The organism is Micromonospora sp. NPDC047740 (genome assembly GCF_043204735.1).
In the GTDB taxonomy this organism is placed as follows: domain Bacteria; phylum Actinomycetota; class Actinomycetes; order Mycobacteriales; family Micromonosporaceae; genus Micromonospora.
Window position 1 is genome coordinate 1 of record NZ_JBIDCT010000008.1, and the last position, 113,301, is coordinate 113,301.

Here is a 113,301-nt window from a genome sequence, read left to right on the forward strand (position 1 = left end):
ACGCCCGGTAACATTCCGAACCCGGAAGCTAAGCCCTCCAGCGCCGATGGTACTGCACTCGGGAGGGTGTGGGAGAGTAGGACACCGCCGGACAAACTTTCCAGTCAGGGTCACCCGAAAATCGGGTGACCCTGACTGCGTTTCCGGCGCTGCTCGCCACGACACAGCTTCGGTGAATCCGCGCGTACCAGCGGTCGGGTCTCGTACCGTCGGGACGGGACCGGAAACTGACCGCCGGACGCTGGCGAAGGGGCAGGAGTGGTCATGCGGATCGGAATCGTCGGCTCGGGCCACATCGGTGGCACCCTCACCCGTCGCCTACGGACACTGGGGCACGACGTGGTCGTGACCAATTCGCGTGGGCCGCAGAGCCTGACCGACCTGGCGACGGAGACCGGTGCCATGGCGGGCACGCTGGAGGAGACCGTGCAGGGGGCGGACCTCGTCGTCATTGCCGTGCCGGTCAAGGTCGTACCGGACCTGCCGGCGGAGCTCTTCGACGGTGCCCTGGTCGCCGACGCGAACAACTACTACCCCCAGCGGGACGGTGACATCGCGGAGCTGCTCGACCGGAGCCTCAGCTCCAGCCGGTGGACCGCCGAGCACCTCAAGGGCGCCCGGGTGGTGAAGGTCTTCAACAACATCCAGGCCGCGCACCTGATGGACAACGGGCGGCCGGCCGGCTCACCGGACCGGATCGGCCTGCCGGTGGCCGGGGACGACCCGGACGCCAAGCGGCTGGTCATGCAACTGGTCGACGAGTTGGGCTTCGAGCCGGTCGATGCCGGCTCGCTCGACGAGAGCTGGCGGCAGCAGCCCGGCTCCCCCGTCTACGGGACCGACCGGGACGCGGACGGCGTACGGCAGGGGTTGGCCGAGGCACGGCCCTGACGCGTACTCAACAGAAATGCCCCGCCGGCGACCGAGCCGGCGGGGCATTCTCGTGCCTGACCTCGACGGACGTCAGTCGGCCGGCTTCGGGGCGCAGATGAAGCGTGGCTCGGGGTCGTAGCGCCAGCTGAACTTCTCCCGCTTGATGACCTTGCCGTCCTTCTTGATGACCCGGTACGCGTCCTGGGCGAAGCCCACGCTGCCCGCGGCGGCGATGCACTTGGGGCCGGGGTCCAGGTAGACCGTCTTAGGCTGGGTGATGTCGCGGCGGGGGCCGTACTCGGTGGTGACGCTGTCGTAGATCTTGGTGCTCCAGATCGACACGGTGATCGTGCTGGCGGTGTAGGACGTGTCGATGAGGACGCCGTACTGGGTGTTGTTGCGGAACTTGAAGTCCAGCTGCGGCCAGTAGATGGTCGACTCGATCACCGCCGGGTACCGGCTGAAGTAGAACGAGTGCGGCTTGTGCTCGACGTCCTCCAGGCCGGCGTAGTAGGTCGCGTTGAACAGGGTCGTGGTGAACTGCGATACGCCGCCGCCGACGCCCGGCACCAGCTTGCCGTTCACGATGGTCGGCGCGTCCTGGTAGCCCTGGTCGTAGCCGCGCTCGCCGGTGTGGCCGTTGAGCGAGAACGTCTCGCCCGGCTTCACGATCGTGCCGTCGACGTCCTTGGCCGCCTGGACGATGTTCTGGCTGCGCGGCGAGGAGAGGCCGCCGGGGAACCGGGTGGTGAAGGTGGAGACCCGCTCCTTGATGCCCAGCTCGGCGAGCTTCGCCTCGGTCAGCTCCGGCTCGGCGGGCTTCAGCTCGGCGGTCACCGTACGGCCGTCGGCCTTCGGTAGGACGGCGAGCAGCTCCCGGCCGAGCGTGGCCGAGTCGACCTGCTGCCCGGACCGGCCGGGTATCACCTTCGGCTTGCCGCCGCTGATGGTCAGGCCGGCGTCCTTCGGCTCGACCTCGATCTTCGCCAGCCGGTCGCCGAGGGCGGCACGCAGCCGCTTGACGTCCACCCGCGGGGTCAGCTTGCCCGCGTCGTCGGCCGAGAAGCGCAGGCCGCTGGCGATGGCGGCGGGCGGGATGGTGACCGAGCCCCGGCCGGTGGTGAGCGTGACGGGGGCGGCAACCGCGGGCTTGGCCAGCTCGGCGACGAGCCGGTCGACCTCCTCGCGGGTGGTCGCCGGCCACTTCTCGACCAGCGGCACGGTCACCGGCTTGCCGGCGAGCCAGCCCGCCTTCACCACGTCGGCCGCGCCGGCCGAGTCCACCGTGAGCGCCGGCTTCGGGTAGACGGGCTTCGGGGTGGTGCCGGTGAAGATGATGGCCGGCATGGTCATCTCCCGGCCCTGGTCCCCCTTCGCCTTCTGCAGCGTGGCGTCCAGTCGGGCGGCGTCGACGGTGACCACCGGGTCGACCGTACGGGAACCGACGAGCCGGCTCACCGGGTGCGCCTCGGCGGCGGCCGCCGCCGCCACGGTGGCGTCCACGTCGATCGCGAGCCCGACGTCGGCCGGCTTCACCTCGACGCTCTTCTCGCCGATCGTGACGGTGATCGGGGCGTTCAGTGCCGCCGACCGGCGGTCCAGCTCGGCCCGCAGCGCCCGGACCGCCTCGGCGCGGCTCCGGCCACCCAACTCGGCGCCGAGGACCGTGGTGCCCCGGGGCACGTCCCCGGCGTACGCGTAGGCGCCGAGACCGGTGCCGGCGGCGAGCACGGCCGCGATGATCCCGCCGGCCAGCAGCAGCCGTCCCCGACGGGACCGCAGGCGGCCCCCAGGCGGCTCGGGTGTCGGCGCGACAGTGGGTTCCGACCCGTCGTCCGGCCAGTTCACCGCGGTGACCCGCACGGTTGGCCGGTCGTCGGCGGGCGGCAGTTTTTCGCCGTACAGCGTCACAGGAACCTCGATCACGAAAACCACGTGGGGGCCGCTTCCCCCACCCGGAAGACACCTACGGTAACCAACGCCCGAGCCGGTCGGGAGTCCGCCGTCGCGGGGCGCGGGGGAAGCGTGTCACGGCGGTCACGCCCACCCGGCGTGCCATGCCGGGGCGGGCCGTGGGACGGTGGGCGGGTGCGGACCGATGAGCAGGCTCTGGCGTACGGCGGCGGGTGGCTGGATCGGGCGGGGGCGCTGCGGGCCGACCCGGAGTGGATCGACGCGCGGCTGGCCGACCGGGAGAGCGTGCTGTTGCCGTTCTGGCGGGACCGCTGCCTGGTCTCGGCGGATCGGGTGCTGGTGCGGCGCGCCGCCGTCGACGCCGCAAGGCTGTGCGCCGCCGCCGACGAGACGGTCTTTCTCGGGCTGGACGAGGGGCGGGCGGTCTTCGCCGTGGACCTCTCCGGCCGGACGGAGCCGGAGGCGCTGGAGCTGGCCGGGGCGGCCGAGACGGTGGACGTACGGGCCCTGGTGGGCGGCCTGACGCTGGCCGAGGCGGCCGTGCAGGCGTACGCCAAGGGGCTGCTGCACTGGCACCGGGGCCAGCGGTACTGCGGGGGTTGCGGGGCGACGGCTGCGGCCCGGGACGGCGGGCACGTCCGCACCTGCACCGGCCCCGACTGTGGTCGGCTGCTCTTTCCGCGGATCGAACCGGCGGTCATCGTGCTGGTGGAGGCGCCCGGCGACCCCGATCGGTGCCTGCTGGCCCGGCACCGCGGCGCCGCGGAGGACTCCTGGTCGACTCTGGCCGGCTTCGTGGAGATCGGCGAGAGCCTGGAGGACGCGGTCCGCCGGGAACTGGCCGAGGAGGCCGGGGTGAGCGTGGTCGACGTGGCCTACCAGGGGTCGCAGGCCTGGCCGTTCCCTGCGGGGCTGATGGTCGGGTTCCGGGCCACGGCGGCCTCGACCGACGTCCGGGTCGACGGCGAGGAGTTGGTGGCGGCCCGCTGGTTCAGCCGGGAGGAACTGCGGGCGCGAGTGGCGCAGGGGCGTCCGCTGGGCCGAATCGACTCAATCGACCACCATCTGTTGGAGTCATGGCTGAACGGGCGGAGCTGACCGTGCGCCGGACGGTCCGTCGGCGCCCGCCGGACGGGTGATGGGCCTGTCATCCTCAGCGGTTTGCCAGCCGTCCGTTACCGAACTGTGACGAAGACCAGTGGTCGCTACCACAGGTGAGACCTCGCTGCCGTCGTGTCGTAATCGCGATGGTTTGCCCGCGGCTTATTGCCATCCGAATGTTAACCGCCGGTAACCACAGGCGATCTTGATACTGCCGCCCTGTTACCGATCAGTAGCTAGGTGCTTGTGAGCTCTGTCGCTTCGCGAGAGCATCCATCCGCGTAACCGCGCGTCCGTCGGCACAACGGCACCCGCGAGCGCCCCACGCTTTCCCTTGTCCCGAGTCGCGTCCCGCGATCGGTGACGTCATCCCCTTCGAGGAGGGCCCCGTGAAGGATTCGGAAGACCGCCAGTTGCGCGGCGGCACCCGCTGGCGTCGCTTCGCCGCGATGGCGGTCCCGGCCGCGGCCGTCGCCGGCGGCATCGTCTTCGGCATGGCCAACGGTGCCATCGCCGCCAACATCACCGTGTCCGGCACCGCGTTCAAGGTTGGCGCGACCCGGCTCGAAGGCGACGGCTTCAAGCAGTACGGCGGCGTCGTGTACGAGAAGGGCAACCCCGTGCCGCAGCCGGTCGCGATCTCCGAGATCGGCCACGCGGATCTGTACAACCTCTGCCAGTCGGTCAACGCGAGCGTGCCTGGTCTGCCCGTCGTGCTCCGGATCGAGGCCGGCGGTGGCAGGCAGCCCGCTACTGCGGACGGCATGCTGATCGCGATGGACTCGCTCGCGGGCGATGCGACGTTCACCAAGATCAAGATCGGTCAGGACGCCACCGACCTGAGCGCGGCCGCCCAGGCGGGTTCGTTCGGCCAGAGTTCGGAGCACGTGACCATCAACGGGCTGCAGCAGGTCGCCCGCTACACCACGGCCGGCACCTTCAAGCTGACCGGCCTGAAGCTGAAGGTGCACGCGTTCGGCGACGCCGCTGGCAAGGAGTGCTTCTCCTGATCGGACCGGGAGGTCCGCGGAGGGCGCCCTCCGCGGACCTCCCGTCATGTTCGGCAACCCCCTCGTATCACCGCACCGTTCGTAGGAGGAGTACGTGACGACCGCGGACGCGCAGCACGCCCGACCCGGCCGGGTCACCCGGGCCTGGCGCAGCTTCCGGCGCTGGCGGCGGAGCCGGCCCTTCTGGGGCGGCCTGTTCACCGTGCTCGCCGGAGCGGAGATCTTCGGCACCACCCAGGCGAACCTGGCCGGCCTCACGCTGAAGATGGGGCCGACCGGCTTCCTCGCCTGGCTGATCCCCACCATCCTGGTGGTCTGCGGTCTGCTCATGTGGTTCACCCCGCAGCAGCGGATCTTCTACTCGGTCGTCGCGGCGGTGACGGCGGTCTATTCGCTGATCGGGGTCAACCTCGGCGGCTTCTTCCTCGGCATGCTGCTCGGCATCTCGGGTGCCGCGCTCGGCTTCGCCTGGGTGCCCGGCCGCCCGGCGGCCGGCACCGAGCAGCCCGGACCGGCCGCAGACGACGAGCCGCAGGACGCCGACGACGTGGAGGACGAGCGGGCCCTCCTTGACGAGCTGCTGCCCCGGCAGCGGGAGGAGGAGACCACCGGGCCGCTCACCGACACGCTTCCGCAGCCGTACAACCCGTTGCGCGAGTCGACCACGGCGGAGCCGGAGGCCGGGGCGGGCGCGGATCGGGTGCTGCCGGTGGTCGACCCGGCGGGGCCGCCGCCCGGCTCCGGCCACCGCGACCCGAAGCTGTACGGAATCCTGCTGGTGCTCGCCACCGTCTCCACGGTCGGCCTGCTCGCGCTCCGCGGCGAGCAGCCGGCGGTGGCCGCGCCGGCCGCCTGCCCGACCGTCAGCTCGCCGGCGCCGAGCCCGACGGCCTCCGCGTCCGCCTCGGCCAGCCCGAGCCCCCTGGCGGCGAAGAAGAGGTCGGACGGCAACCCGCTGACCAACATCATCGACGGCATCACCGGCCTCCTCACCGGCGGGGACCCCGGTGCCGCCGGGACGGAACCCCTGCCCGCGCCGCAGCCGGCCAGCACGGCGGCCGCCGCCGAGCCGCTGCCGACCGAGACCACGACCGGCCCCACCCCCACCGAGAGCACCACCAGCGCGGCGCCGACGCCGAGCAGCAGCCCCTCGGCCAAGCCCGCCGCGCCCACCAGGCCGGACGCCGATCCGTGTGCCAGCCCGGCACCGACCAAGCCGAAGCCGGTCGAGACCGGCAAGCTGATGCCCCGAATCGCCGCCGAGCCGGGGCAGCCCCGCGTCGCCGCCAAACCGTCCAAGCTCACCGGCTCCCAGGTGACCATGACCGGGCTGCGCTTCGAGGGGATCGTCGACCTGCCCACCCACGACGGCACGCTCAAGGCGCTGAAGTTCACCATGGACAAGGGCGTGACGGACGACTTCGTCCTCCAGGCCGACGGGCCGTCCGGCAAGACCTTGCGGTACGTCACCGACCGGCTGACCGTGGAGGGTGACGTCGCCTTCTACGCCACCCGGTTCTCCGGGCGGCTCCTCGGCATCCGGGTCACCCTCACCCCGGACCTGCCGCTCCCGGACGGCCTCCCGATCACCTCGCCGGTGCCGATCACCTTCACCGACCCGGTGATCGACCTGGCGTTCGTGGACAGCAACGTGCTCACCGCCAAGCCGACCCTCAAGCTCGACCTGGCCTGAGCCCGCCGAGTACGCGAAGCGGCCGGGCGCCGGAGGAAACCCATCCGACACCCGGCCGTCGGTCCACTCAGAGCCGGGCCAGCGCCCGGCGCAGCGGGTCGAGCCCCAGCGCGCCCAGGTCGAGCGCCTGCCGGTGGAACTCCTTGAGATCGAAGTCGGCGCCCTTACGGGCCTTCGCCTCCTCCCGGGCCTGGAGCCAGATCCGCTCGCCCACCTTGTACGACGGGGCCTGCCCCGGCCAGCCCAGGTAGCGGTTGAGCTCGAAGCGCAGGTTCTCGTCCGGCACCCGGCAGTGCGCCCGCATGAACTCCCAGCCCAGCTCCGGGGTCCAGCGCTCGCCCGGGTGGAAGCCGAACGGATTGTCCCGCGGGATCTCCAGTTCCAGGTGCATGCCGATGTCGACGATCACCCGGGCCGCGCGGAACGCCTGCCCGTCGAGCATGCCGAGCTTGTCGCCCGGGTCCTCCAGGTAGCCCAGCTCGTCCATCAGCCGCTCCGAGTAGAGCGCCCAGCCCTCACCGTGCCCGGAGACCCAGCAGAGCAGCCGCTGCCAGCGGTTGAGCAGGTCGGCGCGGACGGCGGTCTGGGCGACCTGCAGGTGGTGGCCCGGCACGCCCTCGTGGAAGACGGTGGTCACCTCGCGCCAGGTGGAGAAGTCGGTGATGCCCTGCGGCACCGCCCACCACATGCGGCCAGGGCGGGAGAAGTCCTCGCTCGGGCCGGTGTAGTAGATGGCGCCGTCGCTGGTCGGGGCGAGGCAGCACTCGATCCGGCGGACCTGCTCGGGGATGTCGAAATGGGTGCCGTGCAGCTCGCTGATCGCCTTGTCGGCGAGTGCCTGCATCCAGTCCCGGAAGGCCTCCTTGCCCTTGATGGTCCGCGCCGGGTCTGAGTCCAGCGCCTGCACCGCGTCGTCGATGGTCGCCCCCGGGCCGACGATCCGGGCGGCCACCGCCCGCATCTCGGACTCCAGGCGGGCCAGCTCCGCGAAGCCCCAGGCGTACGTCTCGTCGAGGTCGACCTTGGCGCCGAGGAAGTACTGCGAGGCCAGCTCGTACCGTTCCCGCCCGGCGGCCTGCTTCTGCCGGCCCTGCGGGGCCAGTTCGTTCCGGAGGAACTGCCCGAACTCGGCGGTGGCGGCGGTCGCCGCGGCGGCACCCTTGCGCAGCTCGGCGCCGAGCGTGCCGTCGGCCCCGAGCCGCTCGGCCAGGCCGTGGAAGAAGTTGTCGCCGTTCGGGTCGGTCCAGACGTCGCACTGCTTGGCGACCTCGACCAGCTGCACCTGCGAGCTGACGTGGCCGGCCGCGGCCGCCTCGCGCAGCGTGCGCTTGTAACCCTCGAGCGCGCCGGCGAAGCGGTTGAGCCGGGCGGCGATGTTGGCCTTGGCATCGTCGCCCTCGGTCGGCATGAGATCGAAGACCATGCGGATCTCGTGCAGCCCGCTGGCGATCACGTTGATCTCGCTGCTGCTCTCGCCCGCCTCGTAGCGGGCGAGTTCCAGCCCGAGCCGCTCCTGCATGGCCTCCTTGGCGGTCCGCTCGGCCTCCGAGTCCGGCTCGGTCACGTCGAGATCTGCCAGGGTGCGCCGGACCAGGTCGGCGCGGGCCGCGTACCCCTCCGGGGTGAGGTCGTCGAGCTGGTCGTCGTAGCCGGCGATGCCGACGTAGGTGGCGCCGGTCGGGGTCAGCGGGGCCCAGTCGGCCACGTACCGGTTGGCGAGGTCATCGATTCGTCCCACGCTGCGACCCTACGTGACGGTGGCACCCGGTTGTCGACGGTGTTTGCCGTGTTCACTACGGTTCGGCGGGGCTGTTGCCGGAGGGCTGCCGTGACGGTCGACACGGGGTCCGATTTTCGCGGGACTTCGTCGTACCCCTCCGGCAGAGTGTCAGGGGTGACAGCGCATTTGACTCCTGACCGGGCGGCACTCCGTAGCTGGCTGCCCGGTTTCCTCGCGCTCGGCGTGATCTGGGGTTCCAGCTTCCTCTTCATCAAGGTGGGGGTGAGCGAGCTGCACCCGCTGCACCTCACCCTCTACCGGGTCGCGACCGGCGCGGCGACCCTGCTGGTCGTGCTGGCCGTGCTGCGCGACCGGCTGCCCCGGGAGCCCCGGGTCTGGGCGCATCTGTTCGTGGTCGCCGCCTTCGGCGTCGCCCTGCCGTTCACCCTGTTCGGCTTCGGCGAGCAGCGGGTGGAGTCGATGCTCGCCGGCATCTGGAACGCCACCACGCCGCTGATCGTGCTGCCGCTGGCGGTGCTGGTGTTCCGTACCGAGCGGCTGACCGTGCGGCGGGCCGTCGGGCTGGGGTTGGGCTTCGCCGGCGTGCTGGTGGTGCTCGGCGTCTGGGAGGGCGTGGGCGGGTCGCACTTCACCGGCCAGCTCATGTGCCTCGGGGCGGCGGCCTGCTACGGCGTGGCCATCCCGTACCAGAAGAAGTTCATCGCGGGGAGCGCGTACTCCGGTGTGTCGCTGTCGGCGGCGCAGCTGCTGGTCGCGACGGCGCAGCTCGCGGTGGTCGCGCCCCTGGTGGCCGGGGCGCTGCCGGTGCCGACCGGCCTGTCCGCCCGGGTGGTCGCCAGCGTGCTGGCGCTCGGCGCGCTCGGCACCGGGCTGGCCTTCGTGATCAACCTGCGCAACATCCGGCTCGCCGGGGCGAGCACCGCGTCCACCGTCACGTACCTGATCCCGGTCTTCGCGGTGCTGGTCGGCGCGCTGGTGCTCGGCGAGCGGATGAACTGGCACCAGCCGGTGGGTGCGCTGGTCGTGCTGCTCGGTGTGGCGGTCGCGCAGGGGATGCTGGGCCGGCCCCGGTCGCGCTCGCTGGTCGGCGCCGCGGCCGCGCCGGCCGCCGAGGCCGCCGCTCACCGCTGAGCCGGCGCCCGGGGCCGCCGCTGAGCCGCCCCGGGAGCCGGCAGGTCGGCGAAGTGGTGGTGTGCGGGGACGGAGGATGCCGCTGGGTCGCCGATGCGGGTGGCGTCCGGATGCGGGGATGCGTCAACGGCGGGTGTGGGCCCACTTGACCAGGCGGTCCGCCTTCCAGGTGTTGACCACCCGGTTCGGCGGGACGCCGCAGAGGGCCGCGCGCTCGCAGCCGAACCGCTGCCAGTCGAGCTGGCCGGGGGCGTGCGCGTCGGTGTTGACGGCGAACCAGCAGCCGGCCTCCAGGGCGCGGCGGATCAGCCGCTTGGGCGGGTCCTGCCGCTCCGGCCGGGAGTTGATCTCGACGGCGACACCGTGCTCCGCGCAGGCCGCGAAGACGGCGTCCGCGTCGAAGTCGCTCTCCTTGCGGGTACGCGCCCGGTGCCCCCGGTCGCCCGGCCCGGTCACCCCGGCCGGCCGGGACGACACCATCCGCCCGGTGCAGTGACCGAGGATGTCCAGGTGCGGGTTGGCGATGGCGGTGAGCATCCGCCGGGTCATCTTCGCCCGGTCGTCGTTGAGGCCGCTGTGCACCGAGCCGACCACCACGTCGAGGCGGGCCAGCAGCTCCTCGTCCTGGTCCAGCGACCCGTCCGCGAGGATGTCCACCTCGATGCCGGTGAGGATGCGGAAGCCCTTCGGCAGCGCCTCGTTCACCGCGGCCACGTGGTCGAGCTGCCGGCGCAGCCGCTCGGCGGTGAGTCCCCGGGCCACCGTCAGCCGGGGCGAGTGGTCGGTCAGCACCAGATATTCGTGCCCCAGCTCGACCGCGGCGAGGGCCATCTCCTCGATCGGTGAACCGCCGTCGGACCAGTCGGAGTGGGTGTGGCAGTCGCCGCGCAGCGCGTCCCGCAGCGCGGCGGCGGCCGCGTCCAGGTCGGTCCCCTCGGTGGCGACCAGCCGCCGCAGATAGACCGGTTCCTCGCCGGCCAGCGACTCGACCACGCAGCGGGCGGTGACGTCGCCGACCCCGCTCAGCTCGGTGAGCTTGCCGCTGCGCGCGCGTTCGGCCACCTCCCCGGCGGGCAGGGCGCCGAGCGCCTTGGCCGCCGACCGGAACGCCCGGACCCGGTAGGTGGCCTCGTTCGCCCTCTCCAGCAGGAACGCGATCCGGCGCAGGTCGGCGATGGGATCCCGGGCAGTCATGCCCTGCAACCTACGCGCCCGCGCCGCCGGTCGCCGGGTGGGTCGCGGAGTGTCGGGAGTGGACGTCGGTCACCCGGCACCGTCGGTCGTGGTGGGCGCCTTCGGGCAGCCGTGCTTGCGCTGCCAGGCGACCACCTCGGCGGCCGGCCCGCGGTTGCCCCCCTTCCGCCACGAGTTCAGGTACGGGGCCGGCCAGATCACGCCCCGCCGGATCCACCAGTCGTCGTGGCCCTGGCACTTCGGCGAGAGGCCGAAGTGCAGGTGGCACACGTTGTTGGCGTTGCCGGTGCGCCCGACCTTGCCGAGGGCCTGGCCGGCGCGGACGCGTACACCCGGGTCGACGCCGGCGGCGATGGCGCTCAGGTGTGAGCCGTAGTAGCGGACGCCGTCGTCGCCGAGCAGCGCGACCGAGAGGCCACCGTTGTACGGCCCGCGCGGACCCCGCTTGTCGAACCGGTCCACCCGGCTCACCTCGAGGATCACGCCGTCGGTGACCGCGACGACCGGCTCGCCGCAGTCGGCGAAGATGTCCGTCCCCGGGTACGTCGAGTGGGTCGGGTGGTACGCGACGTTGTCCGCGCGGACCGGGAAGACGTGCCGCGGGTCGGAGCGGGTCGGCGTGGCCGACGGGGCGGAAGGCGTGGGAGCGGCCGACGTGGGGGTGGTCAGCCCGGGGGACGGCTGCGCCGGGGCGGTGGCGCTCGGGCTCTGCCACGCGGTCCCGCCGGCCGGCGTCGGGCGGTCGGCGGGACCGCACCCGGCGACCAGGGCCGGTACGAGCAGCAGCAGGATCGGGTACGCCGGCCCCGGCCGGCGTCCGATCGATCGCGAGCGCATCCGGCCATCCTGACAGAGCACTACGGTAGGAACGAACGGCGAGACCCGGCGCGCGTCCGTGCGGGGGCGAGCGGAGTCGCGCCACCGCACCTCGGTAGGTCTACGGACCGTGAAGGGAGCAGAGGCGATGAACGGGTGGCCCGCCGTATCCGGTCAGCCCGGTCCGGGCCCGGTCCATCCGCCGGCGCGTACCCCGTCGGGGCTCTTCCCCGCCGGGGCGCCGATGCGGCCCACCTGGCGCGAGCCGTACCCGATCACCGGCGGCGGCGTCTCGGCCGGCGCAGTGACCGCCTTCGCCTGGCTGCTCCTGTTCGGCCTGCTCGGCCACGACGTGCCCAGCTACGCGTGGTGGACCCTGGTCGCCGGCGGGCTGGCCTGGCTGGCCGCCGCCGTGCTGGTCCGCTACGGCGACCGCGGGGTGGCGGCCGGGGTGGCGATCGTCACGGCGGGCGGGTGGAGCATCGCGGCGGCCGTCGTCGCGGTCCGCTGGGCGCAGAGCGGGGACTGGCCGCTCTGGTGACCAGCGGTGAACGGTTCGCTGCGCAGCGAAGACCGGCTTGACGTACGCGTGGTGACGGTCCACCCTCGCGGTATGGCCTGGACCACCCCGCCGCGGCTCGACCCCGACCGGAGCCGCCGTCGCCTGCAACTCCTCGCCGAGTTGGCCGGTGCCCGAACGGCACGTCAGCGCGAGCGGCCGCAGCGGGTCCGCACCGAGCACCTGCGTCAGCTCATCGCCACCCGCCGGCGCATCGCCGGCTGACCGACTTTCTCCAGGAACGGCCGGCCCTTCGGGGCGTTGACCGGTCGCCTGCCGACCCGACCGGTTAACGTGCACGCGTGACGAGTCGGCGTGCTGCCGAGGCCAATTTGGGGGGACCGTGTCGTACTTCGCTGCTGCCGTGGCACGAGTCGACGGCGGATGGACCGCCGACGAGGTGAACCTGCGGGGTGTCACCGACATCGACGACGTCGCCGAGCGGCTGCGCGACGTCGAGCCGGACGCCGACCTGTCGCTGCTCTTCGTCGAGGCCGACGACACCTACCTGGTCATCCTGCGCCTCGACGAGGGTGAGGACCTGCGCGTCTTCGGCTCCGACTCGGCGTACGCGGAGGAGTCCCGGCTCGGTGCCCTGCTGGTCGGCGACCTGAAGACCTCGGTCACCGGCCTGGAGGACACCGAGGAACCGCGGGCGGCCACCGGCGGCGACGACGAGAACGAGCAGCCGGCGGTGGACCCGGAGGCGGACCCGGTGGGCGACGCGGACCTCCTGGCCGACCTGGGCATCTCGGCACAGAAGTTGCTCTCGCTCTGCGCCCACGAGGGGATGATGCCGGCCGACATCACCGCCGAGATCTGCCAGGTGCTGGGCTGCGCGGACGAGGTCGAGGAGCTGCGTGAGGTCTGAGCCGCCCGAGCCGGTGGTGCCCGGTGCCGCGGAGCCGGCCGACGCCACCGACCCGGCGCTGGAGACCGTACGCCCCGGGCAGCCGACCCCAGGCCGCCTGGGCCGGGTCGGCCCAGGCGCGGACGAGGGGCTGGCCGATCCCGGCGGCGGGGGCCGCCGGCAGCGGCACGAGCTGTGGATGCGCCGGGCCCTGGAGGTCGCCGTGACCGGCCCCGACAGCGGCCCCGCGGCGGGCGCCGACGCCGTGGTCGAGGACGTCCCGGTCGGTGCGGTCGTCTACGGCCCGGACGGCGCCGAACTGGCCGTCGGGCGTAACGAGCGGGAGCTGAGCGGGGATCCGACCGCGCACGCCGAGGTGCTGGCGCTGCGGCGGGCCGCCGAGCGGCTGGGCCGCTGGCGGCTGGCGGACTGCACCCTGGTGGTGACGCTGGAGCCGTGCACGATGTGCGCGGGTGCGATCTCGCTGGCGCGGATCTCGACGGTGGTCTTCGGCGCCTGGGAGCCGAAGACGGGGGCGGTCGGCTCGCTCTGGGACGTGCTGCGCGACCGCCGGCTCACCCACCGCCCGGAGGTGTACGGCGGGGTGCTCGAGGCGGAGAGCGCCGCGCTGCTGCGCGCCTTCTTCCGCTGACCGCCCCGCGCTGTCCGCTGCCCTGCGCTGTCCCGCTGCCCCGGCGTCAGGCGGACACCGGCGCCGGACGGAGGAGGGTCGCGGCGATCGTCCGCGCGGCCTCGGTCCACGCGGTGGGGCGCATGGTCGCCGGGTCGAGCCGGACGATGGCCCGGGTGCCCTCGGCGTACACGGTGTGGCCGTCGACCGAGCGGAACTGGAAGGCGTACCGCGCGCTGGTGGTGCCGAAGTGTTCGAGCCAGAAGTGCACCGCCACCGACCCGGTCCCGCTGATCGGGGCCCGGTAGGTGATGGTGAACTCGCGTACCGCGTGGAACACGTCGGGGGCGCTGTGCGGCCCGCCCTGGAAGGACACGCCGCGCTCGGCCCAGTACGGGGTGAGGGCGCGTTCCAGCAGCACCGCGTACCGGGCGTTGTGCAGGATGCCGAGGGCGTCGAGGTCGTCGAAGTGGACCGGGACGTGCTCGACGTGGCCGTACGGCGCGGCGGTGGGGTCGCTCATCAGGGGCCTTCCGGTAGCAGGGTGGGTTCGGGGCACAGGGCCCGCAGGCGGGCCAGCAGGCCCTGGCGGGCGTGCCGGTAGGCGGCGTCCGGGTCCAGCAGCCGGGACCGCATCACGGCGCTGATGCCGAGCGCGTCGATCTCGTAGGCCAGCTGCGGGACGTCGACGTCGGCAGGCAGCTCGCCGAGGTCGACCGCCTCCTGGACGAGGCGTTCGAGGAAGGCGGTCCAGCGGCGGAACGCCTCGGCGATCCGGTCCCGTACCGGGCCGGGGCGGGCGTTGTACTCGAACTCCGTGGTGGCGAAGAAGCAACCGCCGGGGAGCACCCGGGCGGCGTAGAAGTCGATCCGGGCGTCGTGCAGCGCCCAGATCCGGCGGACGCCCCGGGGGGCACGCAGCGCCGGGGCGATGATCCGCTCCTGCCACTGCACCACCGCCCGGTCGACAGTGGCGAGCTGGAGGGCCTCCTTGGAGCGCCAGTGCGCGAACAGGCCGGACTTGCTCACCCCGAGCGTCTCGGCGAGCTGGCCGAGGGAGAGGCCGTCGAGGCCGGCCTCGGTGGCCAGGGCCACGGCGGTGTCCAGCACGGCGGTGCGGGTGCGGTCGCCGCGGGCGACCCGGCCGTCGGAGGTCATGCGGGCAGCGTACCGAAAAAAGCACGACCGGTCGTATTTATTTTTGTGACCTGGAACGCCGCCGCCCCGCCGCCGGAGTCGGCGGGCGGGGCGGCGCAGGATGCCGGACCGTCAGGCGATGGCGGTGTCGAGGGCGATCTCGACCATCTGGCTGAAGGTCTGCTCGCGCTCGGCGGAGGTGGTCTTCTCGCCGGTCTTGATGTGGTCGCTCACGGTGAGGATGGTCAGCGCGCGTGCGTTGAACCGGGCCGCGATCGTGTAGAGCGCGGCGGACTCCATCTCCACCGCCAGCACGCCGTAGTCGGCCAGCGTGTCGTAGAGGTCCGGGCGGTCGGTGTAGAACGCGTCCGCCGCCAGGATTGGGCCCACGTGCATGGTGATGCCGCGCCGCTCGGCCACCTCGACCGAGGTACGCAGCAGCCCGAAGTCGGCGACCGGGGCGTAGTCGATCAGCCCGTCGAAGCGCATCCGGTTCATGTTCGAGTCGGTGGACGAGCCGATGGCGGCGACCACGTCCCGCAACTGGAGGTCCTCGCGGAGGGCACCGCAGGAGCCGACCCGGATCAGCGTCTTCACGCCGTACTCGTTGATCAGTTCATGGGCGTAGATGGAGGCCGAGGGCATGCCCATGCCGGAGCCCTGGACGGAGACCTCGACGCCGTTCCAGCGGCCGGTGAAGCCCAGCATGCCGCGGACCGTCGTGTAGCAGCGGGCCTCCTCGAGGTAGGTCTCCGCGATCCACTTGGCCCGCAGCGGGTCGCCCGGCATCAGGACCCGCTCGGCGATCTCTCCCGGCTCAGCGCCGATGTGCGTACTCATGGCAAAGATCCTGCCAGGCCGGGCCCGGGGATACCGGTTCGGCGTCCGGACCGGCGGTCCTGTACCCTACTCGGCGGTGGTGTGTCCGAGTGGCCTAAGGAGCACGCCTCGAAAGCGTGTGAGGGTTTACGCCCTCCGCGGGTTCAAATCCCGCCGCCACCGCCAACGGAAACGCCCGGCGGTCCTCCTGGACCAGCCGGGCGTTTTCGCTTCTTCGACCGGGTACGGCGGGCCGGCCCCGGGGAGGGCCGGCCCGCCGCGCCTCACGCCGCCGGCAGGCTCGCGTCCCGGTGGGTGAGCTGGTACGTCGCGTCGACCGCGTCCGTCTCCAGGATCACCGTCACCGCGCCGGCCGGGAGCGAGCAGGAGATCGTCCGCTCCACGGCGTAGCCGGTCGGCCCGCAGTAGCGGATGCCGGACCCGTCGAAGACGGACATCCGGGCATCACCGGTGCCGCTGGTCCGCTTCCAGGTGAACGACTCCCGCGCGGCCCGCTGGTCGGCCGGGATGGTGAAGCAGACTCCGTAGCGGTCCGCTCCCGTGGTCACCGTGGCCCCCGTCGCGTCCGCCGGCAGCACCGGGCAGGCCGGCGGGCCGTCGGTCCGGGCGAAGGCCAGCGAGTACGCCCCGGTGGGCGCGCCGTCGCGGGAGTTGAGCACCGCGAAGTACGGCGCCTGGCCGGTCAGCTCGCAGGCGTACTGGCGCAGCGAGTACCAGTCGCACTGGGTGGCGCCGGTCGAGTCGACGACGGTGATGTCCGGAGCGGCGGCACCGGTGGCGTCGCCGGGCAGCAGCGCCACGACCCGGGACCCGGCCGGGCTGGTGAGCTGGAGGCAGTCGAACTGGCCGGCGGCGGCGAACATGCCCACGACCGGCGTGCCCTGCCAGCCGGTGTCGGACACCGGCCGGCAGTCCGACGGGGTCCAGGGCAGCAGGGCGAGCGCGTACCGGAGGTTCTCGTCGAGGACCGTGTCGGGGGCCGCCCCGCCGAGGACCAGCGTGTACTTCCCGGCTGCCGGGACCTGGCACCAGATGTCCGTGCAGACCTTGTGACCGGTGGCGTCGTAGACGGACGCCCACTGCCGGTAGTTGTCGGCACTGACAGCCTTCACCCGGTAGGTGCCGGCGGCCGGCAGGTCGAGGACCCGGCAGCGGACGGTGCCGAGCGTCGGCGCGGCGTTGTACGCGCCGGGCGTGACCGTCGGGCAGCCGGTCGGGTCGGTCAGCGACCGCATCTGCATCCGGTACGTCAGGTCGGAGCTGTCCACGTCCCAGTTGGCCAGGTACGAGATCACCCGGTAGGTGCCGTCGGCCGGCAGGGCGCACCCGTCGTCCTCCGACCACTCGGTGCAGAGCACCGTCCCGTCCGCGTCGACCAGCCAGGAGTAGGGGTCGTTGTAGCGGTCCGGGGCGCGGTAGACCACGATCCGGTCGCCGGCCCGGCCCTGGAACGGCTGGCAGTTGGTCTGCACGGCCGAGGTCTGGTGCACCACCAGGGTCGGCTGGTCCCACCCGGTGCCCGTGGCCGCGGCGCAGCCAGCGGTGCGATCGAGCGCTGCCACCGCCACCTGGTAGGTCACCGGCTCCCAGAACGAGTTCTGCGCCAGGAGGGTGTAGGAGCCCGCCGTCGGGAGGGCGCAGGAGCGCCACGACTCGTACTCCGTGCAGACCTGCCGGCCGTCGGCGTCGTACACCCGCCAGTCGAGGTGCTGGTTCGCGAACTGGTTGAAGCGGACCACGACCGGCCCGGCCGCCGCACTGGTCAGGGCCTGGCAGGACACCCCCTGGTAGGACGACACGCTTCCGCTGCCCACAGCCGCGCCGGGGTCGCCGAAGGACGCCAGCGGCAGGGCCGGGCATCCCGTCGCGTGCGAGAGGCGCGGCAGCTTGAGGGTGTACGCGGACTCGTTGCCGTAGGTCTCCTCGAGGAAGAGCCGGTACGGCCCGGGCTCGCTGAGCGTGCACTCGGTGGGGTAGCGCACCGGGCACCCCATCGGCTGGTACCGCCCGTCCAGGATCTGGCCCTGCACGTCACCGGCGCCGCCCGGGTCGGCCAGGTGCAGCACCGTGCCGGTCGGCTGGTTGAACTTGTAGCAGCGGGCGGCCAGGCCGGCCGGCAGCGTGCCGCTGCGCCCGGCCGAGGCGAAGGAGAAGAAGTTCTCCGGCAGGGTGTCGCACTCCGACGGGGTACGCATGGACTCGGCGGAGAGCGTGTAGGCACCCTCCCCGGTCCCGTAGAAGAGCGACACGGCCACCGTGTAGGTGCCGGCGGCGCCGAGGGCGCATTCGTTCAGATAGAACGAGAGGAAGCAGACGAAGTCGCCGTTCTGGTCGGTGACCCGCGCGCCGACACCCTCGCCCGAGACGCTCTTGAGCCGGGCGTAGAGGGTGTCCTGGGCGACGGTCGAGGTGACCGTCCAGCGGTTCTCCTCCTCGCCCTTGATCGACGTGCAGCGCTGGACCTTGCCGAAGTCGAGCTTGCCGCCGCAGCCGGTGCTCCCCGACCCGCCGTCGATCTTCGAGGGCTTGGCGCTGCCCTCGGTGGTGGACGCCTTCGCCGGAGCGGCCGTGGGCGTGGGCGTGGGCCTGGATGTCAGGTTCGTGCCGGGCGTCGCCGTGGCCGTGGGCGCCGTCGACGGGTCGGCGGCGGCCTGCGCCGGGGCCGTACTCGTGGTGGGTGTCGCCGACGGCGCCGGCGACGCTGCTGCGGCCGCGGCGGACGGTCCGATCAGGACGCTCGCCAGGGCGGTGGTCACGGTGGCGGCCATTGCCAGCCGCGACAGGCCCTTCCGCCGATAACCGGGCAGGGTTGTTCGCATGGTCAACTCCCCGTGAAATGCCGCGCGACCTGCGCGGGCGAGGAGATAATTCCATGATGGTCGATCAACTACAACCGACTTGTCAGTCGTTCGTCTCAGCCGGTCAGCAGGGGCCGTAGCCCTCGTCGAAGAGGCGGCGGGCCCAGTCCGCGTACCCGGCGATGATCTTCCGGACGGCGGTCCGGTCGTGGAGGAAGAGGTACGCCCGATCGCCGTCGCGGGCGAGCAGCCCGTCGAACCGGTGCGTCCCCTGTGGAGCGGTGAGGTCGACCGCCGACGGGTAGCGGTCGCGCACCTCGCTGACCGGCGTGCCGGCGGTGATGCCCTCGGGCGTGCTCATCGGGTCGTCGAGCCAGAGCAGCACCAGGCGGTCGTCGACGAAGATCGGGCTGACCGACTCGTGCCCGGCCAGCGTCGGCCCGCACGCTGCCACGTCGGTACGCAGCACCCCGCGGCGGGTCAGCTCCTGCTCGGTGACGCCGAACTCCGCGTTGTGCAGCCCGTCGAGCCCGACCACCTCGGCGGCCCCGACGGGGCGGGCGGGCATATCCAGCCCCTGTGGACGGACGCCGCTGCCGGCGATCGAGGCGGCCGCCATCAACGCGGCGATGAATCCGAACTGTCGCAGTCTCATGCACTCCCCCAGTCCCCAACGGGACCGGGGCGCGGAGGTTGCTGGTGCTGCTCGGATTGCCGCAGTTCCCACTCCTCGGCCAGGTCGTCCCAGTAGTCGGCGGACAGGCCGCGCCGGCCGTGCGCCAGCCAGCCGGCCGTGTCGCGCTCCAGGTGCAGGCCCAGCTCGGCGAACGGATCGATCCAGGGCCCCGGCTCGGCACCCAGCCGGGCGAGCGCCGCGTTGATCGGCCACTGCGCGCGAGGTCCGTCGAGGGTGCCGTCGAAGCACGGGCCCCAGCTGATCGCGCCGCCCAGCCAGACCACCGCCGACTGGTGACCCAGGCCGCCGGCGAACTCCGCCTCCAGGTACGCCACCGGTCCCTGCCGCGACCACCCCGCCAGCAGCTGCGACAACTCCAGCTCGGCGCGTCTGTCGCCGCGCCGCGACCTGGAGCTGTCGTCGGACACGAGCGGCGAGAGGACGAGCTGGAACGGCTGCGCCGCGGACGGCTCGTCGGTGCAGAAGTCGGGCAGCTCGCCGGTCAGCTCCGTCACGAGCTGCGGGGTGACCGGCAGCAGCGCGAAGTCCTGGCGGAGCGCGGCGAGGACCGCGTGGTCCAGGTCGGCGGTCTGCTCGCGGAGCAGCTCGACATCGGCGACGACCGCGCTGAGCTGGTAACTCATCCGATCCTCTCGGCGTCCACAGGCTGTGGATGGAACATGTGTACGACGGGTGGTCAGTCTGCCGTGGGTGGCGGGGCGTCGGTCATCGGGAAGGCCATCATCGTGGCGCCCACCCGGACCGTACCGGGGGCGTGCGGAGGGCGGGCCGCGTCGTGCAGTTCGGTCATGATCGCGTGCAGCCGGCGCCGGGCCGCCTCCCACTCCTCCGGGTCGACCCAGAGTTCGGCGTCGATGGTCACGCCGGCCGCGTCCGGGGCCCGGTGTGCCACCCGGTCCAGCAGGTTGCGGGCCAGCGACTCGGCGAGCAGCGCCTGCCCCTCCCGCTGGTCGGTGAGCCACGGGCCGCGTACCGCGCGGTAGCGGCGCTCCCGGCCGCCGCGCCGGCTGCGGACGTCGGCCAGTTCCACCAGGCCGGCGGCCTCCAGCCGACGCAGGTGCTGGCTGGCCAGGGCGTGCGAGATGGCCAGTTCCCGGGCGAGCGCCGCGGCGGAGAGCGGCGCGCTCCACATCAGCGACAGCATCCGCAGTCGTACCGGGTGGGCCAGCGCGCGCAGGCGCGGATCGGTGCTGCTCACGGCCGCCATTGAACCGCATCAGGTGGCCGCGCCGGCCCCCAAGCATTGACTTGGGGGTGGTGGGCGGCCAGGATCGGGCTGCCCGGGGGAGGTGCCATGAGTGAGCGTCAGCGAGCGAATCGGCGGTGCGGGGCGGTGGTGCCGCAGGCCGGCGCCGAGCGCCGCGAGGTGGTGGCATGAGCTGGGGTACGGCAGGGGTGCTGCGTAACCGTCCGGCCGGCCTGTATCTGGGCGCCGTGCTGGTCTCCGGGTTCGGCACGGCGGCGATGCTGCTGGTGGCCGCGATCTGGGTGAAGGACCTGACCGGATCGAGCAGCCTGGCCGGCCTGGTCACCCTCGGCCTCTGGGGGCCCACCCTGGTCGGCCCGCTGATCGGCGTGCTGGTCGACCGGTTCCGTCGCCGGCCCCTGCTGATCGCCCTGCACGTCGCGATGGCGGCGCTGCTGCCGGTGCTGCTGCTGGTCGACTCCGCCGCCCGGGTCTGGCTGATCTTCGTGGTGATGCTCGCGTACGGGGTCAGCTTCGTGCTGATCGACTCCGCCGAGGCGGCGCTGGTGCCCGCGGTGGTCCCCGACGAGCTGCTGGGCGACTTCAACGGGCTGCGGATGACCGTCAACGAGGGGATGAAGCTGCTCGCCCCGCTGATCGGCGCGGCCCTGTTCGCCGCGTACGGCGGGCACCCGGTGGTGCTGCTCGACGTGGCCACCTTCGCCCTCGCCGCGCTCGCGCTCACCCTGATCCGGGTACGCGAGGCGCCACCGCCCCCGCCCGAGCGCTGGGACCGGCAGCTCGCCGACGGGCTGCGACACCTGCGCCGGCACGCCCCACTGCGGCACCTCGTCGCCTGCGCCGGCGCGACCATGCTGCTGATGGGCATCAACGGCACCGTCGCGTACGCCGTGGTGGACGACGGCCTGCACCGACCGCCGGAGTTCAACGGCGTGCTCGCCATGGTGCAGGGCGTGGGGTCGCTGGTCGGCGGGCTGGCCGGCGGGGCGCTGCTACGCCGCCTCGGTGACCGGCGGCTGACCGCGACGGCGGTCGCGGTGTTCGCCGCCGGTCTGGCGCTGCGCGCCGTGCCCGCCCTCGTCCCGGTGGCCGTCGGCACCCTGGCCGTCGGCATCGGGGTGCCACTGGTGCTGATCACCGTCTGGACCGCCGTGCAGCGGGAGACCCCGGGCGCGCTGGTCGGCCGGGTCGCCGCCACGGTCAACACGCTCACCTTCGGCCCCGGCACGATTGCCGTCCTGGCCGCCGCCGGCCTGCTGGTGCTGGTCGACCACCGGGCGATCCTGCTGGGGGCGGCGGCCGGCGCGATGCTGGTCGCCGGCTGGGCGCTGCGCGGCGGTGGCCGTCCGGCGCCCCCGGCACCCGGCCCGCCGACCGCGGCCCCGGCCGCCGCCGTGGCCGAGCGGACCGCGCCGTCTTCCTCCCGAAGCGACCCGCCCACTAGGCTCGTGCCCAAATCCTCGGCACGAAAGCGCCGATCCTGGTCACGGGGGCGGGAGGTCGGGTGCGCGTCAAAGCGATCGCACGCCTGATGGTCGCGGCGCTGGGCGCCGCTTTCGGCGTGGTGGCGCCGATCGGTTCCGGTGCGGCGTACGCCGACGGCACGGTCGGGCTCGGCATCGACACGTACGCGGAGATGGTGGTCGACTCGGCGCACGGTCGGCTGTTCTTCAGCCAGGGGCGGGAGCGCTCGGGCGTGCGGTTGACGGACCTGTCCGGCGGCTCGCAGCGGACGATCCCGAACCTGCCGGGCGCCAGCGGCATGGCGCTGAGCCCGGACGGCTCGACGCTCTACGTGGCCCTCGCCGACGCGGGCGCGGTCGCCGCGATCGACACCACCACGCTGACCGAGACGCGTCGCTACAGCACCGGCGCGAGCACCTGTCCCACCTGGTTGGCGCCGGCCGGCGGGAAGATCTACGTCGGCTATGGATGCCAGTCCGGGAAGGGCAAGCTGGGGTCGATCGACGTACGCGGGGCGACGCCGATCGTCACCTTGGACCTGCCCCTCAACGGCCAGTACTACTACCCGCCGCTGCTCCGGAGCACCCCGGCCAACCCGAATCTGCTGCTGCTGGTGAACAAGTCCCGCGTCTCGTTCCCCATCTCGGGCGAGCCGAGTCTGTACGACGTCTCGTCCGGGACGCCGTCGCATGTCGCGTCCCTGGCCGGGGAGACCTGCACCGGCCTGCACGACGCCGCGTTGACGGCCGACAAGGTGATCCTCGGCTGCTCCTACCTGTGGGACCCACAGTCGAACTCCCGCTTGGTGGCGACCGAGCACGTGGCGTTCTCGACGGCGGACCTGTCGCCCGTGGGCGCGTACCCGTCCGGGACCTGGCCGACGGCCGTGACGACGTCTCCCAACGGTGCCTTCGTCGTCCTCGGCGCCAGCGAGAGTGATTCGATCCACGTCAAGCGAGCGGACGGGACCGTGGTCCGCCGGTACGACCTCCCGCGCGGCAACCACCTCGAGGTGCGGGGCCTCGCCGTCGGCGCCGACAACCGCACGCTCTACGCCGTCACCACCGATCAGGACCGGAAGAACCCGGCCCTGCGGGTGCTGACCGATTTCGGCACCACCGGATCCTCGCTCCTGCTGTCCGCGCCGACGACGAGCACCCGCGCCGCGCCACTCACCGTCCACGGGAAGTTGGCGTTCGCCGGTGCGAACGGGTCGACGCCGTGGACCCTGCGGGTCGCGAAGCAGGACCTCGCCGGCGGCCACCCGCTGCCGGACGTCACCACTGCCGCAGACGGCTCGTTCTCCTTCTCCGACACGCCGCTGGTCGGCGCGGCCAACACCTACACGGTGACCTTCCCCGGCGACGCCACGCGCCCGGGAACGACCCAGTCGGTCACCGTGCAGGTCTCGCGCGCCGCCACAGCGCTGAGCGTCACGGCGAAGGCGACGGCCGGCCGCCGCGCGGCGGTGACCGCCCAGCTCGGCGCCACCCACACCAACCGCACGGTCTGCCTGTACGCCCAGCCCTACGGGTCCACTCGCCGGACGATCACCTGCGGCACGGTGGATTCGAACGGCAAGCTGACGGCCACGTATCCGACGTACCAACGGGTCACGTTCAGCGCGAGCTTCGCCGGGGACCACCGGTACGCGCCGGCCGAGGCGTCGGTACGCACGTACGGGTTCCTCTGGAAGCCCGGGGTGTTCCGAGGCAACTGACGGCGATCAGGTGGGGAAGTCGTCCGGGGCGTCCCGGGCGTCCTCCTGCGCTCGAGACGACGGAGGGCCGGTCCCTGATGGGGCCGGCCCTGTCGTTTTCCTGCTCAAGAGAGCGGAGGATACGAGATTCGAACTCGTGAGGGTGTGAACCCAACACGCTTTCCAAGCGTGCGCCCTAGGCCTCTAGGCGAATCCTCCGCGAGCCAGGATACAGGTCTCCGCCGGGCGGGCCACCCCACCACCCCCTGAAGATCGACCTGGAGTCGGGTACGCTTGGTGGTACCTCCCGTGCGGCGGTACCTCGTGAACCTCCCCAGGGCCGGAAGGCAGCAAGGATAAGCGGGCTCTGCCGGGTGCACGGGAGGCCTTTCTGTCTCCGGGTGCCGGTAACGTCCCTGCGGGTCAGGTCACGGGGTGGTGGTTGGTCACCCGCGCCCGACCGGCGCAGAATGGCTCGGTCGAGAGGAGGCGGGACGGGTGGCATTGGCCCTTTACCGCAAATACCGGCCCCGTACGTTCGCCGAGATCATCGGCCAGGAGCACGTCACCGAGCCGCTGTCGCAGGCGCTGCGCAGCGGGCGGCTGAACCACGCGTACCTCTTCTCCGGCCCCCGAGGCTGCGGCAAGACCTCCAGCGCCCGGATCCTGGCCCGCTCGCTCAACTGTGAGCAAGGCCCCACGCCCGAGCCCTGCGGCCAGTGTGAGTCCTGCCGCTCGCTGGCCAACGACGGCGCCGGCTCGATCGACGTCATCGAGATCGACGCGGCCAGCCACGGTGGCGTCGACGACGCCCGCGAGCTGCGGGAGAAGGCGTTCTTCGCCCCGGCCCGCAGCCGCTTCAAGATCTATGTCATCGACGAGGCGCACATGGTCTCGTCGGCCGGCTTCAACGCCCTGCTCAAGCTGGTCGAGGAGCCCCCGGAGTACGTCAAGTTCATCTTCGCCACGACCGAGCCGGAGAAGGTCCTCGGCACCATCAAGTCGCGGACCCACCACTACCCGTTCCGGCTGATGCCGCCCAAGGTGCTGCGGCCCTATCTGGAGCAGCTCTGCGAGGCCGAAGGCGTGACGGTCGAGCCGGCGGTCTTCCCGCTGGTGGTGCGCGCCGGTGGCGGCAGCGCCCGGGACAGCCTCTCCGTGCTCGACCAGCTCATCGCGGGCGCCGGCCCCGAGGGGGTCAGCTACGCCCGGGCGGCCGCGCTGCTCGGCGTCACCGACTCCGCGTTGATCGACGAGATGTGCGACGCGCTCGCCGCCGGCGACGGCGCCGCCGCGTACGCCACCGTCGACCGGGTCGCGGAGGCCGGCCACGACCCGCGCCGGTTCGCCTCGGACCTGCTGGAACGGCTGCGCGACCTGATCGTCATGCAGCAGGTGCCGGACGCCGCCGCCAAGGGCCTGATCGACGGCCCGTCGGATCAGATCGAGCGGATGGCCGCCCAGGCTCAGCGGCTCGGCCCGGCGACCCTGTCCCGGTGCGCCGACATCGTGCACAACGGCCTGGTCGAGATGCGCGGCACCACCGCGCCCCGGCTGGTGCTGGAGCTGATCTGTGCCCGGATGCTGCTGCCCGGCGTGGACGACTCCACCGGTGGCCTGCTCCAGCGCCTGGAACGGATGGAGCGGCGGCTCACCCTGGGTGGCACCGAGCTGCCGCCGGCCGCCGCCGGCCCCGCGCCGGTCGCCCCCGCCCCCGAGGTACGCCCCGAGCCTCCCGCCCCGGCCGCGGCTGCCGCCGCGCCCGACCCGGAGGCCGCCGGCCCGCCGGCGGCTGTCGGCGCCCCGTCCGGGGTGGCCGCCGCGCGGGCCGCTGCCGCGGCGGCCGGTACCCGGTCCGCGACCGCCCCGGGCGCGACCGACCCGGCTGCCGGCACCCCGGCGGCCCCCGCTGCCGGCGGCCCGTCATCCGGCGGCTCGGCCTCGGGTGCTCCGGCGTCCGGAGGCCCCGCCCGCCGTCCGGTGCCGACTGCTGCGGTGATGCCCGACCCGGCCACCCCCGAGCCGCCGCGGCCCGGCTCCGCCCCGGCCGGCGCGCTGGACGCCGTCGCCGTGCGCCGGGTCTGGCCCGAGGTGGTCGGCAAGGTCAACCGGACCAACAAGCGGATCGCGGCCCTGATGCGCGATGCGGTGGTCCGCGAGCTGGACGGCGACACGCTGGTGCTGACGGTGAAGTCGACGGTGCTGGCCAGGATGATGGCCGACCATGCCGCGGTGCTCACCGACGCGCTCTACGAGGAGTTGGGCGGCCGCTGGCAGATCCGCTGCGAGGTGGCCGGTGAGCGGGGCGCCGCCTCGCTCGGTGGCCCGGCGCGCCCCGCCGCCACCCGACCGGCGCCCGACGGTGCTCAGGCAACCCGGTCCGGCGGCTCGGCGGGTCCGGGTGGTGGTCCGGCGGCTCGGTCCACCGGTCCGGCGGGTCCGGGTGCCTCGACCGCTGCCGGTCCGTCCGGCGGCGGTCCGAGTGCCGGCGATGCCCCGGCGGGCGGTGCGCGCAACGGAGCCGGTGCCGCCCCGGCCGGAGCGGCCCGCGAGGCGGGCGCCCGGGCGGGCGGCGCGACCGAGGCGGGCGGCGACGACGAGGACTGGCCCGAGCCGGCCCGGCCGGGCGGCGCCGAGGAGGACTGGCCGGAGGCCGCCCGCCCCGGCGGTGCCGCGACCGCCGCCAGTGCGGACGACTGGCCCGAGCCGGCCCGGCCGGGGGGTGCCACGAGCACGGTGCCGGCGGCTCCCGCCGTACCCAGGCCGGCCGGTCCGCCGCCGACGCCGCCGCAGCCCGCGGCGGGTGCGGCCGGCGGCGCGCCGGCGAGCAGCGCGATCGCGGCGGCCCGGGCGGCCGCGGCGGCCGCGGCGGGTGGTGGGCCGGGGAAGGGACCGCGTGCGGCGCAGGCGGCCCCGAAGACCGCGGATGCCGACTGGGCGGGGGAGCCGCCCTACGACCCGGACTACGACGGGCCGGCGGGTGTGCGCGCATCGACCGCCGCCCCCGTCTACGAGGGCTTCGACCCCGGCGACGAGCCGCTGGACGACGTGATCGACGAGCGGACCGCCCGGCAGTCCAGCGAGGAGCAGGCGGTGCAGCTGCTCCGGGAGGCGTTCGGCGCCGAGAAGATCGATGAGGTGGACGCGCGCTGAGCGCGGGTCGACCGCCGAGGAGCAGTGCCGTCGCCCGACTAGGCTGGGCGCGGCCGAACAGACGAGTGCGAGAAGGAGCCATCCGTGCGCCCAGGTGGACAGCCGAACATGCAGCAGATGCTGAAGCAGGCGCAGAAGATGCAGCAGCAGATCGCCAAGGCTCAGGCCGAGCTGGCCGAGGCGGAGCTGACCGGCACCGCGGGCGGTGGCCTGGTCACCGCCACCGTCGCCGGCACCGGTGAGCTGAAGGCGATCAAGATCGATCCCAAGGCGGTCGACCCGGAGGACGTGGAGACGCTGGAGGACCTGGTCGTCGCCGCGGTGCACAACGCCGCCGAGGCGGCCCGGGAGCTGACCGAGCAGAAGATGGGCCCGGTCGCGGGCGGGATGGGCGGCCTCGGCCTGCCCGGGTTCTGAGCCGGCAGATGTACGAGGGTGCCATCCAGGACCTGATCGACGAGCTGGGCCGGCTGCCGGGCGTGGGCCCGAAGAGCGCCCAGCGGATCGCGTTCCACGTCCTGTCGGCGGATCCGGCGGACGTGAACCGGCTGGCCGGTGCGCTGCGCAAGGTCAAGGAGCTGGTGCGGTTCTGCACCACCTGCTTCAACGTGGCCGAGTCGGAGCAGTGCCGGATCTGCCGGGATCCGCGGCGTACCGATGAGGTGCTCTGCGTGGTGGAGGAGCCGAAGGACGTGGTGGCGATCGAGCGGACCGGCGAGTTCCGGGGCCGTTACCACGTGCTGGGCGGGGCGATCAACCCGCTGGAGGGGATCGGCCCGGACAACCTGCGGATCCGCGAGCTGATGACCCGGCTGGGCGGGGGCGCGGTCCGCGAGCTGATCCTCGCCACCGACCCGAACACCGAGGGCGAGGCGACCGCGACGTACCTGGCGCTGATGGTCAAGCCGATGGGCATCGCGGTGACCCGGCTGGCGAGCGGCCTGCCGGTCGGCGGCGACCTGGAGTACGCCGACGAGATCACCCTCGGCCGGGCGTTCGAGGGGCGTCGGGCGATCTGAGCGCCCGCTCCGGGCACGGAGGTGGTGGCGGGCGCCTGCCCGGCCGGTGCCACGCCTCCGGCCCGCCCCGCTCGGGCCGCTGACCCGCTTGACGGCAGCGATGGTGCCGTAACCGGAATGTGGGATGAGTGCCGTTCGGCGCGTCGCTGGCCGGCCGGGGCGATTTGCGGGGATGGCCCGATCCCACCATCTGCTCACGACTGTGACAGTCCTGTTTGTCGCGAGATAGGTCTCTGTCAGACCGGCGGCTTGGTGTCGGCTTGATAGAGATTGCCTAACGGGCGTTCCGCTTCGGTGTGTCGTGTCATAGCCTCCCGCACACGGACTGAGCCACAACTTCGGCGTGGACAGGCGCATGACAGAGGTGAGAGATGCAGGCGAGCAGGCGTAAAGCGGCCGTGGCCCTCGCGGCCGCAGCCGCTCTGGCGGTCGGGGCGTCCGGCTGCGCCAAGAGCGAGCGCGACGGTGAGAGCGGTGGGGCCAAGACCGGCGGCACCTTCGTCTTCGCGGGTGCCGGTGACCCGAAGAACTTCGACCCGATCTTCAACGACGACGGCGAGTCCTTCCGTCCTATCCGGCAGATGTTCGACACCCTGGTCACGCACAAGCCGGGCACGGCGGACCTGGTGGGCGGCCTGGCGGAGAGCTGGGAGCACGACGCCGAGGGCAAGGTCTGGACCTTCAAGCTCCGCAAGGGCGTGAAGTTCCACGACGGCACCGCCTTCAACGCCGCCGCGGTCTGCTTCAACTTCGACCGCTGGTACAACATGAAGGGCGCCGCGGCCCAGGCGAACATGATCTACTACATGGACGTCTTCGGCGGTTTCGCCAACAACGAGGTTGAGGGCGCCGGCAAGGCGCTCTACAACAAGTGCGAGGCCAAGGACGACAACACCGCCGTCCTCACCCTCAACCAGTACAAGGGCGCCTTCCCCGGTGCCTTCGCGCTGACCTCGCTGTCGATCGCCAGCCCGGACGCGCTGAAGAAGTACGACGCCGACACGGTCAAGCAGAACGGCGACTCCTTCGAGTACGGCGCGTTCGCCAACGAGCACCCGGTCGGCACCGGCCCGTTCACCTTCGGCGGCTGGGACAAGGCCAAGGGCGAGATCACCCTGAACCGGAACCCCGACTACTTCGGCGACAAGGCCAAGGTCGACAAGCTGATCATCAAGATCATCAAGGACGAGAACACCCGCAAGCAGGAGCTGCGGGCCGGCACCGTCCAGGGCATCGACTTCCCGGCCCCGGCCGACCGCAAGGCGCTGGAGGGTGAGGGCTTCAACGTCATCAACCGCCCGGCGTTCAACATCCTCTACCTGGGCATCAACCAGAAGAACCCGAAGCTGAAGGACCTGCGGGTGCGTCAGGCGATCGCCTACGCCCTCAACCGTCAGCAGCTCGTCCAGACCAAGGGCCCGGGTGGCACCAAGGTCGCCGACGAGTTCATGCCGGACACCGTGCTCGGCTACGCGCCGGACGTGCAGAAGTACGACTACAACCCGGAGAAGGCCAAGCAGCTCCTCAAGGAGGCGGGCGCCGAGGGTCTGACGCTCAACTTCTTCTACCCGACCGACGTCTCCCGGCCGTACATGCCGAACCCGCAGGAGATCTTCACCGTCCTCGCCAACGACCTGCAGGCTGTCGGCATCAAGGTCAACGGTGTGCCGCGCCCGTGGAACGGTGGCTTCAAGGACGACGTGCAGACCTTCGGCAAACAGGACCTGCACATCCTCGGCTGGACCGGTGACTACAACGACCCGGGCAACTTCGTCGGGACGTTCTTCGGTCGCGGCAAGATCGAGTTCGGCGACCAGGCGATGACCGAGATGTTCGACGCCATCACCAAGGCCGACGGCACGGTCGATGAGGCCGGCAAGAAGGCCGCGTGGGAGCAGGTCAACCGTGACATCGCCGCCAAGTGGCTGCCGGCCGTGCCGGTCTGGCACGCCCCGCCGGCCATCGTGGTCACCAAGGACGTCAAGGGCATGGTGGCCAGCCCGCTGACCGACGAGCGGTTCAACAGCGTCAGCGTCGGCTGACACCGCCACTGACGCCGTACGCGGAATCGGCCCGGGCCGGGCTTCCCCGGCCCGGGCCGACCCGCTGTTATCGAGAATCTGGTGTGAGAGATGTTGCGAGTCATAGTCCGCCGCCTGCTCCAGCTGGTGGTGACCCTGATAGCGCTGTCGGCGCTCATCTTCATCTGGCTGCGGAACCTTCCGGGCGGTCCGGTCGACGCGCTGCTCGGCGAGCGGGCCACCCCCGAGACGCGCGCCCTGCTGACCAAGGCGCTCGGCTATGACCAGCCGATCCTGGTGCAGTACGCCAAGTTCATGCAGCGGGTGCTGACCGGCGACTTCGGCAACTCGATCCGGACCGGCGACGCGGTCACGGAGGTGATGGGGCGGGCCTTCCCGGCCACCATCGAGCTGGCCCTGGCCGCCATGATCATCGCGATCGGGTTGGGCGTACCGCTCGGTTACCTCGCCGCCCGCTTCCGTGGCCGGCTGCTGGACAACCTGAGCATCGCCGGCACTCTGCTCGGCATCTCGATCCCGATCTTCTTCCTGGGCTACCTGCTCAAGGACGTCTTCACCCAGAACATCCACTGGTTCCCGCCCTCCGGGCGGATCAGCACCGGCGTGGACAACACCAACATCACCGGGTTCTTCCTCCTCGACAGCTTGCTCACCCGCGAGTTCGACGTCACCGCCGACGCGCTGTGGCACCTGATCCTGCCCGCGTTCACCCTGGCCACCATCCCGCTGGCGGTGATCGTTCGAATGACCCGGGCCAGCGTGCTGGACGTGCTCAACGAGGACTACGTCCGCACCGCGGAGGCGAAGGGCCTGCGGCACAAGACCATCCGGGGCCGGCACGTCCTGCGCAACGCCCTGCTGCCCGTGGTCACCACCATCGGCCTGCAGACCGGCGCGCTGCTCTCCGGCGCGGTGCTCACCGAGAAGGTCTACAACTGGGGCGGCCTGGGCACGCTGATCACCGACTCGATCAGCGGCGGCCGCGACTACCCCGTGCTGCAGGCGCTGATCCTGCTGGCCGCGCTGGTCTTCGTGGTGGTCAACCTCCTGGTCGACCTCTCCTACGCCGTCATCGACCCGAGGGTGCGTGTGCGATGAGCGACCCGATCACCCGGCCCGGGGTGGCCGCCCCCCGCGACGGCGCCGACCCAACCGGCACCGGCGAACGGCCGGCGAACGCGACCGAGCGCGGCATCGGCCGGCTCGGCGACCGGAAGAAGGCGCGGCTGGACGAGCTGGCTCGCGCCAGCGCCGACAAGGGCGGCGTGAGCCTCGTCCGGGACGCCTTCCGCCGGCTGCGGCGCAACCCGGTCGCCATGTTCGGCGCGGCCATCGTCGCGGTGTTCGTCCTGGTGGCGATCTTCGCGCCGCTGCTCGCGCCGCACGACCCGGCGCAGCGTTTCGACGAGCTCACCAAGAACCTCACCGTCGACAGCATTCCCGGGGCCAGCAGCGATTTCCCCCTCGGGTCGGATCCGCTCGGCCGGGACTTCCTGTCCCGCCTGATCTACGGCAGCCGGCAGACCCTCTTCGTCGGCGTGTTCGCCACGCTGATCGGGCTGGCGCTCGGGGCGCTGATCGGCGCCGTCGCCGGCGCGTTCGGCGGCTGGGTCGACAACATCCTGATGCGGCTCACCGACGTGATGCTGGCCCTGCCGGCTCTGCTGCTGGCGATCAGCCTGGTCGCCATGGCCAGCCGGTCGAGCCAGTGGACCGTGATCCTCGCGGTGGCCATCGTCAACGTGCCGATCTTCGCCCGGCTGCTGCGCGGCTCGATGCTGGCCCAGCGGGAGAGCGACCACGTGCTGGCCGCCCGGGCGCTCGGCGTGAAGCAACGGTCCATCGTGCTGCGGCACATGCTGCCCAACGCGATGACCGCGGTGATCGTGCAGGCCACGCTGACCCTCTCCACCGCGATCCTGGAGGCCGCGTCGCTCTCCTTCCTCGGGCTCGGCGACCCGGACATCAACCGGGCCGAGTGGGGCCTGATGCTCGGTGTGGACGGCGTCCGCTACTTCGAGGTCCGGCCCGAGCTGGCCTACTACCCGGCGTTGGCGATCATCGTGGTCGCGCTCGGCTTCACCCTGCTGGGTGAGGGCATGCGCGATGCGATCGACCCGAAGAACCGGCGGTGACGGCGATGCGTCAGACCAGCACGACCGCCGCCGATCGGCGAGAGGAAGTGACCCGATGAGCCTGCTCGACGTACGCGATCTGAGCGTGGTGTTCCAGCGTCGCGGTGAGCAGTCGTTCACCGCGGTCGACAAGGTCAGCTTCAGTGTGGAGCCGGGGCAGACCGTGGGCCTGGTCGGCGAGTCCGGCTGCGGCAAGAGCGTGACCAGCCTGGCGATCATGGGCCTGCTGCCCCGGCGCGGCAACAAGGTCACCGGCGAGGTGCTCTTCGACGGCACCGACCTGCTCCAGCTCCGCCCGAACGACATGCGGGACCGGCGCGGCCGGGACATCGGCATGATCTTCCAGGACCCGCTCTCCTCGCTGAACCCGGTCGTGCCGATCGGCGTCCAGGTCGCCGAGGTGCTGGAGCGGCACCGCGGCATGGACCGCAAGGTGGCGCTGAAGGAGGCCCGGGAGCTGCTCGACGCGGTCGGCATCCCCGACCCGAACCGGCGGCTCAAGGAATACCCGCACCAGATCTCCGGCGGCATGCGGCAGCGCGCCCTGATCGCCATCGCGCTGGCCTGCAAGCCGCGGCTGCTGATCGCCGACGAGCCGACCACCGCGTTGGACGTGACCATCCAGGCGCAGATCCTGACCCTGCTCAAGCAGCTCGTCGACGAGACCGGCACCGCGCTCATCATGATCACGCACGACCTGGGCGTGGTGGCCGGCCTCTGCGACACGGTCAACGTGCTCTACGGCGGCAAGGTGGTCGAGCGGGCCGCCCGGCACGAGCTGTTCGCCCGGCCGCGGCACCCGTACACGCACGGGCTGCTCAACTCGGTGCCGCGGCTGGACTCGCCCCGGGGTGAGCCCCTGCACGCCATCCGCGGCTCCGTCGCCGACAACATCCCGTGGGTCGAGGGGTGCGCCTTCGCCCCCCGCTGCAACAACGTGGTGGACGCCTGCCTGGAGGGCACGCCTCCGCTCGAACCCACCGCCACCGGCGGCGACCTGCGCTGCAACAACCCCGTTTCCGAGGAGGTGGCGGTGCCGTGACCGAGCGGACCGGACCACTGGTCGAACTGCGCGACGTCAAGGTCCACTTCCCGATCAAGAGCGGCGTGTTCATCGACCGCACCGTCGGCTACGTGTACGCCGTCGACGGCGTCTCGCTGTCGATCAACAAGGGTGAGACGTACGGCCTGGTGGGCGAGTCGGGATGTGGCAAGTCCACCCTCGGGCGGGGCCTGCTGCGGCTGGTCGAGCCCACCGCCGGCGAGATCGTCTTCGACGGCACCGACATCCGCTCGCTGAAGGGCGAGTCGATGCGCCGGGCCCGCCGCCGGATGCAGATGATCTTCCAGGACCCGCTGTCCAGCCTCGACCCCCGCCAGTCGGTGGAGTCGCTGCTGGTCGAGGGGCTCAAGGCGCACGGCCTGGCCGGCGACAAGGCGGCCACCACCAAGAAGCTGCGGGAGGCGCTGGCCGCGGTCGGCCTGCCCGCCTCCGCGCTGAGCAAGTACCCGCACGAGTTCTCCGGCGGCCAGCGGCAGCGGATCGGCATCGCCCGGGCGCTGGTGCTCGACCCCGACCTGATCGTCGCCGACGAGCCGGTGTCCGCGCTGGACGTGTCGATCCAGGCCCAGGTGCTCAACCTGCTGGAGGACCTGCAGAACGAGCGCGGCCTGACGTACCTGATCATCGCCCACGACCTCGCGGTGGTCCGGCACATCGCCGACACGGTGGGCGTGATGTACCTCGGTGGCCTGGTGGAGGAGGCGTCCAGCGACGACCTCTACCGCGAGCCGATGCATCCCTACACCAAGGCGCTGATGTCGGCGGTGCCGGTGCCGGACCCGGTGGTGGAGGACCGCCGGGAGCGGATCCTGCTCGCCGGTGACCTGCCCTCGCCGACGAACCCGCCGGCCGGTTGCCGGTTCCACACCCGCTGCCCGTGGGCCCAGCCGACCCGCTGCGCCGACGAGCGGCCGGCGCTGCGCGAGGTGCTCAGCGGACACCGGGTGGCCTGCCACTACGCCGAGGACATCGCGGCCGGCCGGATCCGGCCGCACGAGGTGGAGCCGGAGCTGGTCCGGCCGGACGAGGGCGCGGCGCCGGGCGACCCCGGCGAGCTGATCCCGACACTCTGACGATTTGGTCGGCCGGCCCGGACGGGGCATCCCCACCGGGTCGGCCACCGGCCACATCGCGAACCGGCGGGTGGGCCCGGACCAAGCGTCCGGCCCACCCGCCGATCGCGTCATTCGGGGGTACGGCCAACTGGATCCGCAGCGGCGACCCGAGATGGCGGATCGGCCGCACCCGCCCCGACCGGACCGCTATCCAGCTGCGACGAGTTCGGGTCAGCCCTCGGGCCGGTTGAGCAGGGCCACCGCGATGGTGTGCACGGCGTCCAGCCCAGCCGGGTCGGCCAGCGGTGCCCGGCCGCCGGTCACCGCGTACCACTCGTCGGCGTCCTTGTACTGCACGGACAGGGTGACCTGACCGCCGGCGAGTTCGGTACGTAGGGTCAGCTCGCCGGTCACCACACCGACCTCGTCCGTCATCACCCCGCCCGGGCCGGCCGTGAAGTCGGTGATCCGCTGCTGCGGCCCGGCCGGCGCGCCACCGGTAGGCGCTCCCGGAACGGCGTCCGCGGACATGCCCGCACCGGACACGTCGGCGGGGGCGGGCGGAGCGCCGTCCACCGACATCCCGGCCGTGGCCGGCCCCGTCGGCGTCCCGTGCTCGCTCATGCCGGCACCCCGCTCGCTCATTTGCAGCCCTCCAACATGTCGGTGAGGGCGGCCTTCTCGGCAGTGGTCACCGTCAGCCGCCAGTAGTGCTTGACCGTCACCCAGTCCGCGGCGTATTGGCACCAGTACGACCGGTTCGCCGGCTTCCACTGGGACGGGTCCTGATCACCCTTTGCCCGGTTGGAGCGCGCGGAAACCGCCACGAGCTGCGGCCGGGTCAGGTCGTTGGCGAAGTCGCCGCGCTTCGAGTCGTCCCACTCGTCCGCGCCCGAGCGCCAGGCGTTGGCCAGCGGCACCACGTGGTCGATGTCCACGTCCGCCGGGTCGGTCAGGACCAGCCCGTCGTACCGGCTCTCCCAGTGGCCGCCGACCACGTTGCACCCGGAGAGCTTGATGCTCCCCCCGTCTCGTTGCAGCACGCTGTCCCGCACGTCGCAGTTCTTGCCCGTACCCCGCCAGTGCGGAAAACGGGTCCGGCTGTAGCCCTTCATCGAGCCGGCTGCGGCGACGGTCAGCTCGTCGAGTTGCTGGATGGCGTTGCCGGCGTCGCTCGGCGCCGCGTCCGGCTCGTCGACCAGCGGCACGCAACCGGCCGAGACGAGGGCGAGCGCCGCGGCGAGCGCGGCTGCCAACCCGGTACGGACCAATGCTCTCGTACGCACAGACGACACCTCTCCAGCTTGCGGGCTCCCGGCGAGTCCGCACAGTACCCCGGCCTCGGTTTCTGTGATTCGTGGCGTCGCGTGGGGGTGCCGGGCAGAGTGGATACCCATGACGGCACCTGCTCCCGCGCTCCGGACCAGCAACGCCGCCGGGCGGGGCACCCTGTTCGCCACGATCCTGGCCTCCGGCATGGTCTTTCTGGACAGCACCGTGGTCAACGTGGCGCTGCCCCACCTCGGCTCCGCGCTGCACGCGACCGTCGCCGATCTGCAGTGGACCGTCAACGGCTATCTGCTGATGCTGGCCTCGTTCGTCCTGCTCGGCGGTGCGCTCGGCGATCGGTTCGGCCGCCGGCGGCTCTTCCTGCTCGGGGTGGCGTGGTTCGCCGCGGCCTCCGTGCTCTGTGGCCTGGCCCAGGGGACCGGCTGGCTGATCGTGGCCCGGGTCCTCCAGGGCGCGGGCGGGGCGCTGCTGACCCCGGGCTCGCTCTCCGTGCTCCAGGCCAGCTTCCACGCGGACGACCGGGGCCGGGCGATCGGCATCTGGTCCGGGCTCTCCGGGGTCTCCACCACGCTCGGCCCGCTCCTCGGCGGCTGGCTGATCGACGCGCTCTCCTGGCGGTGGATCTTCTTCATCAACCTGCCACTGGCGGTCGGTGTCGTGCTCGCCGCGCTGCGCTGGGTGCCGGAGAGCCGGGACGAGACCGCCTCGCGTACCGGCGGCGGGCGGCGGTTCGACATGACCGGCGCGTTGCTCGGCGCACTCGCCCTGGGCGGGGTCACGTACGCCCTGATCGACGCCCCGGCGCGCGGCGCCGGCTCGCCGCCGGTGCTCGCGACGGCGCTGGCCGGGGTGGTCGCGGCGGTGCTCTTTGTGCTGGCCGAACGACGGCGCGGGGACAGTGCGATGCTCCCCACCGGCCTCTTCTCCAGCCGGCTCTTCTCGGTGCTGAACGTCTTCACCGTGGTGGTCTACGCGGCCCTCGGCGGTTTCACGTTCTTCCTCGCCGTGTATCTGCAGAACGTCGTCGGGTGGTCGGCGCTGCTCACCGGCCTGGCCACCGTGCCGATGACGCTGCTGCTGCTGGTGGGCTCACCCCGGGCCGGCGCGCTCTCCGCCCGGATCGGTCCCCGGCTGCCGCTCACCATCGGCCCGTTGGTGGCGGCGGTCGGCCTGCTGCTGTTGCGCCGGGTCGGCCCGGGCGCGTCGTACTGGACCGATGTGCTGCCCGGGGTCGGCCTGTTCGGGGCGGGGCTGACCCTGGTGGTGGCCCCACTCACCGCCTCGGTGCTGGCCTCGGTGGCCGACCGGTTCGCCGGGGTGGCGAGCGGGCTCAGCAACGCCGCCTCCCGGGCGGGAAACCTGCTGGCGGTGGCCGCACTGCCCCTGTTGGTCGGGCTCTCGGGCACCGGCTACGAGCAGAAGCCTGCGCTGACCGGGGCCTTCCGGGCGGCGATGTTCTGGTGCGCCGGCCTGCTGCTGGTCGGCGCCGCGATGGCCGGGCTGCTGATCCACCGACCGCCCAGGAAGGCGCCCGGCGCCCAGCCGTGCCCGTCGCTGCCCGCCTCCACCCCGCCCGACAAGCGGTGAAGGACGGACCGTTTCTCGACGTCTTCGATGGCGGAAGGGGGCGTCAACGGCCGGCCGGGCCCGGCGTACGGGAAGGGCCCCCGCTGGTGCCCGAGGCGCCAACCGGGGACCCTTCCCTGCCACTCAGTTGCGGGCGCGGTTGACCGCGCTGGTGACCGCCTTCACCGAGGCGGTCACGATGTTCGGGTCCACCCCGACGCCCCAGACCGTGCGGCCGTCCACCTCACACTCCACGTACGCGGCGGCCTGCGCGTCCCCACCCGAGGAGAGGGCGTGCTCGTGGTAGTCGAGCACGCGCACCGCCACGCCCAGGGACTGCAGCGCGTTGACGTACGCGTCGATCGGGCCGTTGCCGACCGCGGTGAGCGGGCGGACCTCGCCGCCGAAGCCGACCTGGGCCTCGATCTCGACCTTGCCGTCGGCGGTGCCGATGGCGTAGCTGGTCAGGGCGACCGCCGGGTCGACCTGGTGGTCGACCAGGTAGTTGCGGGCGAAGATCTCCCACATGGTGGCCGGCTCGACCTCGCCGCCGTCGTGGTCGGTGACCTGCTGGACCACGCCGGAGAACTCGATCTGGAGGCGGCGCGGCAGGTCGAGCTGGTGCTCGCTCTTCATGATGTACGCGACGCCGCCCTTGCCGGACTGCGAGTTGACCCGGATGACCGCCTCGTAGGTGCGGCCCAGGTCCTTCGGGTCGATCGGCAGGTAGGGCACCGCCCAGGTGAACTCGTCGACCGGCACGCCGGCCGCGGCGGCGTCGACGTGCAGGGCGTCGAAGCCCTTCTTGATCGCGTCCTGGTGTGAACCGGAGAAGGCGGTGTAGACCAGGTCGCCGGCGTACGGGTGCCGCTCGTGCACGGGCAGCTGGTTGCAGTATTCAACCGCCCGCTTGACCTCGTCGATGTTCGAGAAGTCGATCATCGGGTCGATGCCCTGGGAGAACAGGTTCAACCCGAGCGTCACCAGGTCGACGTTGCCGGTGCGCTCGCCGTTGCCGAACAGGCAGCCCTCGATCCGGTCCGCGCCGGCCAGCAGGCCCAGCTCGGCGGCGGCCACGCCGGTGCCCCGGTCGTTGTGCGGGTGCAGGCTCAGCACCAGGCTGTCCCGGCGGGGCAGGTGCCGGTGCATCCACTCGATCGAGTCGGCGTACACGTTCGGCATGGCCATCTCGACGGTGGCCGGCAGGTTGACGATCAGCTTCCGGTCCGGGGTCGGGTCGACCACCTCGATGACCTTGGCGCAGACCTCCAGCGCGTACTCCAGCTCGGTGCCGGTGTACGACTCCGGCGAGTACTCGTAGTGGATGTCGGTGTCCGGGGTGTGGATCTCCGCGTACTTCTGGCAGAGCCGGGCGCCGCTGGTGGCGATGTCGGTGATGCCGTCCCGGTCCAGGCCGAAGACCACTCGCCGCTGCAGCGTCGAGGTGGAGTTGTAGAAGTGCACGATGGCCCGGCGGGCGCCGCGCAGCGACTCGAAGGTCCGGTCGATCAGGTGCTCCCGGCACTGGGTGAGCACCTGGATGGTGACGTCCTCCGGGATCAGGTCCTGCTCGATCAGCTGCCGGACGAAGTCGTAGTCGGTCTGGCTGGCCGAGGGGAAACCGACCTCGATCTCCTTGTAACCCATCTGCACGAGCAGCTGGAACATCCGGCGCTTGCGCTCCGGCGACATCGGGTCGATCAGTGCTTGGTTGCCGTCGCGGAGGTCCACCGCGCACCAGCGCGGCGCGGCCTCGACCCGGCGGGTCGGCCAGGTGCGGTCCGGTAGGTCGAGGCGGAACTGCTGGTGGTACGGCAGGTAACGGTGGAACGGCATCCGGCTGGGGCGCTGCCGGGCGATCGGATCGGTCTCAGCTTCGGTGGCGGTTTCAGCCATCTCGGAATGCTCCCTGGGGGCATGTGGCGTCAGCAGATCGGAAGGTGTCGGCGAGATGCCGGGCGACGTTGCCGGGCGGTGCCGAGAAGAAGTTCGGATGTGCTGGACGGCGCGGTTCAACTCCGCGACGAGGTGCCGGCCGGTCAGGCCTCGTCGCGGCAGCCAAGGAGAAGGTGCGCCTGCCACATGACAAGGTGACCCTACGTGATCACGAGGCCCGGTGGTAGGTGGGTCCGCCATGTGAGACGTGGATCCCAGTCACCGCCGTGCCACGGGAGAGCGTCCGCGCCCGGGCTCGGGGACGGATCCAGGATCGCTCGACGACCGCAGGCGCGCCGCCCGGCCCCTGATCAACCCGGCACGCGGGTGGGCGTGTCGGCCTCTGGTCCACTCGCCGCACGGGCGCCCGGCCCGACCGGCGCGGTCTCGCCGAGGCGGGGGCGGCGGGCCGCCCAGCCGACAAGTGGCACCGCCGCGACCGCGGCGCCGGCGAAGAGCGCGGCCAGCGGGAACCAGCCCCAGCCGCCGGTGGTGACCCCGAGCGCGGTCAGCCCGGCCGGGCCGGCCAGGTACTGGAGCTGCCCGCCGAGCCGGAACGCGCCGACGTAAGCGCCCCGGTGCGCGGCGGGCGGAAGAGTGCTGGTGATCCCCCAGGCACCGGCCGACTGGACCAGCTCGGCGAGGGTGAGCACCACCGCCGCCACCACCAGCACCACGATCGTCAGCGCCCCGCCGGTCACCGCCGAGATCGGCAGGACCAGGCAGAACAGGGCGATCAACAGGCCGCCGACGCGCAGGGCCCGGCCGGCGCCGGCCACCGTGTCGGCGCCCCGGCTGGCGCGTACCTGGAGCAGCACCGCGAGGATCGTGTTGAGCAGCACCAGCGCCGCGATCAGGATGCGCGGTGCGTCGGTGTGGCTGAGCACCCAGAGCGGCAGCACCACCAGGTAGAGCGTTCCGTGCGCGCTGAGCAGCCCGGCCAGCAGGGACACCGCCATGAACGGCCGGTCGCGCAGCACGGCGAAGCGACTGGGCCCGTCAGCCGGTGCGGCCGCGACCGGCACCCGCGGCAACCGGTGCACGAAGATCGCGGTGACCAGCAGCATCGCCGCGTTGAACCAGACCATCCCCCGGTACGCGGCCAGCGTGTCCACGGCCAGCACCACGCCGCTGATCACCGCGCCCAGCCCGAAGCCGACATTGAGCGCCGAGCGCTGGTAGGCCAGCGCGGTCACCCGGTCCTCCGGGCGGAGCACGTTGATCGAGTAGACCTGCCGGGCCACCCCCGTGGTCGCGTCCACCACGGCCAGCGCGACCACCACGGCCAGGAACCCGGCGAAGCCGCCCACGAACGGGTACGCCCCGAAGAGCGCCGCCTCCGCCAGCATGCCGACCAGCCACACCCGCTGCGCGCCGTACCGGTCGGTGACGGCGCCGAGCGGGACCGTGCCGAGCAGGGACACCCCGGCGGCCAGCGAGAGGCCGAGTCCGACCTGGGTCGGGCTGAGCCCGAGCGCCCGGGTGAAGAAGACCGCGCTGCCGGCCTGGAAGAGGCCGTGGCCGACGGCGTACACCATGGCCTGCACGGCCAGGGCGCGGGTCAGGCCGGCCGGTGGTACGACGTGCCGGACGGCGATGCGGATGGTGTCCCTGGCCCCCATGAGCGTCGAGCAAACCGTGCCCCCCGCGGCCCGGTCGAGCCTTTTAGGCTGAGCCGAATCCTCGACGGGGGTGGTGATGTCACAGCTGCGGTTCGGTGCGGCCGACGTAGCGGGGGTACGCCTCGCCATCTCCCCGGTCGGCGAGACCGTCTCCAGCATGTGGGCGTTGGACGACCCGGTCCGGCACGCGGTGCACCTGCCCTGGATCGACCGGGCCCGGGCGGCGCTGCGCCGCCCGGACGTCGCGGTCCGGGTCCGGCCACTGGTCGAGCTGACCCGGCCGCGTCGCTGGCTGCCCGACTTCCTCACCCCACCGGCGGCCCGCCCCGACATCGAGTTGGCGGAGCAGCTGGAACAGATCGCCGCCACCCCGCCGGACGTGGTGGTCCGGGACCTGTTGGCCACCGCGCCGAGGCGCCCGCTGAGTCCGTTCGGGCAGGCTCTGCTCAACGACCCCCGTGCCCTGCTGCCGCAGCTCGTCACCGCCCTGCGGGTCTGGTACGACGAGGCGATCGCCCCGGACTGGCCGCGGATCCGCGCGCTGCTGGAGGCGGACATAGCCCACCGGGCCGCCCTGCTCGCCGACGCCGGCGCGGGCCAGTTCTTCGGCCAGCTCCACCCGACCCTGCGCTGGCTCGGCGACCGCGTGATCAGCGACGATCCGTGGCGGCTCGACTTCGACCTGGGCGGGCGAGGGCTGGTGCTCAACCCGGGGATCTTCACCGATCGCCGGGTGCTGTGGAACCTGTTGGAGGACTCGCCGCCCGCCGGGACGTACCCGGTCCGGGCGGTGGGGACGCTCTGGGAGGTGTCCCCCGTGCCACCCGGCGACCCGCTGGCCCGGGTGGTCGGGTCGGCCCGCGCCGCGTTGCTCAACCTCCTCGACACGGCGGCCACCACCACCGATCTGGCGCGCCGGGTGGGGATGTCGTGCGGGAATGTCTCCCAGCACCTCTCCGCGCTGCTCGCCGCCGGGCTGATCACCCGGACCCGGCAGGGCCGGCATGTCCTCTATCGGAACACCGAGGCCGGCATGGCCCTGCTCCGCGCCAGCCGCGGCGGCTGACCGCCCCCCGCCCGGCTTTGCAAGATCGTGCTCGACGCTGGATCGAGTGGCATCCCGGTCACTCCGAGGGCACTACTTCCTGGGTCGAGCACGATTTCGGCCCGGCGCGGGTCACCGGAGGAGGAGCGCGGCGAGGGGGTGGCGGCGGCGCAGCGCGGTCTCCCGGGCGCGCAGCTCCGCGGGGAGCGCGTACGGGTCGCCGAGGCGGCCGACGGCCGCCACCACCAGCGGCCGGATCCCGGGCGCCAGATCCAGTTCGGTGGCGAGGCCGGCCCGGTCGAAGCGGGTGAGCTGGTGCACGTGCAGGCCGAGCGCGCTGGCCTGCACGGTCAGGTGGGCGACCGCCTGGCCCAGGTCGTACGCGGCCCGTTCCGGGTCGCCGCCGGTGTGCGCGCCGACCACCAGCGCGGCGGCGTGCCGGGCCCAGGTCTGGTCGTGCTCGGGGAGGTTGACGAGGATCCGCTTCCAGGTCTCGTCCTGCCGGTGTCCCAGGGCGAACCGCCACGGCTGCGCGTTCCCGGCCGACGGCGCCCATCGGGCGGCTTCCAGCAGCGAGGCGGCATCGTCGCCGGCGAGTTCGACCTCCGGGTCGAAGGCGCGGGGACTCCAGCGGAAGGCGAGCAGCGGTGTGAGGTCGGCCATGGGGTAGAGCGTTCCGGATGGGTGTTGGCTGTCCCCGGCCGGGCCGGTCAGATGTGGTTAAGAGCACCCGTAACGGACAATAGGGTCAAGGCGTTTCCGGGCTCGGGCCGACGGTGGGCGAGTCGGTGCCGATCGGCTCGCCCTCGGTGACCGGGCCGGCCAACCGCACGGTGGCCGGGGCCGGGCCGGGCTCGCCGGCCAGCTTCAGGGTGCCGAAGGCGGCGCGGACCGCGGTCGGGGTGCCGTCCGGCCGGTAGCAGTAGATGCCCACGTCCAGCGGAGCGTTCAGCGACGCGGAGGTCGACTCGACCGAGTAGCACTGGCCGCTGACCCCGGCCGGCGGCGTGGCCGGTGACACCGCGAGCGGGGCCCGCCGGTCGGTGAGCACCTCCAGCGAGTCGGTGAACGGGTGCTGCACCCGGACGTCCTGCTTCCGGGGCACGGCGTCGTCCGGCTCGCCGAGACGTACGCAGCTCGCCGGTTCCGGGCGGCCGGCCGAGGGCAGCGCGCACTGGAAAAGCCCGTCGGCGGTGGCGGCGAGCGACACGTCGACTGTGCCGCCAAGCCCCCAACCGGGCACGTCCACCCGCCAGGTGCCGTCGTTCGCGCTGGTCACCGAGACCGTCCGGGCCGAGCCGTCCGTGCCGGTCAACGTGTAGGTGGCGGTGAGGTGCCGGTCCTGGGCGGCGGCCGCCAGGGCGGCCAGCTCGTCACGGGCCGCGTCCACCTCCGCGGGCGGGTCGGTGGCGCCGGGTGGGACCGGCTCCGGCGGGGCGGCGGTGCAGGCGGCCAGCAGCGCCGTCAGGACGATCGCCAGGGCACCGGTCAGCCGCCGGGCCGGACGGAGGTGAGCGTGCACCGGGACATTCTGCGGTGCCGGACGGGTCGGAGGAGCCCGCTGTACGGCTGTTCCGCCGGCGTGTCGCGGGGCCCGCCGGCGGAGTGTCCGGCCCTGGTGAGCCGCCCCACGCCGGGCCGGATGGTGGGATCACCCGGCCCGGTGACGCGCGCCGCCCGATACCCTGAGGAGGTCTGACAAACGCCGCCGGACCGGAATCCGGCGGCGTCGGCACGCTCAGGGTCGTCGCTGGGAGGGAGTGCACCGTCGTGGCACTCGTGGTGCAGAAGTACGGCGGGTCCTCCGTCGCCAACGCCGAGCGGATCAAGCGCGTGGCCGAGCGCATCGTGGCCGCCCGCAAGGCCGGCGACGACGTGGTCGTGGTGGTCTCCGCGATGGGGGACACCACCGACGAGCTGCTCGACCTGGCCAACCAGGTCAGCCCGCTGCCGCCCGGCCGCGAGCTGGACATGCTGCTCACCGCCGGGGAGCGGATCTCCATGGCACTGCTCGCCATGGCCATCCACAACCTCGGGTACGAGGCCCGCTCGTTCACCGGCTCGCAGGCGGGCGTGATCACCACCTCGGTGCACGGCAAGGCGCGGATCATCGACGTCACCCCGGGCCGCCTCAAGGGCGCGCTGGACGAGGGCGCGGTGGTCATCGTGGCCGGCTTCCAGGGCGTCTCGCAGGACACCAAGGACGTCACCACGCTGGGCCGGGGCGGATCGGACACGACCGCCGTGGCGCTCGCCGCCGCGCTCGACGCGGACGTCTGCGAGATCTACACCGACGTGGACGGCGTCTTCAGCGCCGACCCGCGGATCGTGCCGAACGCCCGGCACATCAAGCACATCACCTACGAGGAGATGCTGGAGCTGGCCGCCTGCGGCGCCAAGGTGCTGCACCTGCGCAGCGTCGAGTACGCCCGGCGCGCGGGGTTGCCGATCCACGTCCGTTCGTCATACTCGACCAACACCGGCACGATGGTCACCGGATCGATGGAGGACCTTCCTGTGGAACAGGCACTGATCACCGGGGTAGCCCACGACCGCAGCGAAGCGAAGATCACCATTGTCGGGGTGCCCGACGAGCCGGGTGCCGCCGCGCGGATCTTCGACACCGTGGCCGGCGCCGAGATCAACATCGACATGATCGTGCAGAACGTGTCCACCGAGGGCACCGGCCGCACCGACATCTCGTTCACCCTGCCCAAGACCGACGGCCCGACCGCGATGGCCGCGCTCAGCAAGATCCAGGACGTGGTCAAGTTCAAGGGCCTGCTCTACGACGACCACGTCGGCAAGGTCTCCCTGATCGGCGCCGGCATGCGCTCGCACCCGGGCGTCGCGGCCGGCTTCTTCGCGGCTCTCGGTGCGGCCGGCGTGAACATCGAGATGATCTCCACGTCGGAGATCCGGGTGTCCGTGGTGTGCCGGGACACCGACCTCGACAAGGCGGTCCGGGCCATCCACGACGCCTTCGATCTGGGCGGCGAGTCCGAGGCCGTGGTCTACGCGGGCACCGGGCGGTAGCCGGCCATGCCGTCGCTGCCCACCCTCGCCGTGGTCGGGGCGACCGGTGCCGTCGGCACGGTGATGTGTCAGCTGCTCTCCTCCCGGCGCAACGTCTGGGGCGAGATCCGGCTCCTCGCCTCCGAGCGTTCGGCCGGCCGGCAGGTGCAGTGCCGGGGTGAGCTGCTCACCGTCCAGGCGCTCAGCCCCGAGGCGTTCGACGGTGTGGACGTGGCGATGTTCGACGTCCCGGACGAGGTCTCGGCCGAGTGGGCGCCGATCGCGGTCGGCCGGGGTGCGGTCGCGGTGGACAACTCCGGCGCGTTCCGGATGGACCGGGACGTCCCGCTGGTGGTCCCGGAGATCAACCCCGAGCAGGTCCGCAACCGGCCCAAGGGGATCATCGCCAACGCCAACTGCACCACCCTGGCGATGATCGTGGCGGTCGCCCCGCTGCACCGCGAGTACGGGCTGCGGGAACTGGTGCTCGCGTCGTACCAGGCGGTGTCCGGGGCGGGGCAGGCCGGCGTGGACGCGCTGCACGCCCAGCTCGGCAAGATCGCCGGGGACCGGGTGCTCGGCTCCCGTCCGGGCGACGTGCGGCAGGCGGTCGGCGACGAGCTGGGCCCGTTCCCGGCCCCGCTCGCGCTCAACGTGGTGCCGTGGGCCGGCTCGCTGGCCGACGGCGGCTGGTCGTCCGAGGAGCTGAAGATGCGCAACGAGTCGCGCAAGATCCTCGGGCTGCCCGACCTCAAGGTCTCCGCCACCTGCGTACGGGTGCCGGTGGTGACCGGCCACTCGATCGCCGTGCACGCGGTCTTCGCCACCGAGGTGGATGCCGAGGGGGCCCGGGAGGCGCTGCGCAACGCGCCCGGCGTGATCCTGGTCGACGACCCGGCCGCCGGCGAGTTCCCGATGCCGATCGACGCCGTCGGCACCGACCCGTCCTGGGTCGGCCGGATCCGCCGCGCCGTGGACGATCCGCGGGCTCTGGACCTCTTCGTCACCGGCGACAACCTGCGCAAGGGCGCCGCCCTCAACACCGCCCAGATCGCCGAGCTCCTCGCCGCCGAACTCACCCGCTCCTGACCCGGCCCCGGGGCGCCGCCAGCGTCGGCCCTGGCGGGCGACGACCGGCTGGCAGCGGACGCTGGCCACCTCGCCGAAGTGGGGTGGATCAGGGGCGGGGATGCCGCCACTTCGCCGAGGTGGAGCGGATCGCGCCGGGGCGCGGCGGACATGAGCGGTCAGGCGGCGGCGAGGCGGACGCCGTCGCGGCCGTGCCGCTTGACCGCGTAGAGGGCCTGGTCGGCGCGGCGGAGGGTCAGGTCGGGGGACTCGCCGGGCTGGGGCAGGGCGACGCCGACGCTGATCGTACGGCCGGTCCGCCGGGCCGCCTCGGTGAGCCGCTCGGCGATCCGGACCGCCTCCTCGGGGCGGCTCACCTCGATCACCGCGACGAACTCGTCGCCGCCGGTCCGGTACAGCTCGTCGCCCTGCCGCAACGCCCCCTCCAGCGCCCGGGCCAGCCCGACCAGCAGCCGGTCCCCGGCCTGGTGGCCGTAGGTGTCGTTGACGTCCTTGAAGCCGTCCACGTCGATCGCCAGCAGGGCGGTACGCCCCGGCGTGGCGCTCGCGATCCGCCGGCCGAACGGCCCGGTGTGGCGCAGCCCGGTGAGCGGGTCGGAGTTGGCCTGCTCGCGCAGCCGGGCGAGCGTACGCAGCCGGTCGAGGCAGGTCCACGCCTGCCCGGCCAGCAGCTCCATCAGGTTGACCGTGGTCGGGTCGGGGCGCAGCAGCCGCTCGTCGGCGACCAGCAGCACCCCGCCGGCGTCCGGCGGCCCGACGGGCACCGTCACCAGGGTGCGCGCCCCGGCCCGGGCCAGCGGCAGGTGGTCCTCGGTCGGCGGGTGCCCCGCCTCGCCCAGCGTGTACGCCGAGCCCTGCCGGTGCGCCCCGGCGATCAGCCGGCCGAGCACGGCGGGGCCGGCCTCGGTCAGCTCGGCCCGGAGCCGGGACTCCAGCTCGCCGGGCGTGCCGGTCGGCGCGCTCAGCCGCGGCTCCGGCCGGTCGGCGAGAACCAGCACGGCGGCGGAGAGGCCCGAGACGTCCCGGGCCGCGGCGATCGCGGCGGTCATCAGGTCCCACTCGGTGGGCGCTGCGGTCATCGCGGCGGCGTGCCGGAGCAGCTTCTCGCTGCGGCTCTCGGCCGGCGGGCCGTCCAGCGCCACGATCCGGGCGCCCAGCCGGGCGGCCAGCCGCTCGGCGGTCTCCCGCCACCGGTCCAGCTCGACCGGGCCGCTCCACTGCAGGTCGAGCACACCGATCGGCCGGCCCGTCGGGCCACGCAGCGGCACGCAGACCTCGGCGGTGACATCGGGGCGTACCGGGAGATGGTCGGGGTCGGCGGTGACGTCGGCGACGACGGCGGGCTCGCCGGAGGCGTACACCCGGCCGACGATTCCGGTCTTCGGCGGCACGGTGGAGAAGACCTGCCAGGCGCCGGTCGCGGCGACGCAGCGGAGCCGGTCGTGGACCTGGAGCAGGATCGAGATGGCCGCCGGGGTGTGCCGGGCCAGCGCGGTGACCGTCCACCGGCACGCCTCAAGGGCGGTCGACGCCATCGGGAGGCGGACCGTGACGTCTCGGAGGACTCGCTCGTGATCCACGTCGTTCCTGGTCAAGGGGCCGGGGTGCGATCAAGGGTACTCAGCGGACGGTCCACCGACCTTCGTACGCATGTGCTATCCACAGGGTGTGGACGCCGCCTGTGGGTAAGGCGGGGCCGCGCGGCGGGGCCCGCGACGATAGCGTGAGGGTCCCGGGCCCGAGGAGGCGTCGATGCTCATCGCCCAGCTCAGCGACCCGCACGTGACCACCGGCCCGCTCGCCGCCGAGCAGGCGTCCGGGCTGCACCGCGCCCTCGGCCGGGTCCTGGCCCTGCGACCCCGGCCGGACTGCGTGGTGATCACCGGTGACCTGGTCAGCAACGGCCGCCCCGACGAGTACGTCGCGCTGCGCGACATCATCGGGCGCTTCCCGTTGCCGGTGCACCTCGCCACCGGCAACCACGATGATCGGGAGTCCCTGCTCGACACCTTCGGCGGCACCCCCTGCCTGGGCGGTGGCTTCTCGGCGTACTACCACGTCGACCACCCGGACGCGACGCTGGTGGTGCTCGACTCGCTCGCTCCCGGCGGCAGCGGTGGGCGGCTCGGCGAGGAGCAACTCGGCTGGCTCGACGGGGTGCTCGCCGGCCGGCCGGACGCGCCCGCCGTCGTGTGTCTACACCATCCGCCGGTCGCCGTCGGCGTCCCGGCCGCCGACGCCATCCGGCTCGCCGACGCCGAGGCGCTCGCCGCGGTGATCGGGCGGCATCCCCATGTCGTCCGGGTCACCGCCGGTCACCTGCACCGGGCGGTGACCAGCGCGTTCGCCGGGACGGTGCTGACCACCGCGCCGAGCACCTGGGTGCAGGCCAGCCTGACCATGAGCGAGGACGAGGAGATCGGGCTGGTCGCCGAGCCGACCGCCTTCCTGCTGCACCGGGTGGCCGACGGCGGCTGTGTCACGCACACCGTCCAGGTCAGCCACGCCGCCGGGCAGACCTGCTGGTTCTGAAGCCGTGGACCGGCCCTGGTCCGTCGGGTACGAGCCGGCCGGCTCAGTGCAGCAGGGCGGCACGCAGCGCCGGGGCCAGCGTCTCCGGCGGCACCTCGTGGAAACCACCCGCCAGGCTGAGGTGGGTGGCGCCGGGGATCGCCCCGGCCGTCGCGGCGGCCGCGTCCCGCAGCCAGCCCGGGCTGCCCGTGCTGTCCACCACGACCGTCGGTACGGCGATCGTGGCGAGCCGGGCGGCCGGCAGTTCGCCGCCGCCGGTCACCGTGGTGTCGTACGCCAGGGTGTGCGCCAGCCCTTCCATCCAGGCCCACTCCGGCGTGCCGCGCATGCCGGAGACCGCCTCGGCCGGCACCCCGACCGCCTCGATCAGGAACAGCCCGACCGCGTCGTCGCGTTGGCCCGCCGACACCAGTTCGGCCAGGCGTACGGCCAGCCCCGGCTTGGGGCCGCCGTGCGGCCCGGCCTGGAACGGGGGCTCGAACAGCGCCAGCGCGATGACCGGCAGCCCCTCGGCGGCCGCGTACGCGGCGAGGATCGCCCCCGAGGAGAGGCCGTAGAGGTGGGACCGGCCGCCCGTCCGGTCGATCAGCGCCGCCAGGTCCTCGATCTCCCGCCGCACCGCGTACGGCCCGGTGTCGCCGCTGGCGCCGCGCCCCCGCCGGTCGTAGCCGTACACCGTGAAGTCGGACGCCAGCGCGGCGGCCAGCGGACGGGTGGTGCCGCGGTCGTTGAAGGCCCCGCCGACCAGGATGATCGGCGGTCCCTCCCCGGCGGTCTCGTACGCGATCATGGTGCCATCGGCGGACCGCACCGTATCCACCGTCCAGGTGGTCCCGTTCGAGGTCATGGCTACTTTCTACTGCCGGCCCCGGACTGTGGGGGGCCGTGAAGGAATTCATCTGCCCGTCATGTCGGACTCTTCGGGCAGACCGGTGCACGTCGCCGCCCCCGTCCAGCATCCAGGTGTGCCGCCCCGGTCGACCGATCGCCCGGCGGATGAGAAGCTTGCCCCCGGCGGGGCGGCGTTTCCCCCGATTCACGCCGTCCGCCGACCGACCCCTGTCACGGCACACAGCAGGGTCGCCGGGCGAACCATCGTCCGGACCCGCCACGCGCCGGTATCTCACGAGGAGTCCCATGTCCGTCCCCGGCATGCGCCGGGCCGCTGTCGGCCTGGCCGCACTCGCCGCGACCGCGTTCACCGCGGTCGCCGTCCAACCGAATCAGGCTGAGGCCGATCCGAAGCCGGTTGATGTCAAGCTGCTCGCCATCAACGACTTCCACGGCAACCTCGAGCCGCCGACCGGCTCCAGCGGCACCATCGATGGCAAGACCGCGGGTGGCGCCGAATACCTGGCCACCCAGCTGAACAAGCTGCGCGGCACCACCGAGGAGGAGCGGGAGCGCACCATCACGGTCGGCGCCGGTGACCTGATCGGCGCCTCGCCGCTGCTCTCCGCGGCCTTCCACGACGAGCCGACCATCGAAACGATGAACCTGGCCGGCCTCGACTTCACCAGCGTCGGCAACCACGAGTTCGACGAGGGCGCCACCGAGCTGCTGCGCATGCAGAACGGCGGCTGCCACCCGGTCGACGGCTGCGCCGACGGCACCCCGTTCAACGGCGCCAAGTTCCAGTACCTCTCGGCGAACGCCTTCAAGACCGCCACCGGCCAGCCGCTGCTGCCGCCGTACGGCATCAAGAAGGTCGACGGCATCAAGGTCGGCTTCATCGGGATGACCCTGGAGGGCACCCCGCAGATCGTCAGCCAGCAGGGTGTCGCCGGCCTGAGCTTCGCCGACGAGGCCGACACCGCCAACAAGTACGCCCGCATCCTGCAGGCCCAGGGTGTGCAGGCCATCGTCGTGCTGCTGCACGAGGGCGGCGTGCAGAACGGCGGCGGCATCAACGACTGTACCGGGTTCAGCGGCCCGATCGTCGACCTCGCCAACCGGATGGACCCGGCCATCGACGTGATCGTCAGCGGGCACACCCACGCCGCGTACAACTGCAACGTCAACGGCAAGCTGGTCACCAGCGCCAGCTCGTTCGGTCGCCTGGTCACCGACATCGACCTGAAGATCGACCGGCGTACCAAGGACGTCATCAGCGCCAAGGCGAACAACGTCGTGGTCACCCGGGACGTCTCGAAGGACACCGCCACCACCGACCTGATCACCCACTACAAGACCGCGCTCGGCCCGGTCGCCGACAAGGTGGTCGGTGAGACCACCGCTGCGATCACCCGGAGCCAGGAGAACCTGTACCAGACCGGGGTCGACGCCAACGGCAAGCCGACGTACCAGACCGGTGAGTCGGCGCTCGGCAACGTGATCGCGGACGCCCAGCTCGCCGCCACCGACAACGAGCAGAACGCGGTGGCCGCGTTCATGAACCCGGGCGGGGTCCGCGCCGACCTCGGTGCCGGTCGGGTCACCTACTCCGACGCGTTTACCGTCCAGCCGTTCGCCAACAACCTGGTGACGCTGGACCTGACCGGTGCGCAGCTCTACTGCATGCTGGAGCAGCAGTTCACCGTCGCCCGGGTGCTCTACGCGTCCTCGACGGTGCACTACGTCGTCGACGTCAACGGCACCACGGCGCCCGCCAGCGCGCCGTGCAGCGGCACCCGGGTGGTCCGGGGCAGCCTCACCATCAACGGCACCCCGGTCGTTGACACCGCGACCTACCGGGTCACGGTGAACAACTTCCTCTCCGGTGGCGGCGACGGCTTCAGCGTCCTCCCGGGTGGGAAGAACCAGGTCACCGGCATGATCGACCTGGACGCCTTCACCGCGTACCTGACCGCGAAGTCGCCGGTCTCGCCGCCGGCGCTGGACCGGATCCAGACCACCGCGGAGGTTCCCGCCGCCTGACGGCGACCCGCACCACGACGGGCCCCGGAGCAGCCGCTCCGGGGCCCGTTCGCGTCCGGTCCTCCGCTCGCCTCAAGCGGCCGCCGGCGGGCGGCAACTCGGGGCCAACTCCAGCGGTCTCGAGGCCGCACTTTCCGAGGGTGCGCTCAGGCGACGACGGGCTGCGGCTGGGCCGCCGGGGCCGGGGCGGTGCGACCGTCCTGGGCGGCGGTCAGCAGCGGGCGCAACGACAGGGCCAGCGCCGACGCGGCCAGGCAGCCGCCCACCACGACGGCCACCCAGAGCCGCCCGTGTGCCGCCCCGATCAGCGGGCCGGCAGTGACCGGGCCGACGATCCCGCTGATTCCGAAGATCATCGAACTCATCGCGTTGTACCGGCCGCGCAGCTCGTCGGTGGCGAGCGCGTTGGTCAGCGCCGGCATCACCGGCGAGAGCATGGTCTCGCCGAACCCGAAGATCGCCGAGCAGGCCACCACGCCGAGCGCCGCGACCAGCGCGTTGCCCGTACCGACAACGCCGGCCGCGCCGAGGACCAGCCAGGCCGCCGCGAAGATCGCGCCCACCCCGGCGAGCGCCCGGGTCCGGCTGCGCCCCTCCATCCGGCGGATCACCAGCAGTTGGGAGAGGACGATCATCACGGTGTTGCAGGCGAGGGCCCAGGCCACCACCCGCGGCGTCACCTCCACCACCCGGACCGAGTACGCGGTGAAGCCCACTTCGATCTGCGCATAGCCGCAGGTGGTGAGCACCAGACCGAAGATGACCAGGCGCCGGAACGGCCGGTCCCGCAGCACGGTGAGGTAGCCCCCGGCCGACCGTGCCGCCGCCGTCGGGGCCTGCACCAGCCGGTGCCCGACGTGCGGCAGGGTCAGCAGGATCAGGCCCGGCGTCAGGTAGCTCAGCGCGTCCAGCAGGTAGATGGCCTGGAAGGTGACCGGGCGGGCGATGTCGACGACCGCGCCGGAGATCAGGCCACCCACCCCGATGCCGAGGTTGAGCAGGGCGAACTGGAGCCCGAACACCCGCTGCCGCTCACCGTCGCCGGTCAACGAGGCGAGGATGGTCGTCTGCCCGGCCCAGAGTGCCGAGCCGCCGATGGCGATCAGGGTGCTGACCGCGAAGGCCGTGCCGATCGAGTCGACCAACGCGAGCGAGCCGGTGCCGACGGCTTCGATCGCCAGGCAGGGCAGCACCACCCGGCGGGCGCCGAACCGGTCGATCAGCGTCCCGCCCAGCGGCGACAGGGCGAGCGTCACCGCCCCGAACCAACCGATGACCAGGCCGGCCTGGTTGTCGGTGAGCCCGCGTACGTCGGTGAGGTAGATGAAGAGGAACGGCAGGGTCAGACCGCGCCCGATGGCCGACAACAGGGTGCCGAGCAGGATCCGACGGGCTTCCGGGCGGGCGGGTAGGGCGCGGCGCAGCATGCCTGGATTCTGTTGCCTGGGTGTGACAGGCGGCGAGCGGATTTCGGCCGGTTCCGCGTTCGGCGGAGCCGGTCGGTGAGCAAGAACACGCTGTCTGACATGCTGGCCCGGTGACCGTGACCTGGCACCACCTGCCCGCACCGGCCCGCGAGATCGCCGCGGCCGCCAATGAGGCGGTGGCCACCGCCCGCGAGCGGGACGCCGAGGCGTACCGGCCGGCGGTGGAACGGCTGGCCGCCGCCGACCGGGCTGGCCTGGTGCTCGGCGGGGTGGTCCGGCTGCTGCTGGAGCAGACTCACCCGGACGGGCTGGACGGGGACGATGTGCGCCAGGTGCTGGAGCGCTGCGTCCGGTCCACCGCGCCGTGGTGGCCCGACGTCGACCCGCACGTGCTGCTGGTCCTGCTGGCGAGCGCCCTCGGCGTGTACGAACCCGGCGACGACGATGCGCCACCCGACCCGGCCGCGATCGCCCGGCACGCGCCGTTGCTCGTCGCCGACCTGCTGGCCGCCACCGACCGGCCGCTGGCGGACTACCTGGCCGCCGCGTTCGCCGAGGTCGCGCGCACCGAGCTGCACGACTGACGGCGGCGGGACGGACCGCTCAGGGGCTGGCCGCCAGGAAGACGAACGCGGCGAGCAGCACCAGGTGCACCCCGCCCTGGAGCACGGTCGCCCGGCCCGGCACCACGGTGAGTACGCCGGTCACGGCGGTGAGCGCGAGCAGCGTCAACTGCGTGCCGCCGAGGCCCAGCAGCAGCGGCCCCTCCAACCAGATCGAGGCCAGCGCTATGGCCGGGATGGTCAGTCCGATGCTGGCCATCGCCGAGCCGAGGGCCAGATTGAGGCTGATCTGGACCCGGTCCCGTCGGGCGGCCCGGGCCGCGGCGAGGGTCTCCGGCAGCAGCACCAGCAGGGCGATCACCACCCCGACGAACGCCTGCGGCAGGTTGGCCGCCGAGACACCCGCCTCGATCGCCGGAGAGATTATCTTCGCGTTGCCGACCACTGCTACCAGCGCCACCAGCAGCAGCGCCAGGCTGGCCAGCGCGGTACGGGTCGACGGGGGATCCGCGTGCCCGTCGCCGTCGGCGTCGACGGCCAGGACGCTTCCCTCGTGGGTGACCGGGATGAAGTAATCGCGGTGCCGGCCGGTCTGCACCGTCACGAAGAGGCCGTAGAGGGCGAGCGACGCCACCGCCGCGAAGGTGAGCTGCGCGGGGGAGAACTGCGGGCCCGGCCGGCTGGTGGTGAAGGTGGGCACCACCAGGCTGAGGGTGGCGAGCGTGGCCACGGTGGCGAGCGCCCCACCGGTGCCCTCCGGGTTGAAGACCGCGACCCGGTGACGTAGCGCGCCGATCAGCAGCGACAGGCCGAAGATCCCGTTGCAGGTGATCATTACGGCGGCGAAGACGGTGTCCCGGGCCAGTGCCGCCGTCTTGTCCCCGCCGCTGATCATGAGGGTGACGATCAGTCCGACTTCGATCACCGTGACCGCCACGGCGAGGAGCAGCGAGCCCAACGGCTCCCCGACCTTGTGCGCCACGACCTCCGCGTGGTGCACGGCGGCCAGGACCGCACCGGCCAGCAGCGCGGCCACCACCGCGATCAACGGGCCGGGCAGCTGGCGCCCCCAGGCGGCCGCGAGCACCAGGACCGCGATCAGGGGTACGAGGGTGGTCCAGTCGGTCAGGCGGGAGCGGATGAGGCCGGGCATGCCATCAACCTTGCCAGGAAAATTGATCATCTGCCCGTGGGCAGGATCGCGTCCTCGGCCACCGGGCCGATGACAGATACGCATCAGGGCCCCTCCACGGAGGGGCCCTGATGCATTTACCTCTGGTCGGGGTGGCCGGATTTGAACCGACGACCTCTTCGTCCCGAACGAAGCGCGCTACCAAACTGCGCCACACCCCGAGGCGTGCCGACAAATAGTAGCCCACCCGCTCCGATGGTCAAACTCGGTACCCCCACCCCGGGCGCGGGCCGATCACCGGGAGATCAGCGTGAGCACGCTCGCCTCGGGCGGGCAGGCAAACCGCACCGGCGCGGTGGGGTGCGTACCGAGGCCCGCCGAGACGTGCAGCCAGGAGTCCGAGCCGGGCCAGCGGTGCAGCCCGCGGGCCATCGAGCGGGGCAGGCCGCAGTTGGTCACCAGCGCGCCGTAGCCGGGCACGCAGACCTGGCCGCCGTGGGTGTGGCCGGCCAGCAGCAGCCCGAAGCCGTCGGCGGCCATCCGGTCGAGCACGGCCGGCTCGGGGGAGTGGCTGAGGGCGATGGAGAGCGTCGTCCCGGAGCTGACCGGGCCGGCCACCGCGTCGTAGTCGTCCCGCTCGACGTGCGGGTCGTCCACGCCGGCCAGCTCGATCTCCCGGCCGCCCGCCTTCAGGGTGGTCCGCGCGTTGTTGAGGTCCACCCAGCCGGCGCCGGTGAACACGTCGCGCAGTTCCTCGTACGGCAGCGGCACGCCCTCGGTGTACTCGCGGTCGGGCAGGAAGTAGGTGAACGGGTTCTTCCAGACCGGCCCGGTGTAGTCGTTGGAGCCGAAGACGAAGGCACCGGGCAGGTCGAGCAGCGGTTGCAGGGCCCGCAACACGCCGGGGACGGCGTCGGGATGCGCCATGTTGTCCCCGGTGACCACCACCAGGTCGGGGTCGAGGGCGGCCAGCGAGGCCACCCAGTCCTGCTTGCGCCGCTGGTTGGGCATCATGTGCAGGTCCGACAGGTGCAGCACGCGCAGCGGCTCGGCGTCGGTCGGAAGCACCGGTACGTCGTACCGCCGCAGGGTGAACAGGTTGCGCTCGACGAGGGACGCGTACGCCAGGGTGGCCGCGCCGGCGGCGACGGTCCCGGCGGCGAGCCGGAATAGTGTGCGCTTTCGCATGCCGTTCAGGGTAGTTTGACCGTCCATGAGCACGCTGAAGGATCGCCTCACCGCCGACATGCGCGCCGCCCTGAAGGCGCGCGACGAGCTGACCACCTCCACGCTGCGGATGGCCCTCGCGGCCGTGGGCAACGCCGAGGTCGCCGGCAAGGAAAAGCGCGAGCTCAGCGACGACGAGGTCCTCGCGGTGCTGACCAAGGAGGCGAAGAAGCGGCGCGAGGCGGCCGCGGCCTTCGCCGACGCGGGCCGCACGGAGCAGGCCGGCAAGGAGACCGCCGAGGGTGAGGTGCTGGAGCGCTACCTGCCGAAGCAGCTCTCCGACGCCGAGTTGACCGAGCTGGTCACCGGGGCGCTCGCCGCGGGCGGCTTCACCGGCAAGGCGCAGATGGGCCCGGCCATGAAGGCGGCCCAGGCGGCTGTGGCTGGCCGGGCCGAGGGCGGCCGGGTCGCCGCCGAGGTACGCCGGCAGCTCGGTCTCTGACGGACGACGAAGCGGGCGGGCACCCCACCAGGGTGCCCGCCCGCTTCGTCGTTGGCCGGTCAGCCGCGCGGTCGTCCGCGGCCGTTGCCGTTGCCGGGCGGCGGGACCGCCGGGCCGCCGGGGCCCGTGCCGGGCTTCGGCTGGCCGGAGCTGACCTCGATCATCACCACGCCGCCCTTGATGGTGCGCCCGTCCGGGCTGGTGCCAGCGGCGGTGCCCGCCGGGCACTCCGACGGGCTCGGGTTGCTGGAGACCACCGGGTCGAAGCCGGCGCCGCGCAGCCGCGACTTGGCGGCGTCGATCGACTGGCACTTCACGTTGGGGATGGAGCGCTGGTCGCCCTTGATGATCTTCCCGCTCGGCGGGGTGAACTCCTTCCGCTCCTTGCCCTCCATGGCGTCCCGCAGCGTCTCGGTCACCGCGGGGTTGATGCCGGTGAGTTCCTTGTGGCCCATTTTCTGGTTGGTCTGCGGCCAGTCCGGGTCGGCCATGATGCCGGCCACCGCGTACTGCTTGGTCATCGCGACCAGCGAGGAGGTCTTGTCCGAGTCGGTGGTGCCGGACTTGCCCGCGACCGGCGCTTTGACGATGCGGTGAACCTCGCCTGCGGTGGCGGTCTTGCACTCAGTGGTCGAGGAGCTGTCGCCCACCGGGCAGCGGGCGGCGTCCACGGCGGCCCGGGCCACCTGGGTGTCGATCCGCTGCTCGCAGCGCGGGTTGGCGATGTCCAGCTTGTCGCCGTCCGGGTCGCGGATCTCCTCGACCGGGATCGGCTCGCAGTACTTGCCGTCGGCGGCCAGGGTGGCGTAGGCGTTGGCCAGCTCCAGCGGCGTGGTCTGCGAGACGCCCAGGCTGAACGCACCCCACTGGTGGGCGTCCGCAGCGAGCGCGGCATCGTCGGAGGAGCGGAAGGTGATGCCGAGCTTCTCGGCGGCCTTCACCACGTTCTCCGCGCCGACCTGCTGCTGAAGGGGGATGAAGTAGGTGTTGACCGAGAAGCCGAATGCGCTCCACATGTTGTGCACGCCGGCCATCGACTTCGAGGCGTTCTGCGGGCAGTAGAAGTGGGTGCCCGGGCAGGCGGCCTTCGAGCCCTGCTTGATGATGTAGTCGGACTTGAAGACCGGCTGCGCGTTGATGGTGTAGCTGAGCGGGATGCCCTTCTCCAGGGCCGCCACCAGCGTGAAGATCTTGAAGGTCGAGCCGGCCTGGTAGCCGTTGGCGCCGCCGCCGCCGGTGATCAGCGGGTTGACCGTGTTCGGGTAGGTGCCCCGGATGCCCTTCTTGCGCTTCTTCGGGTCGCTGCTGAGCTGGTTCTGCGGATGGTTCGGATCGTCGAGCTTGAAGTTGCGGTTGACCGCGATGGCACGGACCTTGCCGCTGCCGGGCTCGACCACCGCCACCATCCGGGCGGCCTTGCTGTTCACGCTCAGGTGGTTGCGGACCGCCTTGTCTGCGGCCCGCTGCGCCTGCACGTCCAGGCTGGTCCTGATGGTGTAGCCGCCGCTCTTCAGTCGGCGCTCGCGGTCGTACGTGGTGGCGCCGAAGGTCTCCTGCTGCAACCACCAGCGGTAGAAGTAGTCGCAGAAGAAGCCCCAGCTCTGCGTGTTGGCGGCGACGCAGCCGTTCGGAGCGCGCTTGTCCTTGACCACCAGCTTGATCTTCTTGGCCTCGTCGGCCTGCGCCTGGGTGATGGCGCCGATCTGCACCATGTTCTGGATGACGTAGTCGCGCCGCCCGACCGCCTCCGTGTAGCCGGACTTGGTGGTGGGGTCGAACGCGGTCGGCGCCTTCACCAGGCCGGCCAGCAGCGCCGACTCCTGGATGTCGAGCTTGCTCGGCGGCTTGCCGAAGTAGGTCTGGCTCGCGGCGAAGATGCCGTACGCGCCGTTGCCGAAGGCGGCGATGTTCAGGTAGCGCTCCAGGATCTCGTCCTTGGAGAACTCCTTGTCGACCTGCATGGCAAGCGACATCTCGCGCAGCTTGCGGGCGCTGGTGTCCTCGGTCGCGGCGACCACGTCAGCCGGGTGCGTGGCCGAGTACGAGATGGCCAGCCGGACGTACTGCATGGTCAGGGTGGACGCGCCCTGCCGGGAGTTGGCCCCGGAGCTGTTGTTGACGAAGGCGCGGGCGACGCCGTTGAGGTCGACGCCGTTGTGCTTGTAGAAGTTGTGGTCCTCGGCCGCGATGATGGCCTTCTGCATGTAGGGCGAGACGTCCTTGAGCTTGACCTCCTTGCGGTACTCGTCATACATCGCGGCCAACGCGGTCTTGCCGTCGGCGGCGACCAGAACGGTGGCCTGCGGGGACCGGGCCACGGTCAGTTCCTTGGGCAGCGCGCCAAAGGTCTCGGCCCCCGCCTTGGCGGCCAGTCCGGACATCGCCACTGCGGGGAAGGCCGCCGCCGCGACCACCACGCCGGCCAACAGGCCACAGATGAGTAGCGATGCGGCGTTGGTCAGCACATTGTGGTCACGTTTCCGCATCCAGGTCACCTCGACAGGGTACGCGAGTAGGGAATGAGGGGCGCGCGGGGAACTTTCCCCATTTCCAGCACGCGCCGGCCTCGTTGTGCTAAACGCACGAACCCTGGTGGGTGGTTGCGTGGACCCGCAGAAGTCTCCCCCGAAAGGGGGAGCCGCGCAGCGTTTTCACGTACTCGGGTGGGGTAGACGGCGGGCGAGAGCCCGGGAAGCCGGGAGTGTCCGGAATGATGGATTTCGCCGACAACGTTGCGTAATCAGGTGACTACACAGCATGATGGTTGGCGGCGACAGAGCCGCATGTCGTCCGTGCCGCCCTGGGGAGGCAGGCCGGACGACCGGGGGGAGTTCGACGGCTGGTCGCGTGACGTCGGTAGGTACTGCAAGGGGGGACGTTTACACATGGGCATGATCACTGACTGGCCGTCACTGGCGGCGTGTCAGAACGGTGACCCGGATGCGTTGTTCGTACAGGGCGCTGAACAGAACGTGGCGAAGCGGATCTGCCGGAGCTGCCCCGTGCGGTACGAGTGCCTGGCCGACGCGCTCGACAACCGGATCGAGTTCGGGGTGTGGGGTGGCATGACCGAACGCGAACGCCGGGCGTTGCTGCGCCGTCACCCGCAGGTGACCAGCTGGCGGAAGATGTTCGAGGCGGCCATGAAGAAGAACGCCAAGGAGAAGGCCGGCAAGGACAAGGTCCTGGTGACCACCGCGAACTGACCGCCGCGCCGTCCGGCCCGTCGGTCACCCGCGGCTCACCGTTGGCTGATCGCCTCGCCGATCGTCCGCAGCCCGTCGACGTCGTGCACGTCGGCGGGCTGCGCCGTCACCGACACCGTCGGCACGGCCGGGAACGCCTCGGTGAACCGGGCCGCCACCCGCTGCTCGCGTACCGCCTGCTGGGCCAGCGCCGCGTGGGCCCGCAACACCTCGACGGTGCCCTCGTGCCCGCCGGCGTCCTCCAGCCGGGCCGCGGCGGCCCGGCTGTCGGCCGCGCTCAGCTCCGGCACCGCCGGCCGGTGCACCCGGTTGAGCACCAGGCCCGCGAGCGGCATGTGCTCCTCGCGCAGCCGGCCCGCGAAGTAGGCGGCCTCCCGCACCGCGTCCGGTTCCGGCGCCGCGACCAGCAGGAACGCCGTCTCCCGCGCCTGCAGGATCCGGTACGTCTGCTCGGCCCGCTGCCGGAAACCGCCGAACATCGAGTCCAGCGCGGCGACGAAGCCGGAGAGGTCGGTGAGCAGCTGCGCCCCGAGCACCTTCTGCACGGCCTTGGAGAACATCCCGAAGCCGGCCGTCACGAAGCTGAACATGCTCCGCCCCCCGCTCCGGGCCGGGGCGAGCAGCAGCCGCAGCATCCGGCCGTCGAGGAACCGGGAGAGCCGGGCCGGCGCGTCCAGGAAGTCCAGCGCCGAACGGGACGGCGGGGTGTCCACCACGATCAGGTCCCACTCGCCCCGGGCGTGCAGTTGACCCAGCTTCTCCATCGCCATGTACTCCTGGGTGCCGGCGAACGTGGAGCTCATGGCCTGGTAGAAGGGGTTGGCGAAGATCTCCGCCGCCTTCGCCGGATCGGTGTGCTGGAGCACCACGTCGTCGAAGGTGCGCTTCATGTCGAGCATCATGGCGTGCAGCTCGCCGCCGCTGGCCTCGACGTCGATGCCCTTGACCTGGCGCGGGGTGTTGTCCAGTTCGGTCAGGCCGAGCGACTGGGCCAGCCGGCGGGCCGGGTCGATGGTGAGCACCACCGTCCGCCGGCCGTGCCGCTCGGCGGCCCGCAGCGCCAACGCGGCCGCCGTGGTGGTCTTGCCCACTCCGCCCGCCCCGCAGCACACCACGATCCGTACGCCGGGGTCGGCGAGGATCTGGTCGACGTCCAGCGGTGGCGCCGCGTCTTCGGAAGGCACCAATCGAGCGTATCGGTCTTCCGGGTGTCTCTGCTCCGTGCCGGCCGCAGGTGTGAGTCAATCCGCCCGGACGAGCGCCTCGGCCAGCGTCTCCAGTCCGGCCCGGTCGACCCCGTCGGGGAGCAGCGGCAGCTCGGTCAGGGGCAGCCCCAGCTCCACCAGGTCGCCCCGGAGCGAGTCCTCCAGCTCCCGGCGTACCTGCTGGTCACGCGCCTCGCCGGTGAGGGCCGCGACGGTGCGCGCGTCGGTCGGCAGGCCGGCGGCCGCCAGCCCCCGCTTCAGCTCGGCGGAGGTCACCGCGCGGCCGGTCGGCACCGGCGGCCGGGCGCCGTTGACGATCACCCGGCCGACCGGGAAGCCCAGCTGGGTCAGCTCGGCGATCGCGTCGACCGTTTCCTGGACCGGCATCTCCTCCAGCAGTGTCACCACGTGCACCGCCGCCATGGGCGAGCGGAGCAGCACGGCGACCCCCTCGCTCTGAGTCTTGATCGGGCCGACCTTGGCCAGCCGGGCGGTCTCGGCGGTGACGTTGAGGAAGCGGCCGATCCGCCCGGTCGGCGGCGCGTCCAACACCACCGCGTCGTACGCCCGGCGCTGGCCGTTGGTGCGGGTGGTCGCCTCCTTCACCTTGCCGGTGAGCAGCACGTCCCGCAGGCCCGGGGCGATGGTGGTGGCGAAGTCGATGGCACCGAACTTGCGCAGCGCCCGGCCGGCCGCGCCCAGCTTGTAGAACATGTCCAGGTACTCGAGGAGCGCCTCCTCGGCGTCCACCGCCAGGGCCCGCACCTCGCCGCCGCCCCGGGCGTCGGTCAGGTGCCGCTCCTCGTAGGGCAGCGGATCGGTGCCGAAGAGCTGGGCGATACCCTGCCGCCCCTCCACCTCGACCAGCAGGGTGCGCCGGCCGCCGGCGGCCAGCCCGAGGGCCAGGGCCGCGGCCACGCTGGTCTTGCCCGTACCGCCCTTCCCGGTCACCACGTGCAGGCGGGCCGGCCATGCGGTGCCGGCCGGTTCGGCCGGGTGCTCAGCTGCTGCCACCCGTTGAGCTTAGAGCGCACGCCGGCCGCCCGGCTCAGGCGACCTCGCAGACCCACCAACCCGTCTTCTGCACCACGGTGAAGCGCAACTCCTGGTCGGCCACCTTCTCGTCGGAGGTGGTCATGGTGACCTTGGTGGTCACCGTCGCCCGCTCCCCGGTCTGGTTGTCCACCTTCGGCGTGGTCCAGCGGAACCGGGGGTTCTGGTACTGCGTCGCGTACTTCTGCACCTCGGCGACCTTGGCGGCGATCTTCTTGTCGTCCCGCGCGGCGGAGCAGACGAAGGTGGCGGCCTTCCGGGCGTCCTGGTCCTTGTAGACGGCGGTGAGGAAGCCGTTCACGGCGACCGCCGGCTCCTTCGCGCCCTGCCCCTGCTCGGCTTTGCGCAGCGTCAGGAACGCGGCGGTGCCGCCACCGCCACAGAGCAGGATCGCCGCGGCCAGCACGATCGAGGTGATCAGCAGCCCGCGCCGCTTCTTCGGAGCCGCCGGCGCCGGCGGTGGCGGGTAGCCGGGCGCCGGCTGTGGCGGGTAGCCAGGCGCCGGCGCGGGGAAGGCCCCCGGGCCCGGCGGGGGGTACGGCCCCGGGCCCGGCGGGGGGTACGCCCCGGAAGCGGGCGGGGGGTACGGCGCGGGGAATGCCCCGGGGGCCGGCGGGGGGTACGCCGCCCCGGGAGGCGGTGCGGCGCCGGCGGGCGGCTCCTGGTGGGACGGACCGCCGGGAGAACCGGCGGCGCCACCGATGGGCGGTTGGGTCATGTCATCCCCCGGGGTGCGGCGCGCCGCCGCCCCGGGCAGCGGACACGTGGACCAGCGTGGTGGGCGAGCGCTGGCGCCCGTCCAGATCGGAAGGGTAGCGGTCGATGGGCGCCTTGCCTGCCCCGCGTACCGGCCCGTCGCCCGCACGAGCGGGTCGGAGGCGGTCCTGCCGTCGCATTTCAGTCGAGAGATGTGTCGCATATGTGACTGAACGTGATCGCGCCTGCGCGTCCCGTTGCTGGGACTGCCATCAGGTCCTACGTTCGTCGCGACGCGGGACCGGTGCGGCGGTGGGTCCGAGCCGGATGGTGCTGACGGTGAGCAGGTACGACGCCCGGAGGATCGCATGCGCGACGCGGAGAACACCCCTCGAGCCCAGTTCGTCCCCGCTGACCGGGTGGGGCGGCCCGGTGATGCCGACGGGATCGGTCTGGCGCTGCCGTTCAACGAGCGGTCGTACCGCCACCCGGCCGAGGCGCTCCGCACGCTGGTCCGGTCAGGCGACCGGGTTCGGGACGAGGAGGAGCCCGGGTACGTCATCCACCTGCCGGTCCGGGTCGCCGACCTGGCGGCGGCCACCGCGCTCGCCGGCACCGTGGCCACCTCGCTCGGCTTCCTCAGCGAACTGGACGCCGGTGAGACGACGGTCTCCACGGCGGACGACCAGAACAACCGGCACCGCGTCTTCTGCGACCTGCCGCTGCCCGACCGGTCCCGTTGCCCCCAGCCGTACGAGCACGAGGGTCCCTGTGGCGAGCCGCCCTCGACGCCGGGGCAACGTCCGGCGTCCCGCTGACACCGGCGGCCCGTAGGCTGTGCCTGACCGAGTCCACGCCAGGCAAGGAGGCCTCAACCTGATGCAGAAGTGGGAATACGCCACGGTCCCGCTGCTGGTCCATGCGACCAAGCAGATCCTCGACAACTGGGGCGAGGATGGCTGGGAGCTGGTCTCCGTGGTTCCCGGCCCGAACCCGGAGCAGCTGGTCGCCTACCTCAAGCGACCGAAGGCGTGAGCGGCATGAGCGAGCGTAGCGAGCGAATCATCGGTCTCAGCGCGAAGTCGGCTCATGCTGACGCCGAGCGGAGCGAGGTGGCGGCATGAGCAACGGACCGCACGCGAAGCTCGCCGAGCTGGGCCTGGCCCTGCCCGAGGTGGTGCCGCCGGTGGCCAGCTACGTGCCGGCCGTCCAGTCCGGGCAGCACGTCTATGTCTCCGGCCAGTTGCCGATGGCGGAGGGCAAGCTGCTCGCCACCGGCAAGGTCGGCAACGGCGTCTCCGCCGACCAGGCGAAGGACCTGGCGCAGCGGTGCGCGCTGAACGCCATCGCCGCGATCGACTCGCTGGTCGGCCTGGAGAACGTGGTCAAGATCGTGAAGCTGACCGGCTTCGTGGCCAGCGCGCCGGGCTTCACCGGCCAGCCGGGCGTGATCAACGGTGCCTCCGACCTGTTCCTCGCGGTCTTCGGCGAGGCCGGCCGGCACGCCCGCAGCGCGGTCGGCGTCGCCGAGTTGCCGCTCGACGCCCCCGTCGAGGTCGAGGTCATCGTCGAGGTCGGCTGAGCCGCCGCTCACGCTCCGTCCCCGCGATCTTGCTGGTTCCGGCCCAGCGAAAGCCGTGAACGACCACAAATCACAGGCCGGAGCTGCAAGATCGCGGGGAGCGGCGGGCGGGGTCGTACGATCGCTGCCATGGGCGGGCATGTGACCGGGGCGGCAGGGGCGCTCGCGGACGAGCTGCCGGGTTGGGTGACGCTGCTGCGCGCCCCGAACCCGGGGCCGATGACGCTCGAGGGCACCAATACCTGGGTGCTGCGCGCCCCCGGTGCCGAGCACACGGTCGTCGTCGATCCTGGCCCGGCCGACGAGGAGCACCTGGCCGCGATCGCGTCGCACGGGCCGGTCGGGTCCGTGCTGATCACCCACGGGCACCCGGACCACACCGAGGGCTCGGCCCGGCTGCACGAGCTGCTCGGCGGCGCGCCCGTCCGCGCCGCCGACCCGGCGCACACCATCGGCGGTGAGCCGCTGACCGGGCCCGTCGACGGCTCGGGTCTGGAGATCCGCCTGCTGGCCACCCCGGGACACACCGCCGACTCGGTCTGCTTCCTGGTCGAGCACGGCGACGAGCGGGTGGTCCTCACCGGCGACACCATCCTGGGTCGGGGCACCACCGTGGTCGCCCACCCTGACGGGCACCTCGGGGACTACCTGACCAGCCTGGAGCTGCTGTCGACGTACCGGGGGGTGCCGGCGCTGCCGGGGCACGGCCCGGCGCTGGCCGACTGCGGCGCGGCGGCCGACTTCTACCTCGCCCACCGCCGGGCCCGGCTCGACCAGGTCCGCGCGGCGGTCGCGGCGGGCGCCACCACCGCGCCCGAGGTGGTCGCGAAGGTGTACGCCGACGTCGACCGGTCGCTCTGGTGGGCCGCCGAGTGGTCGGTCCGCGCGCAGCTCGAGTACCTCGGAGTGGAGCAGCCGTGACCTGCCCGGTGTGCGGAACCGTCGCCGTACCCGGCGCGCGGTTCTGCCACAACTGCGGGGCTGCGCTGCCGGCCGCCGCGACGCTGCCCGCCGCCGAACGGCGGGTGGTCACCGTGCTCTTCGGCGACCTCTCCGACTTCACCTCCTGGTCCGAGGACCTCGACCCGGAACGGGTCGGCGCGGTGACCGACCGGGTGCTCGCCGCCCTCGCCGGTGCGGTCAAGACCTTCGGCGGCCACGTCGACAAGCTCACCGGCGACGGGATCATGGCGGTCTTCGGTGCGCCTGTCGCGCACGAGGACGACGCCGAGCGCGCGGTCCGGGCGGCGCTGTCCATGCAGCGGGCCGTCCGCCGGGTGCTCGACGACGAGCGGGGCGGCGGTGCGCCGCTCGGCCTGCGGGTCGGGCTGAACACCGGCGACGTGATCGCCGGCATCCAGGCGGCGATCGAATACACCGTCATCGGCGACACGGTGAACACCGCGGCCCGGCTCGCCGACGCCGCCGCGGTCGGTGCGGTCTACGCCGGTGGACGGACCGCCGCCGCCACCCGGCACGTCGCCTCCTGGCGGGCGCTGCGCCCGCTGCGGCTCAAGGGCAAGCGCGAGCCGGTCGAGGCGTACGAGCTGCTGGGTCTCCTGGACGCGCCGGGCACCCGGTCCGGTCTCGGCGACGAGGCGCCCTTCGTGGGCCGGGAGACCGAGATCGGCCGGGTCGCCGGCCGGCTCGCCGAGGTGATCGACCGGGGTGAGCCCCGGGTGCTGCTGATGACCGCCGAGGCGGGGATCGGCAAGTCCCGGTTCGCCGCCGAGGTGGAACGCCTCGCCGCCGGCTACGACGTGGGCGCCGGCCGGTACGCCGCGCACACCGGTGCCCGGGTGCTCTCCGTACGCTGCGCCGCGTTCGGCGAGCGGCGGCGGCTCGCCCCGCTGGCCGATCTGGTCCGGGCCGCGGTCGGTCTGCCCAACGACGCCGCCACCGCGCTCACCCGTCCGGCCGTGGAGGAGCGGCTGCGCCGGCTCGGCCAGCGGCTCGGCCGGCTTCCCGGCGACCTGCCCCCGCTCGCCGTCGACCAGCTCCTCGCGCTGCTCGGGTACGCCGAACTCCCGCCTGCCACCGGTAACGGCGAGTGGAACCCGGCCGCCCCGCCGCCGGACGCCGAGGCGGTGCCCAACGCGGTCACCGGCCTGCTCAGCGCGCTCGCGGTCGAGGCGCCACTGGTGATCGTGGTGGACGATCTGCACGACGCCACCGCCGAGACCGTCAACGCACTCGGCGTGACCCTCAACCGCCTCACCGGCCCGGTGCTGGTGCTGCTGCTCGGCCGTCCGGAGCTGGTGCGTACCGCCGGCGCGCTGACCCGGGTCGCGGACGCCGAGGTGCACGCGCTGCCGCCGCTGCGCGGTGCCGACGCGGCCCGGCTGCTCACCAGCTACCTGGGGGGCGGGAAGCTGCCCCCGGCCGACGCCGACCGGCTGCTGGCCACCGCCCAGGGCAACCCGTTCTACCTGGCCGAGCTGGTCACCCTGCTGATGGAGCGGGGCGCGCTGACCGCGGGCGCGGACCGGGACATTCCCGGTGGCTGGCGGCTGGCGCCCGGCTCGCTGGGCAGCCGGCTGCTTTCCCGGGACCTGGCCGCCGTGCTCGCGGCGCGGATCGACGCGCTGCCGGTGGATGCCCGTTCGGTGCTGCGCGACGCGGCGGTGGTCGGCGACACTGTGCCGGCCGGCACCCTGGAGGCGCTCCGCGAGCAGCGCACCGGGCGCGACGGCCGCCCGGCGGCGGTGGTCGCGGTCGAGCTGGAGCGGGCCGTGGAGGAGTTGCTGCAGCGCCGCATGCTGCACCGCACCCGCACCGGCTTCGCCTTCGCCACCCCGCTGATGCGCGAGGCCGCGTACGCCGGGGTGAGCAAGGCGGAGCTGGCCGAGCGGCACGCGGCGCTGGCCCGCTGGGCCGCCCCGGAGAGCGCCGACGGCGCCGCCCTGCCCGGTGGGTTCAGCGAGGCGGCCCGGGACGACTTCGTGGCCGAACACGTGGCGCGGGCCGCTGCGCTCGCCGACGCGGTGAAGCTGCGCCCCGACGCGCCGGCCCGGGCGGTGGCCCCGCTGGGCGTCGCCGCGCTCGGCCGGGCCGCCCGCCGCGCGCTGCGCTCCGGCGAGCCGGCCCTGGCCGTCGAGTACGCCGAGCGCGCCGCCGAGCTGGCCCGCGACGGCGTGCCGCTGGCCGACCAGGTGGTGCACGCCCGGGCGTTGCTCCAGGTCGGCCGCCCCCACGACGCGCTCGCCTTCGCGGAGAAGATCGCGGCAAACACCGGCGACGCGGCCACCCGGGCCGGTGCCCTGCTGCTCGCCGGGCAGGCCCACCAGACCCTCGGTGACCAGGCCCGGACGGAACGCTGCTGGCAGGAGGCCCTTCAGGTGGCCACGGCGGCCGAGTTGCCGACGATGCGTGCCTCGGCGATGCGCCGGCTCGGCATGGCCGACTTCGTCGCCGGCCGGCTCGGCCAGGCGAGTAGCCGGCTGGCCGCCTCCTACCAGGTCAGCCTCGCCGCGAAGGACCCGCGCGGGCAGGCCTGGTCGTTGCAGAACCTGGCCTGGGTGACCACCACCCGGGGCGACTTCGCCGGCACCGACGCGGTGCTCGGCCGGGCCGCCCGGCTCTTCGCCGAGCTGAAGGACCCGTACGGCCGGGCCTGGCTGCGCGGCACCACCGCGTTCGCCCGGCTGCTCGCCGGCCGGCTCCGGGAGGCCTGCCGGATGGCGCAGGTCTTCCTCCCCTTCGGCGAGCGGGTCGGCGAGGCGTGGGCGGTCGGCACGCTGCGCGCGGTCGAGGCGTACGCCACCGCGGAGCTGGGTGAGCTGGCCGAGGCGGACCGGGCGGCGCGGCGCGCGTACCGGGACTTCGCCGAGGTCGGCGACGACTGGGGGCAGGGCTTCGCCCTGGTGGTACGCGGGGTGGTGGCACGCGGGCTGGGCGAGCCGGAGCACGCCGCCGACCTGCTCACCGACGCCCTCGCGTACGCGGGGCGGACGTCGCACCCGCTGCTCACGGGGATGGCGGGCACGCTGCGCGGGTTCGTGGCGCTGGACCTGGGCGACTGGGAGACCGCCGAGCAGGCGGCCCGGTCGGTGCTCACCACGGTGGAGCCGCACAACCCGCAGGCCCCCGCTCAGGTGGCGCCCCGGGTGCTGCTCGCCCTGGCCCGGCTCGCCGACGACGATCCGGCGACCGCGGTGGGGCTGCTCGCCCCGGTCGCCACCGCCGCCGCCCACACCCCGTCGCTGCTGTTCTCCCGCCGCCAGACCATGGCCCGGTACGCCTCCGCGCTGCTCGCCCACGGCCAGCCGGTGCAGGCGCTGGACTGGGCGCAGCGGGCGGTCGCCGCCCCGGCCGAGGACGTTCGCAGCCAGGTGATCGGGGCCTGCGTGCTGGCCGAGACGCTGGCCGCGTGCGACCGTCCGGCCGAGGCGCTGGCCAGCGCCGAAGAGGCGGTACGCCTGGCGTACGCCACCGAGCAGCGCAGCGAGCGGGCGCTCGCCGACGCCCTCCTCACCCGCCTGACCCCCTGACCCACCCACGCTGAGGTCCGCGCAGATTCACGGAAAACGCGCCACGCTCCCCGTGAAGCTGCCGCTACGTCCGGGGCGGAGCGGGCAGTTTTGGCGGTTTCGGGGATGTGGGCGGCGGGGCTGGCGGCTAGCCTCGGTGGCCGAGGAGGCCGCACACGTCGGCGGTCGCGGGTGGGGAGGACTCATGAGGCTGCCGCGCTCGGGCGCCGGCTGGACGATGGCGGTCTTCGGCGTGCTGGCGCTGCTCCTCGGCGCGCTCGGGCTGATCTGGCCGGAGGCGCAGCTGCGCATGCTGGGCTTCGAGGTGCCGGCCGAGCGGGCCCCGGGTGACTACACCGGCACGTTCCTCACCGCGTCCTCGATGGCCTCGTTCAACATGGGGGTCTACTACCTGCTCGCCGTCGCCACCGAGTGGCGGCCGTTCTACCGGTTCACGGTCTGGTTCCGGCTGGTCACGTTCACCGTCTTCAGCATCGCCGTGCTCTCCGACGTCGCCCCGGACCGGTTCTTCGGGGTGGCCGCCTGGGAGGGGCTGGGTGCGGTCGCGACCGCGGTCGGCCTCCGGTGGGACGCCCGGCGGGCGGCCGCCGCGGGTGGCCTGGACGATGACGCTGCCGGCTCCGGCCCCGTGCCGGCGGCCGACGCGGTGCGCTGAGCGACCCGACTGGTTGGGTATTTTCGAGTCGTGACCGAGACCCCGCCCGGTGCCCTGCGGCTGCCAATCGTGCCCGGTCTGACCGACTTGAGGGTATTTGCCCGGGGCGGCTACGCCACCGTCTACCGGGCCACCCAGATCTCGGTGGGGCGTGAGGTCGCGGTCAAGGTGGAGAACCGCACGCTGGACAGCGAGCGGGACCAGGCACGCTTTCTGCGCGAGGCGCGGGCGGCCGGCAAGATGTCGTCGCATCCGCACGTGGTCGACCTCTTCGACGTCGGGGTCACCGTCGACCAGCACCCGTATCTGATCATGGAGCTCTGCGACGGGTCGTACGCGGAGCGGATGCGTACCTCGCCGCTGGGCGCGGTCGAGGCGCGGGACCTGGGCGTCAAGATCGCCGACGCGCTCGCCCACTCGCACGCGGCCGGGGTGCTGCACCGGGACGTCAAGCCGGCCAACATCCTCTACTCCCACTTCAATCCGGCGGTGCTGGCCGATTTCGGGCTGGCGGTGCTGGCCGAGGTGCGGGACGCCTCGGTCACCCTGGAGGTGCTCACCCCGGCGTACGCGCCGCCGGAGATGTTCAACCACAGCCCGCCGACGCCCGCGGTCGACGTGTACGCGCTCTGCGCCACCCTCTACGCGGTGATGCACGGCCGGCCGCCGCGCTGGCAGTCCGAGCGCAACCCGAGCCTGGTCACCGTGCTGGAGATGTTCCACCAGCCGATCCCCGGCCTGCCCGGGATTCCCGACGAGCTGATCGACGTGCTGCGGCTCGGCATGTCCAACGACCCGGGCGAGCGCCCGTCCGCCGTGGAGTTGGGCGGGATGCTCGCCGCGCTCCCGCTCGACCCGGGCGCCGCCCCGGTCAGCGGCGCCCCGATCTCCGCGTTTCCGGTCAGCGGTCCCGGCACCGGCCGGCCGTACACGGTGGGGCGCAGCGGCGGGCCGAGCCCGCGCCCGCCGGCGGACGACGCCCACCCGACCGTGCCCACGCCGGGCCGCCGGTGGCGGCGCCGCTGGTTTCTCGGCGGCGCGGGGGTTCTCGCGCTGGCCGCCTCGGCCGGCGCCGGGGCGTGGCTGGCCGGCGGCCCGCCCGTCCCGCTGGCGTCGCCCACGCCGGCGGTCAGCGGGGTCATCGACGCGGGCAAGGTGCTGCCGGGCTGCGCGGCCGGCGGGGTACGGCTGCCGGCGGGCGCCCGCTGTGCGTCCGAACTGGAGTGTTTCGGACCGGTACGGCTGCGCCGCGACCGGGCCGAGGCGGACCGGGTGTCGTGCGACGGCCAGCACACCTGGGAGACGTACGCCGAGGGTGATCTGCCGGCGACCCTGGCCGGGGCGGGCCACCACGCGGTCACCGCCGACCCCGCCGTTCGGCAGGTCTGCAATGTCAGCACCTTCCGCCTGGTCAGCGGCATCAACCAGGCGGCCGGGTGGAACCTGGAGGTGCTGCCGCCGTCCGACCAGGACGGGGACCGCACCTACCGTTGCCTGGCCGGGCAGGGCGTGAACGCGCTCGCCGTGCCGACCCTCACCGGTCGCTGAGCCCGTTCACCGTCCGATGTTCCCGGACCTCCCGGGGATCGAGCGCCTCCAGCGTGTCGGCGTCCACTGCGTGCCCACCGAGTGCCGGCGAGTCCTCGGTCGGGGCGCCGTCGCCGCGGGCCTGCCGCGGGGCCTGCCGGGCGGCGGCCACCGCCACGCCGGCGATCATCCCGAGCACCACGCAGAGCAGGGCCAGGATCACCGACCGGATGCCCGCGGGGCGCCACACCACCAGCGTCACCAACGCCGCCACCGCCGCCAGGGACGCGACGAGGGCCTTCACCCGCGCATCGGGCTTCGGAAACGAACTCACCCGACAAGCATGACCCAAGACCACCCTCGCAAGAGGACGGCGGGAGCGATAAAAGCGTCGATCGAGAAAATTTCGTTACATCAATCGGCAATTTGTCTGTTCAGTCCGCGTTTGACGGGCAGCCTGCGTTGGCGGTGATCCCTAGAGTGACGGGGGTCGAGGTCACCTTGACAGATCCCGTTCCCCACCGGAAGGCAGCCACATGCCACGTGCAATCCGGTCCCTGACCGCAACAGGGATCGCCGGCATCGTCCTCGCCGGATCGGCGGTCACGCCCGCCGCGGCCGCCACGGCGCAGCCGGCCGCGTCCGACCGGACCAGCGCCGTCGAGGCGCGCCGGGTCGACCGCGTGCCGACGCCGAAGCTCGACTGGTACGCCTGCTACGGCTACGCCGAGTGCGCCACCGTCCGCCTGCCGCTGGACTACGACGACCCGAAGGGCGCCAGCACCGAGATCGCGGTGCTGCGGGTCAAGGCCCGCGACCAGAAGCACAAGGTCGGCAGCCTCTTCCTCAACCCGGGTGGCCCGGGCGGCTCCGGCACCAGCATCGCGCTCGCCGCGCCGTACTTCCTCGGCGACAGCCTGCTCGACCGCTTCGACATCGTCGGCGTCGACCCGCGCGGCGTCGCCGCCAGCGACAACGTCAAATGCTTCCGCTCGGTCAAGGACCAGATGAAGGCGGGTGCCGGGCTGAACGTCGCCTTCCCGTGGACGAAGGCCGAGGAGAAGGCGTACATCGCCTCGTCCAAGGCGGTCGGCAAGGCCTGCTCGACCACCGGCAAGCCGCTCACCGGGGCGGCGTCCACCGCCGAGGTGGCCCGCGACATGGACGTGCTGCGCCGTGCGGTCGGCGACAAGAAGCTGACCTATCTGGGCTTCAGCTACGGCACGGCGCTGGGCCAGTACTACGCCAACATGTTCCCGGACCGGGTCCGCGCCCTCGTCATCGACGGGGTGCTCAACCCGAACGCCTGGGTCGGCCAGGGCAAGGCCCGCGACCAACTGCAGGAGAGCCGGCTGCGCAGCGCCGACGGCGCCTACCGAGCGCTGCACGAGATCCTGGTCCGCTGCGCCAAGGCCGGCGCGGACAAGTGCGAGCTGGCGTCCTCCGGCGACCCGGTCGCCGCGTACGAGACGGTGGCGAAGCGGCTGCGCAAGAAGCCGGTGGTGATCGACGACCCGGACCACGGCACGTTCACCATCAGCTACGCCGACTTCGTCGGCGCCAGCCTCAGCGCGCTGTACAGCCCGTACGGTTGGGCGGACATCGACGGACTCACCAGCGAGCTGCTGGTGCTGACCGATCCGGCGTCGGCGTCGGCGGCCCGCCGGTCGCAGGCGCAGACCGCGGTGGCCGAGCGCGCCGCGCAGGCCCGGAAGCAGCGCGGCTACGACTTCCCGTACGACAACGGGCTGGAGACGTTCCTGACGGTGGACTGCACCGACGCGTACCACCCGAAGAGCGCCGACGCCTGGCCGGCGCTGGCCGCCAAGGAGGACAAGCGGGCCCCGTACTTCGGGCGGACCTGGGCGTGGGCCACGTCGCCCTGCGCCCGCAACACCTGGACGGTGCGGGACGAGGACGCCTACACCGGCCCGTTCAACCGGCGCACCAGCGCCCCGGTGCTGGTGGTCGGCAACTACTGGGACCCGGCGACCAACTACCAGGGTGCGGTCAGCTCGGCGGCGCTGCTGCCGAACAGCCGCCTGCTCAGCAGCGACAGCTGGGGCCACACCGCGTACGGCACCTCGGCCTGCGTGACCGGCGCCGTCGACGCGTACCTGCTGAAGGGGACGCTGCCGGCGAAGGGCACCGTCTGCACCGGTGACGACCAGCCGTTCGTGGCCGCGCCGGAGAAGCCGGACGCGCGGGCGACCGCGTCGAAGAGCGACCTCGCCCGGGCGGGCGCGCCGGGCCGGGGCGAGCCGAAGCGGCTCCCGCCGGTGGTCGCGCCGCTGCCGGCGGTCGGCACGCTGACCGTCCGCTGACGGACCCCCGGGGTACGGCGGGCGATCGGGCGCCCGCCGTACCCCGGGCCGTGGGCAGCTGCGCGTCCGGCTGAAAGGATGACGCGATGTCGTCGCTCGCGATACCCCAGGTGACCTGTCTCGGTGGGCATCCGCGCGGGGCGGGCGAGACACCGGGGCTCACCGTGGTCCTCGACCGCTCCGGCATCCGGCTACGCCGGCGGATCCGTCAGTTCCTGACCGTCGCCTGGCCCACGTTGCGCGGGCTGGACGTCCGGGCTCCCGGCCACATCATGGCGTTGACTCACCTCCGCCTGGTGGTCGGCGGTGGTTCGCTCCTGGACCTGTCCCTGGACCACGGGGTGTGCCGGTTGTACGTCGACGGCGTCCCCGCCGCGGAGCTGCGGGCGCGGCTCGCGGCGTGGGTGGCGGACGAGGCAGGGCCGCCCGAGCCTCTGCCCGCCATGCCCCCGCCGCCCCCGCGCGCGGTGGGCGGTCCGCTCGACGTGGTCCAGGCGTCCCTCGACGTCTGGCGTGCGGCCGGACTGGGCCGGGAGGCCGTCCGCGACCGTGCCACGCTGGCGTACCGGCTGAGCCTCGCCGAGGACCACCGCCGATGGGGACGGTTCACCGAGGCCATCGCCCTGCTCGAGGCAATGGCCGCCGGGGCGGCACAGGCGTTCGGCCCGGTTGACGAGGACACCCTGAAGGTCCGCAACGCGCTCGGTCAGGCGTACTTCGAAGCCGGGCAGGTCGACGACGGGCTGGACGTGTTGCGGGAGGTCGTGGCCGCCGCCGAGCAGCTGCACGGCAGCGACGGCGAACTGACCCTCGTCGTCCGGAACAACCTGGCGGTGGGTTACCAGCACGCCGGCCAGTACGCGCAGGCCATCGAGCTGCACACGGAGAACATCCGGCACAGCGAGCGGAGCCTCGGGCGGGACAGCCTCGACACCATCGGCCGGCGCAACAACCTGGCCGCCACCCTCGCGCTGGCCGGGTACCGGAAACGGGCGATTGACCTGTACTGGACGGTGCTCGACTCGGTGCAGGAGATCGCCGGCGACCACAGCCTGGCGGTCAACGCCCGGCAGAACCTGGCCATCCTGCACAATCCGTCCTGGCAACCGTGACGGCCGGAGGGCCGCAGGTCAGGTGCGGGGCGGCGACGGCACGGCGGATCTGGCCCGACGGGCGTGTGGAACGACGCCGTCCTTGCGGACGATCGCGGTGAGCTGTTCGCCGACCTCCCGGGTGAGTCGGTCCGGACACGACAGTCCGAGCTGGACCGCCAACTCCCGGCCGTACAGGTCGACGGCGGCCTCGACCAGGTCGGCGTACACGCTCGCGGCGAGGCGGGCGCGGTACCGGGCAATGAGCAGGGTCGCCAGGCCGACGACCAGGGCCGGCCACCAGAACGCCCCGAGGGCGGCGTACAGGAGACCCCAGCCGGCCAGCCGGGCCGCCGACGCGCACCGATCCTGCACCGCCGTCAGTTCGCCGCGCGCCTCGGCGGGGAGGAGCAGCCACAGTCGTGGCCACACGGCCGCGAGGTCGATCCCGTAGCTTCGGTGCAGCCGTACGTCGGCCGCGTGCAGCCGGTCGCCGACCCAGGTGGGTCGCGCCGGTTCCACGAGGCAGACCGCCGTGCGGCGGGCGATGGCCCGGCGGGCCCGGTCCCGCACCGTTGGGTCGGCGGTGTCCGCGAGGAGCGCCCGCTCGGCCGCCACCACCTCGGCGTCCGCCCGCTCCCACCGGCGGCGGCGCCGATCGGCGAGCCGGCGCAGCACCGGCACGGATCCGGTCAGGCTCCACGTCCACGAGACGAACACGCCCACCGACTGCGCGGTGAGCCCGGCCGCCGCCGCACCGAGCAGGAACGCCGCCGTGGTGATCAGCAGGGGCCCGCCGCGTCCACCGGCCAGCCCGGCAAACCAGACCGGCAGGGTCCGGAGATCCACGGCGTGCTGGTGGCCGAGGACGTGGGCCAGGACCACCGCGGCGGCGAACAGCGCCCCCGGCAGCATCAGCGCCACCGTCCACCGGGTCACCAGCTGCTTGCCCAACTCGGCCAGGAACGCGTTCACAACGTGGTCCGGCTCTCCACGAACGGCGTGCCGGTCAGCCCGCACACCGGTCGGTCGCCGTCGTTGATCGGGGCCTTCCTAGGGCACGGTCGGGGACTCGGACAGCCCCAGGCGAGAACCGCCGGATGGCCGCCTCCGCCGAGCCACGGCTCGAACCCGCGTACGCCGGTGGTGAGCCCGTCGACGCCGTTGCGGGCGAATGCCCCGTCCAGCCGGTCGAGGTCCTCCGCCAGCTGCCGGTCCAGGCGTCCCTGGCCGACCGCGTCGACGATCCGGGCGAGCACGTCGGCGACGCCGTACCGCTCGGCATGCTCACGCAGCTGCCCGCCGGCCTGTCGGCACAGTCGATCGATGCGCTCCGGAACCAGTTCCAAGGCCGCTCCCCGTACCCCGGTTGGGTGCTTCCGCTGTCACAGTAACGATCGCGGGAAGCCAGCACACCATTCCCGGACGGGAGTCGTGTTTCCGCTTCCGTCGGCCGGTCCGGAGCGGGCAGGATCGTTGCGGGACGAGGAGATCGCCGGCCGACGCCAGCCACGGGGAATCGAGCATGTCGAGATGGACCACCGGCAGTGCCGCGCAGCGGGTCACGGCGGTCATCACAGAGTACGAACGCACCGGCGACCCGAACGTCCTGTTCGGAGCGGACCTCGCCCACGAACAGCAGGCCCTCGCCGCCGCAGCCGGTGACCGTGGAACCGGACGCCAGGCGGCGCGGGCACTGGCCGGGCTCCACTGGAACCGCTACCTCAACCTGCCCGGCCTGGACGGTCTGCGGGAGCGCGGAGCGGCGGTCGAGCAGTTCCGGCGCGGGTGCCGCCGCGACCCGGACCTGGTGCCCGAGCTGATCCGGGACGAATGCCGGGAGACCGATCGGCCGGGTTCACCGCGACTGTCCGATGTCCTGCTCAGCCAGCAGCAGGCCGACCGGGTCGCGGTGCTCTGGCAGCGGTACCGGGCCGGTTCGGAGAAGGCCCTCCGGATGCTCGTCACGCTGTACCGGGAATGGCTTCGGCCCCTGGCCCGGGAGCGCGACGCGTCGGCCATTCTGATCCGGGCCGCGCTGCTGACCGATCTCTCCGAAGCACTGGTCACGCTGGCCGAGGCGACCGGGGACGGGCCGACGTACGACGAGGCGCTGGACGCCGCCACGGAGGCATTGGCGGCCACCTCCGCCCAGGACCCGCACCGGATGCACCGGCTCGTCCGCCGCGGTCGCCTGCTGGAGCTCTACTTCGACCGGGGCGCCGGCCCCAAGGCGCTGCAGCTGGCCGTCGGGGAATACCGCCGGGCGGCGCAGCTCAGCTGGCAGCGGCATCCCACCGATCCGCAGGTGGTGGCACAGCTCGGCGGGGCGTTGTGCCGGCTGCACGAGGTTCCGGAGAAGGCATCGATCCTGGTCCTGCTGGAGGCGACCGCCGCCTGGCGGGACGCGGTCCACGCCGCCGCGCCGGACCGGCCCGAGGCGGCCTCGGCTCTTGAGCGGCTCAACACGGTCGTCAACCTGCTGGCCCGGGAGATCGGCCCCGAACCGGCCCTCACCGTCGCCACCGCGGCCAACCAACCCGAGGTGATCGACCGGCTCCTGCGGCAGGTCGCGGAGACGGACGCGCGGATCGCGGTGGACGCCTCAGCACCGGCACTGGCCGAGCGGCACGAGTCGGCCGCCCTGCTTTTCGCCACGGTGCCCGGCTTCCATCCGGCCCGGCCGCAGGCCCTGCTGTCACTCGGGCAGGCCGAGCTCGATCGCTGGCAACACGGCGGTGAGCTGGACGGCGCCGCGTGGGCGGCGACCTGGGCGCAGGTGGCTCTGGACGCCACCGGGCCGGCGCATCCGCTGTGGCGGGACGCGCTGAACCTGCTGGCGGGTGGCGCCGGCCACGCAGGAGTGCACGGGCGGGACGAGAAAATGGTCGAGGCCGCCGTGTCGGCCGCCCGCGCGGCACTGGAGCTGACCGACGGGCAGCCGGACCTGCGCCCGTTCCAGCTCGTGGTTCTCGCCGACACGCTGGCCGACGCCGGCTGGCTGGCCGACGACCCGGACCTCCTCGACGAGGCGTTGCGGTACCAGCGGGAGGCCCTCAGCGAAACGTCCACCCGGCACGGGTTGTATCCGCTGCGGCTCATGAAGCTCGCCAACCTGCTGTCCCACCGGGACGTGCTGGCACCCGACGACACGCTCCTCGCCGAAGCAGTGGAGACCAGCCGGCGTGCCGTCGAGGCCCTGCCGGGTCACGATTCCCGCCGAATCGGTTTCCTGTTCAACCACGCGAGCAGCCTGTCCCGGCAGGCCGTCCGCCGGAACGACGAGGCCGGCCTGGCGATGGCCGAGCGCGCCTACCGCGAGGCGCTCGCCCTGTTGCCGCCGGACCACCCCGACCAGCCCCGGATCCTCAGCTCAGTCGCCGAGACGCGGTACCAGCGCTACCTGGTCGGCGGCGACCTCATGGTCCTGGCCGACGCCGTGGAACTGGCCAGGCAGGCGGTCGAGGAGACCCCGACCGAGCACCACTGGTGGTCGCTGCGGGCCGGGCTGCTGGCCCGAGCGGCCGCCGAGCTGTCGAGATCGAAAGAGCCGGACGCCAACTGGGCGCGGGCCGAGGCCATCGCCACGTACGCTGCGATCGCCGCGTCGCCCAGGGCAGACGCGCAGACCCGGATCGACGCCGAACGCCAGCAGGCCGCGCTGGCCCGTGAGGCCGGCGACCCGGCCGCCCGACTGGCCGCGCTGGAGCGGGCGGTGCGGCGCATGCCGACCTCGGTCAGCCGGTCGTCGAGCGCCCGCCGCCGGCTCGGAGCCGTCGCCGCACTGGGCGGGCTGGCGGCCGAGGCCGCCGCGGTCGCGATCACAGCCGGGGACGCCGACGGAGCCGTCGAGCTCCTGGAACGCGGCCGTGGCCTGCTGTTCAACGAGGCCCTGGGCATCCGCAGCGGGCGGGCGGAGCTGCGCACCGTCAGCCCCCAGCTCGCCACGGAACTCGACCGGGTCGACCGGGAGCTGGCGGAGGCGGACGCCTACACCCACGTCCGGAAGTTCACCATCGAGGTGGAGCGCCGGTCGGCGGCCGGCGAAGTGTTGGGCAGCTCGACGACGGAATGGGACCCCCGATCGATCTGGCAGGCCCGTACCCGGCAGCTCGCCGTCGAACGGGACCGGCTGATCGAGCGGATCCGCGGGCTCCCCGGATTCGCCGACTTCCTGCGTCCACCGTCGGTGGCACGCCTGCGCCAGCGGCTCGCGGGAATGCCGGTCGTCGTGGTCAACACGCACGGCGACCAGGGCGACGCTCTCGTCGTGCCGGCAGACCCGGGGCGACCCGTGCAGGTGATCCGCCTGCCCGAGCTGTCGGAGACCGCCGTCCAGCGGCACGTCGTCGGGTGGTACGCGGCGCTGTCCGAGGCGACCGACCCGGCGGTGCCGTTCGACCGGCGCGCCTCCGCGCAGGAGCAGCTGCACGGCATCCTGGCCTGGCTCTGGGACGCCGTCACCGGGCCGGTGCTCGACCGGGTCGCCCCCGTGGACGACCCGGCACCCCGGATCTGGTGGTCCCCGGTCGGCGCGCTGGCCCGCCTCCCGCTCCACGCCGCCGGTCACCACCGCGACCCGGGCCGCAGGCGTACCGTTCTCGACCGCACCGTCTCGTCCTACACGCCGACCCTCACCGCCCTGGCGCACGCCGCCGTGGACCGTCCACGGCCACCGGCGACCGCCACGGCCGCCGTCGTCGGCGTACCGGCCGCGCGGGACCTGCCGGCGCTGTCCCAGGTACGCGCCGAGGTCGAGCACGTCGCCCGCCTGGTCCCCGGCTCGACGGTGCTCACCGGGACCGAGGTGGCGGCGCGCGCGGTCGAGGAAGCGCTGCGGGCACACCCGATCGCGCACTTCGCCTGCCACGGCGAGGCGGACGCCGGCCTGAGCGCGATGCTGACCGGCGGCCTGCGCCTCGGCGGAGGTGGCACGCTCAGCCCCCACCGGGTTGGCTCAGCTCACCTCGAGCGGGCCGAACTGGCCTTTCTCTCCGCGTGCAGCACCGCCGAGACGCACCCGACGTTCACCGACGAACCGCTGCACCTGGCCGCGGCGTTCCAGCTCGCGGGCTTCCGCGGCGTCATCGGTACGACCTGGCGCACCACGGACAGCGCCCGGATCGCCGAGGCCTTCTACGCCGGACTGACGAACGGCGGCACACGACGCCCGGACACGGCTGCGGCGGCCCGGGTGCTCACCGACACGGTTCGGTCCGTCCGCGACGAATTCCTGGCGACACCGACCCGATGGGCCGGCCATCTCCACGTCGGACTAAACCGACCACTGTGAACCATCACGCCGCTCGCCCATGCCGCTACCCTGGGTACCCCGCCGTGTCCGTGATCGAGGTCGCCCATGAACGAGGTTCCTCCTCCCCGTCACCGGCTCCGGTCCGTCGCCACGACCGTCGCGGTGGCGCTGACCCTGACCCTGGCCGCCGCAGCCGGCTGTGACAACCGCCGGGAACCGCCGCTGCCGTCGGTGCTCGACAAGCTGCGCGAGTCGCACATCGACGGTCAACCCCGAATCAAGATCGGGGTGGCCACCACCGAGCCGTTGATGGGCGAGCTGCGCAACGGCACGCACACCGGCTTCGACGTCGAGATCGGCCGCTACATCGCCTCGTCCCTCGGCTTCGAGGGCGACCAGCGGATCGAGTGGGTGGCACTGTCGACCGAGGATCGCATCCCCGCCCTGCAGGCCGGCACGGTGGACCTGGTGGTGTCCAGCTTCTCCATCACCGAGGAGCGCAAGAAGCTGGTCAGCTTCGCCGGGCCGTACTTCGTCACCACGCAGGAGGTGATGGTGCCGACGCGGCTCAAGGACCGCATCCGCACCATCGAGGACCTTCGCGAGCCGGGCTACCGGATCTGCACCAGCGGCGGCTCCACCACCGAGGCCGAGCTGGAGAAGCACGCGGTCAAGGCGTACGTGGTGAAGGACGTGGGCGACTGCGTCGAGGGCATCCGGAAGGGGCGCTACGACGCGGTCAGCTCCGACGAGACCATCCTCGCCGGCTTCCTCTCCCGGTATCCCACCGAGTTCGAGATCGTCGACATGCCCTTCGGCACCAGCGAACAGCTCGGCATCGGGGTGCCGATCGGCGACCCGGCGCTGCGGGACCTGGTCGCGTTTTTCCTGCACAAGAGCTATCTGGAGGGGCGGAGCGGGATCAGCAGCCCGTGGCTCACCGCGTACAACCGGACGCTGGGACCGTGGCTGAAGGGCGGCCGGTCGCAGCCGCAGCCCTTGGACGTGCCCAAGCTTGTCGATTTCGACGACAAGGCACCCCGCCGATGAGCGCCCCAGCGGTGACCGTCCCGGCCAAGGCAGATCCACTCCCGCCCGTCCCGGCCGGCCACGACCAGGCCGAACGGCGGGCCCGGGCCAGCCAGTCGTTTTGGACGGCCGTGGTCGGTGTCCCGGCGGTGTTCTCCGTGCTCCGGCTGGGCGTCGAGGCGGGCGGGGAACTGCAGACCACCCTGCTGCTCGTCGCCAACGTCGGCACGGTCAACCTGCTCGCCGGCTTCCTCACCACGGCCGCCCGGCTGCTCTCCGCGGGGCTGGTCGCGGTCTTCGCGCTCGGCGCGGTGCTCCGGGTCAGCGTGGACCGGATGCCGCCCGGCGTCCGCCGTCCGCTCTTCGTCCGCTGGGTGGACGTCACCCCGGCCTGGTTCGCGGTGGCCAGCTTCCTGCTGGCCCTGGTCACCTGGCCGCTGCTCTACCTGCCGCTGCTCGTCCCGGCGTTCGCGGCGGCGTTCCAGCTCAGCCCGGGGCGGCTGCACGAGCAGGTGGTGCCCCGGGTGCTGCTGCTCTGCGCCGGCTTCACCGGCTATCTGTGGCTGCTCGCGCCGACCCTGCTGGACGCCTGGCAGCAGCGGGAGCTGCTCGCCCTGGTGTTGCTCGTCGTACCGCCGGTGCTGGCCCTCTTCGTCACCGGGCCGCTGCCGGCGGCGGTGATCCGGCCACTGGCCTCGGTGACCGAGGCGGCGGTGCTGGCCACGCTGGTGTGGGCCGCGCTCCCGGTGATCAGCACCCCGGTGCTGCCGCTCACCGTCACCACGATCGAGTCGGCCCCTGGTGTCAGCGAGGACATCCGCGGCCACGTGGTGACGGTGGACGACGTCAACGTCGTGCTGCTCCAGGAGCGCGGCGGCGTCCGCTACCTGCCGGTCGACCAGGTCCGGGCCCAGGTGCTCTGCCCGAGCGAGGAGGAACTGCCCCGCCGCCAGTTGCGCATCCGCGACTTCCACGTCGAGGACTCGCTGCTCGAGGGGTTGGGCCGGCGGGTCCGCCCGGTGAACCGCATCGACGCCGCCTGCCGCACGGTAGACCGAGGGCCGGTGTAACCTCGCCGGCCCTCGGCCGCCGGGTCAGTAGGACTTCTCCTGGCCGAGCACGTGCTGGGCGACGAAGTTGAGGATCATCTCCCGGCTGACCGGGGCGATCCGGCCGGCCCGTACCGCGCCGAGCAGGGTGGCCACCCCGTACTCGGTGGTCATGCCGGCCCCGCCGAGCGCCTGGACGGCGGTGTCCACGGCGAGCGCGGCGGCCTCGCCGGCCGCGTACTTGGACATGTTGCCGGAGACGCCCGCCTCCAGGTCGCGGCCGGCGTCGTAGAGGGTGGCCGCCTTGTAGATCATCAACCGGGCCAGCTCCACCTGCACGGCGGCGTGCGCGAGCGGGTGGGCGACGCCCTGGTGCGAGCCGATGCTCCGGCCACCCCACACCTTGCGGGTGGTGGTGTATCCGCTGGCCCGCTCGATCGCGTACCGGCCGGTGCCGGCGCCCATCGCGGCCACCGTGATCCGCTCCGGGTTGAGCCCGGAGAAGAGCGCCGGCAGCCCGGCGTCCAGGGACTCGCCGACCAGCGCGTCGGCGGGAAGCCGGACGTCGTCCAGGTAGAGCAGGAACTGGTTCTCCGGGGAGACGATCTGCATGTCCAGCTTGGACGAGGTCAGCCCCGGTGCGTCGGTGGGCACGATGAACAGCGCGGGCTTGAGTTTCTGCGGAGCGGCCTCCGCCGAGCTGGCCGGGCCGTCGCCGACGGCAACCCGGGCGACGACGAGCACATGCCCCGCCTCGTCGACGCCGGAGATGTAGCACTTGCGGCCGGAGAGCAGCCAGTCGGCGCCATCCCGGCGGGCCACCGTGCCGAGGCGGTGGAAGTTCGATCCGGCCTCCGGTTCGGTGATCGCGAAGACGATCTTCCGGGAGCCGTCGGCGAGCCCGGGCAGGTGCCGCTTGCGCTGCGCCTCCGTGCCGTGCCTGGCGATCACGGTGGCGGCGATGGCGGGGGAGACCACGAGCAGCAGCAGCGGGCAGCCGGCCGCGGCCAGCTCCTCGCAGACGATGGCCAGTTCGGTGATGCCGCCGCCCCCGCCGCCGTACTCGGTGGGGATGTTGACCCCGAGGTAGCCGAGCCGGCCGGCCTCGTGCCACAGCTCGGTGGTGTGCGCGCCGGCCCTGGCCTTCTCGACGAAGTAGCTGTGGCCGTACCGGCGACCCAGCGTCCGCACGGCGTCGCGGAGCTGCTCCTGCTCGGCGGTGAGGTCGAAGTTCATCGCGCGTCCTCCGCGGGGTCGGATGGCTCCAGGTACCGGCACGCCGAGCTCGAGTTGTCCACAACGGCCAGCACGGCCCCGGTGTCCACCTGGCCGCCTGGCGGCACCGGCAGTTCGATGACGACGCCGTCGGCCGGGGCGAGCACGGGGTGTTCGAGCTTCATCGCCTCCAGGGTCAGCAGCAGGTCACCGGCGGCGACCCGCTGGCCGACCTCGACGTGCACCCGGGTGACGGTGCCGGGCAGCGGCGCGAGCAGCGACCCGGCCGCCAGCTCCGCCGTGGGCAGCGGGAGACGCGGCAGCTCGGTGAAGCTCGCCGCCCCGTCCGGGCCGTCCACGAAGACCGCCGACCCCACCCGGTGTACGCGGAACAGCCGTCGTACCCCGCCGACGTCGAGCAGCACCCGGTCCGGAGCGGCCTCGACCAGGGTCACGGCCGGCGGCAGGCCACGGGCCGCCGCGCCGCCCGACGTGGCATCCCGGCCCACCGCTGCCGCTTCCAGTGGGGTAGGCGCCGCGCTCGGCGTGGCCGACCACTCGGCGAGCCTCCCGCTGCGGTCCAGCCGGTACCGCACCTCGATCTCGCCGCCGTCCGTCCCTGCATACCGGGTGACCTGCGGGAACGCCGGCACGTTGCGCCAGCCCGAGGGCAGCCCGGCGAGCACGGTCGCCGCCGCGCGCCGACCGGCGGCGGAGGCGAGCGCGGCGGCCAGCGCGGCGAGCGGGGGCTGGTCGGCCGGGAGCAGCGGAGCGAGGACCTCCGGGTGCCGCTCCAGGAAGCCGGTGTCGATCTCCCCGGCGCCGAACTCCCGGCTGCGCAGCACCCGGACCAGCAGGTCGCGGTTGGTGGCAACGCCGTGCAGCTCAGCCCGGGCCAGCGCACCGGCCAGGGCCCGGGCGGCCTCGGCGCGGGTGGGCGCCCAGGCGACCAGCTTGGCCAGCATCGAGTCGTAGTGCACGCTCACCGTCGAGGCGTCCGCCACGCCGGAGTCCAGCCGCAGCCCCTTCGTCGGGGTGAACTCGCCGGCCACCCCGGGAATCGCGAACCGGTGCAAGGTGCCGGTGGCCGGGCGGAAGCCCTGGGCCGGTTCCTCGGCGCAGAGGCGTACCTCGATCGCGTGGCCGTCGGCCGCCGGGGTCGCCGCCAGTGGCAGCGGCTCGCCCTCGGCGACCAGCAGTTGCAGCCGGACCAGATCCAGCCCGGTGACCGCCTCGGTGACCGGGTGCTCCACCTGGAGCCGCGTGTTCATCTCCAGGAAGAAGAACTCGCCGGTCGGGGCGAGCAGGAACTCGACCGTGCCCGCGCCGACGTAGTCGACCGCCCGGCCGGCGGCCACCGCCGCCGCGTGCAGTCCTTCGCGCAGCTCGGCCGGCACGACAGCCGGGGCCTCCTCGACGATCTTCTGGTGCCGGCGCTGGATCGAGCAGTCCCGTTCGCCGAGGGCCACCACGGTGCCGTGGGTGTCGCCGAAGATCTGCACCTCCACGTGCCGGCCGCGTTCGACGTACCGCTCGATGAAGACCGTGCCGTCGCCGAACGCCGCGGCCGCCTCGCGCCGCGCCGCGGCGACGGCCTCGGCCAGCCCGGCGGCGTCGCGGACCACCCGCATGCCCCGCCCGCCGCCGCCCGCGGCGGCCTTGACCAGCACCGGGAAGCCGGTGACCTGGTCGCCATCGGTCCAGCTCGGCAGCATCGGCACGCCCGCGTCGGCGAGCAGCGCCTTCGCCGCCAGCTTGTCGCCCATCACGGCGATCGCCTTGGCCTTCGGCCCGACCCAGGTCAGCCCCGCGTCGGTCACCGCGGCGGCGAACTCGGCGTTCTCGGCGAGGAAACCGTAGCCCGGGTGGACGGCGTCCGCGCCGGCCCGGCGGGCCGCGTCGAGGATCGCCTCGATCCGCAGGTACGTCTCGGCCGGCGTGTGCCCGGGCAGGCGTACGGCCCGGTCGGCCTCGGCGACGAAGGGCGCCCCGGCGTCCGCGTCCGAGTGCACGGCGACCGTCTCGACGCCGAGCGCCCGGCAGGTGGCGAAGATCCGGCGGGCGATCTCGCCCCGGTTGGCCACCAGCAGTCTCCGAATCATCTCGGCCTCACATTCGGAAGACGCCGAAGCCGTCGGCGCCCCGGACCGGTCCGTTGTGGATCGCCGACAGGCACAGCCCGAGGACGGTACGGGTGTCCCGGGGGTCGATCACCCCGTCGTCGTAGAGCCGGCCGGAGAGGAAGAGCGCCCCGGACTGGGATTCGATCTGCTGCTCCACCATCGCCCGCATCGCGGCGTCGGAGTCCTCGTCGTACTCCCGGCCCCGGGCGATGGCGGCCTGCCGGGCCACGATGGAGAGCACCCCGGCGAGCTGTGCCGGGCCCATCACCGCCGACTTGGCGTTCGGCCAGGTGAACAGGAACCTCGGCTCGTACGCCCGGCCGCACATGCCGTAGTTGCCGGCACCGTACGAGGCGCCCAGGTTGACGGTCAGGTGCGGCACGGTCGAGTTGGCCACCGCGTTGATCATCAGGGCGCCGTGCTTGATGATGCCGCGCTGCTCGTACTCGGTGCCGACCATGTAGCCGGTGGTGTTCTGCAGGAAGACCAGCGGGGTGTCGGTGGCGTTGGCGAGCTGGATGAACTGGGCCGCCTTCTGCGCCTCCTGGCTGAACAGCACGCCGCGGGCGTTGGCGAGCACCCCGACCGGCCACCCGTGCACCTCGCCCCAGCCGGTGACCAGCGCGCTGCCGTAGCTGGGCTTGAACTCGTCGAACTCGCTGCCGTCGAGCACCCGGGCGAGCACCTCGCGGGGATCGAAGGGCACCTTGAGGTCGGCGCTGGCGAGGCCGAGCAGCTCCTCCGGGTCGTACCTCGGCGGCTGGGGGTACGCGGTGCGCGGCGACGGGCCCTGCTTGCGCCAGTTGAGCCGGCGTACGCACCGCCGGGCCAGCCGGATGCCGTCGCGCTCGTCCTCGGCGAGGAAGTCGGTCAGGCCCGACCGCGTGGCGTGCATGGCCGCCCCGCCCAACGACTCGTCGTCGGTCACCTCGCCGGTGGCCATCTTCACGAGCGGTGGCCCGGCCAGGTACACCTGGGACCGGTCCCGGATCATGATCGTGTAGTCGGACATCCCCGGGATGTACGCGCCGCCGGCGGTGGCGTTGCCGAACACCACGCTGACCGTGGGGATCTTCGCCGCGGAGAGCCGGGTCAGGTCGCGGAACACCCGGCCGCCCGGGATGAAGATCTCCGCCTGGGTGGGCAGGTCCGCGCCGGCCGACTCGACCAGGTTGACCATCGGCAGCCGGTTGGCCAGGGCAATCTCGCCGGCCCGCCGGGTCTTGGCCAGCGACCACGGGTTCACCGCGCCGCCGCGTACGGTCGGGTCGTTGGCGACGACCAGGCACTCCACGCCCTCGACCACCCCGATGCCGGTCACCACGCTGGCGCCGACCGGGAAGTCGGTGCCGTACCCGGCCACCGGTGACAGCTCCAGGAACGGGCTGTCCGGGTCGAGCAGCAGCTCGATCCGCTCCCGGGGTAATAGCTTGCCGCGTTGGTGGTGCCGGGTCACGTACTTCTCGCCGCCGCCGGCTCGAGCCTGGTCGAGCGCGGCGTCCAGCTCGGCGAGGCGGGCCAGCAGGGCCGCCCGGTTGGCCTGGTAGGCCGGCGAGGACGGATCGAGCGAGCTGTCCAGTGTGGTCACCGGGGCTCCTTCGTTCGTGACTGCGGGGCTCGCAGACCCGGCTCACTCCTCGCACTCACAGCCCCATGCCCTTCGCGATGATCTCGTTCATGATCTCGGTGGTGCCGCCGCCGAGGCCGAGGATCCGGGCGTCCCGGTAGTGCCGTTCCACTTCGGCGTCGCGCAGGTAGCCGAAGCCGCCGTGCAGTTGCAGCGCCTGGTCGACGACCTGGTCGCACGCCGCGACGGCGACATTCTTGGCCATCGCCACCTCGGTCACCACCGGCTGCCCGGCGGCGACCCGCTCGGCGACGTCGTGCACGTACGCCCGGGCGGCCTCGGCCCGGGTGTGCATCTCGGCCAGCCGGTGCCGGATCAGTTGCCGGCTGGCCAGCGGCCGGCCGAAGGTGGATCGGTCCCGGCACCAGCGGACGGCCAGTTCGACGCAGCGCTGCGCGATCGCGTACGCCTGGGTGGCCAGGGACAGCCGCTCGGTGGCGAAGTGCTGCATGATCGCGATGATGCCGGTGTCCTCCGGGCCGACCCGGTTCGCCACCGGCACCCGGACGTCGGTGAAGGACAGCTCGGCGGTGTCCGAGCAGTGCCAGCCCAGTTTCTCCAGCGGCCGGCCGACCGCGAAGCCCGGCGTGCCCTTCTCGATCACCAGGAGGCTGAGCTCGCCGCTGCCCGGAAAATCGCAGCACACCGCCGTGGTCACGAAGTCCGCCCGGACGCCGCTGGTGATGTAGGTCTTCGACCCGTTCACCACGTAGTGGTCGCCGTCCCGGCAGGCGGTGGTGCGGATGCCCGCCACGTCGGAGCCGCCGTCCGGTTCGGTGATCGCCAGGGCGCCGATCATCGTCCCCGCGAGGGTGGGCCGGACGTACCGGTCGATCAGGTCCTCGTTCCTGGCCGCGACCATGTGGGGGAGGGCGATCCCGTGCGTGAACAGCGCCGCGACCAGCCCGGACGAGCCGCCCGAACGGATGATCTCCTCGGTGACCACGATCGAGTCGAGCAGGTCGCCGCCGCTGCCCCCGACCTTCTCGGGGAAGCCGATGCCGAGCAGCCCGACCTTCGCAGCGGTTTCGTGCAGCGACCGGGGTACCTCGCCGGCCCGTTCCCAGTCGTCCAGGTACGGCAGCACCTCCTTGGTCACGAAGGCGCGGGCCAGCTCGCGGAGCTGCCGGCGTTCCGGGGTGTCCACGATGGTCACGACTGTCCCTCCTCCATGGCCGGCCCGACGGGCAGGTCCGCCGGCAGATCCACGATCCGGGAGCGGAGCAGTTCGCCGAGCGCCTTGGCCTGCGGGTCGAACCGGGTGGAGGCGGCCACCCCCGGCCCGAGCAGCCCCCGGATCACGAAGTTGACCGCGCGCAGGTTCGGCAGCTCGTACCGCTCGACGGTCAGCGGGGCGGTCTCCGGCAGCAGCTCGGCCAGCCGCTCGACGGTGAGCCAGCCGCGCAGCCAGGCCCAGGTCGCGCCGGTCCGGGCCCAGACGCCCAGGTTGGCGTCCCCGCCCTTGTCCCCGGACCGGGCACCCACCAGTTCGCCGAGGGCTGCCCGCCGGGTCGGGCCCGCCGGCCGCCCGTCCCCGAGGGCCGGCCCGGTGGCGGGCACCGCCGTGGTTCCGTGTGGTGGCGCGGCCTCCGGCGCGGTCGTCGTCCGCGCCGGCGGGGCGATCGGCACGCGTACCCCGTCGGGCAGCACCGCCACGTGCGCGACAGCGTCCTGCCGCATGGTGTCGGCGGTGAACACGCCGTAGGGCGTCGCGTCGCCGGGCACGGTGGTCAGGGTGCAGCCCGGGTAGGAGGCCAGCGCCAGTTCCACCGCCGCCGCCGAGAAGGCCCGTCCGGCCCGCGCCCGGTCGCCGTCCCGCAGGTGTACGTGCAGCAGCGCGCTCGCCGCCTCGGTGTCGGAGGCGTCCGGATGATCGGTACGGGCCAGCACGAACTCCAGCCCCTCCGTGCCGACCGCCTCCTCCACCTGTCCCCGGACCAGGGCCGCCTTGGCCGGGATGTCCAGCCCGCAGAGCACGAACGTCATCGAGTTGCGGAATCCGCCCAGGTTGTTGACGCCCACCTTGAGGGTGTCCGGCGGGGGCGTGCCCCGGACGCCGTGGACCCGTACCCGGTCCGGGCCGTCCGGGCTGAGCCGCACCGTGTCCAGCCGGCTCACCACGTCCGGCCCGAGGTACGCCGGCCCGCCCACCTCGTACAACAGTTGGGCGGTGACCGTCTCGACGGTGACCGCGCCCCCGGTGCCGGGGTGCTTGGTGAGCACCGCGGAGCCGTCCGGGTGGATCTCCGCGATCGGGAAGCCGAGCCGGTGACCGCCGTCGGGCAGCTCGGTGAAGAAGCTGAAGTTGCCGCCGGTGACCTGCGCCCCGCACTCGATCAGGTGCCCGGCGACGGTGGCCCCGGCCAGCGCGTCCAGGTCGTCCCGGGTCCAGCCGAAGCGGGCGATGGCCGGGCCGACCGCCAGCGAGGCGTCGGTGACCCGGCCGGTCACCACGACGTCCGCTCCCGCGTCGAGGCAGGCCGCGATCCCGAACGCCCCCAGGTACGCGTTGGCGGTCAGCGCGTCCGGCCGGGCGAGCGCGTCGCCCTCGACGTACCCGATCCGGACGCGGAGGCCGAGCCGGTCGGCGAGCGCGGCGACCGCGGCGGCCAGGCCGGCCGGGTTGAGCCCACCGGCGTTGGTCACCAGCCGCACCCCGCGGTCGAGCGCGGTGCCGAGGCAGCCCTCCAACTGGCGGAGGAAGGTCTTCGCGTAGCCGAGGGCGGGGTCGCGCATCCGGTCCCGACCGAGGATCAGCATGGTCAGCTCGGCCAGGTAGTCGCCGGTCAGCACGTCCAGCTCGCCGCCGTCGAGCATCTCCCGCCAGGCGGTGAGCCGGTCGCCGTAGAAGCCGGAGGCGTTGCCGACCCGCAGCACCGGGGTCATGCCGTCTCCTTGGCGTGCCCGCTGCCAGCGGCGGCCCGCTTGGCGCCGGGTGGGCCGGCGAACGCCTGCGCCACGTCCAGCCATTCGTCCGCGACCGGCCCGGTGGCGACCAGGGCCAGGTCGGCGCGGTGCCGGCGCTGGGTGACCAGCAGGCAGAAGTCGAGCGCCGGCCCGGTGACCAGGTCGGCCGCGCCCGCCGGCCCGAAGGTCCAGAGCGCGCCGTCGGGCGCCGCCAGCTCCACCCGCACCGGCGCCGCCGGCACCGGACGGCCGTGCGCGGCGAAGCCGTGCCCGAGGGTACGGAAGCCGAGATGCGCGACGTGCCGCAGGCGAGCGGTCGGCGCACGCTCGACGCCGAGCGCCTCGGCCACGTCCTCGCCGTGCGCCCAGGTCTCCATGATCCGGGCGGTCACCATCGAGGCGGGTGACATCCCGGTGCCGTACCAGGGCAGTTTCTCGCCGGGCGGGGCGGCGGCCAGGGCCGCCGCGAGCGCGGCCCGGCCGTCCCGCCAGCGGGCCAGCAGCTCGGCCGGCGGGGCGAGGAACGCCGCCGCGCCGTCGTCGACCAGGCGGGCCGGGTCCGGCGCGGCCGTGACCGAGGCGAAGAACGCGGCGGCGTCGGTCGCGGCGAGGTGGGCCACGTGGTCGGTCCAGGCCAGGTGGGCGATCTGGTGGGCGACCGTCCAGCCCGGTGCCGGCGTGGGCCGGTCCCAATCCACCGGGGGCAGCGGGGCGACGAGGGCGTCGAGCTGCGCGGACTCGGCGGCCAGGTCCGCGAGCAGTGCGGTCAGGTCGACCATGGTGCCTCCGGGTGGGGTGGGCGGGGCAGGGATCAGGGCCGTGTGCTCCCGGAGGCTCCGCCGGCGTCCGGCGGGTCGTCGGGCGTGAGCAGGGCGGTCAGCTGGCGCTTCCAGCTCTGCAGCAGGGCGGTACGGCGGGCCGAGTCGTCGCTGAGCAGGTTGGCCACGCCGAGGCCGCGGAGCAGGTCGAGCGTGCTCTGCACCGCTTCCCGTACGCCGGGCCGGCGCTCGTCCACCCCGAGCAGCTCCACGGTGAGCCGGTGCATCTCCCGGCCGACCCGAGCTTCGAGGGGCACCAGGGCGTCCCGCAGTTCGGCGTCGGTGCGGGCGGCCACCCACAGCTCCAGGGCGGCGACGAAGAGCGGCCCGGTGAAAGCGGCGGCGAGCAGGTCGACCACCCGGTCCAGCCGGCGTGGGCCGGCCGGCAGGGCGTCGGCCTCGGTGCGCAGCTCCGCCGCCCGGCGCTCGGTGAGATGGGTGACGGCGGCGGTGACCAGGGCGGCCTTGGTCGGGTAGTGGTGCAGCTGGGCGCCCCGGGAGACGCCCGCCCGGGCCGCCACGACGGTGGTGGTGGTGCCGGACCAGCCGCGCTCGACCAGGCACTCGACGGTCGCCTCCAGCAGCCGGGCCTGGGTGGCGCGGCTGCGTTCCTGTTGAGGGACACGGATCGATGCGACGGACACGGGGACAGGGTGCCGCCCGAGAAACAAACAGTCAAGACTGACTTTTTCAGACGTCTGCGCGGGCCTGCGGGGGCGGCGGGAAGTGGTTTGTCGGCTACGAACTTGATGACGAATCCGGATCAGTCCTGCGGTCACTCCGATCCATCCACGTCATCAAGTTCGTAGCGGCCGCCGGACCTCTGCGATCACCCTGCTGTCCGCGTCGCCGCACGGCGCGCGGCCGACCTCGGCGACGAGCGGCCCATGGCCGAGAAGTCAGCGGCGGTCGGGAGAGCCGGTCGGCGGGCGTCAGCGGCCGTCGCGGGGGCCGAAGACGGCGAGGGCCTCGGCGTCGCTGTGCCGCGCGCGGAGGTACTCGTCGGCCCACTCGGCGGCGTCCGGAAAGCCGGACTCGGCGACCACCCGGGCGCAGGCGGCGTCCACGTCGTACCCGGTCCGGCGCAACTGCACGCCCGGGCCGAGCAACGCCCACCAGGCGCCCGCCCCGCCGTACGGCATGCCGACGCTGCCCGGGTTGACCACCAGCCGGCGGTCGACCAGGCGGGTGAACGGCATGTGGGTGTGCCCGCAGACCACCGTGCCCACCTCGGCCGGTACGCCGGCGAAGACCTCCGCCCAGCGCTCCATCCGCGAGTCCACCAGCACGACCTCCTCGTCGTCCCGGGGCGTCGCATGGCAGAAGAGCACGTCGCCGAGGCCGGCGACGGGCAGCGTGACGGCCAGCGGCAGCGCGGCCAGCCGGGCCAGCTGGTCCTCCCGGAGCTGCTCGGCCGCCCAGTTCGCGACCTCGAACGGCGACTTCCTGCCGGCCCGCGCCTCGACCAGCTCCCGCTCGCCGTTGCCACCCACCCAGCAGGCCCGGTCCCCGAGCGCGGCGAGCCGGTCCAGCACCTCGACCGGCTGCGGGCCGCTGGCGATGTCACCGGTGAGCACGATCAGGTCCGCCGCGGCGACGTCCGGTTCGGCGAGGACGGCCTCCAGCGCCGGCAGCGCGCCATGGATGTCGGACAGGACTGCGACACGTTCGAGCATCGCCCCAGCGTTCCCGCCGCACCGGGGCGCGGTCCAGCGATTCTGCGCCCGGCAGACGGATCGGCATCGGCCCGGGCTGGCCAGGCGTGGGCCGGGCCCGGGAACGGCGCGGCCCGGACCGCTCAGGGCGGGCCGGGCCGGGAACGAGCCGATGGCCGGGTCGGACCGGCCGGGCGGGGCGTCAGACCCGCGCGCGGCGGGCGAGGCGCTCCGGGTCGAGGATGATGATGCTCTTGCCGTCCAGCCGCAGCCAGCCGCGCGAGGCGAAGTCGGCGAGGGCCTTGTTGACCGTCTCCCGGGAGGCGCCGACGAGCTGGGCGATCTCCTCCTGGGTCAGGTCGTGGGTCACCCGTAGCACGCCGCCGTCCCGGGTGCCGAACCGGCCGGCCATCTGGAGCAGGTTCTTGGCGACCCGGCCCGGCACGTCGGTGAAGATCAGATCGGCCAGCGAGTCGTTGGTCCGGCGCAGCCGGCGGGCCAGCACCCGCAACAGCTGCTCGGCGATCTCCGGCCGGTTGTTCAGCCAGGGCCGGAGCGCCTGCTTGCGCAGCCGGACCAGCCGGGTGTCGGTCACCGCGGTGGCCGTCGCCGTACGCGGGCCGGGGTCGAAGAGCGACAGCTCGCCGACCATGTCCGAGGGACCCATCACGGCGATCAGGTTCTGCCGGCCGTCCGCTGCGCGGCGGCCCACCTTGATCTTGCCGGAAAGGAGGATGTAGAGACTGTCGCCGGGCTCGCCCTCGTTGAAGACGACCTCGCCCTTACGGACCTCGATCGTCTCCATCTCCTTGGCGAGCGCCTCGGCAGCCTCCGGGTCGACACCCTGGAAGATCCCGCTGCGGGCCAGTACCTCGTCCATCGCGCACCTCCGCCTGCGCGTGCCGTCCGTCGGCCGGGTCCGCCGTCCGCTGATCCCTCGCGCGCCGCCAGTCTAGGCCCACTTGAGCGGGAATCAGAGGTGCACCCCCTCGGATCATAGGCTCTGGGGCGTGCTGAGCGAGCCGTTCCTGACCACCCGTGCCGAGGACGGGTGGAACATCCCATTGCTGGTCTGGCGGGCCGCGGAGCCGCTGCTGGCGGTCGGCAGCGCCCCGCTGGGCGGTGGCATCGGCGTACGCCGGTGGGTGGTCAACGCGACCGTGCCGCTGTCGTACGCCCGGGACGACCCGGCCGCCCACCTGTCCGAGCTGGCCGACGGCCTCGACCTGGCCGGGCCCGGGGTGGGGCTGCTGACCGGGGTCGACGTGGCCGAGGTGGTGGCCCGGGCCGACACCGGCGTACGGGCCTGGGCGACCGTCGGGCTGGGCACCCCCGTCTGGGCCGCCGCGCCCGCGCCCGCCACCCCCGCCCAGCGCGTCGGCACGGTCAACATCGTCGTGTACGTCCCGGCCCGGCTCAGCGAGGCGGCTCTGGTCAACGCGGTGGCCACGGCCACCGAGGCGAAGGCGCAGGCGATCTGGGAATTGGGGTTGCCGGCCACCGGCACCCCCACCGACGCGGTCACCGTGCTCTGCCCGGCCGACGGCGAGGCCGCCCCGTACGGCGGCCCCCGGTCGGCCTGGGGTGCCCCACTGGCTCGGGCCGTGCACGCGGCCGTGCGGGCCGGCGGCACCGGCGCGGTTGTGCCCTGGTCCGACCGTCAGGCAGGCTGAGCCGGATGGGTTCCCCTCGACCAGACGGGTTTTCCGACCGATCGGCCATCGTCGGAGCGCTTTCCGGACGGTAGCGTCGCGGTCGATGTACGCTTCCGCCACTCTCGCCTCCCGTCTCCCGCGTCGCCGCACCGCCGTCCTCGGCGTCCTGCTCGTCGCCCTGCTCGCCGCCGGCTGCGGCGAGTCCGGCGGGGACGGCTCGACCTGGCACTCGGGCACGGCCGACGGGTCGGCCGGCAGCACCGTCCCGAACGAGGCGGACCAGCCGGCCAAGTCGGCGGACGAGTCGGGCAAGACGGCGGACGAGTCAGGCAAGACGATCTCGCTGGCCGCGACCGGTGACGTGATCATGGGCAACGCCCCGTCCCGGCTGCCGGCCAACGGCGGGAAGGGCTTCTTCGACGACGTCAAGGCGGCGCTCAAGGCCGACCTGGTGATGGGCAACCTGGAGGAGCCGCTCACCGACGACACCGGCACCGGCAAGTGCGGGGCCAACGCGACGAACTGCTTCCAGTTCCGGGCGCCCCCCGGCTACGCCGCGCACCTGCGCGACGCCGGGTTCGAGCTGCTCAACCAGGCCAACAACCACGGCTACGACTACGGCAAGCAGGGCTACGAGAACACCCAGGCCGCGCTGGAGGCGCACGGGCTCGAGCACACCGGCGCGCCGGACCAGATCACCGTGGTCGAGGTGCAGGGCGTGAAGGTCGCGGTGCTCGGCTTCTCGTCGTACCCGTGGTCGAACAGCCTGGTCGACCTCGATGCGGCGAAGAAGGTGGTCAAGTCGGCCACCGACCTGGCCGACGTGGTCGTGGTGCAGGTGCACATGGGCGCCGAGGGCGCCGACAAGACCCGGGTCAAGCCGGGCACCGAGATGTTCTTCGGGGAGAACCGGGGCGACCCGATCCGGTTCTCGCACGCCGTGATCGACGCCGGTGCCGATCTGGTCATCGGGCACGGCCCGCACGTGCTGCGCGGGATGGAGGTCTACCGGGGGCGGCTGATCGCCTACAGCCTGGGCAACTTCGCCGGCGGCGGGAGGTCGCTGAACCCTTCCGGCCGGTTGGGCTGGGGCGGGGTGCTGAAGGTGTCGGTCAAGGCGGACGGCAGCTTCGTCGAGGGCCAGTTCACCTCGACCGCGATGAACAGCGTGGGGCGGCCGGCGATCGACCGGCAGCACCGTGGCCTCGGGCTGGTCCGCCAGGTGAGCGGGGCCGACTTCCCGAAGACGGGCCCCGAGATCGACGAGTCGGGCCGGATCAGTCCCCCGGCGGGCGCGTAGCGCCGGCCCCGCGTGGGCCCGCCAGGAGGTCGGCCGCGCGACGTAGGCTGGCCGGCGTGACCACGCGCTCCCCCGAGACCGACCTCGGCCGTACCCGCCGCGCCCGGCGGATCGGCCGGGTGCTGACCGAGACGCACCCCGACGCGCACTGTGAACTCGACCACTCCAACGCGTTGGAGCTGGCGGTCGCCACGATCCTGTCGGCCCAGTGCACGGACAAGAAGGTCAACGAGGTCACGCCGAAGCTCTTCGCCCGCTACCGCACCGCCGCCGACTACGCCGGGGCGGACCGCGCGGAGCTGGAGGAGCTGATCCGGCCGACCGGCTTCTACCGCAACAAGACCAGTTCGCTGATCAACCTCGGCCGCGCCCTCTGCGAGCGGTACGACGGCGAGGTCCCCGGCCGGCTGGCCGACCTGGTCACCCTCCCCGGGATCGGCCGCAAGACCGCCAACGTGATCCTCGGCAACGCCTTCGACGTCCCCGGCATCACCGTGGACACCCACTTCCAGCGGCTGGTGCAGCGGTGGCTGCTGACCACCGAGACCGACCCGGTGAAGATCGAACACGCCATCGGCGCGCTGTACCCGAAGCGCGACTGGACGATGCTGTCGCACCGGATCATCTTCCACGGGCGGCGGGTCTGCCACGCCCGCAAGCCGGCCTGCGGCGCCTGCACGCTGGCGAAGCTCTGCCCGGCGTACGGCACCGGGCCGACCGACCCGGTGGCCGCCGCCAAGCTGCTCAAGGGGCCCCGCGCCCGCGATCTCGCGGCGGCTGTCGGCCTCGACCCGGACCTGGTGCCGCAGCAGGCGGTCGCGGCGGACGTGCCGTGACCGGTCGCCTCGCGTACCTGCTCGTCCCGCTGCTGCTCGCGGTGGCCGGCTGCACCGGCACCACCGCCCAGCAGGAGAGCCCGGTGCCGGCGGCCCGGCCGGAGCGCCCCTCGCCGTTCGCCGACTGCGCCCCGCTGACCGCCGCGCCGCCGTCGGCCGCCCCGGCCCCGGCCGGCAGCCCGGGTGACCCGCTGCCCGAGCTGACCCTTTCCTGCTTCACCGGGGGCGCCCCGGTGTCGCTGCGTGACGTCAAGGGGCCGGCGGTGATCAACGTCTGGGCGTCCTGGTGCCCGCCCTGCCGCAAGGAGCTGCCCGCATTCCAGCGGCTCAGCGAGCGGGCCGAGGGCCGGTTCCAGGTGATCGGGGTGAACAGCCGGGACAGCCGCGGCGGGGCGCAGTCGATCGGCGAGGACTTCGACGTCCGCTTCCCCATGCTGGTCGACCAGGGGGACGCGTTCGAGCGGGCGCTGCGCCGGAACGCCTTCCCGCTGACCGTCTTCGTCGACGCGGACGGCCGGATCCGGCATACCGACTCGACCGGCGCGCTGGACGACGCCCGCCTCGCCGAGCTGGTCCGCAAGCACCTCGGCGCGGAGGTCACGTGAGCGAGCGAACCATCCGGCTCAGCAGCGTGGCGGCGGCGTGAGCGAGCGGAGCGAGACCCGGCAGCCGCCGGGGTGGCTGGACCCGCTGCTCGACCGTCTCGGCACCGCCCGGGCCGAGGACTTCACCCGGCTCACCACCCCGGAGAGCGGCGGCCGGGAGAGCGCGGTGCTGGTGCTGCTCGGCGAGGAGCCGGGGGTCGGCCCGGACGTGCTGATCCTCCAGCGCGCCGCAACGCTGCGCAACCACGCCGGGCAGCCGGCCTTCCCCGGCGGCGCGGCCGACCCGGAGGACGCCGACGCCAGAGCCACCGCGCTGCGCGAGGCGAACGAGGAGGTCGGGCTCGACCCGGGCAGCGTCACCGTCCTGGCCGAGCTGCCCCGGCTCTGGATCCCGGTCAGCGACTTCGTGGTCACCCCGGTGCTCGCCTGGTGGCACGCCCCGCACCCGGTGCACCCCCGCGAGCCGGCCGAGGTGGCGCACGTCGCCCGGCTGCCGGTCGCCGAGCTGGTCGACCCGGAGAACCGGATGCGGGTACGCCATCCGAGCGGCTGGATCGGGCCGGCCTTCTCGGTACGCGGGATGCTGGTCTGGGGCTTCACCGCCGGGGTGCTGAACACGCTGCTGGAGATGGGCGGCTGGACCCGTCCGTGGCCGCGTTCCCGGGTGGTGGAGCTGCCCCCGACCGGGGCCGCCCCGGCGCCCTCGGCCGGCACCGACGAGGTCGACGAGAGCCCGGTCCGCTGAGCCGTCGCGGTGACCTCCACCGACCGGACGGTCACGTTCCGCGAGCGCTGAGCCCCCGGCGGGCCGGCTGCCCGTACCCTTGACGGGTGTCGGCCGTGGATCTGGTCCTGCTTCTGCTCATGCTCGTGTTCGCGATCAGCGGATACCGCCAGGGCTTCGTCATCGGGGCGCTGTCCTTCTCCGGCTTCTTCCTCGGTGCGCTGCTGGGGCTCCAGGTCGGCCCGCTGGCGGCCCGGCAGTTCACCGACAGCGGCGCCCGGGTGCTGATCTCCCTCGTGGCGATCTTCGGGCTCGCCGTGATCGGCCAGGCGCTCGCCGGCTGGCTCGGCGCCAACCTGCGGGCCGCGATCACCGGCCGCGCCGGGCGGAAGATCGACGACATCGGCGGGGCCCTCATCTCGGTCTTCGCGGTCATGCTGGTGGCCTGGCTGGTGGCGGTGCCGCTGGGCTCCTCGTCGCTGCCCTGGCTTGCCTCCTCGGTCCGCAACAGCGCTCTGCTCACCGTGGTCGACCGGGTCCTGCCCGACAAGGCGCAGCAGCTCTCCACGGCGCTGCGCGACACGGTCGACACCAATGGCTTCCCGGACGTCTTCGGTGACCTGGCACCGACCCGCGCCCGCCAGGTCGCCCCGCCGGACCCGGCGCTGGCCGGCTCCGAGGTGGTGGCGAACAGCCAGCGGTCGGTGGTGAAGGTGCTGGGCTCCGCGCCGAGCTGCGCCCGCCGCATCGAGGGCTCCGGCTTCGTGTACGCGGACGACCGGGTGATGACCAACGCGCACGTGGTGGCGGGCACCCGCTCGGTGGCCGTGGAGCTGCGCGGCGAGCGGTACGACGGCGAGGTGGTCGTCTACGACCCGGCCCGGGACCTGGCCGTGCTGCACGTGCCGGGGCTGCCCGGTCCGTCGCTGCGCTTCGCCGCCGGGTCGGCCGGCAGTGGGGCGGACGCCATCGTGCTGGGCTTCCCCCTCGACGGCCCGTACGACGCCCGCCCGGCCCGGATCCGGGACGTCGACCGGATCACCGGGCCGGACATCTACTCCTCGGGGGACGTGACCCGGGAGATCTACACGATCCGGGCGCTGGTGCGCAGCGGCAACTCGGGCGGACCGCTGGTCTCCTCGAACGGGCTGGTGCTCGGGGTGATCTTCGCGGCGGCGGCCGACGACCCGAACACCGGCTTCGCGGTGACCGCCGCCGAGGCCCGGTCGGTGGCGCTGGCCGGCGCGGAGCGTACCCGGGCGGTCGGCACCGGCGACTGCACCTGAGCCGACCGGCGGCGGCAGACCGCCCGACCGGCGCCGGCAGCCCCACGTCCGGCGCGGTCGGATCGACCTACAGTTGCGTGCCGTTCCGCCGGGGATCGGCGAGTTCCGGCTCGACGCCCTCCCGGACGGTCCGCGCCCGGTGGTGACCGGTCCGGGCCCGCCATGTGCTGAACGCGGCCGTGGTGGCGGCGAGCACCGCCACGCCGAGCAGCCACCCGCCCACCACGTCGCTGGTCCAGTGCACCCCGAGCGCGATCCGGCTGAGGCCGGTCACCACGGTGATCAGCACCGCCGCGGTCCAGAGCGCCCAGCGCAGCAGCCGCCGGCCCCGGGTGAACGGCAGGAAGACCAGCAGCAGCACCCCGGCGGCCAGGGTCGCGTTCAACGCGTGCCCGGAAGGGAAGGCGAACCCGGCCGCCCGGGCCACCGGGTCGAGCAGGTCCGGCCGCTGCCGGCCGACCAGCACCTTGAGCAGGGCGCCGAGCAGGCCGCCGACGGTCATCGTGGTGACCACCCAGAGGGCCAGCCGCCGGGCCCGGCGGAGCAGCAGCCAGGCCACCACGACCGCCGTGGCGGCGCGCAGCGGGTTGGGCGCGAAGACGTCCGTCCAGACACTCATCAGCCGCACCCATGCCGGGTGGTGGAGGGCGTACCGGTGCAGCGCGTCGGTGACCGTGACGTCCAGCCGGAACAGGGGCGGCCAGGCGGCCAGCACCAGGAGCGCCAGCAGGGCGAACGGCACCAGCACCAGGAACGCCGCGGCGGCGGCCAGGGTGAGCCGCAGCCCCAGCGAATCGTCCGGGTCCAATCGGCGGGTCCGCCAGGACCGCTGGCCGCCCGCAGTCGACGCGTTCATGTGCTGACCACTACCCACGGCAGTTCCCGGCCAGACCGCGGCCCGGGTCAGCGGCGCGACTGGCGGAACCGGCGGACCACCAGCGCGGCACCGGTGACCAGGGCGACGAACAGGGCGAGCCCGGTCCAGAGCCGTTCCGGCGCCGGGTCGTCGGTCTGGCCGGCCGGGTGGGCCGCCCACGGGGGCTGCTTCTTCGGCGCGGCGAAGCCGAACGGATTGGCGCCCTGCCCGGCGGCGGCCCGGGTGTCCGGCCCGGTGCCGGGTGCCGGGCCGAAGCCCACCACCCCGGGAGAGTCGTTGTCGTCGAGCGGGTTGCGCCCCACCGACGGCACGTCGGTGGTCAGCGCGGCCACCGGGTCCACCATGCCGTAGCCGAACCGGTCGTCGCGGCCGGTCGGGCCCAGGTCCCGCGCGGTCCTGATGATCCGGTTGACGACGTCCCCGGCGGACATCTGCGGGTACCGGGCGCGGATCAGGGCGGCGGTCGCCGCGACCAGCGGGGAAGCGAAGCTGGTGCCCTGCACCCGCCAGTAGCCGCTGTCGGGGCGGGCTCCGTAGAGCGCGGTCGCGGGCGCGGTGACCACCGTCTCGTGGCCGGTGATCGAGCCGGACCACAGGTTCTTGGTGTTGCGTTCCAGGCCGGCCACGGCGATCACGCCCGGCTCCCGGGCCGGGTACCAGACCTTGGGGCTGTTCGAGGTGGCCAGGTTGCCGGTGCAGGCGACCACCACGACGTCGCGGGCGAAGGCGTAGTCGAGGGCGGCGGCCAGGGCGGGGCTGTCGCTGCTGCCGCCGAGGGACAGGTTGATCACGCGGGCGCCGTTGTCGACCGCCCAGCGCACCCCCTTGGCGACGATCATCGCGTCGTCGTACCGGTTCTCGTCGTCGAGCACCCGGACCGGGAGGATCTTGGCATCGGGCGCGAGGCCGACCACGCCCCGGTCGTCGTCGGCGCGTCCGGCGATCAGCCCGGCGACCGTGGTGCCATGACCCACCGGATCCGGGCCGTCGGCCCCGTCCGGCGAGACCAGGTCGATGCCGGGGAGCACCTGGCCGACCAGGTCCGGGTGGGAACCGTCCACTCCGGAGTCGATGACCGCGACCACCACACCGCGTCCGGTCGAGCCGCGCCAGGCGGTCTTCGCCCGCAGCTCGTCGAGCTGCCACTGCTCCTCGCGGACCTGGTCCACCCGGCTGGGTGCCGGCGACAGCCAGGCCGGCCCCGGGGCGGCGGTGGCCGGGGCGGCGTGCGCGGGCGGGGCCAGCGGGCCGGCCACGGTGGCGAGCGCGCCCGCCGCACCGAGCAGCGCGCGCCCGACGAGCCGTCGGGCCGCCCTCGCTGACTGCCGATCCCCGGTCACATTCCCCAGCCGTTCATCGCCACCGAAACATGCTGCTCGGAGATTACCGGTTTTCCCGTACGCCACGGTGCCGGTCACGGACACCGTCACCCGGCCGGCAGGTGGGCCAGCTGCACCAGGCGTACGCCCTCCCGGCGGGTGACCAGGCGGCCCCGGCCGGGCGGTAGCGGACCGGCCTTCACCTGATCGACGAGCGGGCCCTCTTCCGGGGCGCCCGACATCACCAGACCGGCGGTGGAGAGTTCCCGCAGCCGCTGGATGATCGGCTCGTACGAGGTCCGGCCGGCACCGCCGGAGCGGCGGGCCAGCACCAGGTGCAGGCCGACGTCCCGGGCGTGCGGCAGGTGCTCCTCCAGGGCGCGCAACGGTTGCTGGGGCCACCGGCCACCAGGTCGTAGTCGTCCACCAGCACGAACAGTTCGGGCCCGGCCCACCAGGACCGGCTGCGCAGCTCGGCCGGGGTGACCTCCGGCCCGGGGAGGCGCCCCTGCAGGTAGCCGGCCGCCGACTCGATCAGCTCGGTGGTGTGCGGCGCGGCCGTGCCGTACCCGATCAGGTGCGCCGTCTCGATCGTGCCGATCAGGCTGCGCCGGTAGTCCACCAGGATCACCCGGGCCTGCTCCGGGGTGAACCGGTTGACGATCGAGGTGGCCAGCGCGCGCAGGAACGACGACTTGCCGCACTCGGCGTCGCCGAAGACCACGAAGTTCGGCTCGGTGGCGAAGTCCAGCACCACCGGGCGCAGGTCCGCCTCGGCCACCCCGATCGGGAAGGCCAGCCCGCTGGTCGCCTGCTGGTCCAGCTCGGCGTACGGCAGCACCGGCGGGAGCAGCCGGACCCGGGGCGCGGCGGGCCCGGCCCAGGCCCCGGCAACCGCCTTGACCAGGTCGGTGGTCTCCGCGCCCAGGCCAGCCACGCGCGGCTGGGCGGCGAGGAAGTGCAGGCCGCCCGGGGTGATCCCGCGTCCCGGCTGCTCCTCCGGCACGGTCGCGGCGACAGGTCGCTTCACCACCACCGAGTCGGCCGGGTCGCCGAGGCGCAGTTCCAGCCGCGAGCCGAAGAGGTCCCGGATCGCCGGCCGGAAGTCCGACCAGCGCAGGGCGGTGGCCACCACGTGCACCCCGTACGCCAGACCCCGGGTGGCCAACTCGGTGACCAGCGGTTCCAGGTCCTCGTAGTCGTTGCGCAGGCTGTTCCAGCCGTCCACGACCAGGAAGACGTCGCCGAACGGGTCGGTGCCCGGCTGCCCGCCGGCCAGCGTCGCCGCCCGCCGCCGGCGCCAGGCCGCCATCGACTCCACGCCCGCCTCGGCGAAGCGCCGCTCCCGCTCGGCCAGCAGGGCGGCGATCTCGCCCACGGTCCGGCGTACGGCGGTGGCGTCGGCGCGCCCGCTGACCCCGCCCACGTGCGGCAGGTCGCGCAGCGCGGCGAGCGCCCCGCCGAAGTCCAGGCAGTAGACCTGTGCCTCGGCCGGGGTGTGGGTGAGCGCCAGCGCGCAGATCAGCGTCCGCAGCAGGGTGGACCGGCCGCTGCGGGTGGTGCCGACCACCGCGACGTGCCCGGCCGCCCCGTCCAGGGCCAGCCAGTACAGGTCCCGCCGCTGCTCGAGCGGTTTGTCCACCACAGCCACCGGCACCTGGAGGGCGCCGTGCAGCTCGGGGTTGCCCACGGCCAGCCCGCGAACCGGGTCGGGACCCACCGGACCGAACAGCTCGTCCAGGGCGGGGGACTCGTCCAGCGGCGGCAGCCACACCTGGTGCGCCGGCGGGCCCTGCCCGGCCAGCCGCCCGACCAGCAGGTCGAGCAGGGATTCGGTCAGCTCCTCCGCGGCGGGGAGCGCGGCCGGGGCGGCCGGTTCGGGCAACGGCACCGGATGGGTGGAGAAGGCGTGCAGCCGGGGCGGTCCGGCACCGGGCCTACCCGCCGCGTCGGACCGGCGGCGCACCGGGCCGGAGACGTACGCGGCCTTGAACCGGACCAGCGGGTCGGTGCCCGAGCGCAGGTAGCCGTGCCCGGGGGAGCGGGGCAACTCGTGCGCGTCCGGCACCCCGAGCACCGTCCGGGACTCCAGCGCCGAGAAGGTCCGCAACCCGATCCGGTACGACAGGTGCGTGTCCAGCCCGCGCAGCCGTCCCTCCTCCAACCGCTGCGAGGCCAGCAGCAGGTGTACGCCGAGCGACCGGCCGACCCGGCCGATCTGGACGAAGAGGCCGATGAAGTCCGGCTTGGCCGAGAGCAGTTCGGAGAACTCGTCGCAGATGAGCAGCAGCGACGGCAGCGGGGCGAGTGGGCTGCCGGCCGCCCGGGCCCGCTCGTAGTCGCGCAGGCTGGCGAAGTTGCCGGCCCGGCGGAGCAACTCCTGTCGGCGCGTCAGCTCACCGTTGATCGCGTCGACCATGCGGTCGACCAGGGGCAGCGCGTCGGCCAGGTTGGTGATCACCGCGGCGGTGTGCGGCAGCCGCTCGAAGGGCGCGAAGGTGGCCCCGCCCTTGAAGTCGACCAGGACGAAGTTGAGCTGCTCCGAGCTGTGCGTGGCGGCCAGCCCCAGCACCAGCGTCCGGAGCAGCTCCGACTTGCCGGAGCCGGTCGCGCCGATGAGCAGACCGTGCGGGCCCATGCCGTCCTGCGCGGACTCCTTGAGGTCCAGCTCGATCGCGCCGCCGTCGGCGCCCACCCCGATCGGCACCCGCAGCCGGTCCCGGGCGGCCCGTGGGGCCCAGCCCTGCTCGGCCGTGAAGTTCTCCGGGTCACCGGTGCCGAGCAGCTCGGGCAGGCCGGGCTCGGCGCCGGGCGGGGCGTCGGGTCCGCGTACCGTGCCGGCAAGCCGCAGCGGGGCGAGCCGGCGGGCGACGGCCTCGGCGTCGGCGAGGGCCAGCCCGTCCGCGGTGCCGACCTCGGCGTGCCCCTCGGCGGAGTGCGAACGCAGCCGGCCGTCGGCCAGGTCGAGCAGGAGGGCGTACCGGTCGAGCAGGCGGGGCGGCGGGGTGTCCAGGTCGAGCACGGTGACCGCGTCAATGCCGCCGTCCCCGGCGAGGTCGGTGGCCCCGGTCAGGTCGCCGCCGTCGAGCACCACCACCACGTGCGGGCCGTCGGTGGCCGGACCGGCCGGGCTGAACCGGGAGCGGCTGGCCAGCACCTCGTCGAGCAGCCGCTCCAGCTCGGCGGCGGAGCTGGTGACCAGCCGGACCGGGCCGAGCGCGTCGGTGCGGGTCGGGTGGTGGGCGTGCGGCAGCCACTTGACCCACTCCCAGCACGCCCGCCGCTCGGGACCGGCGCAGACCGCGATCAGCAGTTCGTCCGGGGCGTGGAAGACGGCGAGCTGGGTGAGCATGGCCCGGGCCAGCGCCTGCGCGGCCGGCGAGCCGGCCCTGCGTGGGTCGAGTTGTCGCAGGTCCGGGCCACGCACGAACACCCGGGCGAAGCTGCGCAGTGACAGCGCCACCGGCAGGTCCGGCACCACCGCGTACGCGTCGAGGAAGCGCCGCAGCGCCCCCGCCGTCATCGGCTCCAGCTCCTTCCAGCGGCCGGGTGACCGGAGGGACCAGCGGGGTGGCCAACGTCTGCGGTCCGACCCCGACCCGGACCACGGCGAAATCGGGGTCGCCCGGCCGCCGCTCCCAGACCCGATGGCTGTCCACTGTCGACCAGAGCCGGCCGGGGTCGGGGTGCCGGTAGTAGAGCCCGGCCCGCTGCGCCCCGGCGGTCTCCCGGACCCGGCGCCGCAGCGTGGCCAGGTGCCGCAGGTAGTCCCGGCGGGCGGCCATCAGCTCCGACTTTCTCGGGCCGGCGCTGCCCCAGGAGGTCACCAGCATCGCCAGCGAGGAGAGCCCGAACATGCCGCCCACCACGTACGAGTAGGCCCCGCCGCCCCGGCCGAACATCATCGCCATCGCCACCGTGCCGCCGAGCATGGGCAGCACCATCAGCGCCTGCTGCCAGCGCCCGCCGGTGGCCACCGGGATCTCCGGCGGTGCCTCGACGGGCAGCTCGCCGGCCGGTATCTCCGGCGCCGGACGGCGTGCCGGTCGCTTGATGACCACAGTGGACACACAGCCTCCCATGGCTCTCGGTAACCTGAGCCTGGCTCATCGTAGGTAAAGTCCTGTCGTCCGTCAGCCGCCGTTTCCGCTCACCATGGAGAAATATCGATGACAAGCGGGCTGGCCCGGGTCACCATCAGCGCTCCGCAGCGCCGGGTGGACGTGGCCCTGCCGGAGCAGGTCCCCCTGGCCGAGCTGCTGCCGGAGGTGCTCCGGCACGCCGGCGAAGGGTTGGCCGACGACGGGGAGCGGCACGGCGGCTGGGTGCTGCGCCGCACCGACGGCGCGGTGCTGGCCACGGCGCAGGCGTTGCTGCCCCAGGGCGTCCGCGACGGCGAGGTGCTGCACCTCGTTCCGGCCCGCGCCGAGTGGCCCGAGCTGGAGTACGACGACGTGATCGAGGCGATCGCCGTTGGAGCGCGCCGCCGGGGTGCCGCCTGGTCGCCCGCGGCCACCCGGGCCGCCACGCTGGCCGGGGCGGGCGTGCCGCTCGCCGTGGGGCTGCTCGCCGTGCTCGCCGCCGGGCCCGAGCACCGGAGCGGCTGGCCGGTCGCCACCGCGGTGGCCCTGCTCCTCGTGCTCGCCGCCACCGCCGCCTCCCGGGCGTACGGCGATGCGCCAATCGGCGCGACCCTGGGTGGGTACGCCCTGCCGTACGCCGCCGCGGCCGGTGCCCTCGCGGTCGGCTCCGGCGACCCGGTCGGCCCGTTCGGGCCGCTGCGCTGGGTCGGCGCGCCCGAGCTGCTGGCCGGCTCGGTGGCGCTGCTCCTGGTGTCGGTGCTCGGCCTGCTCGGGGTGGCCAGCCGGTCCCGGGTCGTCGTGGCCGGCGCGACCACCGGCGCGGGCGGCGTGCTCGCCGCCCTCGGCGGGTTCCTGCTCGACCCGGCCGGCGCCGCCGCCGTGCTGTTCTGCGGGCTGGTCTTCGCGCTCGGCGGGCTGCCCCTGCTGGCCATCCGGCTCGGCAAGCTGCCGCTGCCGCCGATCACCCTGCCCGTCACCACCCCGGCCGGCGCTCCCGACGGGGTCCGCGACCTGCCGGATCAGGGGCGGGTGTACGCGGCGGTGGCCCGGACCGAGGAGATGCTGACCGGGATGCTGCTCGGGCACGCCGTGCTGGCGGTCGCCGCCACGGTGGTGCTCGCCACCGCCGGCGGGCTGGCCGGGCGGCTGCTGGCGGCGGCCGGCTGCGCGGTGCTGCTGCTGCGCTCCCGGCTCTTCGTGGCGGTCCGCCACCGGGTGCCCGCGGTGGCCGCCGGGCTGGCCGGGTACGCCCTGCTCGGCGCGGTGCTCGCCGACCGCGCCGGTCCGACCGGCCGGCTCGCGCTGGCCGTCGGCGGGCTCGCCCTGGCCCTGGTCGCCGTGGCGGCCGGCGCCCGGTACGCCCAGCGGCCGGTCTCCCCGTACCTCGGTCGGCTGGCCGACCTGACCGACACCGCGCTGGTGGTGTCCCTGGTGCCGGTGGCCTGCGCAGTGCTCGACCTCTACGACCGGGCCCGCGGCCTGCTCGGCTGAGCCAACGCGCGGGCCCGGGTCGCTCGGCTGAGCGGCCCGGGCCCGTCGACGTCGAAAATCAGTGGTGCTCGCCGCGCTCGGCGGCCTCCTTGGCGCGCTGGTACGAGGCCTGGATCTCGGCCTCGGCCTCGGTACGACCCACCCAGGTCGCGCCCTCGACCGACTTGCCCGGCTCCAGGTCCTTGTACACCTCGAAGAAGTGCTGGATCTCCAGCCGGTCGAACTCGCCCAGGTGGTGGATGTCCCGCAGGTGCTCCTGACGCGGGTCCTCGTAGGGGACGCAGAGGACCTTGTCGTCGCCGCCCTTCTCGTCCGTCATACGGAACATGCCGATGGTGCGGCAGCGGATCAGGCAGCCCGGGAAGGTGGGCTCGGGGACCAGCACCAGCGCGTCCAGCGGGTCGCCGTCCTCGCCCAGAGTGCCCTCGATGAAGCCGTAGTCAGCCGGGTACTGCGTGGAGGTGAAGAGGGTGCGGTCCAGCCGGATCCGGCCGGTCGCGTGGTCCACCTCGTACTTGTTCCGGTGACCCTTGGGGATCTCAACCGTGACGTCGAAATCCATCTCGCACGCTCCCTCGTTTGCCCACGCTGGCTAACGGAAACCAGTGGCGCCGCTCCCGGGGAAGGCTGAATGACCCCCGCCGGCTCCGGCCGCCGCATAGTGTTCGGACCGAAGTAGTGTCACCCAGGGTGCTTTTGAGCGGGGGAGGAGGGGGTCGTGGGGAGGGAAGATTCACACTACCGCCCCGAGGGGGTTGACGGGCGGAACTTCGGCGGTTCCGGGTCCGGCGGCGCCACCGGCCGGGTACCGGTCCCCGACGCGCATCTTCCGCGTACCCCCGGGCGGGTGACCGGGTCCGCCTCCGTCGGCCGCGACCAGCAGGGGTACGGCGCCAACCCGGTGGGCCGGGCCGACCCGGGGCAGTACGGCCCGGGCCCGCTGAACTGGCCCACGCACGACGCACCCGGCGGGGTGCCGGTGAGCCCGCCGGCCGGTGGGATGCCGGTGAGCCCGCCCGCCCCGCCGTACGGTGCCGCACCGGTTCCGCCCCCGCCCCCGCGCCGGAGCCGGGTCCGGCTGCTGACGGTGCTGGCCGCCGTGCTGGTGATCGCCCTGGCCGCCGTCGGGCTGGTCGTGGTCCGCCCCGGCCCGCTCGCCGGCTGGCTGGGCGGCGAGGCCGGCGCGCCCCGGGCGAGCGCCCAGCCACCCGAGCCCGACCCGCCGGCCGTGCTGGCCGGCCTCGACGCCAACGCACCACAGCCGACCCCCGACGGGGTACGCGCCGCGCTCGAACCGCTGGTCGGCGCCGCGGCGCTCGGTGACCGGGTGAACCTGTCGGTGGCCGACGTGACCACCGGCCAGCAGCTCTACGGTCGCGGCCAGGACACCCCCACCGTTCCCGCGTCGGTGACCAAGCTGGCGACGGCCGTCGCGGTGCTGGTCGCCCGGGGGCCGGCGTACCGGATCGCCACCCGCGCGGTGGCCGGCGCGGCCCCCGGCGAGGTGGTCCTGGTGGGCGGCGGCGACCCGACCCTCGCGGTCGACAAGAACGGCTTCTACCCGAACGCGGCGCGGTTGGACGACCTCGCCGCCCAGGTCCGCAAGGCGCTCGGCGGCACCGCTCCGACGAAGGTCACGGTCGACTCGTCGCTGTTCAGCGGCCCGGTGTACGAGCCCGGCTGGGACGACGACATCCCCACCGGCGGGTTCGGCGCGGCGATCAGCGCGCTGACGACGGACGCCGCCCGGAAGGACCCGGAGGAGGCCCGGAAGAACTTCGACGACACCCACGGCGCGGCCGAGCGGGTGCCCCAGCCGGACCTGACCGCCGGCCGGCAGTTCGCGAAGCTGCTCGGGCTCTCCGGCGCCGCCGCGGAGGTCAAGCGGGGCAGCGCCCCCGGCGCCTCGGCCGGGGCGGCGCCTGCGCCCGGCGCCGAGCTGGGCAAGGTCGAGTCGTTGCCGCTGGTCCGGCTGGTCGACATCATGATCAGCGACAGCGACAACGTGATCGCCGAGTACCTGGCCCGGCAGGTGGCCCTCGCCAAGGGCCAGCCGGCGTCGTTCGTCGGGGGCGCGGCCGCCACCGACCAGGTGATCGGCGAGCTGGGCCTGCCGGCCGACGAGATCAGCCTGGCGGACGGCAGCGGCCTGTCCCGGACCAACCGGATCAGCCCGTCGCTGCTCACCGACCTGATCACCCTCGCCGGCAACGGCAGCCACCCCGAGCTGGCGGCGATCTTCGGCGGACTGCCGGTCGGTGCCTGGTCCGGCACCCTCGGCGACCGCTACCAGGCGTCGGTGACCAAGGCCGGGGCCGGCGTGGTCCGGGCCAAGACCGGCACGCTGACCGGGGTCAACGCGATCGCCGGCCTGGTCACCACCGCCGACAACCGGCTGCTCACCTTCGCCGTGCTCACCGACCGGACCACCGGCAGCCTCGACGAGACCCGGGAGGCCCTCGACCGGATCAGCTCCGCGCTGGCCCGCTGCGGCTGCCGCTGACCGGCGCGACCGGCGTCGATCGGCGGGCGCGAGCGCAGGTCGGGGTGTCGCGGCGCGGGTACGGTGGGTTCATGGCGCAGTTCGTGGACTGGGATCTGGCCGCCGCCACCGCGGGGGCACTGGGCAAGTCGGGCCCCCGGGTGTCGTACGCCGAGGCCACCGACGTGGTCAGCGAGCTGCGACGGCTGACCGAGGAGGCGGCCGGGCACGTCGCCGACTACACCGGCCTGCGGGCCCAGGTCACCCACCCGCCCGTACGGGTGGTCGACCGCCGGGACTGGGCGGCCGCGAACATCGCCGGGCTGCGCGAGGTGATCAGCCCGCTGGTGAACCGCCTCTCCGGGGACAAGCGCCCCGGGCCGCTGACCGAGGCGATCGGCTCCCGGCTCACCGGGGTGCAGGCCGGGACCGTGCTGGCGTACCTCTCCGGCCGGGTGCTCGGCCAGTACGAGGTCTTCGCCGGCGACCCCGGCCAGCTCCTGCTGGTGGCGCCGAACATCGTCGAGGTGGAGCGGAAGCTGGGGGCCGACTCCCGGGACTTCCGGCTCTGGGTCTGCCTGCACGAGGTGACCCACCGGACCCAGTTCACCGCCGTGCCGTGGATGCGCGCGTACTTCCTGAGCGAGGTGCAGGCGTTCGTGGACGCCGCGCAGGCGGGCGAACACCTGCTGGAACGGCTGCGCCGGGGGATCGCCACGCTCTCCGACGCGGTGAAGGACCCGGACAGCCGGGCGAGCGTGCTGGACATCGTGCAGACCCCGGCGCAGCGGGCCGTGCTCGACCGGCTCACCGCGCTGATGACCCTGCTGGAGGGGCACGCCGAGTTCGTCATGGACGGCGTCGGCCCGCAGGTCATCCCGAGCGTGGAGTCGATCCGCGCGGCGTTCAACCGGCGCCGGGAGTCGGGCAACCCGCTGGAGAAGGCCATCCGCCGGCTGCTCGGCATCGAGGTCAAGATGCGCCAGTACGCCGAGGGCCGCAAGTTCGTGCACGGCGTGGTCGACCGGGTCGGCATGGCCGGCTTCAACAAGATCTTCGATTCGCCGCTGACCCTGCCCCGGCTGGACGAGCTGGGCGACCCGGACGCCTGGGTGGCCCGGGTGCACGGGCCGACCGGCGCCACCCCGGCCGCCTCCTGAGCCCGTGGCCGCGCTCGCCCCGCCGGTCGCCGCCGTCCGGGTCGCCGTCCGCCGGGCGTTGACCGGGCTGCCCGGGGACGGGCCGGTGCTGGTGGCCTGCTCCGGCGGCGCTGACTCGCTCGCGCTGGCCGCGGCCACCGCCTTCGTGGCGCCCCGCCTCGGCCGGCGCGCCGGCCTGGTGACCGTCGACCACGGCCTGCAACCCGGCTCCGCGGAGCGGGCCGAGGCGGTGGCCGGTTGGGCCCGCGAGCGGGGCCTGGATCCGGTGGAGGCGGTGCCGGTGCGGGTCGACGGGCGTACCGGCGGCCCGGAGGCGGCCGCCCGCGACGCCCGGTACGAGGCGCTGGTCGCCGCCGGCCGGCGGCACGGGGCGATCGCGGTGCTGCTCGGGCACACCCGCGACGACCAGGCCGAGACGGTGCTGCTCGCGCTGGCCCGGGGCGCCGGCCCGCGCGGCCTGGCCGGCATGCCGGAGCGCCGCGAGCTGGCCGGGGTGCCGCTGCTGCGTCCGCTGCTCGACGTCTCCCGGGAGGACACCCGCAAGGCGTGCGCGGCGCTCGGGCTCACCCCGTGGGACGATCCGCACAACACCGACCCGGCGTACGCCCGGTCCCGGGTCCGGGCCGAGGTGCTGCCGGCGCTGGTCCGCGCGCTCGGCCCGGGGGTGGTGGACAACCTGGCCCGGACCGCCCGCCTGGTGGCGGCCGACGCCGCCGCCCTCGACGCCCACGCCGCCGCCGCGCTCGCCGACGTACGGGCGGCCGGGGGCGGGCTCGCGGTCGAGGCGCTGGCCGCGCTGCCGCCGGCGGTCCGCACCCGGGTGCTGCACGCCTGGGCCCGGGAGTTGGGCGCCGTTCCGGCCGCCCTGTCGCACCGGCACGTCGCCGCGCTGGACGCCCTGGTCACCGACTGGCACGGACAGGGCGCCGTGCACCTGCCCGGTGGGCTGCCGGTGGTCCGCCGCGACGGCCGCCTGACCACCTGACCCGGTGGCCGCCGGCCTCCGGGTGCCCGCGGCCGCCAGTTCGCCGAGCTGGGGTGACCTGGCACGGGGGATGCCGCCAGGTCGCCGAGGCGGAGAGGCGGACCGCGAAATCGCCGAGGTGGCGGTGACCGCCGGCCACTGATGCCCCCACATCGCCGAGGTGGCGTGATCAGCGGGCCGGGGTCTCGCCGGGAGCCGCCGGAGGCGGTAGACAGGGCGGATGGCGTACCCCCGACAGCCGCTGCTCGCCCCCAACGGTGCCGTCGCGACCAGCCAGCCGCTCGCGGCGGCCGCGGGCCTGGCCGTGCTGCGGCGCGGCGGCAACGCTGTCGACGCCGCGCTGGCCACCGCGATCACCCTGACCGTGGTGCAGCCACCGTCGAACGACATCGGCGGCGACCTGTTCGCGATCGTCTGGGACGGCGAGCGGCTGCACGGGTTGAACGCCTCCGGCCGGTCACCCGCGGCGCTGACCCGGGAGCTGGTGCTGGCCGCGACCGACCGGCGGGGCGCGCCACCGGTCGACGCGCTCGGCGGCGCGCAGGCGGCCGGGCCGACCATGCCGGCCCGGGGCTGGCTGCCGGTGACCGTGCCCGGCGCGCCGGCCGGCTGGCGGGACCTGCACGACCGGTTCGGGTCGCTGCCCTTCGCCGACCTCTTCGCCGACGCGATCGGCTACGCCGAGCGCGGCTACCCGGTCGCCGCCGGCACCGCCGCCACCTGGGCGCGCGGCGTCGCCGCCCACAACGGGCTGGTGGGCGCGGAGCACGCCGAGTTCCGCCGGGTGTTCACCGTGGGCGGCCGGGCGCCGCGACCGGGGGAGCGGTGGCGCAACCCGGACGCGGCCGGGACGCTGCGGCGGATCGCCGACAGCGGTGCGGAGGACTTCTACCGGGGGCGGATCGCGGCGGCGCTCGACGGGCACGCGGCCCGGACCGGCGGGTTCGTCACCGGCGACGACCTGGCCCGGCACCGGTCCACCTGGGTGGATCCGGTGCGGGTCCGCTACCGCGGGCACGAGGTGTGGGAGCTGCCGCCGAACGGGCAGGGGATCGCGGCGCTGCTGGCCCTGGACATCCTGGACGGAGTGGACCTGGCCGCGCTGAGCCCGGAGGAACGGCTGCACTGGCAGATCGAGGCGGTGAAGCTCGGCTTCGCCGACGCGCACGCGTACGTCGCCGACCCGGAACGGGCGGAAGTGCCCACGGCGGCCCTGCTCGACCCGGCGTACGCGGCGGCCCGCCGGGCGCTGGTCACCGGGCGCGCGGGCGAGCCGGTGGCCGGCGAGCCGGAGCGCGGCGGCACCGTCTACCTCTGCACCGCGGACGCCGGCGGCATGATGGTCAGCCTGATCCAGTCCACCTACCTGGCCTTCGGCTCGCACGTGGTGCTGCCCGGGCACGGCTTCGCGCTGCAGAACCGGGGCCTCGGCTTCCGGCTCGACCCCGACCACCCGAACGTGGTGGGTCCGGCGAAGCGCCCGTTCCACACCATCATCCCGGGCTTCCTGACCCGGGACGGCGCCCCGGTCGGCCCGTTCGGCCTGATGGGCGGGCACATGCAGCCGCAGGGGCACGTGCAGCTGGTCTCCGCGACCCTGGACGACGGGCGCGACCCGCAGGCCGCCCTGGACGCCCCGCGCTGGTACTGGCACGCCGGGCGGACCCTGCTGGTCGAGCCGGCGCTCGACCCGGAGCTGGTCGCCGGCCTGCGGGCCCGGGGGCACGAGGTCACCGTCGCGGCGGAGCCGTCGGTCTTCGGGTACGGCCAGGCGATCTGGCGCTCGCCCTCCGGCGGGTACGTGGCCGGGTCCGAGTCCCGAATCGACGGCGCGATGCTGGGCTGGTGATCAGGCCTCGACCCGTTCCCGGAACGTGGTCCGGTAGGCGTGCGGGGTGGTGCCCACCCGGCGGGTGAAGTGGTGCCGCAGCGCCGCCGCGTCGCCGAAGCCGGCCTGGTCGGCGACGCTGTCCACGCTCAGCCGGGTCTCCTCGAGCAGCCGCCGGGCGAGCAGCACCCGCTGGTTGGTGAGCCAGTCGTGCGGGGTGGTGCCGGTCTCGGCGCGGAACCGGCGGGCGAAGGTACGCGGCGCCATGCCGGCCCGGGCGGCCAACTCGTCCACGGTCACCGACCGGTCCAGGTGGCCCATCAGCCACTCCAGCACCGGTTCCAGGGTGGGTGCCTCCGGCGCCTTCGGGATCGGTGCCTCGACGTACTGGGACTGGCCGCCGTCGCGGTGCGGGGGGACGACCATCCGCCGGGCCAGCCGGGTGGCGGTCGCCGAGCCGTGTTCCTGGCGGACCAGGTGCAGGCAGGCGTCGATCCCGGCGGCGGTGCCGGCGCTGGTCAGCAGCCGCCCGTCCTGGACGTAGAGGGAGTTGCACTGCACCCGGGCCGCCGGGAACCGGCGTTGCAGGTCGTCCACGTGCCGCCAGTGGGTGGTGCAGTCCCGCCCGTCGAGCAGCCCCGCCTCGCCCAGCACGTACGCGCCGGAGCAGACGCTGAGCAACCAGGCGCCGCGGTCGGCGGCCCGGCGCAGCGCGGCCAGGACCGGCTCCGGGACGGGTGCCCCCTCGGCGTGCGCCGGCACGGCCACCAGATCCGCCTCGTCCACCGGGCTCAGATCGGCGTGCGGGGTGAGCAGGAAGCCGGAGCGGCTGCGGACCGGCCGGCCGTCGAGGGTGCAGACGTCGAAGCGGTAGCCGGGGAAGCCGTCGGCCGTGCGGTCGGTGCCGAACACCTCGGCGAGGACGCCGAGTTCGAACGCGGCGACCTGGTCGAGCGCGATGACGGCCACGGATCGGAGCATGTGACGAGGGTAACCCGACAGGTGGCAGGAAATCGATGCCCAGTGGCATTCCTGCCGCTGTCCGGGCCGGGAATCCGGGCGCAGACTGGATTACATCCGGTGCGCACCGGCGGCGAAACCGACATCAACCACATGAAAGCGAGCGCCGCCATGACCGTCCTGCTGCTCCTGCTCCTGCTGCTCGCCCTCGTCGTCGCGAGCGCCGCCGGGCTGACCGCGGACTCGCGGGACTCGGCCGACTGGAAGCCCACCGACGACGGCCGCCGGTGGAACTCCCGTACCTGCTGAGGTGATTTGCCCATCCCGTACCGAAAATCCCCCGGCGGGACCGCGCCAAAAGGGGCGGCCCCGCCGACGGAGGAGAACCGGCGTACGGCAGGCTAGGAGCATGGCTGACGGCTCCTGGTACGACGCCGACATCGACCACGTGATCATCTCCGAGGCGCAGATCCGCGAGAAGACGGCGGAACTCGCCAAGCAGGTCTCGGCGGACTACGCGCACGTCGACGACGGTCTCCTGCTCGTCTGCGTGCTCAAGGGCGCGGTCATGTTCATGGCCGACTTCGCCCGGGCGCTGGGTCGCCAGGGCCCGCCCGCCGA

The 113,301-nt window shown here is 73.4% G+C and carries 95 protein-coding genes, 3 tRNA genes, 1 rRNA gene, 1 other RNA gene and 1 pseudogene (1 of these 101 only partly in view); 56 read left to right on the forward strand and 45 right to left on the reverse strand.

Annotated elements, in window-relative coordinates:
- Together rrf and ACGF4F_RS16130 are read left to right on the forward strand one after the other, a co-directional pair.
- A 5S ribosomal RNA gene (rrf, locus tag ACGF4F_RS16125) occupies positions 1-93 on the forward strand; the annotation flags it as partial.
- 171 nt (positions 94-264) lie between these two features.
- Positions 265-891: an NADPH-dependent F420 reductase gene (locus tag ACGF4F_RS16130; protein WP_357439292.1), complete on the forward strand. Its 627-nt coding sequence runs from the start codon at positions 265-267 to the stop codon at positions 889-891.
- 72 nt (positions 892-963) lie between these two features.
- Here ACGF4F_RS16130 and ACGF4F_RS16135 read toward each other — a convergent pair whose 3' ends face one another.
- Positions 964-2,784 (reverse strand): VanW family protein, encoded by a 1,821-nt coding sequence (locus ACGF4F_RS16135; protein ID WP_357439713.1) that lies wholly within the window; start codon positions 2,782-2,784, stop codon positions 964-966.
- Positions 2,785-2,961: 177 nt separating this feature from the next.
- Here ACGF4F_RS16135 and nudC point away from each other — a divergent pair, with 177 nt between their 5' ends.
- From nudC to ACGF4F_RS16150, 3 genes are all read left to right on the forward strand, one after another.
- Positions 2,962-3,885 (forward strand): NAD(+) diphosphatase, encoded by a 924-nt coding sequence (gene nudC, locus ACGF4F_RS16140; RefSeq protein ID WP_357439295.1) that lies wholly within the window; start codon positions 2,962-2,964, stop codon positions 3,883-3,885.
- Between the two features lie 452 nt (positions 3,886-4,337).
- Entirely contained in the window at positions 4,338-4,898 is a 561-nt protein-coding gene (locus ACGF4F_RS16145) for a DUF6230 family protein (RefSeq protein ID WP_198940655.1), read from the forward strand.
- Positions 4,899-4,992: 94 nt separating this feature from the next.
- On the forward strand, positions 4,993-6,591 hold the full coding sequence (locus tag ACGF4F_RS16150; RefSeq protein ID WP_357439297.1) for a DUF6114 domain-containing protein: 1,599 nt from the start codon (positions 4,993-4,995) through the stop codon (positions 6,589-6,591).
- A 67-nt stretch (positions 6,592-6,658) separates the two neighbouring features.
- Here the strand turns inward: ACGF4F_RS16150 and ACGF4F_RS16155 are convergent, their stop codons facing one another.
- A complete protein-coding gene (locus tag ACGF4F_RS16155; protein ID WP_357439300.1) occupies positions 6,659-8,329 on the reverse strand; it encodes a DUF885 domain-containing protein in 1,671 nt (556 codons plus the stop codon).
- Between the two features lie 156 nt (positions 8,330-8,485).
- Here ACGF4F_RS16155 and ACGF4F_RS16160 point away from each other — a divergent pair, with 156 nt between their 5' ends.
- Positions 8,486-9,463 (forward strand): DMT family transporter, encoded by a 978-nt coding sequence (locus ACGF4F_RS16160; protein ID WP_357439303.1) that lies wholly within the window; start codon positions 8,486-8,488, stop codon positions 9,461-9,463.
- 123 nt (positions 9,464-9,586) lie between these two features.
- Here the strand turns inward: ACGF4F_RS16160 and ACGF4F_RS16165 are convergent, their stop codons facing one another.
- Both ACGF4F_RS16165 and ACGF4F_RS16170 read right to left on the reverse strand, forming a co-directional pair.
- Positions 9,587-10,657: a PHP domain-containing protein gene (locus ACGF4F_RS16165; RefSeq protein ID WP_357439305.1), complete on the reverse strand. Its 1,071-nt coding sequence runs from the start codon at positions 10,655-10,657 to the stop codon at positions 9,587-9,589.
- Positions 10,658-10,726: 69 nt separating this feature from the next.
- Positions 10,727-11,494, reverse strand: coding sequence for a peptidoglycan DD-metalloendopeptidase family protein (locus ACGF4F_RS16170; RefSeq protein WP_357439308.1), 768 nt, complete (start codon positions 11,492-11,494; stop codon positions 10,727-10,729).
- 223 nt (positions 11,495-11,717) lie between these two features.
- On the opposite strand from ACGF4F_RS16170, the gene ACGF4F_RS16175 reads away from it, so the two are divergent.
- From ACGF4F_RS16175 to ACGF4F_RS16190, 4 genes are all read left to right on the forward strand, one after another.
- A complete protein-coding gene (locus tag ACGF4F_RS16175) occupies positions 11,718-12,014 on the forward strand; it encodes a hypothetical protein (protein WP_357439716.1) in 297 nt (98 codons plus the stop codon).
- Between the two features lie 72 nt (positions 12,015-12,086).
- Positions 12,087-12,257, forward strand: coding sequence for a hypothetical protein (locus ACGF4F_RS16180; protein WP_357439310.1), 171 nt, complete (start codon positions 12,087-12,089; stop codon positions 12,255-12,257).
- 118 nt (positions 12,258-12,375) lie between these two features.
- The gene (locus tag ACGF4F_RS16185; RefSeq protein WP_357439312.1) at positions 12,376-12,903 is read left to right on the forward strand and encodes a tRNA adenosine deaminase-associated protein; all 528 of its coding nucleotides are present in this window, start codon (positions 12,376-12,378) and stop codon (positions 12,901-12,903) included.
- Positions 12,904-13,081: 178 nt separating this feature from the next.
- Positions 13,082-13,534, forward strand: coding sequence for a nucleoside deaminase (locus tag ACGF4F_RS16190; RefSeq protein WP_357439718.1), 453 nt, complete (start codon positions 13,082-13,084; stop codon positions 13,532-13,534).
- Between the two features lie 46 nt (positions 13,535-13,580).
- Here ACGF4F_RS16190 and ACGF4F_RS16195 read toward each other — a convergent pair whose 3' ends face one another.
- The 3 genes from ACGF4F_RS16195 to deoD all read right to left on the reverse strand — a co-directional run bounded on the left by ACGF4F_RS16195 (position 13,581) and on the right by deoD (position 15,490).
- Complete coding sequence (locus ACGF4F_RS16195) at positions 13,581-14,036, reverse strand: hotdog domain-containing protein (RefSeq protein WP_357439314.1); 456 nt, start codon at positions 14,034-14,036, stop codon at positions 13,581-13,583.
- The gene (locus ACGF4F_RS16200; protein WP_357439317.1) at positions 14,036-14,671 is read right to left on the reverse strand and encodes a TetR/AcrR family transcriptional regulator; all 636 of its coding nucleotides are present in this window, start codon (positions 14,669-14,671) and stop codon (positions 14,036-14,038) included. Before ACGF4F_RS16200 ends, ACGF4F_RS16195 begins: the two co-directional genes overlap by 1 nt.
- A gap of 111 nt (positions 14,672-14,782) precedes the next feature.
- Positions 14,783-15,490 carry a purine-nucleoside phosphorylase gene (gene deoD / locus ACGF4F_RS16205; RefSeq protein ID WP_357439319.1) on the reverse strand — a complete coding sequence of 236 codons (708 nt, stop codon included), beginning with the start codon at positions 15,488-15,490 and terminating at the stop codon, positions 14,783-14,785.
- 75 nt (positions 15,491-15,565) lie between these two features.
- Here deoD and ACGF4F_RS16210 point away from each other — a divergent pair.
- Positions 15,566-15,655 (forward strand) — tRNA-Ser (locus tag ACGF4F_RS16210).
- A 98-nt stretch (positions 15,656-15,753) separates the two neighbouring features.
- On the opposite strand, the gene ACGF4F_RS16215 is transcribed toward ACGF4F_RS16210, so the two are convergent.
- The 4 genes from ACGF4F_RS16215 to ACGF4F_RS16230 all read right to left on the reverse strand — a co-directional run bounded on the left by ACGF4F_RS16215 (position 15,754) and on the right by ACGF4F_RS16230 (position 20,183).
- A complete protein-coding gene (locus ACGF4F_RS16215) occupies positions 15,754-18,309 on the reverse strand; it encodes a hypothetical protein (RefSeq protein WP_357439321.1) in 2,556 nt (851 codons plus the stop codon).
- Positions 18,310-18,412: 103 nt separating this feature from the next.
- The gene (locus tag ACGF4F_RS16220; RefSeq protein WP_393078431.1) at positions 18,413-18,907 is read right to left on the reverse strand and encodes a hypothetical protein; all 495 of its coding nucleotides are present in this window, start codon (positions 18,905-18,907) and stop codon (positions 18,413-18,415) included.
- 32 nt (positions 18,908-18,939) lie between these two features.
- Entirely contained in the window at positions 18,940-19,608 is a 669-nt protein-coding gene (locus ACGF4F_RS16225; protein WP_357439324.1) for a hypothetical protein, read from the reverse strand.
- A gap of 53 nt (positions 19,609-19,661) precedes the next feature.
- The gene (locus ACGF4F_RS16230; RefSeq protein WP_357439327.1) at positions 19,662-20,183 is read right to left on the reverse strand and encodes a winged helix-turn-helix domain-containing protein; all 522 of its coding nucleotides are present in this window, start codon (positions 20,181-20,183) and stop codon (positions 19,662-19,664) included.
- Positions 20,184-20,359: 176 nt separating this feature from the next.
- Here ACGF4F_RS16230 and ACGF4F_RS16235 point away from each other — a divergent pair, with 176 nt between their 5' ends.
- Both ACGF4F_RS16235 and ACGF4F_RS16240 read left to right on the forward strand, forming a co-directional pair.
- Positions 20,360-21,724 carry an MFS transporter gene (locus tag ACGF4F_RS16235; protein ID WP_357439329.1) on the forward strand — a complete coding sequence of 455 codons (1,365 nt, stop codon included), beginning with the start codon at positions 20,360-20,362 and terminating at the stop codon, positions 21,722-21,724.
- Entirely contained in the window at positions 21,697-23,376 is a 1,680-nt protein-coding gene (locus tag ACGF4F_RS16240; protein WP_357439331.1) for a hypothetical protein, read from the forward strand. Before ACGF4F_RS16235 ends, ACGF4F_RS16240 begins: the two co-directional genes overlap by 28 nt.
- A gap of 113 nt (positions 23,377-23,489) precedes the next feature.
- Here ACGF4F_RS16240 and ACGF4F_RS16245 read toward each other — a convergent pair.
- Positions 23,490-23,574: transfer RNA gene (locus tag ACGF4F_RS16245), tRNA-Ser, on the reverse strand.
- A gap of 82 nt (positions 23,575-23,656) precedes the next feature.
- Between ACGF4F_RS16245 and ffs the strand changes: the two genes are divergently transcribed.
- The 9 genes from ffs to ACGF4F_RS16290 all read left to right on the forward strand — a co-directional run bounded on the left by ffs (position 23,657) and on the right by ACGF4F_RS16290 (position 33,840).
- An RNA gene (ffs, locus tag ACGF4F_RS16250) (signal recognition particle sRNA small type) lies at positions 23,657-23,746 on the forward strand.
- Positions 23,747-23,853: 107 nt separating this feature from the next.
- A complete protein-coding gene (locus tag ACGF4F_RS16255) occupies positions 23,854-26,508 on the forward strand; it encodes a DNA polymerase III subunit gamma and tau (RefSeq protein WP_357439334.1) in 2,655 nt (884 codons plus the stop codon).
- Between the two features lie 108 nt (positions 26,509-26,616).
- Positions 26,617-26,925, forward strand: a complete 309-nt coding sequence (locus ACGF4F_RS16260) for a YbaB/EbfC family nucleoid-associated protein (RefSeq protein WP_018786541.1) — start codon at positions 26,617-26,619, stop codon at positions 26,923-26,925.
- Positions 26,926-26,933: 8 nt separating this feature from the next.
- Positions 26,934-27,527: a recombination mediator RecR gene (gene recR, locus ACGF4F_RS16265; protein ID WP_089004880.1), complete on the forward strand. Its 594-nt coding sequence runs from the start codon at positions 26,934-26,936 to the stop codon at positions 27,525-27,527.
- A 371-nt stretch (positions 27,528-27,898) separates the two neighbouring features.
- Positions 27,899-29,569, forward strand: a complete 1,671-nt coding sequence (locus ACGF4F_RS16270) for an ABC transporter substrate-binding protein (protein WP_357439337.1) — start codon at positions 27,899-27,901, stop codon at positions 29,567-29,569.
- A gap of 90 nt (positions 29,570-29,659) precedes the next feature.
- Positions 29,660-30,667 carry an ABC transporter permease gene (locus tag ACGF4F_RS16275; RefSeq protein WP_357439339.1) on the forward strand — a complete coding sequence of 336 codons (1,008 nt, stop codon included), beginning with the start codon at positions 29,660-29,662 and terminating at the stop codon, positions 30,665-30,667.
- On the forward strand, positions 30,664-31,704 hold the full coding sequence (locus ACGF4F_RS16280; RefSeq protein WP_393077974.1) for an ABC transporter permease: 1,041 nt from the start codon (positions 30,664-30,666) through the stop codon (positions 31,702-31,704). The genes ACGF4F_RS16275 and ACGF4F_RS16280 overlap by 4 nt, the downstream gene beginning before the upstream one ends.
- A gap of 55 nt (positions 31,705-31,759) precedes the next feature.
- On the forward strand, positions 31,760-32,746 hold the full coding sequence (locus ACGF4F_RS16285) for an ABC transporter ATP-binding protein (protein WP_393077977.1): 987 nt from the start codon (positions 31,760-31,762) through the stop codon (positions 32,744-32,746).
- The gene (locus ACGF4F_RS16290) at positions 32,743-33,840 is read left to right on the forward strand and encodes an ABC transporter ATP-binding protein (RefSeq protein WP_357439344.1); all 1,098 of its coding nucleotides are present in this window, start codon (positions 32,743-32,745) and stop codon (positions 33,838-33,840) included. The genes ACGF4F_RS16285 and ACGF4F_RS16290 overlap by 4 nt, the downstream gene beginning before the upstream one ends.
- Positions 33,841-34,053: 213 nt before the next feature.
- Here ACGF4F_RS16290 and ACGF4F_RS16295 read toward each other — a convergent pair whose 3' ends face one another.
- Together ACGF4F_RS16295 and ACGF4F_RS16300 are read right to left on the reverse strand one after the other, a co-directional pair.
- Entirely contained in the window at positions 34,054-34,467 is a 414-nt protein-coding gene (locus tag ACGF4F_RS16295) for a hypothetical protein (protein ID WP_393077980.1), read from the reverse strand.
- On the reverse strand, positions 34,464-35,108 hold the full coding sequence (locus ACGF4F_RS16300) for an HNH endonuclease family protein (RefSeq protein WP_357439349.1): 645 nt from the start codon (positions 35,106-35,108) through the stop codon (positions 34,464-34,466). Before ACGF4F_RS16300 ends, ACGF4F_RS16295 begins: the two co-directional genes overlap by 4 nt.
- Before the next feature lie 109 nt (positions 35,109-35,217).
- On the opposite strand from ACGF4F_RS16300, the gene ACGF4F_RS16305 reads away from it, so the two are divergent.
- Positions 35,218-36,699: an MFS transporter gene (locus ACGF4F_RS16305; protein ID WP_393077983.1), complete on the forward strand. Its 1,482-nt coding sequence runs from the start codon at positions 35,218-35,220 to the stop codon at positions 36,697-36,699.
- A 123-nt stretch (positions 36,700-36,822) separates the two neighbouring features.
- Here the strand turns inward: ACGF4F_RS16305 and leuA are convergent, their stop codons facing one another.
- Positions 36,823-38,574, reverse strand: coding sequence for a 2-isopropylmalate synthase (gene leuA, locus ACGF4F_RS16310; protein WP_393077986.1), 1,752 nt, complete (start codon positions 38,572-38,574; stop codon positions 36,823-36,825).
- Positions 38,575-38,924: 350 nt separating this feature from the next.
- Positions 38,925-40,235, reverse strand: coding sequence for an MFS transporter (locus ACGF4F_RS16315; RefSeq protein ID WP_357439358.1), 1,311 nt, complete (start codon positions 40,233-40,235; stop codon positions 38,925-38,927).
- Between the two features lie 76 nt (positions 40,236-40,311).
- On the opposite strand from ACGF4F_RS16315, the gene ACGF4F_RS16320 reads away from it, so the two are divergent.
- Positions 40,312-41,301, forward strand: coding sequence for an ArsR family transcriptional regulator (locus tag ACGF4F_RS16320; RefSeq protein WP_393077989.1), 990 nt, complete (start codon positions 40,312-40,314; stop codon positions 41,299-41,301).
- A 111-nt stretch (positions 41,302-41,412) separates the two neighbouring features.
- Here the strand turns inward: ACGF4F_RS16320 and ACGF4F_RS16325 are convergent, their stop codons facing one another.
- Both ACGF4F_RS16325 and ACGF4F_RS16330 read right to left on the reverse strand, forming a co-directional pair.
- Positions 41,413-41,943: a nitroreductase family protein gene (locus ACGF4F_RS16325; protein ID WP_387275154.1), complete on the reverse strand. Its 531-nt coding sequence runs from the start codon at positions 41,941-41,943 to the stop codon at positions 41,413-41,415.
- Positions 41,944-42,028: 85 nt separating this feature from the next.
- The gene (locus ACGF4F_RS16330; RefSeq protein ID WP_393077993.1) at positions 42,029-42,802 is read right to left on the reverse strand and encodes a hypothetical protein; all 774 of its coding nucleotides are present in this window, start codon (positions 42,800-42,802) and stop codon (positions 42,029-42,031) included.
- 248 nt (positions 42,803-43,050) lie between these two features.
- Between ACGF4F_RS16330 and ACGF4F_RS16335 the strand changes: the two genes are divergently transcribed.
- A complete protein-coding gene (locus ACGF4F_RS16335) occupies positions 43,051-44,316 on the forward strand; it encodes an aspartate kinase (RefSeq protein ID WP_357439372.1) in 1,266 nt (421 codons plus the stop codon).
- 6 nt (positions 44,317-44,322) lie between these two features.
- A complete protein-coding gene (locus ACGF4F_RS16340) occupies positions 44,323-45,384 on the forward strand; it encodes an aspartate-semialdehyde dehydrogenase (RefSeq protein ID WP_393077996.1) in 1,062 nt (353 codons plus the stop codon).
- A gap of 158 nt (positions 45,385-45,542) precedes the next feature.
- Here the strand turns inward: ACGF4F_RS16340 and ACGF4F_RS16345 are convergent, their stop codons facing one another.
- Positions 45,543-46,919, reverse strand: coding sequence for a diguanylate cyclase (locus ACGF4F_RS16345; RefSeq protein ID WP_393077999.1), 1,377 nt, complete (start codon positions 46,917-46,919; stop codon positions 45,543-45,545).
- Between the two features lie 217 nt (positions 46,920-47,136).
- Between ACGF4F_RS16345 and ACGF4F_RS16350 the strand changes: the two genes are divergently transcribed.
- Positions 47,137-47,916, forward strand: coding sequence for a phosphodiesterase (locus ACGF4F_RS16350; protein ID WP_357439381.1), 780 nt, complete (start codon positions 47,137-47,139; stop codon positions 47,914-47,916).
- A 43-nt stretch (positions 47,917-47,959) separates the two neighbouring features.
- Here ACGF4F_RS16350 and ACGF4F_RS16355 read toward each other — a convergent pair whose 3' ends face one another.
- Positions 47,960-48,763, reverse strand: coding sequence for an alpha/beta fold hydrolase (locus tag ACGF4F_RS16355; protein WP_393078002.1), 804 nt, complete (start codon positions 48,761-48,763; stop codon positions 47,960-47,962).
- A 290-nt stretch (positions 48,764-49,053) separates the two neighbouring features.
- Here ACGF4F_RS16355 and ACGF4F_RS16360 point away from each other — a divergent pair, with 290 nt between their 5' ends.
- Complete coding sequence (locus ACGF4F_RS16360) at positions 49,054-50,793, forward strand: bifunctional metallophosphatase/5'-nucleotidase (protein WP_357439387.1); 1,740 nt, start codon at positions 49,054-49,056, stop codon at positions 50,791-50,793.
- Between the two features lie 146 nt (positions 50,794-50,939).
- Here ACGF4F_RS16360 and ACGF4F_RS16365 read toward each other — a convergent pair whose 3' ends face one another.
- Positions 50,940-52,220: an MFS transporter gene (locus tag ACGF4F_RS16365; RefSeq protein WP_357439389.1), complete on the reverse strand. Its 1,281-nt coding sequence runs from the start codon at positions 52,218-52,220 to the stop codon at positions 50,940-50,942.
- 110 nt (positions 52,221-52,330) lie between these two features.
- Between ACGF4F_RS16365 and ACGF4F_RS16370 the strand changes: the two genes are divergently transcribed.
- Positions 52,331-52,804, forward strand: a complete 474-nt coding sequence (locus tag ACGF4F_RS16370; RefSeq protein ID WP_393078006.1) for a hypothetical protein — start codon at positions 52,331-52,333, stop codon at positions 52,802-52,804.
- Between the two features lie 19 nt (positions 52,805-52,823).
- Here ACGF4F_RS16370 and ACGF4F_RS16375 read toward each other — a convergent pair whose 3' ends face one another.
- The 3 genes from ACGF4F_RS16375 to ACGF4F_RS16385 form a co-directional block, all read right to left on the reverse strand.
- The gene (locus ACGF4F_RS16375; protein ID WP_357439394.1) at positions 52,824-53,936 is read right to left on the reverse strand and encodes an ionic transporter y4hA; all 1,113 of its coding nucleotides are present in this window, start codon (positions 53,934-53,936) and stop codon (positions 52,824-52,826) included.
- Between the two features lie 123 nt (positions 53,937-54,059).
- Positions 54,060-54,136: transfer RNA gene (locus ACGF4F_RS16380), tRNA-Pro, on the reverse strand.
- 73 nt (positions 54,137-54,209) lie between these two features.
- Positions 54,210-55,103 carry a metallophosphoesterase gene (locus ACGF4F_RS16385; protein ID WP_073837669.1) on the reverse strand — a complete coding sequence of 298 codons (894 nt, stop codon included), beginning with the start codon at positions 55,101-55,103 and terminating at the stop codon, positions 54,210-54,212.
- A gap of 25 nt (positions 55,104-55,128) precedes the next feature.
- Between ACGF4F_RS16385 and ACGF4F_RS16390 the strand changes: the two genes are divergently transcribed.
- Positions 55,129-55,584: a GatB/YqeY domain-containing protein gene (locus ACGF4F_RS16390; protein ID WP_357439398.1), complete on the forward strand. Its 456-nt coding sequence runs from the start codon at positions 55,129-55,131 to the stop codon at positions 55,582-55,584.
- A 59-nt stretch (positions 55,585-55,643) separates the two neighbouring features.
- On the opposite strand, the gene ACGF4F_RS16395 is transcribed toward ACGF4F_RS16390, so the two are convergent.
- The gene (locus ACGF4F_RS16395; RefSeq protein ID WP_393078011.1) at positions 55,644-58,070 is read right to left on the reverse strand and encodes a penicillin-binding protein; all 2,427 of its coding nucleotides are present in this window, start codon (positions 58,068-58,070) and stop codon (positions 55,644-55,646) included.
- A gap of 399 nt (positions 58,071-58,469) precedes the next feature.
- Here ACGF4F_RS16395 and ACGF4F_RS16400 point away from each other — a divergent pair, with 399 nt between their 5' ends.
- On the forward strand, positions 58,470-58,790 hold the full coding sequence (locus ACGF4F_RS16400) for a WhiB family transcriptional regulator (protein WP_046564004.1): 321 nt from the start codon (positions 58,470-58,472) through the stop codon (positions 58,788-58,790).
- Positions 58,791-58,825: 35 nt separating this feature from the next.
- Here ACGF4F_RS16400 and ACGF4F_RS16405 read toward each other — a convergent pair whose 3' ends face one another.
- Genes ACGF4F_RS16405 through ACGF4F_RS16415 form a run of 3 tightly spaced genes read right to left on the reverse strand, consistent with a single transcriptional unit; the run spans position 58,826 to position 61,766 of the window.
- Positions 58,826-59,977 (reverse strand): ArsA-related P-loop ATPase, encoded by a 1,152-nt coding sequence (locus ACGF4F_RS16405; protein ID WP_073837673.1) that lies wholly within the window; start codon positions 59,975-59,977, stop codon positions 58,826-58,828.
- A gap of 54 nt (positions 59,978-60,031) precedes the next feature.
- Complete coding sequence (locus ACGF4F_RS16410; protein ID WP_357439407.1) at positions 60,032-61,009, reverse strand: ArsA-related P-loop ATPase; 978 nt, start codon at positions 61,007-61,009, stop codon at positions 60,032-60,034.
- A 34-nt stretch (positions 61,010-61,043) separates the two neighbouring features.
- Positions 61,044-61,766 carry a hypothetical protein gene (locus ACGF4F_RS16415; RefSeq protein ID WP_393078015.1) on the reverse strand — a complete coding sequence of 241 codons (723 nt, stop codon included), beginning with the start codon at positions 61,764-61,766 and terminating at the stop codon, positions 61,044-61,046.
- A gap of 346 nt (positions 61,767-62,112) precedes the next feature.
- Here ACGF4F_RS16415 and ACGF4F_RS16420 point away from each other — a divergent pair, with 346 nt between their 5' ends.
- The 7 genes from ACGF4F_RS16420 (at position 62,113) to ACGF4F_RS16450 (ending at position 70,019) form a co-directional block, all read left to right on the forward strand.
- Complete coding sequence (locus ACGF4F_RS16420; RefSeq protein ID WP_357439413.1) at positions 62,113-62,562, forward strand: hypothetical protein; 450 nt, start codon at positions 62,113-62,115, stop codon at positions 62,560-62,562.
- Between the two features lie 61 nt (positions 62,563-62,623).
- Positions 62,624-62,779 carry a DUF4177 domain-containing protein gene (locus ACGF4F_RS16425; protein WP_013736319.1) on the forward strand — a complete coding sequence of 52 codons (156 nt, stop codon included), beginning with the start codon at positions 62,624-62,626 and terminating at the stop codon, positions 62,777-62,779.
- 85 nt (positions 62,780-62,864) lie between these two features.
- Positions 62,865-63,326: a RidA family protein gene (locus ACGF4F_RS16430; protein ID WP_357439416.1), complete on the forward strand. Its 462-nt coding sequence runs from the start codon at positions 62,865-62,867 to the stop codon at positions 63,324-63,326.
- Between the two features lie 129 nt (positions 63,327-63,455).
- Positions 63,456-64,247: an MBL fold metallo-hydrolase gene (locus ACGF4F_RS16435; protein ID WP_393078018.1), complete on the forward strand. Its 792-nt coding sequence runs from the start codon at positions 63,456-63,458 to the stop codon at positions 64,245-64,247.
- Positions 64,244-67,816: an adenylate/guanylate cyclase domain-containing protein gene (locus ACGF4F_RS16440; protein ID WP_393078021.1), complete on the forward strand. Its 3,573-nt coding sequence runs from the start codon at positions 64,244-64,246 to the stop codon at positions 67,814-67,816. Before ACGF4F_RS16435 ends, ACGF4F_RS16440 begins: the two co-directional genes overlap by 4 nt.
- 184 nt (positions 67,817-68,000) lie before the next feature.
- Positions 68,001-68,471 carry a hypothetical protein gene (locus ACGF4F_RS16445; RefSeq protein WP_357439424.1) on the forward strand — a complete coding sequence of 157 codons (471 nt, stop codon included), beginning with the start codon at positions 68,001-68,003 and terminating at the stop codon, positions 68,469-68,471.
- Between the two features lie 30 nt (positions 68,472-68,501).
- Entirely contained in the window at positions 68,502-70,019 is a 1,518-nt protein-coding gene (locus tag ACGF4F_RS16450; RefSeq protein WP_393078024.1) for a serine/threonine-protein kinase, read from the forward strand.
- Here ACGF4F_RS16450 and ACGF4F_RS16455 read toward each other — a convergent pair.
- On the reverse strand, positions 70,006-70,332 hold the full coding sequence (locus ACGF4F_RS16455) for a hypothetical protein (RefSeq protein WP_393078027.1): 327 nt from the start codon (positions 70,330-70,332) through the stop codon (positions 70,006-70,008). The two genes, ACGF4F_RS16450 and ACGF4F_RS16455, sit on opposite strands and share 14 nt — an antisense overlap.
- Before the next feature lie 202 nt (positions 70,333-70,534).
- Here ACGF4F_RS16455 and ACGF4F_RS16460 point away from each other — a divergent pair, with 202 nt between their 5' ends.
- Both ACGF4F_RS16460 and ACGF4F_RS16465 read left to right on the forward strand, forming a co-directional pair.
- Positions 70,535-72,322, forward strand: coding sequence for an alpha/beta hydrolase (locus ACGF4F_RS16460; RefSeq protein WP_393078030.1), 1,788 nt, complete (start codon positions 70,535-70,537; stop codon positions 72,320-72,322).
- An 86-nt stretch (positions 72,323-72,408) separates the two neighbouring features.
- The gene (locus ACGF4F_RS16465) at positions 72,409-73,434 is read left to right on the forward strand and encodes a tetratricopeptide repeat protein (protein ID WP_393078033.1); all 1,026 of its coding nucleotides are present in this window, start codon (positions 72,409-72,411) and stop codon (positions 73,432-73,434) included.
- 18 nt (positions 73,435-73,452) lie between these two features.
- Here ACGF4F_RS16465 and ACGF4F_RS16470 read toward each other — a convergent pair whose 3' ends face one another.
- Positions 73,453-74,388 (reverse strand): hypothetical protein, encoded by a 936-nt coding sequence (locus tag ACGF4F_RS16470; RefSeq protein WP_393078036.1) that lies wholly within the window; start codon positions 74,386-74,388, stop codon positions 73,453-73,455.
- Entirely contained in the window at positions 74,385-74,762 is a 378-nt protein-coding gene (locus ACGF4F_RS16475; protein WP_393078039.1) for a hypothetical protein, read from the reverse strand. The genes ACGF4F_RS16470 and ACGF4F_RS16475 overlap by 4 nt, the downstream gene beginning before the upstream one ends.
- 176 nt (positions 74,763-74,938) lie before the next feature.
- Here ACGF4F_RS16475 and ACGF4F_RS16480 point away from each other — a divergent pair, with 176 nt between their 5' ends.
- The 3 genes from ACGF4F_RS16480 to ACGF4F_RS16490 all read left to right on the forward strand — a co-directional run bounded on the left by ACGF4F_RS16480 (position 74,939) and on the right by ACGF4F_RS16490 (position 80,766).
- Positions 74,939-78,706 (forward strand): CHAT domain-containing protein, encoded by a 3,768-nt coding sequence (locus tag ACGF4F_RS16480; protein WP_393078042.1) that lies wholly within the window; start codon positions 74,939-74,941, stop codon positions 78,704-78,706.
- 66 nt (positions 78,707-78,772) lie between these two features.
- Positions 78,773-79,717: a transporter substrate-binding domain-containing protein gene (locus ACGF4F_RS16485; protein WP_393078044.1), complete on the forward strand. Its 945-nt coding sequence runs from the start codon at positions 78,773-78,775 to the stop codon at positions 79,715-79,717.
- Positions 79,714-80,766 carry a hypothetical protein gene (locus ACGF4F_RS16490; RefSeq protein WP_393078047.1) on the forward strand — a complete coding sequence of 351 codons (1,053 nt, stop codon included), beginning with the start codon at positions 79,714-79,716 and terminating at the stop codon, positions 80,764-80,766. The genes ACGF4F_RS16485 and ACGF4F_RS16490 overlap by 4 nt, the downstream gene beginning before the upstream one ends.
- 24 nt (positions 80,767-80,790) lie before the next feature.
- Here the strand turns inward: ACGF4F_RS16490 and ACGF4F_RS16495 are convergent, their stop codons facing one another.
- The 9 genes from ACGF4F_RS16495 to ACGF4F_RS16535 all read right to left on the reverse strand — a co-directional run bounded on the left by ACGF4F_RS16495 (position 80,791) and on the right by ACGF4F_RS16535 (position 91,970).
- On the reverse strand, positions 80,791-81,981 hold the full coding sequence (locus ACGF4F_RS16495) for an acyl-CoA dehydrogenase family protein (RefSeq protein ID WP_393078050.1): 1,191 nt from the start codon (positions 81,979-81,981) through the stop codon (positions 80,791-80,793).
- A complete protein-coding gene (locus ACGF4F_RS16500) occupies positions 81,978-84,062 on the reverse strand; it encodes a biotin carboxylase N-terminal domain-containing protein (RefSeq protein ID WP_393078053.1) in 2,085 nt (694 codons plus the stop codon). The genes ACGF4F_RS16495 and ACGF4F_RS16500 overlap by 4 nt, the downstream gene beginning before the upstream one ends.
- A 7-nt stretch (positions 84,063-84,069) precedes the next feature.
- Positions 84,070-85,671: an acyl-CoA carboxylase subunit beta gene (locus ACGF4F_RS16505; protein WP_393078056.1), complete on the reverse strand. Its 1,602-nt coding sequence runs from the start codon at positions 85,669-85,671 to the stop codon at positions 84,070-84,072.
- 55 nt (positions 85,672-85,726) lie between these two features.
- Positions 85,727-86,866 (reverse strand): acyl-CoA dehydrogenase family protein, encoded by a 1,140-nt coding sequence (locus ACGF4F_RS16510; RefSeq protein ID WP_393078058.1) that lies wholly within the window; start codon positions 86,864-86,866, stop codon positions 85,727-85,729.
- Positions 86,863-88,596 (reverse strand): acyclic terpene utilization AtuA family protein, encoded by a 1,734-nt coding sequence (locus ACGF4F_RS16515; protein WP_393078061.1) that lies wholly within the window; start codon positions 88,594-88,596, stop codon positions 86,863-86,865. The genes ACGF4F_RS16510 and ACGF4F_RS16515 overlap by 4 nt, the downstream gene beginning before the upstream one ends.
- Positions 88,593-89,396, reverse strand: coding sequence for a TIGR03084 family metal-binding protein (locus ACGF4F_RS16520; protein ID WP_393078064.1), 804 nt, complete (start codon positions 89,394-89,396; stop codon positions 88,593-88,595). The genes ACGF4F_RS16515 and ACGF4F_RS16520 overlap by 4 nt, the downstream gene beginning before the upstream one ends.
- A gap of 32 nt (positions 89,397-89,428) precedes the next feature.
- A complete protein-coding gene (locus ACGF4F_RS16525; protein WP_357439470.1) occupies positions 89,429-90,079 on the reverse strand; it encodes a TetR/AcrR family transcriptional regulator in 651 nt (216 codons plus the stop codon).
- Positions 90,080-90,367: 288 nt separating this feature from the next.
- Positions 90,368-91,111, reverse strand: coding sequence for a metallophosphoesterase family protein (locus ACGF4F_RS16530; protein WP_393078066.1), 744 nt, complete (start codon positions 91,109-91,111; stop codon positions 90,368-90,370).
- 181 nt (positions 91,112-91,292) lie between these two features.
- A complete protein-coding gene (locus tag ACGF4F_RS16535) occupies positions 91,293-91,970 on the reverse strand; it encodes a Crp/Fnr family transcriptional regulator (RefSeq protein WP_007073398.1) in 678 nt (225 codons plus the stop codon).
- Between the two features lie 130 nt (positions 91,971-92,100).
- On the opposite strand from ACGF4F_RS16535, the gene ACGF4F_RS16540 reads away from it, so the two are divergent.
- The 6 genes from ACGF4F_RS16540 (at position 92,101) to ACGF4F_RS16565 (ending at position 97,496) form a co-directional block, all read left to right on the forward strand.
- Positions 92,101-92,763, forward strand: coding sequence for an adenosylcobinamide amidohydrolase (locus ACGF4F_RS16540; protein WP_393078069.1), 663 nt, complete (start codon positions 92,101-92,103; stop codon positions 92,761-92,763).
- Positions 92,764-92,848: 85 nt separating this feature from the next.
- The gene (locus ACGF4F_RS16545) at positions 92,849-94,045 is read left to right on the forward strand and encodes a CapA family protein (RefSeq protein WP_393078071.1); all 1,197 of its coding nucleotides are present in this window, start codon (positions 92,849-92,851) and stop codon (positions 94,043-94,045) included.
- A gap of 56 nt (positions 94,046-94,101) precedes the next feature.
- Positions 94,102-94,881 (forward strand): endonuclease III, encoded by a 780-nt coding sequence (gene nth / locus ACGF4F_RS16550; RefSeq protein WP_393078074.1) that lies wholly within the window; start codon positions 94,102-94,104, stop codon positions 94,879-94,881.
- Entirely contained in the window at positions 94,878-95,486 is a 609-nt protein-coding gene (locus ACGF4F_RS16555) for a TlpA family protein disulfide reductase (protein ID WP_393078077.1), read from the forward strand. The genes nth and ACGF4F_RS16555 overlap by 4 nt, the downstream gene beginning before the upstream one ends.
- A gap of 37 nt (positions 95,487-95,523) precedes the next feature.
- Positions 95,524-96,231, forward strand: coding sequence for a CoA pyrophosphatase (locus tag ACGF4F_RS16560; protein WP_357439485.1), 708 nt, complete (start codon positions 95,524-95,526; stop codon positions 96,229-96,231).
- 86 nt (positions 96,232-96,317) lie between these two features.
- A complete protein-coding gene (locus ACGF4F_RS16565; RefSeq protein WP_357439488.1) occupies positions 96,318-97,496 on the forward strand; it encodes a MarP family serine protease in 1,179 nt (392 codons plus the stop codon).
- Between the two features lie 67 nt (positions 97,497-97,563).
- Here ACGF4F_RS16565 and ACGF4F_RS16570 read toward each other — a convergent pair whose 3' ends face one another.
- The 3 genes and pseudogenes from ACGF4F_RS16570 to eccCa form a co-directional block, all read right to left on the reverse strand.
- Entirely contained in the window at positions 97,564-98,352 is a 789-nt protein-coding gene (locus tag ACGF4F_RS16570) for a phosphatase PAP2 family protein (RefSeq protein ID WP_393078080.1), read from the reverse strand.
- A 47-nt stretch (positions 98,353-98,399) separates the two neighbouring features.
- Positions 98,400-99,713 carry a type VII secretion-associated serine protease mycosin gene (mycP, locus tag ACGF4F_RS16575; RefSeq protein WP_393078083.1) on the reverse strand — a complete coding sequence of 438 codons (1,314 nt, stop codon included), beginning with the start codon at positions 99,711-99,713 and terminating at the stop codon, positions 98,400-98,402.
- An 86-nt stretch (positions 99,714-99,799) separates the two neighbouring features.
- Positions 99,800-103,762, reverse strand: a pseudogene (eccCa, locus tag ACGF4F_RS16580) (type VII secretion protein EccCa).
- A gap of 99 nt (positions 103,763-103,861) precedes the next feature.
- On the opposite strand from eccCa, the gene eccD reads away from it, so the two are divergent.
- On the forward strand, positions 103,862-105,265 hold the full coding sequence (gene eccD / locus ACGF4F_RS16585) for a type VII secretion integral membrane protein EccD (RefSeq protein ID WP_393078086.1): 1,404 nt from the start codon (positions 103,862-103,864) through the stop codon (positions 105,263-105,265).
- Between the two features lie 58 nt (positions 105,266-105,323).
- Here the strand turns inward: eccD and ACGF4F_RS16590 are convergent, their stop codons facing one another.
- Positions 105,324-105,827 (reverse strand): inorganic diphosphatase, encoded by a 504-nt coding sequence (locus ACGF4F_RS16590; RefSeq protein WP_357439498.1) that lies wholly within the window; start codon positions 105,825-105,827, stop codon positions 105,324-105,326.
- Between the two features lie 156 nt (positions 105,828-105,983).
- Between ACGF4F_RS16590 and dacB the strand changes: the two genes are divergently transcribed.
- The 4 genes from dacB (at position 105,984) to ACGF4F_RS16610 (ending at position 111,741) form a co-directional block, all read left to right on the forward strand.
- Positions 105,984-107,768 carry a D-alanyl-D-alanine carboxypeptidase/D-alanyl-D-alanine-endopeptidase gene (gene dacB / locus ACGF4F_RS16595; protein WP_393078089.1) on the forward strand — a complete coding sequence of 595 codons (1,785 nt, stop codon included), beginning with the start codon at positions 105,984-105,986 and terminating at the stop codon, positions 107,766-107,768.
- A gap of 71 nt (positions 107,769-107,839) precedes the next feature.
- A complete protein-coding gene (locus tag ACGF4F_RS16600; protein WP_357439501.1) occupies positions 107,840-108,907 on the forward strand; it encodes a zinc-dependent metalloprotease in 1,068 nt (355 codons plus the stop codon).
- Between the two features lie 4 nt (positions 108,908-108,911).
- A complete protein-coding gene (gene tilS, locus ACGF4F_RS16605) occupies positions 108,912-109,892 on the forward strand; it encodes a tRNA lysidine(34) synthetase TilS (protein ID WP_393078093.1) in 981 nt (326 codons plus the stop codon).
- Positions 109,893-110,112: 220 nt separating this feature from the next.
- On the forward strand, positions 110,113-111,741 hold the full coding sequence (locus ACGF4F_RS16610; RefSeq protein WP_393078096.1) for a gamma-glutamyltransferase family protein: 1,629 nt from the start codon (positions 110,113-110,115) through the stop codon (positions 111,739-111,741).
- Here the strand turns inward: ACGF4F_RS16610 and ACGF4F_RS16615 are convergent, their stop codons facing one another.
- The gene (locus tag ACGF4F_RS16615; RefSeq protein ID WP_357439508.1) at positions 111,742-112,701 is read right to left on the reverse strand and encodes a helix-turn-helix domain-containing protein; all 960 of its coding nucleotides are present in this window, start codon (positions 112,699-112,701) and stop codon (positions 111,742-111,744) included.
- 150 nt (positions 112,702-112,851) lie between these two features.
- On the opposite strand from ACGF4F_RS16615, the gene ACGF4F_RS16620 reads away from it, so the two are divergent.
- Positions 112,852-112,989: a hypothetical protein gene (locus tag ACGF4F_RS16620; protein WP_357439511.1), complete on the forward strand. Its 138-nt coding sequence runs from the start codon at positions 112,852-112,854 to the stop codon at positions 112,987-112,989.
- A 100-nt stretch (positions 112,990-113,089) separates the two neighbouring features.
- Positions 113,090-113,301: the beginning of a hypoxanthine phosphoribosyltransferase gene (gene hpt / locus ACGF4F_RS16625; protein ID WP_073837711.1), read on the forward strand. 364 nt of this gene lie beyond the right edge of the window; the window shows 212 of its 576 coding nt (coding positions 1-212); it begins with the start codon at positions 113,090-113,092; the stop codon falls past the right edge of the window.

What these genes read in the sequence shown, in the direction of transcription:
- ACGF4F_RS16130 (WP_357439292.1), top strand. Translation starts at nt 265, where the DNA reads ATGCGGATCGGAATCGTCGGCTCGGGCCACATCGGTGGCACCCTCACC.
- ACGF4F_RS16145 (WP_198940655.1), top strand. Translation starts at nt 4,338, where the DNA reads ATGGCGGTCCCGGCCGCGGCCGTCGCCGGCGGCATCGTCTTCGGCATG.
- ACGF4F_RS16165 (WP_357439305.1), bottom strand. Translation starts at nt 10,657, where the DNA reads ATGACTGCCCGGGATCCCATCGCCGACCTGCGCCGGATCGCGTTCCTG.
- ACGF4F_RS16170 (WP_357439308.1), bottom strand. Translation starts at nt 11,494, where the DNA reads ATGCGCTCGCGATCGATCGGACGCCGGCCGGGGCCGGCGTACCCGATC.
- ACGF4F_RS16175 (WP_357439716.1), top strand. Translation starts at nt 11,718, where the DNA reads ATGCGGCCCACCTGGCGCGAGCCGTACCCGATCACCGGCGGCGGCGTC.
- ACGF4F_RS16180 (WP_357439310.1), top strand. Translation starts at nt 12,087, where the DNA reads ATGGCCTGGACCACCCCGCCGCGGCTCGACCCCGACCGGAGCCGCCGT.
- ACGF4F_RS16190 (WP_357439718.1), top strand. Translation starts at nt 13,082, where the DNA reads ATGCGCCGGGCCCTGGAGGTCGCCGTGACCGGCCCCGACAGCGGCCCC.
- ACGF4F_RS16195 (WP_357439314.1), bottom strand. Translation starts at nt 14,036, where the DNA reads ATGAGCGACCCCACCGCCGCGCCGTACGGCCACGTCGAGCACGTCCCG.
- ACGF4F_RS16200 (WP_357439317.1), bottom strand. Translation starts at nt 14,671, where the DNA reads ATGACCTCCGACGGCCGGGTCGCCCGCGGCGACCGCACCCGCACCGCC.
- deoD (WP_357439319.1), bottom strand. Translation starts at nt 15,490, where the DNA reads ATGAGTACGCACATCGGCGCTGAGCCGGGAGAGATCGCCGAGCGGGTC.
- ACGF4F_RS16215 (WP_357439321.1), bottom strand. Translation starts at nt 18,309, where the DNA reads ATGCGAACAACCCTGCCCGGTTATCGGCGGAAGGGCCTGTCGCGGCTG.
- ACGF4F_RS16220 (WP_393078431.1), bottom strand. Translation starts at nt 18,907, where the DNA reads ATGGCGGCCGCCTCGATCGCCGGCAGCGGCGTCCGTCCACAGGGGCTG.
- ACGF4F_RS16225 (WP_357439324.1), bottom strand. Translation starts at nt 19,608, where the DNA reads ATGAGTTACCAGCTCAGCGCGGTCGTCGCCGATGTCGAGCTGCTCCGC.
- ACGF4F_RS16235 (WP_357439329.1), top strand. Translation starts at nt 20,360, where the DNA reads ATGAGCTGGGGTACGGCAGGGGTGCTGCGTAACCGTCCGGCCGGCCTG.
- ACGF4F_RS16260 (WP_018786541.1), top strand. Translation starts at nt 26,617, where the DNA reads ATGCAGCAGATGCTGAAGCAGGCGCAGAAGATGCAGCAGCAGATCGCC.
- recR (WP_089004880.1), top strand. Translation starts at nt 26,934, where the DNA reads ATGTACGAGGGTGCCATCCAGGACCTGATCGACGAGCTGGGCCGGCTG.
- ACGF4F_RS16270 (WP_357439337.1), top strand. Translation starts at nt 27,899, where the DNA reads ATGCAGGCGAGCAGGCGTAAAGCGGCCGTGGCCCTCGCGGCCGCAGCC.
- ACGF4F_RS16275 (WP_357439339.1), top strand. Translation starts at nt 29,660, where the DNA reads ATGTTGCGAGTCATAGTCCGCCGCCTGCTCCAGCTGGTGGTGACCCTG.
- ACGF4F_RS16280 (WP_393077974.1), top strand. Translation starts at nt 30,664, where the DNA reads ATGAGCGACCCGATCACCCGGCCCGGGGTGGCCGCCCCCCGCGACGGC.
- ACGF4F_RS16285 (WP_393077977.1), top strand. Translation starts at nt 31,760, where the DNA reads ATGAGCCTGCTCGACGTACGCGATCTGAGCGTGGTGTTCCAGCGTCGC.
- ACGF4F_RS16295 (WP_393077980.1), bottom strand. Translation starts at nt 34,467, where the DNA reads ATGAGCGAGCGGGGTGCCGGCATGAGCGAGCACGGGACGCCGACGGGG.
- ACGF4F_RS16305 (WP_393077983.1), top strand. Translation starts at nt 35,218, where the DNA reads ATGACGGCACCTGCTCCCGCGCTCCGGACCAGCAACGCCGCCGGGCGG.
- leuA (WP_393077986.1), bottom strand. Translation starts at nt 38,574, where the DNA reads ATGGCTGAAACCGCCACCGAAGCTGAGACCGATCCGATCGCCCGGCAG.
- ACGF4F_RS16315 (WP_357439358.1), bottom strand. Translation starts at nt 40,235, where the DNA reads ATGGGGGCCAGGGACACCATCCGCATCGCCGTCCGGCACGTCGTACCA.
- ACGF4F_RS16320 (WP_393077989.1), top strand. Translation starts at nt 40,312, where the DNA reads ATGTCACAGCTGCGGTTCGGTGCGGCCGACGTAGCGGGGGTACGCCTC.
- ACGF4F_RS16325 (WP_387275154.1), bottom strand. Translation starts at nt 41,943, where the DNA reads ATGGCCGACCTCACACCGCTGCTCGCCTTCCGCTGGAGTCCCCGCGCC.
- ACGF4F_RS16340 (WP_393077996.1), top strand. Translation starts at nt 44,323, where the DNA reads ATGCCGTCGCTGCCCACCCTCGCCGTGGTCGGGGCGACCGGTGCCGTC.
- ACGF4F_RS16345 (WP_393077999.1), bottom strand. Translation starts at nt 46,919, where the DNA reads ATGGCGTCGACCGCCCTTGAGGCGTGCCGGTGGACGGTCACCGCGCTG.
- ACGF4F_RS16350 (WP_357439381.1), top strand. Translation starts at nt 47,137, where the DNA reads ATGCTCATCGCCCAGCTCAGCGACCCGCACGTGACCACCGGCCCGCTC.
- ACGF4F_RS16355 (WP_393078002.1), bottom strand. Translation starts at nt 48,763, where the DNA reads ATGACCTCGAACGGGACCACCTGGACGGTGGATACGGTGCGGTCCGCC.
- ACGF4F_RS16360 (WP_357439387.1), top strand. Translation starts at nt 49,054, where the DNA reads ATGTCCGTCCCCGGCATGCGCCGGGCCGCTGTCGGCCTGGCCGCACTC.
- ACGF4F_RS16365 (WP_357439389.1), bottom strand. Translation starts at nt 52,220, where the DNA reads ATGCTGCGCCGCGCCCTACCCGCCCGCCCGGAAGCCCGTCGGATCCTG.
- ACGF4F_RS16375 (WP_357439394.1), bottom strand. Translation starts at nt 53,936, where the DNA reads ATGCCCGGCCTCATCCGCTCCCGCCTGACCGACTGGACCACCCTCGTA.
- ACGF4F_RS16385 (WP_073837669.1), bottom strand. Translation starts at nt 55,103, where the DNA reads ATGCGAAAGCGCACACTATTCCGGCTCGCCGCCGGGACCGTCGCCGCC.
- ACGF4F_RS16390 (WP_357439398.1), top strand. Translation starts at nt 55,129, where the DNA reads ATGAGCACGCTGAAGGATCGCCTCACCGCCGACATGCGCGCCGCCCTG.
- ACGF4F_RS16395 (WP_393078011.1), bottom strand. Translation starts at nt 58,070, where the DNA reads ATGCGGAAACGTGACCACAATGTGCTGACCAACGCCGCATCGCTACTC.
- ACGF4F_RS16400 (WP_046564004.1), top strand. Translation starts at nt 58,470, where the DNA reads ATGGGCATGATCACTGACTGGCCGTCACTGGCGGCGTGTCAGAACGGT.
- ACGF4F_RS16415 (WP_393078015.1), bottom strand. Translation starts at nt 61,766, where the DNA reads ATGACCCAACCGCCCATCGGTGGCGCCGCCGGTTCTCCCGGCGGTCCG.
- ACGF4F_RS16420 (WP_357439413.1), top strand. Translation starts at nt 62,113, where the DNA reads ATGCGCGACGCGGAGAACACCCCTCGAGCCCAGTTCGTCCCCGCTGAC.
- ACGF4F_RS16425 (WP_013736319.1), top strand. Translation starts at nt 62,624, where the DNA reads ATGCAGAAGTGGGAATACGCCACGGTCCCGCTGCTGGTCCATGCGACC.
- ACGF4F_RS16430 (WP_357439416.1), top strand. Translation starts at nt 62,865, where the DNA reads ATGAGCAACGGACCGCACGCGAAGCTCGCCGAGCTGGGCCTGGCCCTG.
- ACGF4F_RS16435 (WP_393078018.1), top strand. Translation starts at nt 63,456, where the DNA reads ATGGGCGGGCATGTGACCGGGGCGGCAGGGGCGCTCGCGGACGAGCTG.
- ACGF4F_RS16445 (WP_357439424.1), top strand. Translation starts at nt 68,001, where the DNA reads ATGAGGCTGCCGCGCTCGGGCGCCGGCTGGACGATGGCGGTCTTCGGC.
- ACGF4F_RS16460 (WP_393078030.1), top strand. Translation starts at nt 70,535, where the DNA reads ATGCCACGTGCAATCCGGTCCCTGACCGCAACAGGGATCGCCGGCATC.
- ACGF4F_RS16465 (WP_393078033.1), top strand. Translation starts at nt 72,409, where the DNA reads ATGTCGTCGCTCGCGATACCCCAGGTGACCTGTCTCGGTGGGCATCCG.
- ACGF4F_RS16480 (WP_393078042.1), top strand. Translation starts at nt 74,939, where the DNA reads ATGTCGAGATGGACCACCGGCAGTGCCGCGCAGCGGGTCACGGCGGTC.
- ACGF4F_RS16485 (WP_393078044.1), top strand. Translation starts at nt 78,773, where the DNA reads ATGAACGAGGTTCCTCCTCCCCGTCACCGGCTCCGGTCCGTCGCCACG.
- ACGF4F_RS16490 (WP_393078047.1), top strand. Translation starts at nt 79,714, where the DNA reads ATGAGCGCCCCAGCGGTGACCGTCCCGGCCAAGGCAGATCCACTCCCG.
- ACGF4F_RS16495 (WP_393078050.1), bottom strand. Translation starts at nt 81,981, where the DNA reads ATGAACTTCGACCTCACCGCCGAGCAGGAGCAGCTCCGCGACGCCGTG.
- ACGF4F_RS16500 (WP_393078053.1), bottom strand. Translation starts at nt 84,062, where the DNA reads ATGATTCGGAGACTGCTGGTGGCCAACCGGGGCGAGATCGCCCGCCGG.
- ACGF4F_RS16515 (WP_393078061.1), bottom strand. Translation starts at nt 88,596, where the DNA reads ATGACCCCGGTGCTGCGGGTCGGCAACGCCTCCGGCTTCTACGGCGAC.
- ACGF4F_RS16520 (WP_393078064.1), bottom strand. Translation starts at nt 89,396, where the DNA reads ATGGTCGACCTGACCGCACTGCTCGCGGACCTGGCCGCCGAGTCCGCG.
- ACGF4F_RS16530 (WP_393078066.1), bottom strand. Translation starts at nt 91,111, where the DNA reads ATGCTCGAACGTGTCGCAGTCCTGTCCGACATCCATGGCGCGCTGCCG.
- ACGF4F_RS16535 (WP_007073398.1), bottom strand. Translation starts at nt 91,970, where the DNA reads ATGGACGAGGTACTGGCCCGCAGCGGGATCTTCCAGGGTGTCGACCCG.
- ACGF4F_RS16545 (WP_393078071.1), top strand. Translation starts at nt 92,849, where the DNA reads ATGTACGCTTCCGCCACTCTCGCCTCCCGTCTCCCGCGTCGCCGCACC.
- ACGF4F_RS16570 (WP_393078080.1), bottom strand. Translation starts at nt 98,352, where the DNA reads ATGAACGCGTCGACTGCGGGCGGCCAGCGGTCCTGGCGGACCCGCCGA.
- eccD (WP_393078086.1), top strand. Translation starts at nt 103,862, where the DNA reads ATGACAAGCGGGCTGGCCCGGGTCACCATCAGCGCTCCGCAGCGCCGG.
- ACGF4F_RS16590 (WP_357439498.1), bottom strand. Translation starts at nt 105,827, where the DNA reads ATGGATTTCGACGTCACGGTTGAGATCCCCAAGGGTCACCGGAACAAG.
- ACGF4F_RS16600 (WP_357439501.1), top strand. Translation starts at nt 107,840, where the DNA reads ATGGCGCAGTTCGTGGACTGGGATCTGGCCGCCGCCACCGCGGGGGCA.
- ACGF4F_RS16610 (WP_393078096.1), top strand. Translation starts at nt 110,113, where the DNA reads ATGGCGTACCCCCGACAGCCGCTGCTCGCCCCCAACGGTGCCGTCGCG.
- ACGF4F_RS16615 (WP_357439508.1), bottom strand. Translation starts at nt 112,701, where the DNA reads ATGCTCCGATCCGTGGCCGTCATCGCGCTCGACCAGGTCGCCGCGTTC.
- ACGF4F_RS16620 (WP_357439511.1), top strand. Translation starts at nt 112,852, where the DNA reads ATGACCGTCCTGCTGCTCCTGCTCCTGCTGCTCGCCCTCGTCGTCGCG.